This is a genomic window from Streptomyces sp. NPDC101166 (assembly GCF_044768125.1).
GTDB lineage: Bacteria > Actinomycetota > Actinomycetes > Streptomycetales > Streptomycetaceae > Streptomyces.
The window spans coordinates 106,451-219,934 of record NZ_JBIWPF010000006.1; the positions used below are offsets into that span (position 1 = coordinate 106,451).

Annotated in this window: 100 protein-coding genes, 1 pseudogene and 1 riboswitch (1 of these 102 running past the window's edge); of the genes and pseudogenes, 35 read left to right on the forward strand and 66 right to left on the reverse strand. The window is 71.6% G+C overall.

The window, feature by feature from the left end; genetic code table 11:
* Positions 1-308: 308 nt before the first annotated feature.
* On the reverse strand, positions 309-1,136 hold the full coding sequence (locus tag ACIRS4_RS13320) for an enoyl-CoA hydratase family protein (RefSeq protein ID WP_404194252.1): 828 nt from the start codon (positions 1,134-1,136) through the stop codon (positions 309-311).
* 320 nt (positions 1,137-1,456) lie between these two features.
* Here ACIRS4_RS13320 and ACIRS4_RS13325 point away from each other — a divergent pair, with 320 nt between their 5' ends.
* On the forward strand, positions 1,457-1,915 hold the full coding sequence (locus ACIRS4_RS13325) for an ATP-binding protein (protein ID WP_404194254.1): 459 nt from the start codon (positions 1,457-1,459) through the stop codon (positions 1,913-1,915).
* On the opposite strand, the gene ACIRS4_RS13330 is transcribed toward ACIRS4_RS13325, so the two are convergent.
* The 3 genes from ACIRS4_RS13330 to ACIRS4_RS13340 all read right to left on the reverse strand — a co-directional run bounded on the left by ACIRS4_RS13330 (position 1,869) and on the right by ACIRS4_RS13340 (position 5,812).
* Positions 1,869-3,338 carry an amino acid permease gene (locus ACIRS4_RS13330; protein ID WP_404194256.1) on the reverse strand — a complete coding sequence of 490 codons (1,470 nt, stop codon included), beginning with the start codon at positions 3,336-3,338 and terminating at the stop codon, positions 1,869-1,871. The two genes, ACIRS4_RS13325 and ACIRS4_RS13330, sit on opposite strands and share 47 nt — an antisense overlap.
* 104 nt (positions 3,339-3,442) lie before the next feature.
* Complete coding sequence (gene argF, locus ACIRS4_RS13335) at positions 3,443-4,450, reverse strand: ornithine carbamoyltransferase (protein ID WP_404194258.1); 1,008 nt, start codon at positions 4,448-4,450, stop codon at positions 3,443-3,445.
* 138 nt (positions 4,451-4,588) lie between these two features.
* The gene (locus ACIRS4_RS13340; protein WP_404194261.1) at positions 4,589-5,812 is read right to left on the reverse strand and encodes an arginine deiminase; all 1,224 of its coding nucleotides are present in this window, start codon (positions 5,810-5,812) and stop codon (positions 4,589-4,591) included.
* 152 nt (positions 5,813-5,964) lie between these two features.
* Between ACIRS4_RS13340 and ACIRS4_RS13345 the strand changes: the two genes are divergently transcribed.
* Together ACIRS4_RS13345 and ACIRS4_RS13350 are read left to right on the forward strand one after the other, a co-directional pair.
* The gene (locus ACIRS4_RS13345; RefSeq protein WP_404194264.1) at positions 5,965-7,176 is read left to right on the forward strand and encodes an SPFH domain-containing protein; all 1,212 of its coding nucleotides are present in this window, start codon (positions 5,965-5,967) and stop codon (positions 7,174-7,176) included.
* Positions 7,173-8,075, forward strand: coding sequence for a hypothetical protein (locus ACIRS4_RS13350; RefSeq protein WP_404194267.1), 903 nt, complete (start codon positions 7,173-7,175; stop codon positions 8,073-8,075). Before ACIRS4_RS13345 ends, ACIRS4_RS13350 begins: the two co-directional genes overlap by 4 nt.
* A 40-nt stretch (positions 8,076-8,115) precedes the next feature.
* Here the strand turns inward: ACIRS4_RS13350 and ACIRS4_RS13355 are convergent, their stop codons facing one another.
* From ACIRS4_RS13355 to ACIRS4_RS13390, 8 genes are all read right to left on the reverse strand, one after another.
* Entirely contained in the window at positions 8,116-10,674 is a 2,559-nt protein-coding gene (locus ACIRS4_RS13355; RefSeq protein ID WP_404194270.1) for a polynucleotide kinase-phosphatase, read from the reverse strand.
* Positions 10,671-12,140, reverse strand: a complete 1,470-nt coding sequence (locus ACIRS4_RS13360) for a 3' terminal RNA ribose 2'-O-methyltransferase Hen1 (RefSeq protein WP_404194273.1) — start codon at positions 12,138-12,140, stop codon at positions 10,671-10,673. Before ACIRS4_RS13360 ends, ACIRS4_RS13355 begins: the two co-directional genes overlap by 4 nt.
* A gap of 111 nt (positions 12,141-12,251) precedes the next feature.
* Complete coding sequence (locus ACIRS4_RS13365) at positions 12,252-13,238, reverse strand: DUF4232 domain-containing protein (RefSeq protein WP_404194276.1); 987 nt, start codon at positions 13,236-13,238, stop codon at positions 12,252-12,254.
* 225 nt (positions 13,239-13,463) lie between these two features.
* The gene (locus ACIRS4_RS13370) at positions 13,464-14,387 is read right to left on the reverse strand and encodes an LLM class F420-dependent oxidoreductase (RefSeq protein ID WP_404194278.1); all 924 of its coding nucleotides are present in this window, start codon (positions 14,385-14,387) and stop codon (positions 13,464-13,466) included.
* A gap of 399 nt (positions 14,388-14,786) precedes the next feature.
* Positions 14,787-15,245 carry a DUF6099 family protein gene (locus ACIRS4_RS13375; protein ID WP_404194279.1) on the reverse strand — a complete coding sequence of 153 codons (459 nt, stop codon included), beginning with the start codon at positions 15,243-15,245 and terminating at the stop codon, positions 14,787-14,789.
* A gap of 230 nt (positions 15,246-15,475) precedes the next feature.
* Complete coding sequence (locus ACIRS4_RS13380) at positions 15,476-15,802, reverse strand: nucleotide pyrophosphohydrolase (protein WP_404194281.1); 327 nt, start codon at positions 15,800-15,802, stop codon at positions 15,476-15,478.
* 88 nt (positions 15,803-15,890) lie between these two features.
* Positions 15,891-16,280: a cell division protein SepF gene (locus ACIRS4_RS13385; RefSeq protein WP_404194284.1), complete on the reverse strand. Its 390-nt coding sequence runs from the start codon at positions 16,278-16,280 to the stop codon at positions 15,891-15,893.
* A 165-nt stretch (positions 16,281-16,445) separates the two neighbouring features.
* Positions 16,446-17,552, reverse strand: a complete 1,107-nt coding sequence (locus tag ACIRS4_RS13390) for an NAD(P)/FAD-dependent oxidoreductase (protein WP_404194287.1) — start codon at positions 17,550-17,552, stop codon at positions 16,446-16,448.
* Between the two features lie 458 nt (positions 17,553-18,010).
* Between ACIRS4_RS13390 and ACIRS4_RS13395 the strand changes: the two genes are divergently transcribed.
* Both ACIRS4_RS13395 and ACIRS4_RS13400 read left to right on the forward strand, forming a co-directional pair.
* The gene (locus ACIRS4_RS13395; protein WP_404194290.1) at positions 18,011-18,553 is read left to right on the forward strand and encodes a hypothetical protein; all 543 of its coding nucleotides are present in this window, start codon (positions 18,011-18,013) and stop codon (positions 18,551-18,553) included.
* A 55-nt stretch (positions 18,554-18,608) separates the two neighbouring features.
* Complete coding sequence (locus tag ACIRS4_RS13400) at positions 18,609-18,890, forward strand: DUF3253 domain-containing protein (RefSeq protein WP_404194292.1); 282 nt, start codon at positions 18,609-18,611, stop codon at positions 18,888-18,890.
* 193 nt (positions 18,891-19,083) lie between these two features.
* Here ACIRS4_RS13400 and leuE read toward each other — a convergent pair whose 3' ends face one another.
* From leuE to ACIRS4_RS13420, 4 genes are all read right to left on the reverse strand, one after another.
* Entirely contained in the window at positions 19,084-19,734 is a 651-nt protein-coding gene (gene leuE, locus ACIRS4_RS13405; protein WP_404194294.1) for a leucine efflux protein LeuE, read from the reverse strand.
* Positions 19,735-19,919: 185 nt separating this feature from the next.
* A complete protein-coding gene (locus ACIRS4_RS13410) occupies positions 19,920-21,125 on the reverse strand; it encodes a serine hydrolase domain-containing protein (protein WP_404194297.1) in 1,206 nt (401 codons plus the stop codon).
* A 341-nt stretch (positions 21,126-21,466) separates the two neighbouring features.
* A complete protein-coding gene (locus ACIRS4_RS13415; RefSeq protein WP_404194299.1) occupies positions 21,467-22,708 on the reverse strand; it encodes an MFS transporter in 1,242 nt (413 codons plus the stop codon).
* Positions 22,709-23,063: 355 nt separating this feature from the next.
* Positions 23,064-23,942 (reverse strand): helix-turn-helix transcriptional regulator, encoded by an 879-nt coding sequence (locus ACIRS4_RS13420; protein ID WP_404194301.1) that lies wholly within the window; start codon positions 23,940-23,942, stop codon positions 23,064-23,066.
* Positions 23,943-24,206: 264 nt separating this feature from the next.
* On the opposite strand from ACIRS4_RS13420, the gene ACIRS4_RS13425 reads away from it, so the two are divergent.
* From ACIRS4_RS13425 to ACIRS4_RS13485, 13 genes and pseudogenes are all read left to right on the forward strand, one after another.
* A complete protein-coding gene (locus tag ACIRS4_RS13425) occupies positions 24,207-25,118 on the forward strand; it encodes an alpha/beta hydrolase (RefSeq protein ID WP_404194303.1) in 912 nt (303 codons plus the stop codon).
* Between the two features lie 35 nt (positions 25,119-25,153).
* Positions 25,154-25,530 (forward strand): annotated as a pseudogene (locus ACIRS4_RS13430) (NAD(P)H-dependent oxidoreductase).
* A 59-nt stretch (positions 25,531-25,589) separates the two neighbouring features.
* Positions 25,590-25,982 carry a nuclear transport factor 2 family protein gene (locus tag ACIRS4_RS13435; protein WP_404194305.1) on the forward strand — a complete coding sequence of 131 codons (393 nt, stop codon included), beginning with the start codon at positions 25,590-25,592 and terminating at the stop codon, positions 25,980-25,982.
* A gap of 25 nt (positions 25,983-26,007) precedes the next feature.
* A complete protein-coding gene (locus tag ACIRS4_RS13440) occupies positions 26,008-26,706 on the forward strand; it encodes a type 1 glutamine amidotransferase domain-containing protein (RefSeq protein ID WP_404194308.1) in 699 nt (232 codons plus the stop codon).
* 187 nt (positions 26,707-26,893) lie between these two features.
* Positions 26,894-27,763, forward strand: a complete 870-nt coding sequence (locus tag ACIRS4_RS13445; protein ID WP_404194310.1) for a helix-turn-helix domain-containing protein — start codon at positions 26,894-26,896, stop codon at positions 27,761-27,763.
* 541 nt (positions 27,764-28,304) lie between these two features.
* Positions 28,305-28,637 (forward strand): carboxymuconolactone decarboxylase family protein, encoded by a 333-nt coding sequence (locus tag ACIRS4_RS13450; RefSeq protein ID WP_404194313.1) that lies wholly within the window; start codon positions 28,305-28,307, stop codon positions 28,635-28,637.
* Positions 28,638-28,691: 54 nt separating this feature from the next.
* The gene (locus ACIRS4_RS13455; protein ID WP_404194316.1) at positions 28,692-29,708 is read left to right on the forward strand and encodes a zinc-dependent alcohol dehydrogenase family protein; all 1,017 of its coding nucleotides are present in this window, start codon (positions 28,692-28,694) and stop codon (positions 29,706-29,708) included.
* Positions 29,709-29,733: 25 nt separating this feature from the next.
* Positions 29,734-30,105 carry a DUF2255 family protein gene (locus ACIRS4_RS13460; protein ID WP_404194318.1) on the forward strand — a complete coding sequence of 124 codons (372 nt, stop codon included), beginning with the start codon at positions 29,734-29,736 and terminating at the stop codon, positions 30,103-30,105.
* A gap of 67 nt (positions 30,106-30,172) precedes the next feature.
* Entirely contained in the window at positions 30,173-31,756 is a 1,584-nt protein-coding gene (locus tag ACIRS4_RS13465) for a Na+/H+ antiporter (protein ID WP_404194320.1), read from the forward strand.
* A gap of 197 nt (positions 31,757-31,953) precedes the next feature.
* Entirely contained in the window at positions 31,954-32,943 is a 990-nt protein-coding gene (locus ACIRS4_RS13470) for an aldo/keto reductase (protein ID WP_404194735.1), read from the forward strand.
* 103 nt (positions 32,944-33,046) lie between these two features.
* Positions 33,047-34,003: a zinc-binding alcohol dehydrogenase family protein gene (locus tag ACIRS4_RS13475; protein ID WP_404194323.1), complete on the forward strand. Its 957-nt coding sequence runs from the start codon at positions 33,047-33,049 to the stop codon at positions 34,001-34,003.
* A 64-nt stretch (positions 34,004-34,067) separates the two neighbouring features.
* The gene (locus ACIRS4_RS13480; protein WP_404194326.1) at positions 34,068-35,054 is read left to right on the forward strand and encodes an aldo/keto reductase; all 987 of its coding nucleotides are present in this window, start codon (positions 34,068-34,070) and stop codon (positions 35,052-35,054) included.
* 401 nt (positions 35,055-35,455) lie between these two features.
* Positions 35,456-35,818: a hypothetical protein gene (locus tag ACIRS4_RS13485; protein ID WP_404194328.1), complete on the forward strand. Its 363-nt coding sequence runs from the start codon at positions 35,456-35,458 to the stop codon at positions 35,816-35,818.
* Between the two features lie 112 nt (positions 35,819-35,930).
* Here ACIRS4_RS13485 and ACIRS4_RS13490 read toward each other — a convergent pair whose 3' ends face one another.
* From ACIRS4_RS13490 to ACIRS4_RS13510, 5 genes are all read right to left on the reverse strand, one after another.
* Complete coding sequence (locus ACIRS4_RS13490; RefSeq protein ID WP_404194330.1) at positions 35,931-36,323, reverse strand: type II toxin-antitoxin system death-on-curing family toxin; 393 nt, start codon at positions 36,321-36,323, stop codon at positions 35,931-35,933.
* Complete coding sequence (locus tag ACIRS4_RS13495) at positions 36,320-36,514, reverse strand: ribbon-helix-helix protein, CopG family (RefSeq protein ID WP_404194333.1); 195 nt, start codon at positions 36,512-36,514, stop codon at positions 36,320-36,322. Before ACIRS4_RS13495 ends, ACIRS4_RS13490 begins: the two co-directional genes overlap by 4 nt.
* A gap of 540 nt (positions 36,515-37,054) precedes the next feature.
* The gene (locus tag ACIRS4_RS13500) at positions 37,055-37,744 is read right to left on the reverse strand and encodes a hypothetical protein (protein ID WP_404194335.1); all 690 of its coding nucleotides are present in this window, start codon (positions 37,742-37,744) and stop codon (positions 37,055-37,057) included.
* Positions 37,745-37,773: 29 nt separating this feature from the next.
* A complete protein-coding gene (locus ACIRS4_RS13505; RefSeq protein ID WP_404194338.1) occupies positions 37,774-40,119 on the reverse strand; it encodes a hypothetical protein in 2,346 nt (781 codons plus the stop codon).
* 18 nt (positions 40,120-40,137) lie between these two features.
* The gene (locus ACIRS4_RS13510; RefSeq protein ID WP_404194340.1) at positions 40,138-40,566 is read right to left on the reverse strand and encodes a hypothetical protein; all 429 of its coding nucleotides are present in this window, start codon (positions 40,564-40,566) and stop codon (positions 40,138-40,140) included.
* A 383-nt stretch (positions 40,567-40,949) separates the two neighbouring features.
* On the opposite strand from ACIRS4_RS13510, the gene ACIRS4_RS13515 reads away from it, so the two are divergent.
* Together ACIRS4_RS13515 and ACIRS4_RS13520 are read left to right on the forward strand one after the other, a co-directional pair.
* Positions 40,950-41,135, forward strand: coding sequence for a hypothetical protein (locus ACIRS4_RS13515; RefSeq protein ID WP_404194342.1), 186 nt, complete (start codon positions 40,950-40,952; stop codon positions 41,133-41,135).
* A 197-nt stretch (positions 41,136-41,332) separates the two neighbouring features.
* A complete protein-coding gene (locus tag ACIRS4_RS13520; RefSeq protein WP_404194753.1) occupies positions 41,333-42,091 on the forward strand; it encodes a hypothetical protein in 759 nt (252 codons plus the stop codon).
* A 388-nt stretch (positions 42,092-42,479) separates the two neighbouring features.
* Here the strand turns inward: ACIRS4_RS13520 and ACIRS4_RS13525 are convergent, their stop codons facing one another.
* On the reverse strand, positions 42,480-43,808 hold the full coding sequence (locus tag ACIRS4_RS13525) for a class I SAM-dependent RNA methyltransferase (RefSeq protein WP_404194345.1): 1,329 nt from the start codon (positions 43,806-43,808) through the stop codon (positions 42,480-42,482).
* A 106-nt stretch (positions 43,809-43,914) separates the two neighbouring features.
* Positions 43,915-45,969 (reverse strand): APC family permease, encoded by a 2,055-nt coding sequence (locus tag ACIRS4_RS13530; protein WP_404194348.1) that lies wholly within the window; start codon positions 45,967-45,969, stop codon positions 43,915-43,917.
* A gap of 457 nt (positions 45,970-46,426) precedes the next feature.
* On the opposite strand from ACIRS4_RS13530, the gene ACIRS4_RS13535 reads away from it, so the two are divergent.
* Complete coding sequence (locus ACIRS4_RS13535; RefSeq protein ID WP_130438172.1) at positions 46,427-47,095, forward strand: TrkA family potassium uptake protein; 669 nt, start codon at positions 46,427-46,429, stop codon at positions 47,093-47,095.
* Positions 47,095-47,772, forward strand: a complete 678-nt coding sequence (locus tag ACIRS4_RS13540; protein ID WP_404194351.1) for a potassium channel family protein — start codon at positions 47,095-47,097, stop codon at positions 47,770-47,772. Before ACIRS4_RS13535 ends, ACIRS4_RS13540 begins: the two co-directional genes overlap by 1 nt.
* Positions 47,773-47,895: 123 nt before the next feature.
* Here ACIRS4_RS13540 and ACIRS4_RS13545 read toward each other — a convergent pair whose 3' ends face one another.
* The 7 genes from ACIRS4_RS13545 to ACIRS4_RS13575 form a co-directional block, all read right to left on the reverse strand.
* A complete protein-coding gene (locus ACIRS4_RS13545) occupies positions 47,896-48,654 on the reverse strand; it encodes a DUF3159 domain-containing protein (RefSeq protein WP_404194353.1) in 759 nt (252 codons plus the stop codon).
* A gap of 3 nt (positions 48,655-48,657) precedes the next feature.
* On the reverse strand, positions 48,658-49,056 hold the full coding sequence (locus ACIRS4_RS13550; RefSeq protein ID WP_404194355.1) for an OB-fold nucleic acid binding domain-containing protein: 399 nt from the start codon (positions 49,054-49,056) through the stop codon (positions 48,658-48,660).
* A gap of 90 nt (positions 49,057-49,146) precedes the next feature.
* Positions 49,147-49,830, reverse strand: a complete 684-nt coding sequence (locus ACIRS4_RS13555; protein ID WP_404194358.1) for a response regulator — start codon at positions 49,828-49,830, stop codon at positions 49,147-49,149.
* Positions 49,827-52,406 (reverse strand): ATP-binding protein, encoded by a 2,580-nt coding sequence (locus ACIRS4_RS13560; protein ID WP_404194361.1) that lies wholly within the window; start codon positions 52,404-52,406, stop codon positions 49,827-49,829. Before ACIRS4_RS13560 ends, ACIRS4_RS13555 begins: the two co-directional genes overlap by 4 nt.
* Before the next feature lie 401 nt (positions 52,407-52,807).
* Positions 52,808-53,572 (reverse strand): DUF3710 domain-containing protein, encoded by a 765-nt coding sequence (locus tag ACIRS4_RS13565; RefSeq protein WP_130438177.1) that lies wholly within the window; start codon positions 53,570-53,572, stop codon positions 52,808-52,810.
* Between the two features lies 1 nt (position 53,573).
* The gene (gene dut, locus ACIRS4_RS13570) at positions 53,574-54,125 is read right to left on the reverse strand and encodes a dUTP diphosphatase (RefSeq protein WP_404194363.1); all 552 of its coding nucleotides are present in this window, start codon (positions 54,123-54,125) and stop codon (positions 53,574-53,576) included.
* On the reverse strand, positions 54,122-54,706 hold the full coding sequence (locus ACIRS4_RS13575; RefSeq protein ID WP_404194366.1) for a PaaI family thioesterase: 585 nt from the start codon (positions 54,704-54,706) through the stop codon (positions 54,122-54,124). Before ACIRS4_RS13575 ends, dut begins: the two co-directional genes overlap by 4 nt.
* Before the next feature lie 58 nt (positions 54,707-54,764).
* Between ACIRS4_RS13575 and ACIRS4_RS13580 the strand changes: the two genes are divergently transcribed.
* Complete coding sequence (locus ACIRS4_RS13580) at positions 54,765-55,229, forward strand: DUF3093 domain-containing protein (RefSeq protein ID WP_404194368.1); 465 nt, start codon at positions 54,765-54,767, stop codon at positions 55,227-55,229.
* Between the two features lie 168 nt (positions 55,230-55,397).
* Here ACIRS4_RS13580 and ACIRS4_RS13585 read toward each other — a convergent pair whose 3' ends face one another.
* The 4 genes from ACIRS4_RS13585 to ACIRS4_RS13600 all read right to left on the reverse strand — a co-directional run bounded on the left by ACIRS4_RS13585 (position 55,398) and on the right by ACIRS4_RS13600 (position 58,962).
* Entirely contained in the window at positions 55,398-56,363 is a 966-nt protein-coding gene (locus ACIRS4_RS13585; protein ID WP_404194370.1) for a hypothetical protein, read from the reverse strand.
* A 13-nt stretch (positions 56,364-56,376) separates the two neighbouring features.
* Positions 56,377-56,673 carry a DUF4193 domain-containing protein gene (locus ACIRS4_RS13590; RefSeq protein ID WP_003993510.1) on the reverse strand — a complete coding sequence of 99 codons (297 nt, stop codon included), beginning with the start codon at positions 56,671-56,673 and terminating at the stop codon, positions 56,377-56,379.
* A gap of 396 nt (positions 56,674-57,069) precedes the next feature.
* Positions 57,070-58,302, reverse strand: coding sequence for a sensor histidine kinase (locus ACIRS4_RS13595; RefSeq protein ID WP_404194373.1), 1,233 nt, complete (start codon positions 58,300-58,302; stop codon positions 57,070-57,072).
* 6 nt (positions 58,303-58,308) lie between these two features.
* On the reverse strand, positions 58,309-58,962 hold the full coding sequence (locus tag ACIRS4_RS13600) for a response regulator transcription factor (RefSeq protein ID WP_130438183.1): 654 nt from the start codon (positions 58,960-58,962) through the stop codon (positions 58,309-58,311).
* 417 nt (positions 58,963-59,379) lie between these two features.
* Here ACIRS4_RS13600 and ACIRS4_RS13605 point away from each other — a divergent pair, with 417 nt between their 5' ends.
* Positions 59,380-59,550, forward strand: coding sequence for a hypothetical protein (locus tag ACIRS4_RS13605; RefSeq protein ID WP_351092048.1), 171 nt, complete (start codon positions 59,380-59,382; stop codon positions 59,548-59,550).
* Between the two features lie 89 nt (positions 59,551-59,639).
* Here the strand turns inward: ACIRS4_RS13605 and ACIRS4_RS13610 are convergent, their stop codons facing one another.
* Positions 59,640-60,455 (reverse strand): inositol monophosphatase family protein, encoded by an 816-nt coding sequence (locus ACIRS4_RS13610; protein ID WP_404194375.1) that lies wholly within the window; start codon positions 60,453-60,455, stop codon positions 59,640-59,642.
* Positions 60,456-60,463: 8 nt separating this feature from the next.
* Positions 60,464-61,591: a ferrochelatase gene (locus tag ACIRS4_RS13615; protein ID WP_404194378.1), complete on the reverse strand. Its 1,128-nt coding sequence runs from the start codon at positions 61,589-61,591 to the stop codon at positions 60,464-60,466.
* A gap of 222 nt (positions 61,592-61,813) precedes the next feature.
* On the opposite strand from ACIRS4_RS13615, the gene ACIRS4_RS13620 reads away from it, so the two are divergent.
* The 3 genes from ACIRS4_RS13620 to sepH all read left to right on the forward strand — a co-directional run bounded on the left by ACIRS4_RS13620 (position 61,814) and on the right by sepH (position 65,779).
* On the forward strand, positions 61,814-63,052 hold the full coding sequence (locus tag ACIRS4_RS13620) for an MFS transporter (RefSeq protein ID WP_404194381.1): 1,239 nt from the start codon (positions 61,814-61,816) through the stop codon (positions 63,050-63,052).
* Complete coding sequence (locus ACIRS4_RS13625) at positions 63,012-64,331, forward strand: D-arabinono-1,4-lactone oxidase (protein WP_404194383.1); 1,320 nt, start codon at positions 63,012-63,014, stop codon at positions 64,329-64,331. Before ACIRS4_RS13620 ends, ACIRS4_RS13625 begins: the two co-directional genes overlap by 41 nt.
* 416 nt (positions 64,332-64,747) lie before the next feature.
* Positions 64,748-65,779: a septation protein SepH gene (gene sepH / locus ACIRS4_RS13630; RefSeq protein ID WP_404194385.1), complete on the forward strand. Its 1,032-nt coding sequence runs from the start codon at positions 64,748-64,750 to the stop codon at positions 65,777-65,779.
* Positions 65,780-65,939: 160 nt separating this feature from the next.
* Here sepH and ACIRS4_RS13635 read toward each other — a convergent pair whose 3' ends face one another.
* Complete coding sequence (locus ACIRS4_RS13635; RefSeq protein WP_404194388.1) at positions 65,940-66,791, reverse strand: sulfurtransferase; 852 nt, start codon at positions 66,789-66,791, stop codon at positions 65,940-65,942.
* A 155-nt stretch (positions 66,792-66,946) separates the two neighbouring features.
* On the opposite strand from ACIRS4_RS13635, the gene ACIRS4_RS13640 reads away from it, so the two are divergent.
* A complete protein-coding gene (locus ACIRS4_RS13640) occupies positions 66,947-67,759 on the forward strand; it encodes a VOC family protein (RefSeq protein ID WP_404194391.1) in 813 nt (270 codons plus the stop codon).
* Positions 67,760-67,779: 20 nt separating this feature from the next.
* Here the strand turns inward: ACIRS4_RS13640 and ACIRS4_RS13645 are convergent, their stop codons facing one another.
* Genes ACIRS4_RS13645 through ACIRS4_RS13660 form a run of 4 tightly spaced genes read right to left on the reverse strand, consistent with a single transcriptional unit; the run spans position 67,780 to position 73,171 of the window.
* On the reverse strand, positions 67,780-68,427 hold the full coding sequence (locus ACIRS4_RS13645) for a thymidine kinase (RefSeq protein ID WP_130438191.1): 648 nt from the start codon (positions 68,425-68,427) through the stop codon (positions 67,780-67,782).
* Between the two features lie 60 nt (positions 68,428-68,487).
* On the reverse strand, positions 68,488-69,678 hold the full coding sequence (locus tag ACIRS4_RS13650; RefSeq protein ID WP_404194394.1) for an alkaline phosphatase family protein: 1,191 nt from the start codon (positions 69,676-69,678) through the stop codon (positions 68,488-68,490).
* Positions 69,678-70,274 carry a DUF5998 family protein gene (locus ACIRS4_RS13655; protein ID WP_130438193.1) on the reverse strand — a complete coding sequence of 199 codons (597 nt, stop codon included), beginning with the start codon at positions 70,272-70,274 and terminating at the stop codon, positions 69,678-69,680. Before ACIRS4_RS13655 ends, ACIRS4_RS13650 begins: the two co-directional genes overlap by 1 nt.
* A gap of 38 nt (positions 70,275-70,312) precedes the next feature.
* Entirely contained in the window at positions 70,313-73,171 is a 2,859-nt protein-coding gene (locus ACIRS4_RS13660) for a GNAT family N-acetyltransferase (RefSeq protein ID WP_404194397.1), read from the reverse strand.
* Between the two features lie 177 nt (positions 73,172-73,348).
* Here ACIRS4_RS13660 and ACIRS4_RS13665 point away from each other — a divergent pair, with 177 nt between their 5' ends.
* Positions 73,349-73,630: an HPr family phosphocarrier protein gene (locus ACIRS4_RS13665; protein WP_053637259.1), complete on the forward strand. Its 282-nt coding sequence runs from the start codon at positions 73,349-73,351 to the stop codon at positions 73,628-73,630.
* Between the two features lie 279 nt (positions 73,631-73,909).
* Here the strand turns inward: ACIRS4_RS13665 and ACIRS4_RS13670 are convergent, their stop codons facing one another.
* The 4 genes from ACIRS4_RS13670 to ACIRS4_RS13685 all read right to left on the reverse strand — a co-directional run bounded on the left by ACIRS4_RS13670 (position 73,910) and on the right by ACIRS4_RS13685 (position 78,721).
* Entirely contained in the window at positions 73,910-74,602 is a 693-nt protein-coding gene (locus ACIRS4_RS13670) for a GntR family transcriptional regulator (protein ID WP_404194400.1), read from the reverse strand.
* Between the two features lie 231 nt (positions 74,603-74,833).
* On the reverse strand, positions 74,834-75,595 hold the full coding sequence (locus ACIRS4_RS13675; protein WP_404194402.1) for a M23 family metallopeptidase: 762 nt from the start codon (positions 75,593-75,595) through the stop codon (positions 74,834-74,836).
* 13 nt (positions 75,596-75,608) lie between these two features.
* Positions 75,609-75,776, reverse strand: a riboswitch (cyclic di-AMP (ydaO/yuaA leader).
* 192 nt (positions 75,777-75,968) lie between these two features.
* Positions 75,969-77,357: a M16 family metallopeptidase gene (locus tag ACIRS4_RS13680; protein WP_404194405.1), complete on the reverse strand. Its 1,389-nt coding sequence runs from the start codon at positions 77,355-77,357 to the stop codon at positions 75,969-75,971.
* Positions 77,354-78,721, reverse strand: coding sequence for a M16 family metallopeptidase (locus tag ACIRS4_RS13685; protein ID WP_404194408.1), 1,368 nt, complete (start codon positions 78,719-78,721; stop codon positions 77,354-77,356). Before ACIRS4_RS13685 ends, ACIRS4_RS13680 begins: the two co-directional genes overlap by 4 nt.
* Positions 78,722-79,027: 306 nt before the next feature.
* On the opposite strand from ACIRS4_RS13685, the gene ACIRS4_RS13690 reads away from it, so the two are divergent.
* The gene (locus tag ACIRS4_RS13690) at positions 79,028-81,484 is read left to right on the forward strand and encodes a DNA topoisomerase (ATP-hydrolyzing) subunit A (protein WP_404194410.1); all 2,457 of its coding nucleotides are present in this window, start codon (positions 79,028-79,030) and stop codon (positions 81,482-81,484) included.
* A gap of 273 nt (positions 81,485-81,757) precedes the next feature.
* Here ACIRS4_RS13690 and ACIRS4_RS13695 read toward each other — a convergent pair whose 3' ends face one another.
* Together ACIRS4_RS13695 and ACIRS4_RS13700 are read right to left on the reverse strand one after the other, a co-directional pair.
* A complete protein-coding gene (locus tag ACIRS4_RS13695; protein WP_404194412.1) occupies positions 81,758-82,816 on the reverse strand; it encodes a CobW family GTP-binding protein in 1,059 nt (352 codons plus the stop codon).
* Between the two features lie 112 nt (positions 82,817-82,928).
* Positions 82,929-84,104 (reverse strand): citrate synthase/methylcitrate synthase, encoded by a 1,176-nt coding sequence (locus ACIRS4_RS13700; RefSeq protein ID WP_404194415.1) that lies wholly within the window; start codon positions 84,102-84,104, stop codon positions 82,929-82,931.
* Between the two features lie 97 nt (positions 84,105-84,201).
* On the opposite strand from ACIRS4_RS13700, the gene ACIRS4_RS13705 reads away from it, so the two are divergent.
* From ACIRS4_RS13705 to ACIRS4_RS13720, 4 genes are all read left to right on the forward strand, one after another.
* Positions 84,202-85,470: a citrate/2-methylcitrate synthase gene (locus ACIRS4_RS13705; protein WP_404194418.1), complete on the forward strand. Its 1,269-nt coding sequence runs from the start codon at positions 84,202-84,204 to the stop codon at positions 85,468-85,470.
* 182 nt (positions 85,471-85,652) lie between these two features.
* The gene (locus ACIRS4_RS13710) at positions 85,653-86,597 is read left to right on the forward strand and encodes a sucrase ferredoxin (RefSeq protein WP_404194420.1); all 945 of its coding nucleotides are present in this window, start codon (positions 85,653-85,655) and stop codon (positions 86,595-86,597) included.
* 170 nt (positions 86,598-86,767) lie between these two features.
* Positions 86,768-88,453 (forward strand): ATP-binding protein, encoded by a 1,686-nt coding sequence (locus ACIRS4_RS13715; RefSeq protein WP_404194423.1) that lies wholly within the window; start codon positions 86,768-86,770, stop codon positions 88,451-88,453.
* Entirely contained in the window at positions 88,450-89,130 is a 681-nt protein-coding gene (locus ACIRS4_RS13720) for a response regulator (RefSeq protein WP_404194426.1), read from the forward strand. The genes ACIRS4_RS13715 and ACIRS4_RS13720 overlap by 4 nt, the downstream gene beginning before the upstream one ends.
* 39 nt (positions 89,131-89,169) lie before the next feature.
* On the opposite strand, the gene ACIRS4_RS13725 is transcribed toward ACIRS4_RS13720, so the two are convergent.
* From ACIRS4_RS13725 to ACIRS4_RS13735, 3 genes are all read right to left on the reverse strand, one after another.
* Positions 89,170-90,762, reverse strand: coding sequence for a cation acetate symporter (locus ACIRS4_RS13725; protein ID WP_404194428.1), 1,593 nt, complete (start codon positions 90,760-90,762; stop codon positions 89,170-89,172).
* On the reverse strand, positions 90,759-91,328 hold the full coding sequence (locus tag ACIRS4_RS13730) for a DUF485 domain-containing protein (protein WP_404194431.1): 570 nt from the start codon (positions 91,326-91,328) through the stop codon (positions 90,759-90,761). Before ACIRS4_RS13730 ends, ACIRS4_RS13725 begins: the two co-directional genes overlap by 4 nt.
* A gap of 221 nt (positions 91,329-91,549) precedes the next feature.
* On the reverse strand, positions 91,550-93,673 hold the full coding sequence (locus ACIRS4_RS13735) for a type IIA DNA topoisomerase subunit B (RefSeq protein WP_404194434.1): 2,124 nt from the start codon (positions 93,671-93,673) through the stop codon (positions 91,550-91,552).
* Between the two features lie 445 nt (positions 93,674-94,118).
* Between ACIRS4_RS13735 and ACIRS4_RS13740 the strand changes: the two genes are divergently transcribed.
* Positions 94,119-94,349 carry a hypothetical protein gene (locus tag ACIRS4_RS13740; protein WP_404194436.1) on the forward strand — a complete coding sequence of 77 codons (231 nt, stop codon included), beginning with the start codon at positions 94,119-94,121 and terminating at the stop codon, positions 94,347-94,349.
* Positions 94,350-94,448: 99 nt separating this feature from the next.
* Here ACIRS4_RS13740 and ACIRS4_RS13745 read toward each other — a convergent pair whose 3' ends face one another.
* Entirely contained in the window at positions 94,449-95,336 is an 888-nt protein-coding gene (locus ACIRS4_RS13745; protein WP_404194439.1) for a S1 family peptidase, read from the reverse strand.
* A 168-nt stretch (positions 95,337-95,504) separates the two neighbouring features.
* The gene (locus tag ACIRS4_RS13750; RefSeq protein ID WP_351337850.1) at positions 95,505-97,049 is read right to left on the reverse strand and encodes an RNA polymerase sigma factor; all 1,545 of its coding nucleotides are present in this window, start codon (positions 97,047-97,049) and stop codon (positions 95,505-95,507) included.
* 438 nt (positions 97,050-97,487) lie between these two features.
* The gene (locus tag ACIRS4_RS13755; protein ID WP_404194442.1) at positions 97,488-98,375 is read right to left on the reverse strand and encodes a FadR/GntR family transcriptional regulator; all 888 of its coding nucleotides are present in this window, start codon (positions 98,373-98,375) and stop codon (positions 97,488-97,490) included.
* Between the two features lie 163 nt (positions 98,376-98,538).
* Positions 98,539-100,893: an ATP-binding cassette domain-containing protein gene (locus ACIRS4_RS13760; RefSeq protein WP_404194445.1), complete on the reverse strand. Its 2,355-nt coding sequence runs from the start codon at positions 100,891-100,893 to the stop codon at positions 98,539-98,541.
* Positions 100,894-100,943: 50 nt separating this feature from the next.
* Complete coding sequence (locus ACIRS4_RS13765) at positions 100,944-101,702, reverse strand: NUDIX domain-containing protein (RefSeq protein WP_404194448.1); 759 nt, start codon at positions 101,700-101,702, stop codon at positions 100,944-100,946.
* Positions 101,703-101,830: 128 nt separating this feature from the next.
* Complete coding sequence (locus tag ACIRS4_RS13770) at positions 101,831-103,309, reverse strand: DUF4192 domain-containing protein (RefSeq protein ID WP_404194451.1); 1,479 nt, start codon at positions 103,307-103,309, stop codon at positions 101,831-101,833.
* A 66-nt stretch (positions 103,310-103,375) separates the two neighbouring features.
* Positions 103,376-103,930 (reverse strand): flavin reductase family protein, encoded by a 555-nt coding sequence (locus ACIRS4_RS13775; RefSeq protein ID WP_404194454.1) that lies wholly within the window; start codon positions 103,928-103,930, stop codon positions 103,376-103,378.
* Entirely contained in the window at positions 103,927-105,654 is a 1,728-nt protein-coding gene (locus ACIRS4_RS13780) for an MFS transporter (RefSeq protein ID WP_404194456.1), read from the reverse strand. The genes ACIRS4_RS13775 and ACIRS4_RS13780 overlap by 4 nt, the downstream gene beginning before the upstream one ends.
* Positions 105,651-107,225 carry an alpha/beta hydrolase gene (locus ACIRS4_RS13785; protein ID WP_404194458.1) on the reverse strand — a complete coding sequence of 525 codons (1,575 nt, stop codon included), beginning with the start codon at positions 107,223-107,225 and terminating at the stop codon, positions 105,651-105,653. The genes ACIRS4_RS13780 and ACIRS4_RS13785 overlap by 4 nt, the downstream gene beginning before the upstream one ends.
* Before the next feature lie 17 nt (positions 107,226-107,242).
* The gene (locus ACIRS4_RS13790) at positions 107,243-108,043 is read right to left on the reverse strand and encodes a class I SAM-dependent methyltransferase (protein ID WP_404194461.1); all 801 of its coding nucleotides are present in this window, start codon (positions 108,041-108,043) and stop codon (positions 107,243-107,245) included.
* Positions 108,043-108,951 carry a hypothetical protein gene (locus ACIRS4_RS13795; RefSeq protein WP_404194464.1) on the reverse strand — a complete coding sequence of 303 codons (909 nt, stop codon included), beginning with the start codon at positions 108,949-108,951 and terminating at the stop codon, positions 108,043-108,045. The genes ACIRS4_RS13790 and ACIRS4_RS13795 overlap by 1 nt, the downstream gene beginning before the upstream one ends.
* A gap of 42 nt (positions 108,952-108,993) precedes the next feature.
* Complete coding sequence (locus ACIRS4_RS13800; protein ID WP_404194467.1) at positions 108,994-110,163, reverse strand: hypothetical protein; 1,170 nt, start codon at positions 110,161-110,163, stop codon at positions 108,994-108,996.
* Positions 110,160-111,242, reverse strand: coding sequence for an LLM class flavin-dependent oxidoreductase (locus ACIRS4_RS13805; RefSeq protein ID WP_404194469.1), 1,083 nt, complete (start codon positions 111,240-111,242; stop codon positions 110,160-110,162). The genes ACIRS4_RS13800 and ACIRS4_RS13805 overlap by 4 nt, the downstream gene beginning before the upstream one ends.
* Positions 111,243-111,319: 77 nt before the next feature.
* Positions 111,320-112,783: an aldehyde dehydrogenase family protein gene (locus ACIRS4_RS13810; protein ID WP_404194471.1), complete on the reverse strand. Its 1,464-nt coding sequence runs from the start codon at positions 112,781-112,783 to the stop codon at positions 111,320-111,322.
* On the reverse strand, positions 112,780-113,484 hold the full coding sequence (locus tag ACIRS4_RS13815) for a PIG-L deacetylase family protein (RefSeq protein WP_404194474.1): 705 nt from the start codon (positions 113,482-113,484) through the stop codon (positions 112,780-112,782). Before ACIRS4_RS13815 ends, ACIRS4_RS13810 begins: the two co-directional genes overlap by 4 nt.
* On the reverse strand, positions 113,481-113,484 hold the final stretch of the coding sequence (locus tag ACIRS4_RS13820; protein WP_404194477.1) for a WbqC family protein. The gene runs 683 nt beyond the window's last position; 4 of the gene's 687 nt are visible here — the last part of the coding sequence; its start codon lies off the right edge, out of view; it ends in the stop codon at positions 113,481-113,483. Before ACIRS4_RS13820 ends, ACIRS4_RS13815 begins: the two co-directional genes overlap by 4 nt.

The following is a 113,484-nucleotide window of genomic DNA, read 5'->3' on the forward strand; positions in this document are numbered from 1 at the left end:
GGCTCGTCGCGCAGTTCCCCGCGCCCCTGAGGTCGACGGCCTCCCGTCGGGCTTCGCGGGCACCGCCCGTGCCGCTGGGGTGGGTGGCCTCGCGTCGGGCTTCGCAGGGGCCGTCTGTGCACCGGGAGTGGCAGGCTGCGGGTGCGTCGTGGCTCGTCGCGCAGTTCCCCGCGCCCCTGAGGTCGACGGCCTCCCGTCGGGCTTCGCGGGCACCGCCCGTGCCGCTGGGGTGGGTGGCCTCGCGTCCGGCTTTGCGGGGGCCGGCTGTGCTGCTGGGGTGGGCGTCGTCCCGTCGGGCTTCGTGGGCATCAGCGGCCCTGCCACTTCGGGGGGCGTTTGGCCGTGAAGGCGGCGTGGAATTCCGCGTAGTCCTCGCCGTTCATCAGGAGGGCCTGGGTGGCGGCGTCCAGTTCGACCGCTGCCGCCAGCGGCATGTCGAGTTCGGCGGTCAGCAGGGCCTTCGTCTGGGCGTAGGCAAGGGCGGGGCCGCCGGCCAGGCGGTGGGCGAGGCGTTGGGCGGCCTGGTCGGCGCCCCCGTCCTCGGCGAGTTCGCTGATCAGGCCGATCCGCTCGGCCTCGGGCGCCCGCACGGGTTCGCCGAGCATGAGCAGCCGGGTGGCGTGACCGAGGCCGACGACCCGGGGCAGCAGATAGGCGGCGCCCATGTCGCCGCCGGAGAGGCCGACGCGGGTGAAGAGGAACGCGAAGCGGGCGGTGGGGTCGGCGACCCGGAAGTCCGCGGCGAGGGCCAGGACCGCGCCGGCGCCCGCCGCCACCCCGTGCACCGCCGCGATCACCGGGAACGGGCACTCCCGTACGGCGCGTACGACCTGCCCCGTCATCCGGTTGAAGTCGAGCAGTTGGGCGGTGTCCAGGGCGAGGGTCGCGCCGATGATCTCCTCGACGTCCCCGCCGGAGCAGAAACCCCGCCCCTCGCCGGCCAGCACCAGGGCGCGCACGGACCGCTCCCGGGACAGTTCGGCGAGCAGGTCGCGCAGGTCGGCGTAGGCGCCGAAGGTGAGGGCGTTGAGCTTCTCGGGGCGGGCGAGGGTGACGGTGGCGATGCCGTCGGCCCGGGTGACCCGGAGGTGGCGCCAGTCGGAGGTGCGGGCGGCGGAGCCGGTGAAGGGACTCATGAGGGCGGCCTCCTCGACGAGTGGTCTCCTTGAAATTATCACTCTTGCGTGACTGTCGTCAGGAGTGCGCGATAACCGGAACGGGTATGCCACGGACGTGTCACCGCGTGACCGGGCCACGTCACATGCGTCACCGCTCGTCAATAGGGCGGTAACAACGGGAGCAGGGGTGCGAGGGGGGACGTTGTGCCGGGTAAGCCGCCGGTGACGGGGCCGACGGCCCCGTACGACGACCCTCGTGCGCCTGAGCCGGAGGCCGCCGTACCATTCCTGGAAGTTGAGAGCAGGACTGCCTGATGTCGAGCACGGGAACCTGCGCCATGAACGGAATCGCCTTGCACGAACGTCCTGCCTCGCCCGCCTCCTGGCGCATCGCGCTGCCGCACTCCGCCGCGGCCGTGCCGGTGGCCCGCGCCCTGATCCGCACGGCGCTGGCCGAGCTGGAGCACGGGGCGGACAGCGACACGGCGGAACTGCTCACCGCCGAGCTGGTGGCGAACGCCGTGGAGCACACCTCGGGGGACGCCCCGATAGAGCTGGTGGTGGAGTTGCAGCCGACCGGCTGCCAGGTGGAGGTGCACGACCCCGACCCCGCCCCGCCGGGCGACCTGACCCGCCCGCCCGGCGTCGAGCCCGACCCCTGGCAGGAGCACGGGCGCGGACTGCTGCTGATCCGCGCCCTCAGCTCGTCCTGCGGACACCGGCCGACGGAGACCGGCAAGGCGGTGTGGTTCAGGCTGGCTGCCGTTCCCCGGCAGTGGCGTCCTCACCCGGCGTGACGGCCTCGGTCTCGTCAGCCGTGCGCTCGCCCGCGGCGAGACGGGAGTTGCGGCGGCCGTACACCCCGTACAGCACGAGTCCGGCGGCGAGGAACACGGCGAACTGGAGCCAGGTCTCCCATCCCGTCTCGTACATCAGGTAGAGGCAGAAGGCGACGCCGAGCAGGGGCACGACGGGGTAGAGCGGGACGCGGAAGGTGCGGGCCAGGGACGGCTCGCGGCGGCGCAGGGCGATCACCGCGACATTGACGACGGCCATGATCGCGAGGGTCCCGATGGTGCAGAGGTTCATCGCGGCGTCCAGGGAGGCGAAGGCCGCCGGGAGCGCGAAGACGACCGCCACGATCAGGGTGCCCGCGACGGGCGTGGCCGTGCGGGGCGAGACCTTCTCGAAGACGTGCGGGACGAGTCCGTCGCGGGCCATCGACATCAGGATGCGGGTCTGCCCGTACATCACCGCGAGGACGACCGAGGCGATCGCGACGACCGCGCCGAAGGCGACGATCCCGCCGCCGACCGAGGAGCCGGTGACCTTGTCGACGACGTAGGACAGGGCGGCTGGACGGCCGGCGACCTCGTCGCCGCCGACGGCGCCGATCGCGGCGAGCGCGACAGCGCAGTACAGCAGGGTGACCAGGCCCATGCAGACGAGGATCGCGACCGGCACGTCCCGGCGCGGGTTGCGGGCCTCCTCGCCGGCCGTGGTGATGGCGTCGAAGCCGATGTAGGAGAAGAAGGCGGCGGTGGTGCCGGCGCCGATGCCGCCGAGTCCGGCCGGGGTGAACGGGGTGAGGTTGCCGTCCTTGAAGGCGCTGAAGCCGATCGCGCAGAACGCGACGAGGATGGCCAGCTTGAGGACGGCCATCGCGGCGGTGGCCCGGGCGCTCTCGCGGATGCCGCGGACCAGCAGCACGGCGGCCATGGCGATGACGAGCACGGCCGGGAGGTTGACCACCCCGCCCTCGCCGGGCCCCGCGGACAGCGCGGCGGGCAGGTGCAGGCCGGTGAGGCTGTCGAGGAGTTCGTTGACGTACTCGCTCCAGCCGACGGCGACGGCGCTCACCGACACTCCGTACTCCAGGAGCAGGCACCAGCCGACGAGGAAGGCGGTGCGCTCGCCGAGGCTCGCGTAGGCGAAGGAGTACGAGGAGCCGGAGACCGGGATCGCGCCGGCCAGCTCGGCGAACGCGAACGCGGTGAACACACAGGTGATCGCGGCGAGGACGAAGGAGACGACGACGGCCGGGCCGGCCTGGGCGACCGAGTCGGAGAGTCCGACAAAGATGCCGGTGCCGACGATCGCGCCGAGGCCGAAGCAGACCAGCTGGAAGAGGCCCATGGTGCGGCGCAGGCCGTGGCCCTCGCGGTCGGCGCCTGATTCGGCCACCAGGCGGCTGGGGGACTTGATGCGGTGAGCGGGCATGCGGGTGGTGCTCGTTTCTGGTGATGCGGGGCGACGGGGTGTCGTCGCGGGACGGTCACGGAAGGGGTGGTTCCGGACCGCCGGACAGCATAAGGGCAGGTCGGTCAGGCGAGTGTGGCGACGAGCACAGCCTTGATGGTGTGCAGACGGTTCTCCGCCTCGTCGAAGACCACGGAGTGGGCCGACTCGAACACCTCGTCGGTCACTTCGAGACAGTCCAGCCCGTACCTCTCGTGGATCTCGCGGCCGACCTTGGTCCCGAGGTCGTGGAAGGCCGGCAGGCAGTGCAGGAACTTCACGTCCGGGTCGCCGGTGGCGCGCAGGACGTCCATGGTCACGGCGTAGGGGGCGAGGGCGGCGATGCGCTCCTCCCAGACCTCCTTGGGCTCGCCCATGGAGACCCACACGTCGGTGGCGACGAAGCCGGCGCCCCGCACGCCGTCGGCCACGGACTCGGTGAGGGTGATGCGCGCTCCACTGGTCTCGGCGAGCTCCCGTGCCCGCTCGACGACCTCCGGGGCGGGCCAGTAGCTCTTGGGGGCGACGATACGCACGTCCATGCCGAGCAGGGCGCCGGTGACCAGGTAGGAGTTGCCCATGTTGAAGCGGGCGTCGCCGAGGTAGGCGAAGGCGATCTCGTGCAGCGGCCGGGCGGAGTGCTCGGTCATGGTGAGCACGTCGGCGAGCATCTGGGTGGGGTGCCAGTCGTCGGTGAGCCCGTTGTAGACGGGCACGCCGGCGTACGCGGCGAGCTCCTCCACCTTCTGCTGGCTGTCGCCGCGGTACTCGATCGCGTCGTACATCCGGCCCAGCACGCGGGCGGTGTCCTTCACGGACTCCTTGTGCCCGATCTGGGAGCCGGAGGGGTCGAGGTAGGTGGTGGAGGCGCCCTGGTCGGCTGCGGCGACCTCGAACGCGCAGCGGGTGCGGGTGGAGGTCTTCTCGAAGATCAGCGCGATGTTCCTGCCGCGCAGCCGCCTGTCCTCGGTCCCGGCCTTCTTCGCGGCCTTCAGTTCGGCGGCCAGCTCGACCAGGCCGCGGAACTCCTCGGCCGTGAAGTCGAGCTCCTTGAGGAAGTGGCGGCCGGCGAGGGCGCTCTGGGACGTCGCCATGGGGGCGCTCCATAGGTACGAGAACAGGACCCTGGAAGTCTATACGACAAGTGGAATTTCTATACAGCCCCGTGTTCCGCGCAGCCCACGTTCGTTCCGCACCGCTGCGCGCTCCCCTTCACAGCCCCGCGCTCCCCTTCACACAGCCCCGCGCTCGACCGGGCAGCTCATGCAGCGCGGTCCGCCCCTCCCCCGGCCCAGTTCGCTGCCCGGGATCTCTATCACCTCGATGCCCTGCTTGCGCAGGTGCGTGTTGGTGGTGGCGTTGCGCTCATAGGCGATGACGACGCCGGGCTCGACGGCGAGGACGTTGCAGCCGTCGTCCCACTGCTCCCGCTCGGCGGCGTGCACGTCCTGGGTGGCGGTGAGCACCCGGATCTCGCTCAGCCCGAGGGCGGCGGCGATCGCACGGTGCATGTGCTCCGGCGGATGGTCGGTGACCTTGAGCTCCTTCTCGCCGACGCCCGGCTCGATGGTGTACGAGCGGAGCATGCCGAGGCCCGCGTACTGGGTGAAGGTGTCGCCGTCGACCATGGTCATCACGGTGTCGAGGTGCATGAGCGCGCGGCGCTTGGGCAGGTCGAGGGCCACGATGGTCTGCGCCGAGCCGGCGTCGAAGAGTTTGTGGGCGAGCATTTCGACGGCCTGCGGCGTGGTGCGTTCGCTCATGCCGATCAGGACCGCGCCGTTGCCGATGACGAGGACGTCGCCGCCCTCGATGGTGGAGGGGTAGTCGGCCTGCCCCTCCGACCAGAGGTGGAAGGTCTCGGCACGGAAGAGCGGGTGGTGCCGGTAGATCGCCTCGAAGTGCACGGTCTCGCGCTGCCGGGCCGGCCAGCGCATCGCGTTGATGGAGACGCCGTCGTAGATCCAGGCCGAGGTGTCGCGGGTGAAGAGGTGGTTGGGCAGGGGGCGCAGAAGGAAGTCGTCGAGCTCCATGACATGGAAGCGCACGGACGTCGGTTCCGCGTGCTCCTCCAGGAACTCCCTTTTGGTCATGCCGCCGACGAGCGCCTCGGCGAGCTCGGGGGCGGGCAGGGTCTCGAAAGCGGCGCGGAGGTGATCGGTGGCGAGCACTCCGTACTCCTTCTCGTCGAAGACCCGGTCCAGGACGAGCGATCTGGCCGCGGGGATGTCCAGGGCCTCGGTGAGCAGGTCGCCGAAGAGGTGGACGGCGACGCCTCTGTCCCGCAGGACGTCCGCGAAGCCGTCGTGCTCGGCGCGCGCCCGGCGCACCCACAGCACGTCGTCGAAGAGGAGGGCGTCCTTGTTGCTGGGCGTGAGCCTTTTGAGCTCGAGATCCGGCCGGTGCAGGATGACGCGGCGCAGTGGCCCGGCTTCGGAGTCGACATGGAATGCCATGCCTCCATCCTGGCCGTCGGGGACCGCCTTCACCCGCTTGTGGACCGATTCCGGCCGAGCTTGTTCTCGTCTGCTTGACGACAAGCGGATCCGTTTATTATCGTCGTACTGACGAAAAACGGGTCGCGTGAGTTCGGACGAGGGGGACTTCCATGGCCGACATCACCCGGCGCCTGGGTTGGCGCCATCTGCGGGGTGCGCCCACGGCGCACATCCGTCACCACCGCTCCGGCAAGCTGGCGCACGACGGGCCAGGGCTCAGCTTCTGGTTCCGTCCGCTGAGCGCCGCGCTCTCCGAAGTGCCGGTCGACGACCGCGAGTTGGCCATGACCTTCCGGGCCCGCACGGCGGACTTCCAGGACGTGGCGGTGCAGGCGACGGTCACCTACCGCGTCAGCGACCCGGCCGTGGCGGCCGCTCGCCTCGATTTCTCCATCGACCCGGACACGGGCGTCTGGCGGGGCGCGCCCCTGGAGCAGCTCGGCACCCTGCTGACGGAGACGGCGCAGCAGCACGCGCTGGACGTCCTGGCGCGCACGCCGCTGTCGGCGGCGCTGGTCGACGGGGTGAGCTCGGTGCGCGAGCGGGTCGCGGCCGGGCTGGCGGCGGAGCCCCGGCTGCCCGCCACCGGCATCGAGATCGTGGCCGTGCGGGTGGTCGCGCTGCGCCCGGAGCCGGAGGTGGAGCGGGCGCTGCGCACGCCGGCCCGGGAGCAGATCCAGCAGGAGGCCGACCGGGCGACGTACGAGCGGCGGGCGGTCGCGGTCGAGCGGGAGCGCACGATCGCCGAGAACGAACTCGCCAGCAAGATCGAACTCGCGCGCCGCGAGGAGCAGTTGGTGGAGCAGCGCGGCACCAACGCCCGCCGGGAGGCGGAGGAGAGCGCGGCGGCGGACAAGGTGCGGGCCGAGGCGGAGGCGACGCGCACGGTGCGGCTCGCTGAGGCGGAGGCCGCCCGGTCGGTGAAGCTCGCCGAGGCGGAGGCCGAGCGGGCGGTGAAGCTGTCGGAGGCGGAGGCGGCCAAGCAGCTCCGGCTCGCCGAGGCCGAGGCGCAGAGCACGCAGCGCCTGTCCCAGGCGGAGGCGGCCCGCACGGTGGCCCTCGCCGACGCGGAGGCGGTCCGTTGCGTACGGCTCGCCCGCGCTGAGGCGGAGGCGGCGCGCGAGGTGGGCGAGGCGCGGGCGCAGGCGCAGGCGGCCTGGCTGCGGGTGCACGCGGACGCCGGGATCGACGGCGTGGACACCCTGCACGCCCACGCGGCCACGCGGTTCGCGGAGAACCTGCCGCAGATCGACAGCGTGACCATCTCGCCGGACGTGCTGACCGGCCTGCTGGCCAGGCTCGGCGGCGGGGACCGGGCGTGAGCCTCGCCCCGCGCGCCGTCCTGGTCCACCGCAGGACCGAGTACGAGGAGTTGGTGGCCCGGCACGGCACGCACGGCCAGGCGGCCTTCTTCCTCGCCTCGCGGGGGCGGGACATCGAGGAGGTCGCCGAACGCCACCGGCGCACCCGTCGGGCGCTGGCCGAGGTGACGGCGGCGGTGCCTCTGACCTGGCGTCAGATGCTGTTGGAGCGTGCCGATCTGGACCGTTTCCTCTTCGGCCCCGAGGACGTGGTCGTGGTGGTCGGCCAGGACGGCCTGGTGGCGAACGTCGCCAAGTACCTCGCGGGGCAGCCGGTGGTGGGCATCGACACGGACCCCGGACGCAACCCGGGCGTCCTGGTCCGGCACCGGCCGCGAGACGCCGGCGCCCTGCTGACGTCGGTCCACGCGGCCGGCACGGGGGTGTCGGAGCTGACCATGGTCGAGGCGGTCGCCGACGACACCCAACGGCTGGTGGCCCTCAACGAGATCTATCTCGGCGCGGCCGGCCACCAGACCGCCCGCTACCGCCTGGGCCTCGACGGCGACGGGGGTGTCGCCGAGGCCCAGGCCTCTTCCGGGGTGCTGGTCGGCACCGGCACGGGGGCGACCGGCTGGATCCGCTCGGTCTGGCAGGAACGGGGAGGCGCCGGCCCGGACCTGCCACAGCCCGCGGAGCAGCGCCTCCTGTGGTTCGTCCGCGAGGCCTGGCCGTCCCCGGCGACGGGGACGTCCCTGGTCGCGGGCGAGTTGTCGGCCGCGCGACGACTGACCCTCACCGTCGAGTCGGAGCGGCTGATCGCCTTCGGCGACGGCATGGAGAGCGACGCGCTGGAACTGACCTGGGGGCAGCGCGTGCGGGTGGGGGTGTGCGAGGAGAGGCTGCGGCTGGTGGGGTGACGCCGCCCGGGGGCCCGCCGGGCGGCGTTTCCGCCTCGGATCAGAGCCGGGGGTCGACCGGCTCCGACTCCAGGGCCAGGACCCCGAAGACCGCCTCGTGGACGCGCCACAGGGGCTCGCCCTCCCCCAGACGGTCCAGCGCCTCCAGACCGAGGGCGTACTCCCGGATCGCCAGGGAGCGCTTGTGGTTCAGGAAGCGCCGGCGCAGCCGGTCGAGGTTGTCGGGTCGGGTGTACTCCGGGCCGTAGATGATCCGCAGGTACTCCCGGCCCCGGCACTTGACGCCCGGCTGGACGAGACGTCCCTCGGCGTCGCGGACCAGCGCGCCGACCGGCTTGACGACCATGCCCTCGCCGCCGCGGCCGGTCATCTCCAGCCACCAGTCGACGCCGGCCCGCACCGACTCGGGGTCGGCGGTGTCGACGTACAGGCGTCGGGTGGTCTGGAGCAGCCCGGTCGCGTCGTGCTCCACCAGCCGGTCCAGCAGGGCCAGCTGGTGGTCGTGGGGTATGCCGGCGAGGCTGCGGCCCTGGACCGCGAGGATCTGGAACGGCGCCAGGCGGACGCCGTCCAAGCCCTCAGTGGTCCAGCAGTAACGCCGGTAGGCCTGTGTGAACGCGGCGGCGTCCGCGGCGCGTTCACGCTGCCGGGACAGCAGGTCCGACACGTCGACGCCGCGCGCGGCGGCGCCCTCCAGGGCGCTCAGCGCGGCCGGGAGGACCGCTCCGGAGGCGGCGCCGACCGCCGCGTACTGCGAGCGCAGCAGACCGGACGCCTTCAGCGACCACGGCATCAACTCGGCGTCGAGCAGCAGCCAGTCCGTGTCCAGCTCGGTCCACAGGCCCGCCTCCTCGACGGCCGTGCGCAGCCGTCCGAGGATCTCCTCGGTCATCGACTTCTCGTCGAAGAACGGACGGCCGGTGCGCGTGTAGAGGGAGCCCGTCACGCCGTCCACACCGAACCGCCGGTGCGCCGCCTCCGCGTCCCTGCACACCAGGGCGACGGCTCGCGAGCCCATGTGCTTCTCCTCGCACACGACCCGCGCGACGCCGTCCCGCGCGTACTGCGCGAACGCCTCCGCCGGGTGCTCCAGGTAGCCGTCCACGTCGCTGGTCGGCGTGGGCGCCATGGTCGGCGGGAGGTACGGCAGCAGCCGGGGGTCGACGGCGAACCGGCTCATGACCTCCAGCGCGGCGGCCGCGTTCTCCTCCCGGATCGAGATCCGGCCCTGGTGGCGGGTCTCGACGACCCGCCGGCCCTGGACGTCCGCGAGGTCCAGCGGCCGCCCGTCCCGTCCGCCGGGCGCCTCCGCCCGCAGCGGCTTCGTCGGCTCGTACCAGACCCGCTCGGCCGGTACGTCGACCAGCTCCCGCTCGGGCCAGCGCAGCGCCGTCAGCTTGCCGCCGAACACGGCGCCCGTGTCCAGGCAGATGGTGTTGTTGAGCCAGGTCGCCTCCGGGACGGGCGTGTGGCCGTAGACGACGGCCGCCCGGCCCCGGTAGTCCTCCGCCCACGGGTAGCGCACCGGCAGCCCGAACTCGTCGGTCTCCCCGGTGGTCTCGCCGTACAGCGCGTGCGAGCGGACCCGGCCGGAGGTGCGGCCGTGGTACTTCTCCGGCAGACCGGCGTGGCAGACGACGAGCCTGCCGCCGTCCAGCACGTAGTGGCTGACCAGACCGTCGAGGAACTCCCGCACCTCGGCGACGAACTCCTCGCTCTCGCCCTCCATCTGCGCGATCGTCTCGGCGAGTCCGTGCGTGTGCTGCACCTTGCGGCCGCGCAGGTGACGGCCGTACTTGTTCTCGTGGTTGCCGGGCACGCACAGGGCGTTGCCCGACTTCACCATCGACATCACGCGGCGCAGCACACCCGGACTGTCCGGGCCGCGGTCGACGAGGTCGCCGACGAAGACAGCGGTGCGCCCCTCGGGGTGGACGCCGTCGGCGTAGCCCAACTTGCCCAGCAGTGACTCCAGTTCGGCGGCGCAGCCGTGGATGTCGCCGACGATGTCGAAGGGACCGGTGAGGTGCGTCAGGTCGTTGAAGCGCTTCTCCGTGACGACGGTGGCGTGCTCGACCTCCTCGACGCCGCGCAGCACATGCACCTTGCGGAAGCCCTCGCGCTCCAAGTGCCTCAGAGAGCGGCGCAGTTCACGGGTGTGGCGCTGGACGACCCGGCGGGGCAGGTCCGCGCGGTCGGCGCGGCCCGCGTTGCGTTCGGCGCACACCGACTCCGGCACGTCCAGGACGATCGCGATGGGCAGCACGTCGTACTGCCTGGCCAGCTCGATCAACTGCCGTCGGGACTCCTGCTGCACGCTGGTCGCGTCGACGACGGTGCGCCGGCCCGCCGCGAGCCGCTTGCCGGCGATGTAGTGCAGGACGTCGAAGGCGTCCCGCGATGCGCTCTGGTCGTTCTCGTCGTCGGAGACCAGACCGCGGCAGAAGTCGGACGAGATGATCTCGGTCGGCTTGAAGTGCCGGCGGGCGAAGGTGGACTTGCCCGAGCCGGAGGCGCCGACGAGCACGACGAGGGAGAGGTCGGTGACGGGCAGGACACGGCCCCGCTTCGCGGGAACGGAAAGCTCGGTGTCGGTCATGCCGCCTTCGCCTCCTTCTCGTTGCCGGCGCTCAGGGTGAACACGGCCATCTGGGTGGGGGGTCCGACCTCGGGGTCGTCCGGTCCGACCGGCACGAAAGCGGCCTCGTAGCCGTGCCGTTCGGCCACGGAGCGCGCCCAGGCGCGGAACTCCTCGCGGGTCCACTCGAAACGGTGGTCGCCGTGCCTGACGTGTCCGGCCGGGAGGGACTCCCAGCGGACGTTGTACTCGACGTTCGGGGTGGTCACCAGGACCGTGCGCGGGCGGGCAGCGCCGAACACCGCGTACTCCAGGGCGGGCAGCCTGGGCAGGTCGAGGTGCTCGATCACCTCGCTGAGCACGGCCGCGTCGTAGCCCTTGAGCCGGTTGTCGGTGTAGGCCAGGGAGCCCTGCATCAGCTTGACGCGCGATGCCTGACGCTCGCCCATGCGGTCCAGCTTCAGCCGGCGCGAGGCGATGGTGAGCGCGCGCATCGACACGTCGACGCCGACGATCTCGGTGAACTTCGGCTCCTTGAGCAGCGCCTGCACCAACTGGCCCTGCCCACAGCCGAGGTCGAGCACCCGGGCGGCGCCGGACGCGCCGAGCGCGGCGAGGATCGCCTCCCGGCGCTGCACGGCGAGCGGCGTCGGCTTCTCCTCCGTCTCGGTCCCCGCCGCGACCGCGTTGTCGATCTCCTCGACCTCGCTGTCGTCGGCCTCGGCGAGCCGCACCAGCTCCAGCCGCTCCATCGCCTGCCGGGTCAGCGACCAGCGGCGGGAGAGGTACCGGCTGGTGATCAGCTTCTGCTCGGGGTGCTCGGGAAGCCAGCCCTCACCGGCCCGCAGCAGCTTGTCGACCTCGTCGGAGGCGACCCAGTAGTGCTTGGCGTCGTCGAGGACCGGCAGCAGCACGTACAGGTGCCGCAGGGATTCGGCGAGGGTCAGCGTCTGCGACTCCAGGACGAGACGGACGTACCGCGAGTCGCCCCACTCGGGGAACTCGGCGTCCAGGGCGACCGGCTCGACGTCCACCGTCCAGCCGAGCGGCTCGAAGAGACTCCGTACGAGCCCGGGGCCGCCGCGCGCGGGCAGCACCGGCACCTCGATCCGCAACGGCCGTGACTGTGAGGGGAGTTCGGGCTTGGCGGCGCACACGCCTCGCATGGCGCTGGAGAACACCGCGCTCAACGCGACCGCGAGCAGTGAAGAAGCCGCGTACGGACGGTCGTTGACGTACTGCGCGAGCGCGGCGTCGGGAGCGCCTCCGCGCCCCTTGCCCTTGCCGCGCCTGACCAGCGCCACGGCGTCCACCTCCAGCAGCAGCGCCGCCGTGCAGCGCTGGGTGTCCGCCTCGGGGTAGAGGACGTACGCCCGGCCGTAGGAGGTGGAGAACGCCTGCGACTTGTCGGGATGCTTGTGCAGCAGGAAGCCCAGATCGGTGGCGGGGCGTTCGGGGGTGCCGGTGGTGCTGATCGTCAGGAACACGTGAGTCGCCTCGAAAGGGTTCGGAGGGAGCGAAAGCGCTGGTGGTGCGCTTGTGCGCGGCACCAACGTACCGAGGGACGGCACGACCGCACCCCGTATTTTCCGGGGCCGCTACCCGGGCCGCTGCCAGGGCGTGACGCCGAGCTTGCCGGTCGTGCCGAGGTCGAGCCGGGGCGTCACCGTCACCGGTGCGGCCCCGGCCTTGGCGCGGACCCGGACGTACGGGACGTTCACGGGGGTGCCGAACCCGGTGGTGTTGCGCCACACCAGGCGAGCGATCGCTGTCTCGCCGGACTTCAGGGTGACCGGCCGGGGCGCCTCGTCGTCTCCGAGGCCGGTGGTGATCTCCTTGCTGCCCTTGAGGATCTTCACGCCGTCCACCGGTTCGCGGTCGTCGTCCAGCAGCTCCAGCAGCGGGTAGCCCTCGACCGTGTACTCGCCTTTCCCGCAGTACTCCACATGCAGTCCGACGACACGCAGGCCCATGGCGGCGTCGCCCTCGTCGGCCCACAGGCGGGTCCCGGAGGCGGGGCAGTCGCCGGTCCCGCCGGGCGCCTCGGCTGCGGGGACCTTGGTGACGCCGGCGATCTTCACCCGGGTCACGGGGGACGCGCCGGGCGCGAGGTCGCCCAGCTCCACCTGCGAGCGCACGGTCTTGCCGGGGGCGACCGCGCTCACGGTCTCCCGCCTGGTGTCCATCACCTCGCCCGTGCTGTTCGTGAAGGCGAAGGCGATGGTGTACGTGAGCGCCTCGGAGCTCTCGTTGGTGACCTCGTAGACGGCGTGGACGCCCAAGTCGCGGGGCTCTGCGGGGCGGTCGAGCCGGTCGGGGGTGACCCGGAAGTCGCTCGGCTCGGAGGGGGAGGGTGAAGGCGAGGGCGAGTGCGAGGCGGATTCAGTGGGAGAAGGGGAGTCCGACGGGATCGCCAGCGCGACGATCCGCACACCGTCGACGGCGGGCTCGCTCACCTGGATCAGAGACGGCTGCGCGGCCGCGCGGGGGCCGCTGTTCCGGTCGCCGGCGCGTTCCGATCCGCACGCCGAGAGCAGGAGGACGGCTGCGAGGGCCGGGACGAGGAGGGGGGCGGGTCTGCGCATCCGGCCACCTCATCAGGGCGGTGCGCCGACGACTGTGGTGGAGGCCATAGTTCCGGTCACAGGAGTGTCACAGGCCGGGGTGGGGATGCGCGGCGTTCGGGGTGTCGGACGACGGGGGTTCCGGACGGAGGGGGTTCGAACGGAGAGGGTTCCGGGCGGAGGGGTTCGACACCCCGAACGCGGCGGCCGACGGACGGCGAGCCCGGCGGCGATCCGCCGGAGGCGTTACGGCAGCTGCGCCTGCACCTCGGCGGAGATCAGCTCCAGGTGGTCCAGATCGTGCACGTCGAGGATCTGGAAGTACATCCGCTGCGAGCCGGTCTCGATGTAGCGGCCGATCTTGTCGACGACCTCGGCCGGACTGCCGGCCAGACCGTTGGCCTTCAGCTCGTCCACCTCGCGGCCGATCGCGGCGGCGCGGCGGGCGACCTCCGCGTCGTCCTTGCCGACGCAGGCCACGAGGACGTTGGAGTAGGTGATCGCGTCCGCCGGGCGACCCGCGGCCTCGGCGGCGGCCCGGACGCGCCCGAACTGCCGCTCGGTGTCCTCGACCGAGCCGAACGGCATGTTGAACTCGTCGGCGTACCGGGCGGCCAGCCGCGGCGTACGGCTCGCACCGTGGCCGCCGACCAGCACGGGGATCTTCGACTGGGCGGGCTTGGGCAGCGCGGGCGAGTCCTTGAGCTGGTAGTAGTCGCCCTGGAAGTCGAAGGTCTGGCCGGCGTCCGTGCCCCACAGGCCGGTGACGATCGCCAGCTGCTCCTCCAGGCGGGCGAACTTCTCCTTCGGGAACGGGATGCCGTACGCCGTGTGCTCCTCCTCGAACCAGCCCGCGCCCAGGCCGAGTTCGACCCGGCCGCCGGACATCTGATCCACCTGCGCGACCTGGATGGCGAGGACGCCGGGGAGGCGGAAGGTGGCGGCGGTCATCAGCGTGCCGAGGCGGATGCGGCTGGTCTCCCGGGCGAGTCCGGCGAGGGTGATCCAGGCGTCCGTGGGGCCGGGGAGGCCGTCCACATCGCCCATTTTCAGATAGTGGTCGCTGCGGAAGAAGGCGTCGAAGCCCAGATCCTCGGTGGCCTTCGCCGCGGCGAGGAGAGTGTCGTAGGTAGCGCCCTGCTGGGGCTCGGTGAAGATGCGCAGATCCATGGTCTCCATCCTGCACCCGACGTGTCCGAGGCGACCGGGCGACCCGTCGGCCCCACCGCGCTCAGCGGCCCCGGCGACCCCTCGGGCAGCAGGCCGGCGAGACGAGGGGGCGGGGGCCGGAGGGGCCGTGGCCCCACGCCCGCCGCCCCTCCAACCCCGCGCCCGTCACCCCGCCGAGCCTGCACCCGCCACTCCTCCCGGCCTTGCGCCCGTCACCCAGCCGGGCCCGCACCCGCCACTCCTCCCGACCCCGCACCCGACACCCCGCCGAGCCCGCACCCGCCACTCCTCCCGACCCCGCACCCGTCGCCCCGCCGGGCCCGCGCTAGCCGCTCCTCCCGGCCTTGCGCCCGTCACCCAGCCGGGCCCGCACTCGCCGCCCCGCCGGGCCCCGCGGCCTCACCGCTCCCGCAGCGCTCCTTCCCGTGCCGCCAGCTTGCGCAGCATCTCCCGGACCCGGTCCCGGGACTCGTCCGCCGCGTCGATGGCTTCCATGCACTGCCAGTACGTGCCCTCGTCGGCCGCCGCGCTGGCCAGACCGACGAGAGCGATGCCGACGTCGGTCAGCAGCACGCCCAGGCAGAGCAGCGCCTCGCGGGCGTCGTCCAGTTCCGTGAGCTGCGCGGCCCGCAGGTCGCCGGGGTCGAGGTCCGGGGCGTCCAGCACCCCGCAGCCCCGACCCGCCAGCTCGGTCAACCCCAGCGCCTCACCGCGCAGTTCGGGCGGACCCGAGACCGCGAGTCGACTGCCGATCGCCTGGGCCAGCGCCTGCGCCTGCCATACCTCCTCGAGTGTCCGAGATCCGTCGCCGCCTGAGAGAGCACGTCTGCTCATCGATATGAGCCGCACCGCGTCCATGGGCCGCCCCCGTCTGTCCGGACGCGCCTCTCGCACGTCCGCCCGAACTCCGTTGTCCACTACCCAGAGTGAAGGCGTGTGGGGCGAAAAGCCAGAGGAAGGCGGAAATCTGCGGACAACAAATCGGTTTCGACCCCTCGAACAACTCCGGAGAGTGACATCGAGGTGTCGCGGTGCCCGACGACGCCGTGAACCGGCGCTCGTTCAGGGCGCGGTGAACGACCGCTCGCTCACGGCGCCGGAAACCGCCGCTCGTTGCGGTCGATCTTCGCGTCGAGCGCCGCCAGCGGGTCGATGCCGAGCACCTCGCACAACTGCAGCAGATACGCGAGCACATCGGCGACCTCGTCGGTCACCCGGTGCGCGGTGTCCGGCTCCTCCATCACCCGGGCCGACTCCTCCGGGGTCAACCACTGGAAGATCTCGACCAGTTCGGACGCCTCGACGCTGAGCGCGGAGACGAGGTTCTTGGGGGTGTGGTACGGCTGCCAGTTCCGCGCGGCCGCGAACTCGGCCAGCCTGCGCTGCAGCTTCGCCACGTCGAGGTGTTCTGTCACGGTTCCAGGTGTACCACCGTGACGACGAGGGACAGGCAGCTCCCTGCCCGCCCTCCCGGTCGTACCCCGTGGGCACGGGGTGGGCCGCTCACACCCCTGGAACCCCGGCCTCGCCCATGAGCCCGCTCACCTCCGTCCCCGCCGGGGTCAGCAGGAACACGTTCCGGTCGACCCGGTGCATCCCGCTGGCCAGGCCGAAGACGACGCCCGTGGAGAAGTCCAGGACGCGCTTGGCGACCTCCGTCTCCGCGCTGGTCAGGTCGAGCAGCACCGGGATGCCCGCCATCAGCGTCTCCGCTACGTCCCGGGCGTCCGCGAAGACGTTGACCCGCAGCACGACGAACCGCCGCCGGGTCTCCGTCGCCGCCTCGGGCAGCGAGCGGTGGTTCACCGCCGACGGCCAGGCGTCCCGGCCGCGCAACGGAACGACCTGAGCGAGCCCCTCCCACTGTTCATCGGTGACGTCGTACCGGTTCACCGGGACCCCCAGAACTGACTCGCACTCATTGCCTGCACCAGCCAATTCTTACGCCAAGTCACCCGTTCGGCCCAACAGCGACACGGACCGCGACCGCGCGGCCCTGTTCAGGCGGGTTGTCAGCCCCGTACGCGCGGGCGCTCCTGGCGTCGGCCGACGGGGGTTTCAGGACGCGGTGTAGCCGAGCTGACGTCGCATGTACGGGGTCATGAGAGTCTTCGCCTTGGCCAGGACGGACGTACGGCCGCCGAGGACCGCGGTCTCGCCGCCCGGCACCGGCAGCATCGTCAGCCCGTCGGCCGGCCCGAACGGCACGATCACCGGCGTGCGGTGGACCGGCCGGTAATGGCGGGGCTCCCTGCGATGGCGGCCGGCGCTGTTCAGGTAGGTGCGGATGTTCCAGGCGGCGAGGTCGGCCTGGGCGAGCGCGGCCGGGGTGACCTTGAGCTCGGTCGCGTCGTTCACGTCGCCGACGGCGAACACGTCCAGCCGCCCCTCGACCCGCAGCGACCGGTCGACCTTGATGTGTCCGGAGGGGTTGAGCCAGTCCCCGTGTCCGGCGAGCCGAAGCCACAGGGTGTTGGGGGTGGTGCCGGTGGCCCAGAACGACAGGTCGGCCTCGATGACGCCGCCGCGGGCGTCTCGGTAGGAGCCGAATTCGTGGCCCGGGGACATGAAGGAGTCGAGCCGCACCTCCACACCGTGGTCCTCCAGCCAGGCCTGGGTCTTGCGCGAGGCCTTCTCGCACCCGGCGGAGCCGAGCAGCGCCGGCCCCGAGTGGGCCAGCGTGACACGCGCGTCGGGCCGGGCGAGACGGATCTCGGCGCTGAGCTCGACGCCGGAGGGCCCACCGCCGACGACGAGGACGTGCTCGGCGGCGGCGATGCTCTGCTGGTGCGCGGCGAACGCCTTGACCGCCTCCTCCGTGGTGGTGCCGAGGAAGCGGGCCGGCTCCGGGTAGTCGGCCCCGGTGGCGATCACCACCACGTCGTAGGGGAGCCGCTCGCCGGTGGCCAGGACCACCTGCCGTTCGACGGTGTCGACCCGGACCGCCTTGCCGAGCACCACACGGCCGTTGCGCAGCAGCCGGTCGTACGGGATGAAGGGGGTCACCGTCCACTCGGGGCGCACACCGGCGCGCAGGGCGGCGATGCGGTGGAAGAAGATCTCCTTGCGGTCCACCAGGGTGACCCGCGCCGTCGCGTCCAGCCGCTTCGCCAGCCGAACGCCGGCGTAGCCGCCGCCGATCACCACTACGTCGCCGTCGCGCACATGACTCTCCTGTGCCTCGTGGGGGGATGCGAGTGCCGGGAGGCGTGGGTTTCCCCCGGCACTCGACCGCGACGAGCGTAGCGCTTGAAGTTTAAAGTTCGGGTGGGTGTTCGTGTGCGTTCTGTGAAGTGATGGCCGGAAACAGCGCCCGTGACGCACGCCTGACGGACCTTCGGCCCGCTGCCGCCGCCTCGGCTGCCGACGCGTGGCCCCCCACCGTACGCCTGGCACCCGCAGCGCCTTCCCCACCGCGCCCCCGACAGACCGACGGAGACACGGTCATGGCGGCACAGCCTCCACTCGACGGCCCCGGAGACACGCGAGAAGCTACGCTCGCTCGTCCGCCCCGGACCGGGGTGCGGGAGCGCACGCTCACGCGGTGGAGCCGCCGCCCGTTCGCCGTGCTCCGACCGGACCGCGCAGCCTGCCCGCACACGACCCCAGGGAGACCGGATCCCATGCCGCCCCGGACGCTCGCCCTGCTCCTGGCCACCGCCCTGCTCACCGTGGGCCTGACCGGTTGCTCCGTCCTCTCCCCGTTCAACACCTGCGAGGAGACCGCGACACGGCTGAAGGACCTGCGCTCCCAGCCCATCCTCGACTCCGCTCCCGAGGGGGCGACCGCCCCGAAGGGGCTCGACCAGGTCGACGCGCGATGCGTCGACGACACCGGCGACGCCTGGCTCTACGCGGCGCGTGTCTACGCCTTCCCCGGCCCCCGGCAGAAGGTCGTCGACTTCTACCGCGCCACCGCCAAGGCGGACGGCTGGCACCTGCCGTCCGCCCCTGCGGGCCTCGGCACCCCCGAAACGGTGGCGGGACTGTGCTTCACCAAGGGCGGCGACGGCGACGCCCTGATGCTGACCCTGCGGTTCACCACGGCCGGCCATCTGAAGATCGAGTACGACTACGACGCCGGGCCGGAGTTCGACTCGGGCGCAGGATTCGAGATGGAGGTCGGCTCCGAGACGGACGGTGCGAAGACCGGCTGCTGGGACTGACGTCCCGGGGCTGTCGGAACCGGCGAAGTGACGGAATGCGGGCCACACTGGATGCGTGGCGGAGACGGATCGGCAGCTCGCCGGACGGCTGGAGCAGGTCATCATGGACCTGCTGGAGCGACGCGCGGCCACTGCCTCCATCTGCCCGTCGGACGCCGCACGTGAAGCCTACGAAGGCGACGACGAGGGCTGGCGGGACTTGATGGAACCCACCCGGCGGGCGGCCTGGCGGCTGGTGGCGGCCGGCAAGGCCGAGGTGACCCAGGCAGGCAGGCCCGTCACGGAGACAGAGGCACACGGCCCCCTCCGCATCCGCCGCGCACCGCGCACGCCGTGACCCGATGGCTGCCGCCGCCGGCGCCGCGGGGGGCCTCGCCTCGGCAGCGTCTCCCTCACGCACCCGGGCGATAACCCCCCGATAACGGCACCTCCTACCTTCTTCGACTGTGGGAACGCCGCACCAGAAGGGGGTACCCCATGGGGTGATCGTCGAGTTGGCCTCAGCGGGTCCGTGAAGGGGCCTGCGGGGGTCAGGCGCCGGCGAGGGACAGCTTCACCGCGAAGCCGAGGAACAGCGCACCGGCCGCCGAGGCGGCCCCCGCCGCCAACCGCTTGCGACGCCGGAAGGCGGCGGCCAGCCTGGTCCCGCCGAAGATCAGAACGCTCAGGTACAGCACGCTGGCGAGCTGGGCGAACATCCCGAGGACGACGAAGGAGAGCGCCGGGTAGGCATACCCCGGGTCGACGAACTGCACGAAGAAGGCGACGAAGAACAAGATCGCCTTGGGGTTGAACAGGCTGACGACCAGCGCCCGCCGGAACGGCCGCTCGTCGAGCACCGGGGCGGGGCCCTCCTCCGCATGCATCCGCTCCCGGCGCGTGCGCCACATCTCCCAGGCGGCCCGCAGCATCCCGATCGCCAGCCAGGTCAGATAGCCGGCTCCGGCGTATCTCACGATCGCGAACAACACGGCGTTGGCCTGGAGCAGCGAAGCCACCCCGGCTGCGGAGAGAACCATCAGCACGGCGTCCCCGGCCCAGACGCCGGCCGCAGCCCTGTATCCGGCGCGCACCCCGCGTCGCGCGGCGACGGACAGCACGTACAGGGAGTTGGGCCCGGGGAGGAGAACAATCAGGGCAAGTCCCGCCAGGTAGGTGGGAAGATCGACGACTCCGAACATGGGCATCAGTGTGGCACGGGGGTACGACCCGTTCGTCGAGCTCGGCGGAGCACACACCCGGACACGGTGGGCCGTGCCCGGCCCACCCGGCCGGCGGGAAGAACCCCTGGCTCACCGCCCCTTGGCTGCTACGTGTGCCCGGCGCAGGCGCTCGCGACGGCCGGCCCCGGCAGCGCCTGACCGGTCTACCGCGAAGCCGCCGGCTTCGTGACCGCATCCGCGATCCGCAGCGCCATCTGCACCTGACTGGCGTCCCGGTGCGTCGGTGTCCACGAGTACACCGCCCTGCGGCCGAGGTCTCGCGTCGCCATCACCGCCGAGTTGTAGCCGTACCGCTCCCCCGTCTTGCCCCACAGGGGCACGCCGTTGACCGTGACCGTCTGGAGGCCCACGCTGTAACGGGCCGGAGAGCCGTCCACCATCCGCACCTCCGGTGCCGGCAACTCGAACATCTTGTCCAGCGTCGTCCTCGGAAGCACCTTGCCCGGCGTGAACAGGGCCGTGATGAAGCGGTCCAAGTCGCGCGTGGTCGAGATGATTTCGCCCTCGCCCCATGCCTCGGACTGGTTGTACTCCGTCACGTCCTGCAGAGTGCCGTCCGACATCGCCAGGTAGCCGTGGACGTGCCGGCCGTGGATCTTCGGGTCGTCGCCCGGGAACGACGTGCGGCACAGGCCCAGCGGACGCAGGATGCGGTCGCCGATCGCCCTGCCGTACGGCTTGCCCGTCACCTTTTCGAGCAGCATGGCCGCCAGAACGTAGTTCATGCCCCGGTACTCCTGCTTCGTGCCCGGCGCGAACTTCATCGGGGCCTCCTCGGGCAGAGTGGCCACCAGCTGCATCGGCGTCCACTGGTCGTAGCGGTGCTCGAGGATCTGCTCCGGAGTGTCGGCCCGCTCGGAGTCCGGGATGTCCTCGTCCGGCAAGCCGCTCGTGTGGTTGAGGAGTTGGGAGACCTTGATCGGGTCGTAGCCGTCGGGGAGCAGGCCGGGCAGGTAGTCCTGAATCGGCTTGTCCAGGTCCACCCGGCCCTCCGCCGACAGCTGCAGCACCGCCGTCGCCACGAAGACCTTCGTGATGCTGCCCGCCCGTAAGGCGTCGTCCTGACCGACCGGTGCGCCTGTCCTTCTGTCCGCCACACCCGTCGCGCCGTACCACTGTCCCGCCTTGCCGCTGACCAGGAGCTGAGCGGCCGTGGCCTGCGGGTGGTCCAGGTCGGAGATCGCAGCGCGCAGGGCCGCCGTGTCGAGCGGCGGGAGCGGGACGGAGGCGGACGAGGCCGTCGGCGACGGGATGGCCGCCGACGCGACAGGGCTCGCGGCGGACGTAAGGAGGGCGGCGGTCAGCGCCGCACCCACGAAAGCCCGGCGGGAAAGGAAGGTCGAAGTCATGACGATCATGATTTCGCCACGTGGCCGCCGTGGCATCAGGGAACACCCTTGCCCTTCCCCTACACGTCCCCACCGCCTGCTGAGGGTCGGCACCCGTCGCCTCGGCGGTCGAATGCCGGAAGCGAGCGGAGGCCGCCGCCGACCTCGTGTGACACCACGTCGACTGCCAGCGCGGCCCGCCGCCGTCTGCCGGACTCGCTCGATGAGCTGCACGGCCGACTCACGGTGTCGTGGATCTGCCGCTGCACACGGCCAGTTCGTCGTTGAGGTAAACCCGGGGGACCTTGCCGGTCATGGCTGAGCCCTTCTTGTCCCGCTGCCTCGCGGTGGCGGCTCTGTGCTCACGCCGCCTTGTGGTGGGAGGCGGCCAGCAGGCCGAGGGGAAGCAGGGCCGCCAGGGCGAAGACGAAGCCGGTCAGCGACGGGCCCTGCAGGCCCAGGCTGGAGGTCAGGGCGACGCCGCCGAGCCAGGAGCCCATGGCGATGCCGACCTGGAACGCGGAAGTGGCCAGGGCCATGGGCAGGGAGCGGCCGGCTCCGGCGATGCGGACGACCTCGCCGACCACGACGGGGTTGTTGGCGAAGCCGGCGGTGCCGAGCAGCACGACCAGGAGCACGGCCACGACGCTGTTCGTCGCCCACAGGGTGATGGCGCCCAGGAACGCCGCGGTGAGCGCGGTGGCCGGGATGAGCGTGGCGTAGGGCTGTCGGTCGCCGAGGCGTCCGCCGATCGTCGTGCCGGCCAGGGCGCCGACGCCGTAGCCGAGCAGCGCCAGCGGCACCAGGGCGGTCGCGAGGTGGGCGCGGTCGGTCAGCAGCGGGGCGACGTAGCTGTAGGCGGCCATGAGGCCGGCCTGGATGAGGGCGATGGCCAGGTAGACCAGCCACAGGCGCGGATGCCTGAGCGCGGTGGCCTCGGCGCGCAGGGAGGTGTCGGCGCGTGTGGTGTCGGCCGGTATCCGGCGGGCGATCACAGCGGCGGCGACCACGGCGAGGGCGGCGAGCATCCAGAAGGGGGCCTGCCAGCCGGACAGCTGGCCGGCTGCCGTACCGAGCGGGACGCCGACGATGTTGGCCAGAGTGATGCCGCCGACCATCACACCCATCGCGCGGGTGCTGGCGGCCGGCCCCGCGGCGGCGGTCGCCACCACCGCGCCGACGGCCCAGAAGGTGCCGTTGCCCAGCGCGGCGGCGAACCGGCCGGCGAGCGCGAGCCCCAGGTTCGAGCTGAGCGCGCCGACGACGTGACCCGCGGCGAAGACCAGCAGTGCGGCGACCAGGGCCGAGCGGCGCGGCAGGCGCCGGGTCGCTACGGACATCACCGGCGCGCCGATCATCATGCCCACGGCGAAGGCGGTGATCAGCGCCCCGGCGCTGGAGACGCTGACATCGAGGGCCCCGGAGATCTGCGGCAGCAGGCCGGAGACGATGAACTCGCTGGTGCCCATGATGAAGGCGACTGCACCCAGCAGCCACACCACCGGCGGCAGCTTGGCCTTCCCCACGGGCGCTGTGTCGCCGCCGTCGCCCGTGAGCGGGGCGGCGGTCGAGATGTCCGGCTTCGTGGACGAGGGGGAACTCACTGACGATCCTTTCAAGACAGGTGGCGCGGGCCCCAGTCGTCCGAGGCGTGCCGGCGAAGCGGCATGCGCGCCGAGCGTGGTGCGGGCGGAGTCCTTCAGCCCCGCCGCGATCCACGGAACCAGGAGCCGGGCCCGGCAGGCAGTCACGCTTGTGAGGGGTAACAGCAGGGCCCCCCTCGCACCGGAAGCGTGAGCGTGCGCACGACGGTTCAGGATGGACGGCCGCGGTAGGGGACGGGGCGGCGGCGACGGTCTGAGCTGACGGGACGCCGGTGTGACGGGCGTGTGGTGCGGCGGGCCGACCGGTGCGAAGGCAGCAGTGGCCGAGGGAAAGGGAAGGTGGGGCCCACCGAGGTCAGTGCTCGGTGTCGGTCCTCGAGGCAGCCGCGTCCCGCTCCTGGCTCGCCGCCCAACTGGCGAGGAGCTTCAGGGCGTCCGCGGCCGGCGTGCCGGGATCGGCGCTGTACACGGTGATGGAGAGCCCTGGATCGCCGGACAGGTCCAGACTCTCGTGGACCAACTCCATCTCGCCCACCGCCGGGTGGTGAAATCGCTTGGTGCCCTCGGTGAAGACGTGCACGTCGTGCGCGCCCCACAGGGTGCGGAAGGCGTCGCTGCGGGTGGACAGCTCACCGATCATGTTCGACAGCTCACGGTCGTAGGGATTCCTGGCGGCCTCGACCCGCAGCGCCCCGACTCCGTTGCGGGCCACCCGTTCCCAGTCGGGGTAGAGCCGGGTGGCGCGGGGGTCGAGGAACACGAACCGGCAGGTGTTGGCCGGCTCCTGCTCGAACACCTCGGAGTGCAGGGCGCGGGCCAGCGGATTGGCCGCCAGGATGTCCATGCGGTTGTTGCGCACGTAGGCAGGCTGGTCGTGCAGGCCCTCGATGAGACGCAGCACGCTGGGCCGCACGGTGGCATTCTTCGGGCGACGCCGGACCCGGGCCGGGGTCGCGCTCGCCGCACGGGCCAAGGCGTGGAGGTGGTTCCGCTCGGTGTCATCCAGCCGCAGGGCCTGCGCGAGGGCGTCCAGAACACTGTCGGAGACCCCGCTCAGATCGCCGCGTTCGAGGCGCGTGTAGTACTCCACGCTCACCCCGGCGAGCATCGCGACCTCGCCCCGGCGCAGCCCGGGCACCCGACGGTGCCCGTACACCGGCAGTCCCGCCTGCTCCGGCGTGATCCTGTCGCGGCGGGACTTGAGGAACGCACTTACTTCGGCCCGATTGTTCATGAATTCCAGCGTAGGAAGGCGAGGCGATCAGTGGGGGTCCCTGCCAGTACCCCTCACAGCACAGCCCCCACCCCCGCGCGTGTACCGGCTCACAGGCCGCCGGTCCGAGGGAGGCCTTGGTCCACAGCTCGCTCACCGGGAAAGTCCGTATCCAGGGGAAGATTTCTTCCCCCTCACCGTGCGTAGACATCATCACGGCCTCGACGAACCATGGTGCCAGGACTTCCGTGGGCGGGTCAGGGACGACGAAAAGGGACTGGCACCATGACCGAGACCGTTTCTTACAGGAACAAGGCCGTGGAAATCGCGGCACACCTGCACCTGCCGGACGATTTCACGGAGGACAAGAAATACCCGGCCCTCGTCGGAATTCACCCGGCCGGCGGAGTGAAGGAACAGACCATCGGTCACTACGCGAAGCGGCTGGCCTCGCACGGATTCGTCATCGTGGTCTACGACTCCTCCTATCAAGGGGAAAGCGGCGGCGAACCCCGCCTTCTGGAGGATCCGGCGACCAGAGTGGAGGACGCCCGCTGCGCAGCGGACTTCCTCACCACTCTTCCGTTCGTCGACACCGAACGCATGGGCGTTTTCGGCATCTGCGCGGGCGGCGGATACGCGATCAGCGTGGCGCAGACCGAACGCCGCTTCAAGGCGGTGGCCACCGTCAGCGCGGCCCCGATGGGTGAGGGCTCCAGAGGCTTCCTGGGGCACCTGTCGCCGCTGTCCGAGCAGCTCAAGACGCTGGAGGCGGTCGCACAGCAGCGCACAGCGGAGGCAAGAGGTGCGGACCCGGTCTACGCCCCGTTCGTCCCCGAGACCCTGGAGGAGATCAACGACGACACCCCTGACCTCCTGCGTGAGGGATACGACTATTACAGAACACCCCGTGGTCAGCACCCCCGCTCGAAGGGTCGTTTCCTGCTGACCGGCATGGACAGGATGTATGCCTTTTCTGCATTCGACCAGATTCCGGAACTGCTGACCCAGCCGATGCTCCTCATCGCGGGGAGCAAGGCGGACACCAAGGTCTTCAGCGACCAGGCGTACGAACTTTCCAACGGTCCGAAGGAGTTGTTCGTCGTCGAAGGCGCGACGCACATCGCCATGTATGACGTGCCCGAATACGTGGACCAGGCGATCAACAAGATGGTGAAGTTCTTCGCAGTTCTATAGCAGTTCTATAGCAGTTCTATAGCAGTTCTATAGCAATGCACTCTTCCGACGCGGAGCTTGACCCGCCCGCGCAAAGAATCTCGATCTCCGTCGACGCCATCATCGAAGAGCAGTGGGCCCGACTGGACGCCGCTGACGCGATCATCTTCGGTTCCGCCACGTACATGGGCACCGCCTCGACGGCCTTCCACGTGTTCGCCCAGGCCGGCAGCAAGCGCTGGTTTCCCCACGCCTGGGCGGACAAGCCCGCCGCGGGCTGGGCTTCTTCCTGGGCGCCGGCGTCCAGAGCCCGACCGACGCGGGTCCGGAAGCGGTCCACCGCTCCGACATCGCCACCGCCGAGCGCCTGGGCGCGCGCGTCGCCCGTAAGGCGGCGATCTTCCGCGCTGGGCGCACCGCCCTCGCGGCCTGATCACGCGGACCTTCCCGCGACCGCCACATGACCACCCCCATCCACACGAGGAGTGAACCGTGTCCGATTCCCCGAGCCTGGCCCTCATCCGCCGGGTGTACGAATCCCGTATGGCCCCGGAGGTCACCAGCGAGGTCATGGCGCCCGACCTCGCCTGGGACATCACCCCGGGCTTTCCGAACAGCGGCGTCTACCACGGCTGGGACGACGTGGCGAAGAACTTCTTCGGCGCGACGACGCCGGACTACGAGTCCTTCGGCGCGGTGCCCGAGGAGTTCTACGCGGACGACGAGGGCCATGTCTTCGTGTTCGGGCACTATCACGCCGTGACGAAGACCGGGAACAAGGCCGACGTCCGCTTCGTCCACCTGTGGACCGTCCGCGACGGAAAGGCCGTCAGCATGCGGCAGACCGCCGACAGCCACGTCCTCCAGACAGCCCTTGAGGGCTGAGACGGCCACCGGGAGAGAGACCCCCATGACGAAGATCCTCTTCGTGATCACGGCGTCGGACCACTGGACACTGGCCGACGGCACCCGCCACCCGGCCGGCTTCTGGGCCGAGGAGGCGATCGGCCCGTATCAGGTCTTCAAGGAGGCCGGATACGAGATCGCCGCGGCCACCCCCGGCGGCCTGCCGCCCACGGCGGACGCCCTCAGCCTCAGCCCCGACTTCAACGGCGGCGAGGAAGGCGCCCGGCGCATGCGCACCGCCCTGCGCGAGGCCACCGAGCTGGCGCACCCCGTGCGGATCGAGGACGTGGACATCGACGACCACGACGCCGTCTTCTACCCCGGTGGCTGGGGTCCCATGGAGGACCTGCCCGACGACGCCGCCTCCGGCCGGCTGCTCACCGACTGGCTGGCCTCCGGCAAGCCCGTGTCCCTGGTCTGCCACGGCCCCGCTGCCCTGCTCGCCACCATCCGCCTCGACGGGACTTCTCCGTTCGCCGGCTACCGCCTGACCGGCCTGTCCAACGCGGAGGAGAAGCAGAACGGTCTCGCGGACCGCGCGAAGTGGCTGCTTCAGGACCGGCTCGTGAACGAGCTCAGGGCCGACTACCGCGAAGCCGACCCGTTCACCCCGCACGTCGAGGTCGACCGCACCCTGTACACCGGCCAGAACCCGCACTCGGCCGTCCCCCTGGCCCAGGAACTGGTCAAGGCACTGAGCTGACGTCGACAAGCACCCCATGCCCCCCGGCGGCCCGGTACGCGCCCACAGCGCGTGCCGGGCCGCGATCTCGTCTCGTCCGATCACGCGGGCCGGAGATATGATTCTCAAGCGCCGGCAGCCGAAATACGGGGCAGGGTATACCTGCCCATTACTTGCAGTGCCGGGCCCTCGTGCGAGGCTGGAGATCATGCACCGCGACCCGCACCTGAACGAGCTGGGCGAGTTCCTCAAGGCCCGCCGTGCCGAACTCAGCCCCTCCGAAGTCGGGCTCCACGGCGGGCAACGGCGGCGTGTGCGCGGGCTCCGCCGCGAGGAGGTGGCTCTCCTCGCCTCGATCAGCACCGAGTACTACACGCGTATCGAGCAGGGCCGTCTCCAGGCATCGGCTGCTCTCCTGGACGAGATCGCCCGGGTGCTCCGGCTCAACGAGGCTCAGCGGACCTACCTGTTCGAACTCGCTGCCAAGCAGACGGTGCGCCCGCCGTCCTCGGGCGACCGCCAGCAGGTGGATCCGCAGTTGCAGCGCATGCTGGACGATCTCACCGCCACGCCCGCCTTCGTCATCGGCCGGCGCACCGACATCCTCGGCTGGAACCGGCTCGCCGCCGGTCTGTGGACCGACTTCGGCCGCTACCCGGAGGAAGAGCGTGTGTTCATCCGGCTGTTGTTCACCGAGCCCTGGATGCGCGAGCTGTACGCGGACTGGGAGGAAGTCACCCGACTGGCCATCGCTCACCTGCGCATGGAGAGCGCACGGTATCCCGGTGAACCCCGTCTCGCCGCCCTGGTCGAGACCCTCTCCGCCCGCGACGCGCAGTTCCGTCAGTGGTGGGCCGAACATGACGTCGCCATGCGGGACAAGGGCACGAAGAAGCTCCGTCACCCGGTGGTGGGCGAGCTGACTCTCGACTGGAACACGCTCACCTGCGGAACGGACCCGGAGCAGCACATCATCGTCTGGAACGCGGAGTCCGGTTCCCCGTCCCACGACGCCCTGCGCCTTCTGGCCTCCTGGACGGCGGCCCAGAAGCGGACGGCGTCCGACAGCGTCGCGTGACCCTCCAGCCCGTCAAGGGCCCGAGGACGACCACACCGCGCTGACGCCCGTGAGTTCCGCGGACAGTTCCCCCAGGCGCTGACCGCTGCGGGGCGATCGCCACGTCCTTCACACCGCGCGTTTCTCCGTCCGCCGGAACGGGCCCGGCGACTTCACCGTGCGCCCGGACCGGCTCGGCGAGACTTCGGCGTCCGCGACCGCGAGTGATCGGCCGCCGGTCGAGCCGTGTCGGCCGACGGCGCTCGAACCGCTTTCCCTCCGCCCACGAAGGGGGGTAAGGATTCCTCCCTGGATAAGCGGTCCTTCGAGTGGAACTCTCCCCTTTGCGAGTTCGCGTGAAGAGGGCAGGTTCGATGAAAGAGCAGCAGGCGTCCCGTCGAGCGCGGGCGGAATCGCTGCCGGACATCGTCCGTGTCCCGCTGTTCGCGCGACCGCCGAAGGCGACGACAGACACGTACACGCCGCCGTACAGGCCCCCTCAGGACCCCCCGGCCGAGGGCTGGGCGACCTGATCCGAAACACCCGCCAGGAGCACCATCCCATGACCGACCGGAAGAAGTTCGCGCCGCCGGCGATCCAGGAGTTCGCCCCGAAGCTCGCCGAGGTGACCGACACGGTCCTCTTCGGCGACATCTGGGAGCGGCCGGGCCTTTCCCCGCGTGACCGCAGCCTGGTCACCGTCACCGCGCTCGCCGCCCTCCACCGCACCGACCAGCTCGGCTTCCACCTCGGCAAGGCGCTGGAGAACGGGGTGACCAAGGACGAGCTCGTCGAGGCCCTCACCCATCTGGCCTTCTACGCCGGGTGGCCCAACGCCATGTCGGCGGTGACCCAGCTCAAGGCGATCACGGACGAGGCCGACGCGTCGGCCTGAGGCCCGCTACACCGCCCGCCGTTCCCCCGAACCAAGGAAGACCAGAGGCACCCCATGCGCGCAACCGTCATCCACGCGCCCGGCGACATCCGGGTGGAGAACCGTCCCGAGCCGGAGATCACCGCACCGACGGACGCCGTCATCCGCACCGTCGCCACCTGCGTGTGCGGCTCCGACCTGTGGAGCTACCGCGGCGTCATGCCGGTCGACGAGCCGCAGCCGATCGGCCACGAGTACGTCGGCGTCGTCGAGGAGGTCGGCAGCGAGGTGTCGGGCGTCAAGCCCGGCCAGTTCGTCATCGGCTCCTTCGCCGCGTCCGACAACACCTGCCCCGTCTGCCGGGCCGGGTACCACACCTCCTGTCAGCACGGGGAGTGGGTCACCGGCTGCCAGGCGGAGTACGTCCGCGTTCCCCTAGCCGACGGCACCCTGGTCACCGTGCCGGAGCAGCCGGCCGAGGAGCTGATCCCCAGCCTGCTGACGCTGTCCGACGTGATGGGCACCGGCTGGTACGCGGCCGAGGCGGCCGGCGTCGGGCCCGGTGCGACGGCCGTGGTGGTCGGTGACGGCGCGGTCGGCCTGTCCGCCGTCATCGCCGCGAAGGAACTGGGCGCCGAGCGCGTCATCGCCATGAGCCGGCACGAGTCCCGCCAGAAGCTGGCCCTGGAGTTCGGCGCCACCGACATCGTCACCGAGCGAGGCGAGGAGGGCGTGGCCCGGATCAAGGAGCTGACGGACGGCACAGGCGCCGACTCGGTCCTCGAATGCGTCGGCACCCAGCAGTCGATGCACCAGGCCCTGCGGTCCACCCGTCCGGGCGGCAACGTCGGCTTCGTCGGCATGCCGCACGGCGTGCAGATCGACGGCCAGGAACTGTTCTTCTCCCACGTGGGCCTGCGCGGCGGCCCCGCGCCCGTGCGGGCCTACCTGCCCGATCTGATCGACCGCGTCCTGTCCGGCCGTATCAACCCCGGCAGGGTCTTCGACCTCACCCTGCCCCTCGACGAGGTCGCCAAGGGATACAAGGCCATGGACGAGCGCCGAGCCGTCAAGACACTGCTGCGTCCGTGACGTGACCCCGGACGGAGAACCGACGATGACGACATGGACGAGCGACGAGCTCCATCGGATCGCCGAGGCTGAGGAGTTGCAGGCAGCCCCTCTCCGGCGTGACGGCACGCTGCGCACGCCGGTGCCGGTCTGGGTCGTCCGCGACGGTGACGACCTGTACGTCCGCTCCTTCCGCGGCACGGCCGGCGCATGGTGGCGTACGGCCCGAGCGACCCGCCAGGGGCACATCCGCTCCGGCGGCGTGCACAAGGACGTCACCTTCGTCGAGGTGACGGACGAGGACGTCAACGACCGTATCGACGCCGCCTACCGCACCAAGTACGGCCGCTACGGCGGCGCGTACGTCGACCCCATGGTCGCCTCCCGCGCCACGACGCTGCGCCTGGTCCCGAGATGAGCGGGACGATCCGGTGGGAGGCCGCTCAGCCCCCGCGGACACCCGGTCTCCCACAGGAGTAAGTCCCATGCTCGGTCTGGAACTCGTCGTACTGCTCGGCGTGGCCGTGCTGGCCGGGCACGTCCTGGCGCAGCGCCTCGGCGCAGCACCGCCCGTCGTTTTGCTCGCCCTGGGGGCGCTGCTCGGTCTGGTCCCTGCCGTCCGGCAGATCCAACTCCCGCCTGAAGTAGTGCTGTTGCTCGTCCTTCCCGTACTCCTGTACTGGGAGAGCCTGACGACATCGAGCCGGGAGATCCGCTCGAACCTGCGCGGCATCGTCCTGATGAGCACCGTGCTGGTCATCCTCACCGCGTGGGCCGTGGCGGCCGCCGGGCACGCGCTCGGGCTGCCGTGGGGGCCGGCGTGGGTGCTGGGCGCGGCGGTCGCGCCCACCGACGCCACCGCCGTCGGAGCCCTGGCCCGCGCGCTGCCGCGCCGCCAGGTCACGGCACTGCGCGCGGAGAGCCTCGTCAACGACGGCACCGCGCTGGTCATCTTCGGACTCGCGGTCGGTCTGACCGTCGGCGAGGAGCACCTCACCCTCCCCCACGTGGGCGCGCTGTTCCTCCTCGCGTACGGCGGCGGGGCGGCGGTCGGCGTGGCGGTGGCGTGGGTCAACATGAACCTGCGGCGCCGTCTTCAGGACCCGCTGCTGGGCAATCTCGTCATGATCCTTGCGCCGTTCACGGCCTATCTGCTCGCCGAGTTGATCCATGCCTCGGGGGTGCTCGCGGTCGTGGTGAGCGGGCTGATCATGGCCCAGGTGGCTCCCCGTCTCATCCGCGCCGAGCACCGCCGGCAGGCCCTGGCGTTCTGGCCGCTGGCCACGTTCATCATCAACGCCGCACTGTTCGTCCTGGTCGGTGTGGAACTCCATTACCCCCTGCGGCACATGAGCCGGGTGGACCTCAGGGACGCGCTGATCGCCGTCGTCGCGGTCAGCATGGTGCTGGTCGCCGTCCGCTTCGCTTTCCTCTTCGCCTCCGCCTACCTGATCCGCGCGCTCGACCGGCGACCGGAGCAGCGGCTGCGGCGGATGAGCGACCGGGCGCGCACCGTCAGCGGGTTCGCGGGCTTCCGGGGCGCGGTGTCACTGGCGGTGGCCCTGTCGGTGCCGGAGACCCTCGACTCCGGTGCGCCGTTCCCGGACCGGGCCTTCATCGTCTTCGTCACCTCCGGCGTCATCGTGGTGACGCTCGTGGGCCAAGGGCTGCTGCTGCCAGGGGTGGTGCGCTGGGCCCGGCTGCCGCGGGACACCTCCGTCGAGGAGGAAGAACTCCTGGCGGAGACCGAGGCCACCGAGGAGGCCCTCGGGGCGCTGCCCCGGCTCGCCGCCGATCTGGGCACGTCCCCGGAGGTCGCGGCGTGGCTGCGCCAGGAGTACGAGGCCCAACTGGCCGCCGTCCAGGCGCGGAGCGCGGGCTCCGACGGTGATCCGGCCCTGCTGCACAACCGTCACTACACCGTGCTGCGGCTCGCCCTCGTCGCCCACAAGCGCGCGACCGTCGTCCGGCTGCGCGACGAGCAACGGATCGACGACACCGTTCTGCGCCGGCTCCAGACCACCTTGGACTACGAGGAGGTGCGGTTGGCCGGAACGGAGGTGGAGTGAGCCGGCGCCACCTGCCCGGCACGACACCCGCAAGGGAACCCTGCCTCGCCGCACCGCCTCGATCCCGCAGCCAGGTCGCGCAGCGCCGCGCGGCTCAGCGGTACACCCGACGAGCCGCCGCTGCGGCTCCCGGCGGACGCCCCTCTGTGCCGATCCCGAACCACAGCCCCTACCGGACGGGAAGCCCACCCATGACGATGACCTACAACCACCTCGGCCGGACCGGCCTGAAGGTCGGCAAGCTCGGCCTGGGAGCCATGAACTTCGGCTGGGTCACCGACGAGCCCAGCAGCTTCGCGATCCTCGACCGGGCCGTCGAGGAAGGCGTCAACTTCGTCGACACCGCCGACGTGTACGGAGGCCCGCAGTCACCCGACATGACGCAGGGCTACGGCCTCTCCGAGGAGATCATCGGCCGCTGGCTGGCCCAGGGCGGCGGCCGACGCGACCGGATCGTGCTGGCCACCAAGCTCTACCAGCCCATGGGCACCGGCCCGAACGACAAGTACCTGTCGGCCTACAAGATCCGCAAGGCCGCCGAGGCCAGCCTCCGGCGGTTGCGGACCGATCACATCGACCTGTACCAGATGCACCACATCGACCGCTCGACCCCGTGGGACGAGATCTGGCAGGCCATGGAGCAACTCGTCCGCGAGGGCAAGGTCACCTATATCGGCAGCAGCAACTTCGCGGGCTGGCACGTCGCCACGGCGCAGCAGGAAGCGGGCAAGCGGCACTTCCTGGGCCTCGTGTCCGAGCAGAGCCTGTACAACCTCAACGCCCGCACCATCGAACTCGAGCTGATTCCCGCCCTGCGCCACTACGGCCTCGGCCTGATCCCGTGGAGTCCGCTGGGCGGCGGCCTGCTCGGTGGCGCCCTGCACAAAGCCGACAGCGGCCGGCGCTCATCTCCCGACTTCCTGGCCACCGTCAAGCGGTACCGGCCACAGCTCGAGAAGTACGAAGCCCTGTGCGCGGACCTCGGCGAGCGCCCCGCGGACGTGGCACTGGCCTGGCTCCTGCACAACCCGGCAGTCGCCACCACCATCGTCGGGCCGCGCACCCCGGAGCAACTGACCGAATCGCTGCGAGCCCCACACCTGGCCCTGTCTCCTGAGTTGCTCCGCGCGCTCGACGAGATCTGGCCGGGCCCCGGTGGCGAAGCTCCCGAAGCGTACGCCTGGTAGCGCGGCGACTCCCACCGGGCTGAGCGCCGCGGACCGTCAGCCGGCGCGCTGACGACAGCCGAAGCCGATTCACGCGAACACAGGAACGTGAGGAAACTCCCGGATGAAAGTCATCGGACTGAGCGAATACGGCGGCCCGGAAGTGCTGCGGCCTTTCGGACTCCCCGACCCGCACGCCGCAGCGCAGGAGGTGCTGGTGCGGGTCCACGCCGCGGGTGTGAACCCCGTCGACGCGATGCTCCGCTCCGGTCTGCTGCGGCAGACGAACGAGGGGCTCACTCCCCCGCTCGTTCCCGGGATGGAGGTCGCCGGCAGGATCGAGGAGGTGGGCAGTGGTGTGGATCCCCGCTGGGGCCTGGTGGCCGGTGCCCACGTCGTCGGGTTCGTGGACAACCTGGGCAGCCACGGCGGTTACAGCGAACGTCTCGCGCTGCCGGCGCGGTCAGTGGTCCTGGCACCCACAGGCGCCTCCGCCACCGCGGCGGCCGGCTTCCTGAACAACGCGCTCACCGCGCGGAACGTGCTCGACGCCTTCCGCCTGCCCCCGGGCGCCGCCCTCCTGGTCACCGGCGCCGCCGGCTCGGTCGGCGGCTACCTGGTCGAACTCGGTGCCGCGGAGGGCCTGCACGTCGTCGCCGTCGCAGACGAGGACGACGCGGACCTGCTCCGCGCACTCGGCGCGCAGACACTCGTGCCCCGCGGCCCCGACATCGCCGAGCGCGTGCTGAAGGAACTCGGCGGCCCGGTGGACGCGGTGGCGGACGCGGCTCTGCTGCACGAACGGATCACTCCCGCCGTCCGGGCCGGCGGCCAGATCGGCGTCCTGCGCTTCTGGGACGGCAGTCCGGGACGCGGCATCGCGGTCAGGCGCCTGAACGTGCGGGACCGGGACGGAGACCGCGACGCGATCACACGGCTGCGCGACCAAGCCCAGGACGGCACTATCACTCTGCGTCCCACTCTGTCCTTCGACGCGGACGACGCAGCAGCCGCTCACACACGCCTCGAACAGGGCGCCCTGCGTGAACGCATCGTCCTGGCCTTCGACCACGACGGGTGACACGCAACTCGGCAGGACAGACCGACTCGGCTCATCGAGCGGGTTGTCGGCAAGGAGGAGAACGATGCACACACGTACGCTCGGACGGGACCTGCGCGTCTCCGCGATCGGGCTCGGCGCCATGGGCATGTCCCAGAGCTACGGCCCCAATCCCGGTGACCGCGAGGACATGATCGCCGTCCTCCGCGGCGCCGTCGACCGCGGAGTCACGTTCTTCGACACCGCGGAGGTGTACGGCCCGTACGTCAACGAGGAACTCGTCGGAGAAGCCCTCGCACCGCTGCGCGACCAGGTGGTGATCGCCACCAAGTTCGGCTTCCACATCGAGAACGGCTCGCCCGCCGGGCTCGACAGCCGTCCCGAACAGATCCGCGCCGTGGCCGACGCCTCCCTCAGGCGCCTCGGAGTGGACACGATCGACCTGTTCTACCAGCACCGCGTCGACCCGGACGTGCCGGTCGAGGACGTCGCCGGCACAGTGGGCGAACTCGTCCGGGAAGGCAAGGTCCGCTGCTTCGGACTCTCGGAGGCCGGCGCACAGACCATCCGCCGCGCCCACGCGGTGCATCCGGTGACGGCGGTGCAGAGCGAGTACTCGCTGTGGACCCGGGACCCCGAGCCGGAGGTGCTGCCCACCTGTGCGGCCCTCGGCATCGGCTTCGTGCCGTTCAGCCCGCTCGGCAAAGGATTCCTGACCGGGACGGTCGACGCGTCCACGTCGTTCACGGACGGCGACGTCCGTACGACCATCCCCCGGTTCACGGCGGAGAACCGCGCGGCGAACCAGGCCCTCGTGGACCACGTCGCAACGCTCGCCAGGGCCAAGGACGCCACGCCCGGCCAGGTCGCCCTCGCCTGGCTCCTCGCCCGGCACCCGTCGATCGTCCCGATCCCCGGAACACGACGCCTGTCCCGCATGGAAGAGAACATCGGCGCCGCTCAACTGCCGCTCTCCGCCGACGAACTGGCCGACCTGAACGAACTCGCCGGCCGCACCGGCGTACAGGGCGACCGCTACAACGAGCACCACATGTCGCTGGTCGACAAGTGATCGAGCCACGCAGAGCTCGCGGGCCGGCGACACCGATGCCGCTGACACCCGCACCACTCCGACCCACCCGCGCAGCCCGCCCTCGCCGCAGCCGGACCGCCTAGGCGACATGACTGCACGGCAGTCCACGAGGGGGGCAAAGAATAATCGCAGCTCAGCGCATGTTCGCGGCCGCCCCGAACGGCCACTCGGCCGCCAGCGGCGTCAAAAGAGGTCAAGGCCAGCCCCTGGAGACGCCTCTTAGGCCATACGGGTGTTGCTGATTCTCTGGCTCTGCTCGGTGAGATGCGGTGTTCGATCCCTCTGGTGCCGGTGGCCGACGGGGGTCTGTGGTCGGTGCGTGGCCCGCATGTAAGCATCCATGGCAGCCTGGACCACTGGCCGCCGCACAGCAGAACTCAGTGAAGGCACACGTGCACCGAGAGTTTCTCACCCCCGACGACGAAGAGGTCTACGAGGCCATCGGCGAATGGCCGGATTCAGACGAGAGTGACGCACGAATTATCACTCTGCAGGACAATTACGGACAATCGCTCACTTTTTCCTATGATGCGCCGGCGAGGTCAGTGAGGATCCGCTGGATCAACGATCGGGGAATCGAGATGCTGGATGTCTTCCGCGAAGGCGCAACGCGCCTTTCCTTCACCTCAGGAAAATCAAGCAAGCACATTTCCATCGAATTCAGCACGGGCGAGTGCACAGGGACCATGGAGATTCAGGTGACGCCCCACCTGTCGGTACGTGACCGCCTCCTGTTCCGATAGTCGGCAGGGCGGGGTGAGTGTCGGTCACCTCGCCCCGCCCGGCGGGGTGCCCGGAGTCGGCACCGCTTTCGGGACCCCCTTTCCGCCGGCCCCCACCGCACGACGTCGGACGTCAGGAAACGGGGAACCAGGTTGCGAGGCGCTTGGCGATGACCGGTACATCGACGTTGTCCTGTGCGGCGTCCTCGACGAACGGGCCGGCGACGGAAACGGGCGGCGGGACGGTTGAGGCGCTGACGCCGTTGAAGCGCAGGAAGACACGCATGGCGAGCCAGGCGGTGGGCTTGTTGCCGTCGATCAGCGCGTGATTGCGGGCGACGGAGTGCAGCAGTGCCGCAGCCTTCTGGTGCAACGTGGGATACAACTCGGCTCCGAACACGTTCGTCCGGGGTCGCTCGATCGCCGACACCAGAAGGCCCATGTCACGCACGCTGTGCTCGGTGCCGTTGACGGTGCGGGCGATGGCCAGGATCTCGTCGATCTGGATGTAGCGCACGTCCGTCACTTCAGGTAGTCCAGGACTTCCGCATCGCTGTCCATGAGCTCGGCCAGAACGTCATCGACCTTGAGCTCGGCCCGGTTCTGGGCGTCGCGGATGGCCTCGATGGCCAGTTCCTGCTTGCTACGGCCCTCCCGGCGAGCCCGCTCGGTGAGCTTCGCGTCAAGGTCGTCGGGGAGCCGGAGAGTCATCGCCATGCAGCCATGATACCGGACTGGTATCAAGACGTACCGGTCCCTGCCCGCACCGTGAGGGAATCAGGGATACAGGTCGAGCGCTCCACCCTGGCCACGAAGCTGCAGGCCAGGGTCCCTTCGAGACCGGTTCGAGGAACTCCACGCACTCCACGTGATGCGGCGACCCATGGTGCCGTGGATCTGCCGATGCACAGGGCCTGGTCCGGGATGACCTCATACGACCTTGCCAAGCCGCGCCAGCGTGGGCCTGTACTGCGCCGTCCTGCCCCGCTGCCTCAGCCAAAACCTGCTCCCCCAGCTTCGAAGTCGCCACCGAGAACCCGGCACCCATGGCCGACATCGCCGCCACGCTCCGCGCCGGCCTGGAAGCCCGCGGCTTGACGGTGCACGCGCTGGAGCGGGAGCCGCCGGCCGAGGCGAGCCGCATTCCACCGTCGCGCCCGCCGCCACCGGAGCCGTGGCCGCTGCCGTCGGCGGGTACGGAGAACGTGCCCTCGGCCAGGTCGAGCACCGTGTCCTCGACCTGGCGTTCTTCAGCGGCTACGCGGGATTCAGCACGGGCTTCGCGGGGAGCCCGCCGTTCTTCTCGCAGCGCAGTTCCTTGGCCATGGCCAGCGAGAAGGAGTGGGCCACGGTCGCGTAGGCGTCCTTCAACGCCTCGATGTCGCCCTCGGGCTCCTTCGGCATGCCCCCGCGCATAACGCCGATCACGATGTGGGCCGCCGTCGACGAGCCGGCCAACTTGTCGCTTTCACAAGCGAACTGGAGGTAAGCCTTGTCCGCCGCCGTCACGGTTTCCTCCCCCATCTTCAGCACGGTGAATTTCGGGTCGGGGGTACTCGACGGGGCACCGTCCACCCGCCTCCAGGTGATTCTGAGCTCGATATCCGGCGTGCCGACGGGCGTGTAAACACGGCAGGCGTCCCCGCGATACACCGCGGGGTCCGAGAACGCCTCGACAAAGTCCGCCGCGGCCTGCGTGACGGTGTACTCCTGTGCCGACGCCTCGAAGCGCGACGACCCCGTGATCACCTTCAGCGCCTTGGACGCGTCGGCGGACATCGCATCGCCACCGCAGAGCTGTGTCCCCGCAACGACCTTGTAGTCCTTCGGAAGTCCGTCCTTGTCTCCGTCCCCTCCACAAGCGGTGGTCCCGAGAAACAACGAGCCGGCCACGGCCGCGGAGAGAAGTCCCCTGCGTACCGAGCTACGACTGATCACTGTCCGCATCCTTACGTGTCCTCGGCCGTTCACCGGCCTCAACCGGTCTCCGGGTCGTTGCCCTGCTGGTTCTCCCGGTCGTTGCCGACCCCGTATCCGATCAGCATCGATTCGCGTAGGTCCTCTCCGAACCGGCTGTTGTCCACGCCGTTGTGCCGCAGGAAGTCCTCCATCGGGGCCTCGGCCATGCCCTCACCGGCGGAGTAGATCTTGGTCTTCTCCCCCCTGGTGAGCTCCTCCGTCTTCTCCTTGTGCTCATCCACCGACTTGTCGGAGATGTCTCCGACCATCTGGCCGATGACCTGTTCGGCAGCACCACTGGCGGTATCGGTCGCGAGCGGAATGAGCACCGCGGCCGTGCCCACCGCCGCGGTCGCGGGCAGGAAGGCGACGCCCGCCGCGATGCCCGCCGTGGCCCCGAACTCGACCCAGCCCGCCCGCTTGGCGACCGCTTTCTCGTAGTCCTCGTGGGTCTTGAGGTTCGTCGCCTCCACCTGGTCGGCCCGGGACTGGTCGAGCATGCCCTGCACCTCGGCGCCCACGCGCACCGTCGCCCTGGCAGCACCTTCGTTGATCTTTCCGTCCGGGCCCACTGCCCCCTCCAGCACACTGCGGGTGTAGACCTGCTCCGCGGTCGAGACCGTCGCGTAGGCGTCCGGGTGCTGACCCAGGGTGCTGAGGAACCCCCGGACGACGCTCCGTCCGTTCCCGTCCACGGTGTCCGCGAAGTCGAGGTGCCCGTCCGGATTCCTGCCCGGCGCGAACACGCTGTCCGGATCGTTCTTGGCCAACGCCCAGTTGATGTCGTCGATGTAGCCGGCGCCCATGACGCCCAGGCTGTCGGCCAGCGCCTCGTGGTGCTTCTTGAGCAGACCCGGGTCCGCACCGTACTTCTCGATGACCTTCTGCATGACCGCGGCGTTGTCCGCGTCCCGCACCACGCCGGCGTCCGGGTGCCCGGCCGGGTAGCCGAGGGTCGCTGCCTCCAGGGCGTGGCCGAGGGCGTCGGGCATCTGGTCGAGCGACGCCTTGAGCTCCTTCTGGTCGAGCGAGTTGACGTCGGGGAAGGACTCCCACTTCTCGTTGCTGAAGAAGTCGAGGTAGTTGTCGATCGCCTTGCCGTCCTTGCCCTTGCCGAGGCCGGCCGTGGCGCCGTGGTTGACCGTGCCGTCCTCGTTGTACGCGGTCGGGGGGTCGGTGAAGAACTTCTTCGCCGCCTCGGGACTGTTGCCGAGCGCTTCCAGCATGGCGGTGGCCGGGTCGTAGCCGGCTCCGTTCACGCCGGAGGGGTTGAACGGGTTCTTGAACGGACTGTTCACCACCTTGTTGCCGGCGAACATGTACGGGTCCTTCGCGTGCAGCTGCGCCACGTGTTCGGCGATGGGGTTGAGGAACTTCGCGTCGTAGTTCCCGTACCGCATGATCCCGCCGAGCAACTGGTATCCGAACGGCCCGCCGTAGTCGTTCTTGGACAGCGGGATACGCTCCGTACCCAACTTGCGGAACTCCGGACCCCACTTGTCGGTGAATTCTTTGTCGTGGGAGGCGGTGGCCAGGTTGAGGCCGAGGTTTTTCTGGAGCTCCTGGACGTCCTTGAGGCGCTCCGGGTCGACCTTGCCGTACTCGTACGTGTCCGTGGAGAGCTGGCCGAAGAACGCGAGCGACTTCTCGGGGCCGAGCTTTTCGTAGAAGCCCTTGGCGAACTCCACCGACGAACTGTTGTCCTTCAGCAGCTCGTTGAGCTGCTGAAGTTCGGCGTGTGTGATGTCCCGGCCCTTGGCCGCCAGAGCGGCGGCGCGGGCGGCCTCCTCCTGGTCCAGCTTCGTGTACGCAGGAGCGCTGAAGTCCTTGCGGTCGGTGACGTTGGCCTCGAGGGTGTTCTTGAGGGCGAGGTCGGTGTCGTTGCAGTTGTCGACGATGAGGTCGATCCTTTTCTGCCACGATTCGATGTTCCGCCGCTCCTCCTGCAGGAGCTCGCTGTAGCCGGGGTCGTGCCGCGCCGCGGGGATCTCGGACAACGGTTTCCGCGCCGTGACCCTGCCTTTGCCGTCCACACGGATGCCGGCCGCGGGCCCCTCGTGGTCCCGGATGTCGACCAGGTCGTCCTGGGCCTTCTTGAGGGCCGCGTGCCCCTCTTCCAGGATCAGCTTCACGCCCTTGGCCTCGGCCGCGGCGTCCGCGAACTCCTTGGCCGTCTTACCGATGAATGCTCTGGTGACCCCTGCGTTGACGCCCTCCCAGGCCGCCCTGTCGGCCTTCGCCTTCATCCCGTCGGCGGCTTCGGTGGCGAGCTTGTCCAGCTTCCCCACCATCTCCGACCAGTCGTCGGCGGCGGCCTTCAGCTTCGCCAGCGGGGCGTCGATGATGTCCTCGTACTTCAGCATGTCGCGCTCCCCCGAGCCCTATTTCAGGTATTCCGTGAGCACGGAAATCCGCGTCAGCTCGTCCTCGATCTTCGCCTCGTCCTTTGCGTGCTGGGCCTTGCTGTAATCGAGGTGATTCGAGATCTGCGCGCAGGCGTCCAGCAGCGTCTTCATGTGGGTCTGCCAGAAGTCATGCACCTTCAGCACGGCCGAGCCGCTCGCGAAGTTCCCGTTGGTCAGCGCCGTCGCCGCGTCGAACGTGGAAGAACGGGCGATGTCGCCCTCCTTCCCCAGCCGGCCCAGCAGGTCGTACGCGGCGCTGCCGATAGCGCCGAGGTCGTCCCGATTGACCACCAGGTCCCCGACGCCGCCACCTCCGCCGCCCTCGGCCGGAACGCTGTCGATCCGCAGGGCAGTTCGCTCGGCCGCCACCGCCCGCAGTTCCGACCACTCTTGCTCGAACGTCATGTACTCCCCCAAGTCCATACGGGCAGGCCACTCCCCGTGATCGCGCGGCCACCGAGACCTGATCACCTGTCTCTTGTATCATCACCAGCCCACGGAGCGACCGGAGTTACTCCCCCGAAGAGTCCGGACGACAACGATCCAGTCCCGACAGGGGCATGGCCTGTGGCATCGGCCGGCCGCCTGCCCGAAGGCGGCGGATCCGGCTCCAGGAGCGACCACGGGTCGCCTCCGAAGTCGTTCACTGCGACCGTCTCGACCGGCCGCGCGTCCGGCCGGAGTCAGACTGCCTGCGCATCGGTACAACTCTCCTGGGACCAGCCGTGATCGCTCCGCCGATCGTCCAGATTCCCGGAACAGGACGCCTGTCCCACGTAGAAGAGAACATGGGGGCCACTCAACTGCCGCTCTCCGCCGACCGACTGGCCGACCTGAACGAACGCGCCGGCCGCCTCGGCGTGCAGGGCGACCGCTACAACGAGCACTACATGCCGGGCGAAGAGCCAAGCGAGGGCGACCTCGCCGGGTGTGACGCCCTTGGCCTGGGCGAGCATCCGCAGACATGGCTGTAAGCAAGAGGCATCACCAATACATGACACTCCATCAGAACGAGCACCAAGGCTGCCCTGCGAGTCCGGGGCCACGGCGCTCGGTGGGAAGCCCACGGCCCCCGGCGCCCCGGTGACACGCGAGGACATCGTGAACGGCAGGATTCCCGCCAAGGATGGCCGCTTCCAGCCTCCGGCGGTGCAGATCAGATGAGGCAGTGATGACGAGGAAACTGAAGTTCGACGGCGGCTGGTCCGCGACGGTGACGGACGAGCCGCTCGACCTCGTTCCCCGTCTCGTCGGTACTTCTCTGATCGTTTCCCCCTATGCGGACCGGGTGGAACGCGAGAAGTTCCTCGCGGAGACGTTCGGCAGCCAGGACCTGCTGTGGGACCTCCCCGACGTTTTCCGCTTCGCCCCGAGCGACCGACAGCTGGTCGGGGCTGAATTCCGAGTTCCGGAAGAGTCCGCCTCAGCCGAGGACTCGGCCCGCCTTCGCGTCCAGCCCGAAGTACGCCCGGGCGGGCTCCGCGCGGACGAGGTCAAAGACTTCCGGCACGAGATGTGCACGGTGCTGTGCCGCGCTCCCGGCGACGCCGCGCTCACCTGCCTGCGCGACCTCGACGTCCTCGACGAACCGCTGGAAGCCGGTATCGGCATCGCCCCCGACGTGGCGCTCCTCGCCCAGCACGGCACCGTCGTCGGCTGGAGCCTCACCGACCCCGCGCGCTACCTGACCACCAGCTTCGCCGCCCCCGACCCTGCTCCCCCCGTCCCGGCCACCCGCCTCCTGCTCACCGAATGCCTGGACCTGGTCACCACGCCGGTGGTCGACGACCTGGTCGACGGTGAACCGGCCGTCCTGGCGCGCCTCCAGGCCGCCGACAGGGCCCTGCGCGAGCAACGCGAGGACCGGCACCGGGCCGACGCCCTGCTCCAGCTGATCGCCACCTATGTGGAGGACTACGGGAACTGGTGAACCCGACCACCGGCTTCGCCGCCCCCGATCCGTCTCTCTCCCCCGCCGGCCACCCGTGTCCTGTTCGCCGAGTGCCTGGACCTGACCCCCACACCGTTGCTCGGCTTGGCCGAGAACGTCCTCGGCCAAGCTGCGTTTGGGCCCTGGCACCCGCTTGAGCCAAATTGTGACTGGCCAGGGAGGCAGGAATTGCCCAGCCATGCAGCCGGCCCAGAGTCCCGAAACGACCGTCAGGCAGCTTCCAGCTAAGTCGCGAGGGTGTCGCCGATGCCTTCGCCTCCCCCACGAAGTCGCAGGTCAGGCAGCCTCCACAGGGCGTCCCGTCCCCTCGACCCGCTACACGACGGGAAACAAGTCGAGCGGCCGCAACGCGCCGCAGAACCGTAGATCAGGCACCCTTCGCGGCGGGCTCCAGGATCGCCACGCACTCCACGTGGTGCGTCATCGGAAACAGATCGAACGCCCGCAGGGTCCGCACCCGGTAGCCGCCGTCGCGGAAGTACGCCAGGTCTCGGGCCAGGGCCGCCGGGTCGCAGGCGACGTAGGCGATCCTGCGGGCGCCGAGGGAGGCGAGGTGGGCCACCGTCGTGCGGCCCGCGCCGGCGCGGGGCGGGTCCAGGACGATGAGGTCGACGTCGGTGATGCCCGTGCGCGGGAGGACGGTCTCGACCTTGCCCTGTTCGACACGGACGCGGGGGAAGTCGGCGAGGTTGTGGCGGGCGTCCTCGACCGCGCGCTTGCCGGACTCGATGCCGAGGACCGCGCCCGCCTCGCCCAGGCGGTCGGCGAGGGCGCCGGCGAACAGGCCGACGCCGCAGTAGAGGTCGAGGGCCATCTCGCCCTTGCGGGGCAGCAGGCCCTGCATGACCGCCGTCACCAGGGTGTCCGCCGCCTTCGGGTGCACCTGCCAGAAGCCGCCGCTGCCGACGCGGTGCGTCCGGCCGTCGGCGCGTTCGCGGACGAAGGGGCGGCCGTGGACGCGGTGGACGCCGCCGTCCTTCTCCCCGACCCGCATGACCGACACCGGCCGGTCCAGTTCGACGATCGGCAGGCGCGCGCCCGGCCGGGGCGTCAGGATGACCTGGCGGTCCTGGGAGCCCGTCGCCGCGATCGCCTCGACCGACTCCATGCCGGTCCACTCGCGCTTCTCGATGCCCAGCTCGTCCACGCCCGGCGCGGCGATCATGCAGTGGTCGATCCGCTCCACCTCGTGGGAGCGGTGCTTGCGCAGACCGGCGTGGCCCTCGGCGTCGACGGCGTACTGCACGCGCGTCCGCCAGGCGGGCACCTCACCGGGCGGCAGCTTGTCGCCCTCGGCCGGCATCACGGTGCCGTCCCAGCCGGCCTCTTCGGGGGTGAGGCCGGCGAGGCGCTGGAGCTGCTCGGCGATGACCTCGCCCTTCATCCGGCGCTGCGCGCCCGGCTTGGCGTGCTGCCAGTCGCAGCCGCCGCAGCGGCCGGGGCCGGAGAACGGGCAGGGCGCCTCGACCCGGTCCTTGGACGCCTCCAGGATCCGCACGGCGTCCGCGCGCAGGAAGCGGGCGCCCTCCTCGCCCTCCGTCACCCGAGCCACGACCCGCTCGCCGGGCAGGGTGTGCCGCACGAACAGCACCTGGCCCTCCTCGGTGCGGGCGATGCAGTGGCCGCCATGGGCGACGGGGCCGATCTCGACCTCGTACTCGGTCCCCACCAGCGTCTTCTTCGGTTCTTCCTGCATGGCGGGGTGACTCCAGGGACGAGGGTGGACGAACGGCCGGACAACAGCCCACCAGTCTACGTGGGCGCCGTCCGGCCGTTGACCGGGGTGCTGTGCGCGGGGGCGGTCAGCTCTTGGTGTCCGACGACTCCTTCGACCGCCCCGCGTCCGCCGGACCGCGCCGGACCGATCCCGGCGCGCTCCAGTCCTGCTGCCTGCGAGCCCGCTTCTTGGCCGCCTCGGAGGACTGCAGCTGGTACGGGACGGACGTGACCATGACGCCCGGCGTGAACAGCAGCCGGCCCTTGAGCCGCAGGGCGCTCTGGTTGTGCAGGAAGTGCTCGTACCAGTGGCCGACCACGTACTCGGGGATGATCACGGACACCGCGTCACGCGGCGACTCCCGGCGCAGGCTCTTGACGTACTCGATGACCGGCCGCGTGACCTCCCGGTACGGGGAGTCGAGGACCTTCAGCGGTACGTCGATGCCGCGCCGTTCCCATTCCTCCCGCAGCGCCTTCGTCTCGGCCGGGTCGACGTTGACGGTGAGCGCCTCGAGGGTGTCGGAGCGCATCAGCTTGGCGTAGGCCAGGGCGCGCAGCGTCGGGCGGTGGATCTTGGAGATGAGCAGCACCGAGTGGACGCGGGAGGGGCGGACGCTGTCGTCGCTCGGGCCCTCGGGCGCGGCGAGCTCCGCGGAGACGCCGTCGTAGTGCCGGCGGATCGCGGTCATCGTGCCGTAGAAGATCACCATGCCGAGCAGGGCGACCCAGGCGCCGTGGGTGAACTTGGTGACGAGGACGACGACGAGGACCAGGCCGGTGAAGAAGGCGCCGAAGGTGTTGATCGCACGGGAGCGGACCATGTGGCGGCGCTGGACGGGGTCCGTCTCGGTCGCCAGGTGGCGGTTCCAGTGCCGGACCATGCCGGTCTGGCTGAGCGTGAACGACACGAACACGCCGACGATGTACAGCTGGATCAGGCGGGTCGAGTCGGCGCCGTAGATGCAGATCAGCAGCACCGCCGCGCCGGCCAGCAGCACGATGCCGTTGGAGAAGGCGAGCCGGTCGCCGCGGGTGTGCAGCTGGCGGGGAAGGTAGCGGTCCTGGGCGAGGATCGAGCCGAGGACGGGGAAGCCGTTGTAGGCGGTGTTCGCGGCCAGGAACAGCACCAGGGCGGTGGCCGCCGCGAGCACGATGAAGAAGAAGCTGCCCTTGCCGAAGACCGCCTCGGCGACCTGGGTGATCACCGGGTTCTGTACGTAGTCGGCGCCGACCGCGACGCCGTTCTTCAGCAGGTCGGCGGCCGGGTTCTCGGCCATGCGGACGTCGGTGACCAGGGCCAGGACGATGATGCCGCAGAACATGGTGACGGCCAGCAGGCCCATCGCCGCGAGCGTGGTCGCCGCGTTCTTCGACTTGGGCTTGCGGAACGCCGGGACGCCGTTGGAGATCGCCTCGACGCCGGTGAGCGCGGCGCAGCCGGAGGAGAAGGCGCGCAGCAGCAGGAAGACGAGCGCGAAGCCGGCCAGGCCCTGGTGCTCGGCCTTGACCGTGTACTGGGCCGTCGGTGCCCGCATCGTGTCGTCGAGGACCAGCCCTCGGAAGGCGCCCCAGGCGATCATGATGAAGACGCCGGCGACGAACACGTAGGTGGGGATGGCGAAGAGTTTGCCGGACTCCTTGACGCCTCGCAGGTTCATCAGGGTCAGCAGCACGACCACCGCGACGGCGCAGATCACCTTGTGCTCGACGACGAAGGGGATCGCGGAGCCCAGGTTCTCGATGCCGGAGGAGATGGAGACGGCGACGGTCAGGACGTAGTCGACGAGCAGCGCGCTGGCGACGGTCAGGCCGGCCTTGGGGCCGAGGTTGGTGTTGGCCACCTCGTAGTCGCCGCCGCCGCTGGGGTAGGCGTGGACGTTCTGCCGGTAGGAGGCGACCACCGTGAACATCAGCACGACGACCGCGAGGGCGATCCACGGGCTGAAGTGGTAGGCCGACACGCCCGCGATGGACAGGACCAGCAGCACCTCGCCGGGGGCGTACGCCACGGAGGACAGCGGGTCGGAGGCGAAGACGGGCAGGGCGATGCGCTTCGGCAGGAGCGTTTCTCCGAGCCGATCACTGCGCAGTGCGCGCCCGATCAGGATCCGTTTGGGCACGTCGGTCAGTTTGGACACAACAGAGGATCGTAGGCCTTCGAACACGGGGCCGCCCACCCTCCCCCGGCCTCGGCCGGGTGATGCCGTGTCACGTCTGCCTCACGGGTGAAATCGGCCACGGCGCGACGGGGGATTCTGCGGGCGCACCAATCGTCATGCCTATATGACAATCCCCGCTCGCCGTAGCCCTTCGGAGGTCCCATGCACACCACCGCGGAGTTGATCGGTGCCGCCGGCAGCCTCGTCGGCCTCGGAATCCTCACCTTCCTCAGCGTCTGCAGCATCAGCCGTCGCTGACCGGACGACGGTGGCCGGGCCGTCGCCCGCCGCCCGACGGCGCGGACCGCACTCGGGAGTGCCCCGCGCGTGTGTAGCCCGGGCGGCGGTCTGAGACCCTGTGAAGGGGTCCTCGGACGCTCGTCGTGCGAGGACCCCCCAAGCCACCCCAGCGATTTCTGACCTCGGAAGGACGGTCGTGCACATCGTCATCATGGGCTGCGGCAGAGTGGGTTCCGCTCTCGCCCAGACCCTGGAGCAGCAGGGGCACACGGTCGCCGTGATCGACCAGGACCCCACCGCCTTCCGACGTCTCGGCTCCTCGTTCGGCGGCCGCCGGGTCACCGGTGTCGGCTTCGACCAGGACACCCTGCGTGAGGCGGGCATCGAGGAGGCCGGCGCGTTCGCCGCGGTCTCCAGCGGCGACAACTCCAACATCATCGCCGCCCGTGTCGCCCGCGAGATGTTCGGCATCGAGAACGTCGCCGCGCGTATCTACGACCCTCGCCGCGCCGAGGTCTACCAGCGCCTGGGCATCCCCACCGTGGCCACCGTCCGCTGGACGGCCGACCAGATGCTGCGCCGGCTGCTGCCCTCGGGGTCGGAGCCGCTGTGGCGCGATCCCACCGGCGGCGTCCAGCTCGCCGAGGTGCACGCCTCCGCCGCCTGGGTCGGCCACAAGATCAGCAAGCTGCAGGAGGAGACGGGCGTGCGCGTGGCGTTTCTGACCCGCCTCGGCGAGGCCATCCTGCCCACCTCGCAGACAGTGCTGCAGGAGGGTGACCTGGTGCATGTGATGATGCGCAGCGACGAGGTCGAGAAGATCGAGGCGTCGTTCGCCGAGGGCCCGAAGGAGGGCGGTCACTGATGAGGGTCGCCATTGCCGGAGCCGGCGCCGTCGGCCGCTCGATCGCGGGCGAACTGCTGGAGAACGGGCACGAGGTCCTGCTCGTCGACAAGGCGCCGACCGCCATCTCGGTCGAGCGCGTCCCGCAGGCGGAGTGGCTGCTCGCCGACGCCTGCGAGATCACGTCCCTGGACGAGGCGGCCCTCCAGCGCTGCAACGTCGTGATCGCCGCGACGGGCGACGACAAGGTCAACCTGGTCGTCTCCCTGCTCGCCAAGACGGAGTACGGCGTCCCGCGCGTCGTCGCCCGCGTCAACAATCCCAAGAACGAGTGGCTCTTCAACGAGTCCTGGGGAGTGGACGTCGCCGTCTCCACCCCGCGTCTGATGTCGGCCCTCGTCGAGGAGGCGGTCAGCGTCGGCGACCTCGTCCGCCTGCTGCGCTTCAGCCACGGCGACGCCAACCTCGTCGAGCTGACCCTCCCCGAGGAGTCCGCCCTGGCCGGCACCCAGGTCGGCGATGTGGAGTGGCCGGAGGACACCTCGCTGGTCACCATCATCCGCGGCACCCGGGTACTGACCCCGACCCGCGAGGACTCCCTGGAAGCGGGCGACGAGCTGCTCTTCGTCGCCGCTCAGGCCAGGGAGGAGCAGTTGGAGGACCTGCTGTCGGTCCGCCGGGAGGACTCGGTGGGCTGAGCCGCGGCCGCCCACGGCGACGCTGAGCCGCCGGGAACACGTGACGGGGGCGCCCGGAGATTTCCGGGCGCCCCCGTCACGTGGTTCTCGGCGGCTGTCCGCCGCGTTCGGCCAGGCCGGTGCCTATCCTTCGCGGCGGTGCCGCCCGCCGGCCTCCGAGGACGCCGTCTCCGTCTCGGTCTCCGTCCGCGCGGCGGCGGCCTTCTCCTCCGCCTCCATCTCCGCGAAGACGTCGATCGGCGCCGGGGCCTTCGCCAGGAACACCCACGTCAGCCACACCGCCAGCAGGAACGGCGGGATCTTCAGCGCGACCAGCACCCAGCCCAGTTGCGTGGTGTCGGCCCACCAGTACAGCGGGAAGAGGATCGCGCACTTGCCGAGCAGGATCAGGCCCCAGGCGTAGCTGGCCTTGGCGTACGCCTTCTTGCGGCCGGGGTTGCGCGTCCGCCAGGAGAGGTTCTCCTTGAACACCGGTCCGAGGATGAGACCGAGGAGGGGCACCCCGCACATCGTCGTGATGATGTACGCCAGCGCCAGGCCCAGCGTGTAGAGCATGCCGGGGAGGTAGAAGTCCTTGGCGTTGCCGGTCATCATCGCGAACACGACACCGAAAGCCACGCCGAAGACACCGCTGAAGGCGTGCTTCACGGTGTCCTTCTTGACGAGGCGCACCACGACCAGGACGAGCGACACCGCGAGCGCGGCGATCGCCGACATGTGCAGGTCTTTGTTGATCGTGTAGATCGTGACGAACAGCAGGCCGGGCAGCACCGTCTCGACCATGCCGCGCACTCCGCCGAACGCCTCGAACAGCGCGGCCTCGGTCACCGCCCGGGCGTCGTCCTGCTGAGTGTCTTCGGTCGGCTTGTCGAGCGACGTCACCGGCTACTCCCTACCGAGGGGTCTCAGTTCGTACTTGGGATTGAACAGCACCCGGCGGCCCCGGCTCATCGAGATCCGGCCCGATGCGATGAGTCTGCGCCCCGGCTCTATGCCGACTATGGAGCGCCGGCCCAGCCACACCACGTCCAGCGCGGCGGAACCGTCGAACAGCTCCGCCTCCAGGGCCGGGACTCCGGCGCGCGGTCGCAGGGTGACCGTGCGCAAGGTACCAGTAACCGTCACTATCTGGCGGTCCTGGCAGTCGCCGATCCGTGTGCAGCCGGCGGTCTCCGCATCCTCCCGCAGCTCCTCGGACTCCAGGTCCTCCTGCGACGAGGAGAGCCGATCGAGCATGCGCCGGAACCGGCCCACCGACTTCTCGGAACGAGGAACAGCACTCATATCTGAAGCGTACCGGGGCCCGGCGTCAGCCCCGCACCCGCGTGACGCGCCCGCGACCGGCCCGCTTCCGCGACCCGGGCGGCCGGCAGCTCACTTCTCGAACCGGTATCCCATGCCCGGCTCCGTGATGAAGTGCCGGGGATGTGAAGGGTCGGCCTCCAGCTTTCTCCGCAGCTGGGCCATGTACACCCGCAGGTAGTTGGTCTCCGTGCCGTACGAGGGACCCCACACCTCCTGGAGCAGCTGTCTCTGGCTGACCAGCCGTCCGGTGTTGCGCACCAGCACCTCCAGCAGATGCCATTCGGTGGGCGTCAGCCGTACGTCCCTGCCGCCCCGGTCGACCTTCTTGGCGGCGAGGTCGACGGTGAACGCGTCGGTCTCCACCAGGACGTCGTCCTCGCCGAGTCCGGCGGGTTCGGCACGGCGGACGGCGGCCCGCAGCCGCGCCAGGAGCTCGTCCATGCCGAAGGGCTTGGTGACGTAGTCGTCGGCGCCGGCGTCGAGCGCCTCGACCTTCTCGTCGGAGGAGTGCCGGGCGGACAGCACCAGGATCGGCACCCTGGTCCAGCCACGCAGGCCCTTGATCACCTCGACGCCGTCCATGTCGGGCAGCCCCAGGTCCAGGACGACCACGTCCGGGTGGCGGGCGGCGGCGAGCCGGAGGGCGGTGGTCCCGTCGTGGGCCGCGTCCACCTCGTACTTGCGCGCTCTGAGGTTGATCACCAGGGCGCGCACGATCTGCGGCTCGTCGTCGATCACGAGCACCCGGGTCATGAGGCCCGCCTTTCCGGTCGTACGGGGACAGGTTCGGCCGGGGCGCCGCCCGGGACGTCCGTGTCGAGGGGGCCCGCGCGTGATCCTGCCGCACGCAGGGTGAGGACCATGGTGAGGCCGCCGCCCGGTGTGTCCTCGGCGGTCAGGGTGCCGCCCATGGCCTCGGCGAAGCCGCGCGCGACCGCCAGGCCGAGCCCCACGCCGGCGCCGCGGGGGGCGTCGCCGTAGCGCTGGAAGGGCGCGAAGATCCGCTCCTTGGCCTCGTCCGGCACTCCGCGCCCGCGGTCCACGACCCGTACCTCGACCCGCTCGGCCATGGCGCTCGCCGACACGAGGGCCCGCTCGCCGTCCGGGCTGTACTTGACGGCGTTCTCCACCAGGTTGGCCACCGACCGCTCCAGCAGCCCGGCGTCGACGGCCACCATGGGCAGCGTCTCGGGGATGTCGAGTTCCACGCTGTCCTCGGGGACCCCGCCGAGCGCCATCGGGACCACCTCGTCGAGGTCGATCTCCCGGACGATCGGGGTGACCGTGCCGGTCTGGAGGCGGGACATGTCGAGCAGGTTGCCGACCAGATGGTCCAGCCGGTCGGCGCCCTGCTCGATCGACTCCAGCAGCTCGGCCTCGTCCTCCTCGGACCACTCGACGTCGTCCGAGCGCAGCGAGGAGACCGCCGCCTTGATCCCGGCCAGCGGGGTGCGCAGGTCGTGGCTGACGGCGGCCAGCAGGGCGGTGCGGATCCGGTTGCCCTCGGCGAGCGCGCGGGCGCGGTCGGCCTCCTCCTGAAGCCGCCGCCGGTCCAGGACCACGACGGCCTGCGCCGCGAACGCGGCCAGCACCCGGCGGTCCTCCGCCGGCAGCACCCGACCGGTGAGCGCCAGCGCCGTGCGGTCGCCGACCGGCACGTCCACGTCGGCCTCTTCCGGCCGTCCCACCGGCTTTCCGGCGCCGGCTTGGCCCGCGCACGTCCAGGGCGCGACGTCGCTCTCCCGCTCCAGCAGAGCCGCCGAGTCCATGCCGAAGGTCTCCCGGACCCGTTCCAGGAGCGCCTCCAGGCTGCTCTCCCCGCGTAGGACGTCGCCCGCGAGGAAGGAGAGGATCTCGGACTCGGCGCGCAGCCGGGCCGCCTGCTGGGTGCGTCTGGCCGCGAGGTCCACCACGGAGGCCACCGCCAGCCCGACCCCTACGAAGATCACTATGGCGACGATGTTCTTCGGGTCGGCGATGCGCCACTGGTGCAGGGGCGGCGTGTAGAAGTAGTTCAGCAGCAGGGAGCCCAGCGCCGCCGAGGCCAGGGCCGGCAGCAGCCCGCCGAGCAGCGCGGCCGCGACCGTCACCGACAGGAACAGCAGCATGTCGTTGGCGAGACCGAGGTCCACGGTGGTCAGCAGCACCGTCAGCACCGCCGGGCCGGCGAGCCCGACCAGCCAGCCCCACAGGAGCCGGGCCCGCCCCAGCCGCGCGCCCCGGGCCACCGGCAGTCCCCGCCCCTTGGCCACCTCCTCGTGCGTGACGATGTGCACGTCGAGGTCGGGACCCGACTCCCGGGCGACCGTGGCGCCGACGCCGGGGCCGAAGACGTACTGCCAGGCCTTGCGGCGGGAGGAGCCCAGGACGATCTGGGTGGCGTTCGCCCCACGGGCGAAGTCGAGCAGCGCGGCCGGTATGTCGTCGCCGACCACGTGGTGGAAGGTGCCGCCCAGGTCCTCCACGAGGGTGCGCTGCACGGCGAGTTCCTTCGGGGAGGCGGCCGTCAGCCCGTCGCTTCGCGCTATGTAGACCGCCAGCACCTCGCCCCCGGCGCCCTTCTCCGCCAGCCGCACGGCCCGCCGGATGAGCGTCCGCCCCTCCGGGCCGCCCGTGAGCCCCACGACGATCCGCTCCCGCGATCCCCAGATCGCCGACACCCGGTGCTCGCTGCGGTACTGCTGCAGATACTCGTCGACCCGGTCGGCCACCCACAGCAGCGCCAGCTCGCGCAGGGCGGTGAGGTTGCCGGGGCGGAAGTAGTTCGACAGGGCCGCGTCGACCTTGTCCGGCTTGTAGACGTTGCCGTGCGCCATCCGCCTGCGCAGGGCCTCGGGCGACATGTCGACCAGTTCGATCTGGTCGGTCCGCCGCACGAACTCGTCCGGGACCGTCTCCTGCTGCCGCACCCCCGTGATCGACTCCACGACGTCGCCCAGGGACTCCAGGTGCTGGATGTTCACCGTGGAGACGACGTCGACGCCGGCGGCGAGCAGTTCCTCGACGTCCTGCCAGCGCTTGGCGTTGCGTGAGCCGGGGACGTTGGTGTGGGCCAGTTCGTCCACCAGGGCGACCTGGGGGCGTCGGGCGAGCACGGCGTCCACGTCCATCTCCGTGAAGACCGCGCCCCGGTGGTCCAGCTCCCGGCGCGGTACCTGCTCCAGGCCGTGCAGCATCACTTCGGTGCGCGGCCGGTCGTGGTGCTCGACGAACGCCACGACGCAGTCCGTGCCCCGCTCCAGACGGCGGTGCGCCTCCGACAGCATGGCGTAGGTCTTGCCGACGCCCGGTGCGGCACCGAGGTAGATCCGAAGCTTGCCGCGTGCCATGGCCTCATTGTCTTCCCGTAACCGCTGCCTACGCAGGGTCGACCTTACGGCCAAGGACTCGGACAACGGCGGCGAGAAGCGGGCCGCGGGACGCCTTTGACGCAACCCTGACGCGCCGGGCGCCCTCCTGGTCGACACGATCATGATCCGCTCCCCCTCACCGCTTCGCTCTCCGGCCTTCACCCCTTCATCGGATGAGACCCCCCGATCGGTTCACGCCGACGGGAGCCGAGCCGAAACGGGCACGGAGGACGGGCCAAGGCGACGGCTCCGGCACAGGCGGGCAGACGCACGGGGGCAGGCGGGCAGGCGGGCAGGCGGGCAGGCGGGCAGAACAGCGAAAGGGCCACACCCCTCCCCGGGATGCGGCCCCATTCGCTCTGGCCAACCGGCCACGCGTCCTAGCGGACCTCGGTGATCTCCGGCCCGCGCTGCAGCTGGCCCATGCCGCCGGAGAACCGGGAGCCGGCCTCTTCCTGCTGGACTCCCTCGGGGACCATCTGGGCGTCGTTCGGCAGCTTCAGCACGATCGGGTCCCTGGGGGCCATCGGGCCTTCGCCGCGGACCACGACCGTGTCGCGGAAGATCTGCTCGAGCAGGCCGGCGGCCTGCGGCTGCACCGCGCCCTGGCCCGAGATGACGCCGCGCAGGAACCAGCGGGGTCCGTCGACGCCGACGAACCGAACGACGTGGAACCCGCCCGTGCCGTCGGGCAGCTGCACCGGTACCTGGGCGCGCAGCTCCCAGCCCAGCGGGCCCTCGACCTCGTCGATGATGCCGCCCTGCTGGGTGATGCCTGAGCCGATCTCCTCGCGGACCTCGCCCCAGATGCCCTCCCGCTTGGGCGCGGCGAAGGCCTGCAACTGGATGGCGCTGTCGCGCAGCACGACGGTAGCCGCGACGATCGCGTCGCCCGCGACCTCGACCCGCAGCTCCATGCCGTCGACGCCGGGCACGAAGATGCCGCCCAGATCCACGCGCCCCTCGCCGGGGTCGCGCACCTCCGAGCTGTCCCAGGGCCCGTCGGGCCGCGGTTCGGGCTCGAGCCGCACTCGCTCGCGCTCGCCCTCTACCTCGTCCGCCTCAGTGTCGACACTGTCGACGACCTGCTCGGCCTCGCCGGCCGCGTCCTCGGCGGCACCCTTCTTGTTGCGACGTCCGAACACGTCACTGTCCTTCCCGGTCGGATACGACCGAAGCGTATCGATTCCCACCCGTCGAGCCGCCTACGGCGGCCTGACCACTTGTGCCGCTTCCGCCGTCCACGGCGGCATGACCACCGGTGGACCCGAAGCCCCCCTCGGCCCGCGCCGAGTCGGGAAGTTCCGCCACCTCGTGGAAGCGGACCCTCTCGACCTGCTGGACGACCAGTTGGGCAATCCGGTCGAAGCGCTCGAACCGCACGGACTCGCGCGGGTCGAGATTCACCACGATCACCTTGATCTCCCCACGGTACCCGGCATCAACCGTCCCCGGGGCATTCACGAGGGCGACGCCGCACCGGGCGGCGAGCCCTGAACGAGGGTGCACGAAGGCCGCGTACCCCTCGGGCAGCGCGATGGACACCCCCGTCGGCAGTACGGCCCGCTCCCCCGGCGCGAGTTCACGGGCCTGCGTGGTCCGCAGATCCGCGCCCGCGTCACCGGGGTGCGCGTACGTCGGAAGCGGTACGTCGGGGTCGACGCGCCGAAGGAGTACTTGCACGGGAGGGTGGCTCACGGGTTCACCTCGAAGGCGCGGGCGCGCCGGACCTGGTCCGGGTCGCTCATGGCGGCCCGGATCTCCTCCTCGCGGCCGTGGTCGACGAAGTGGTCCACCTTGACCTCGATGAACAGGGCGTCGGCGCGGACGGCGACGGGACCCTCGGGGCCGCCGATCCGCCCGGTGGCGGTGGAGTAGATCTTCCGGCCGGCCACCGCCGTCACCTCGGCCTCCAGGTGCAGCGTGGTACCGACGGGCACAGGCCGTACGAAGTCGGTCTCCAGCCGTCCGGTGACCGCGATGGTGCGCAGCAGCCAGTTCAGCGAGCCGAGCGTCTCGTCGAGCGCGGAGGCCAGGACGCCGCCGTGGGCCAGCCCGGGAGCTCCCTGATGGGCGGGCTGCACGGTGAACTCGGCGGTGACGGTGACGCCTTCGCCGGCCCGCGCCTCCAGGTGCAGCCCGTGCGGCTGCCCCCCGCCGCATCCGAAACACTGTTCGTAGTGGGCGCCGAGAAGCTCCCCGGGCGTGGGGGCATCGGGGTGCCGAACGGGTTTCACCGCGTCGGCCGGAGGTTGAAGAACAGCGGAAGTACCACTCACAGCCGCAGACCTTACCCGCGCGTCGGAGGGATTCGGACACCGTGCCAAGCTTGGCTTCATGCAGCTCTCCGCCACCCCGTACGAAGAACGCCTGACCGCCCCCCGTTCATGGTGGTTCGTCTCGTTCCTCGTCGGGGTCTCGTTCGCACTGATCCTGCTGCCGTTCGGCACCCTGCCGCTGCTCGGCGGTCTGGTCGGCGGGACCGCCGCGGCGGCGGTCGTGGCGAGTTCGTACGGGTCCGTCCGGATCCGGATCGTGGGCGACGCGCTCGTCGCGGGCGACGCCAAGATCCCGGTGTCGGCTCTGGGCGAGGCCGAGGTCCTCGACGCCGAGGAGGCGCGCGCCTGGCGCACGTACAAGGCCGACACCCGCGCCTTCCTGCTGTTGCGCGCCTACATCCCCACCGCCCTGCGTGTGGAGGTCACCGACCCGGAGGACCCGACGCCCTACCTGTACCTGTCGACGCGCGAGCCGGAGCGGCTCGCGGAGGCGCTGCGGGCGGCACGGGAGACGGCGGCTTAGAGCGCGGCGACGACCCCGCAGGCGCTGCGCGAGCGATCAGCGTCCAGTGGGCGGCGAGCGACCCTCAGGCCGCAGGCCGGCGGCGAGGGCAAAGGTTTCACCCGTGCCGCGCAAAGACTTGGCGGCCCCTGCGGAGGAGCCGCTCCACCGGCCCGCCGGCCCTGGGGTTCAGGGCTTCTCGGGCTCTTCCCCTGGTCCGCGCAGAAGCTCCCTGGGGTCGCCGGCGAGAGGCAGCGGGTGCTCCGGTGTCTCCAGGGGCGGCAGTTCGGGCAGCGCGTCCCAGGGCACCTGGCGCTTGCGCAGGTCGGCGCGGACCTTCGCCGCCAGCCTCTTGGTGTCCCGCCGGTTCATCAGCGCGCCCACGGCCGCGCCCACCAGGAAGGGCATCAGGTTGGGCAGGTCGCGGACCATGCGCTTCATGATCTGCTGCCGCAGCTCGCGCTTCATCTGACCGCCGAGGGCGGAGTTGAGGGAGCCGGGTTTGAGCGGGTCCACTCCACGCTCGCCCGACCACACACGCAGATACGTGGTGCTGCGGTCCTTGAGGTTCCCGGGCGGTCGTACGCCGTACACCTCGTGGAGTTCGGCGATCAGCTTGAGCTCGATCGCGGCGACGCCCGTGATCTCCGCGGCGATCTCGGCCGGCATCGCGGGCGGTACGGGGAGCATCGCTGCCGCGCCCACGCCCGCACCGACGGTGGACGTGGCCTTGGCCGCGCCCGAGACGAGTTTGTCGGCGAGCTGCTCCGGTCCGAGGCCGGGAAAGTGCCCGCGCAGGGTCCGCAGGTCCCGGACGGGAACCCGCGGCGCGATGTCGATGATCCGGTCGGCGAGGTGGGCCAGGCCGGCCCGGGCGCGGCTGCCGCTCTTGCGGACGCCGTCCTTGGCCAGGTTCACGGCCTTGTCCCGGATCGCCGCCGCCCGTCGTCGGGCGACGGGCGCGGCGTCTTGAGCGGCGGCCGGGAGGTCACCCCGGTCGTCCGCCGATGCGAGCGAGGCCGATCCTGCGGGGAGCACTCCCGCGCCGGATGAGCCTCGCTCGTCGTCACGCACGCCGTGAGGGCCGTCGGACGGCCCCTTGTCCGCTCCCGGGCGAGGGAAGCGGCGCTTCCGAGGAGGGGTCGAGCCAGTCACGGCCGACCCGCCCTCAGTCGCAGTCGCGGCAGATCGGCTGGCCGTTCTTCTCCCGGGCCAGCTGGCTGCGGTGGTGCACCAGGAAGCAGCTCATGCAGGTGAACTCGTCCTGCTGCTTGGGCAGCACCCGGACGGCCAGCTCCTCATTGGAGAGGTCCGCGCCGGGCAGTTCCAGTCCTTCCGCGGCCTCGAACTCATCGACGTCCACGGCGGAAGCGGACTTGTCGTTCCGTCGTGCCTTCAGCTCTTCAAGGCTGTCGGAGTCGACATCGTCATCGGTCTTGCGTGGGGTGTCGTAATCGGTTGCCATTTCGCCTCTCCCCCTCTGGGTGTCTGCGGTGTCTCCAGCGCACGTAACGCGTGAGAGGCCGGACTTGTGCCCGCCTCGAGGCGGAGATTTTGCCTCACATCAAGGTCTGTTACTCAATCGACACCCAACCGGACTCCTCACGGGTGATCGGGTTGGATGGCGATCGGGACCGTACACGGTCCGAATGCCGCACTTCAAAGGCGCCTCACCGTGTACTTCCCGTGATCAGGACCCCCGAAAACCCGGAGTTTCCGGGCTTTTCGAAGGCATCCATGATCACGGAGAGTAGATGGCCAGAAAATCGCCCCTGTGATCGATCACACACGGCGGGCTCGAATCGCAGTCTTGAAAATTCCGCGCAAAGCGAACATCCCCGCGTGTGTCGGCGACATGATCTCAGACGGGAAGGGTGACTCGCATCACGAGCCCTCCTCCCTCGCGTGGTTGAGCCGCGATATGGCCGCCGTGGGCCCGGGCCACGGACCGCACGATGGACAGTCCGAGCCCGACTCCCTTGTCGCTCCCGGTGCGTTCCGTGCGCAGCCGCCTGAAAGGCTCGAAAAGATTGTCGATCTCGTACGCGGGAACGACCGGCCCTGTGTTCGATACGACGAGCACCGCCTGACCGTGCTGGACCTCGGTGGTCACCTCGACCCAGCCGTCCGCCGGGACGTTGTAGCGTACGGCGTTCTGCACGAGGTTGAGAGCGATCCGCTCCAGGAGCACTCCGTTGCCCTGCACGACGGCCTTCTGGCGCTTGCCGCGGATCTCCACGCCCTTGGCCTCCGCCTCGCCGTGCACCTGGTCGATGGCCTGCCCGGCCACCTCGGCCAGGTCGACGGGCTTGCGCTCGACGATCTGGTTGTCGCTGCGGGCGAGCAGCAGCAGGCCCTCCACGAGCTGCTCGCTGCGTTCGTTCGTCGCCAGCAGCGTCTTGCCGAGCTGCTGGAGCTCCACGGGCGCGTTCGGGTCGGAGAGGTGCACCTCGAGGAGCGTCCGGTTGATCGCCAGCGGCGTCCTCAGCTCGTGCGAGGCGTTGCCGACGAAGCGCTGCTGGGCGGTGAAGGCGCGCTGGAGCCGCTCCAGCATGTCGTCGAAGGTGTCGGCCAGCTCCTTCAGCTCGTCGTCCGGTCCGTCCAGCTCGATACGGCGGGACAGGTCGGAGCCGGCCACCGCGCGCGCGGTGCGCAGGATGCGGCCGAGCGGGGCCAGGACGCGGCCGGCCATGGCGTAGCCGAAGGCGAAGGCGATGACGGCGAGGCCGAGCAGGGCCAGCAGGGAGCGGCTGAGCAGGTCGTCCAGGGCGTGCCGACGCTGTTCGTTGACGCAGTCGTTCATCGCCTGGTTGAACACGTCGGGTGTGGCCGACCCGGGCAGGTCGCAGACCTGGCTGATGACCTTGCCCTGGGTGATCTTGAACGGGAGTTCGCTGCCGACGTTCAGCGCCTGCGCGGCCAGCAGGTAGATGATCGACAGCAGCAGGATGCCGGCGATCAGGAACATGCCGCCGTACAGCAGGGTGAGCCTTATCCGGATGGTCGGGCGCAGCCAGGGGAAGGGCGCCTGCGGCCTTCGCGGGTCCCACGTGGGCTTCGGAGGCGCCTGGGGAGGCGCGGGTGTCGTGGCCACGGTGCATCAGATCCGGTAGCCGGAGCCGGGGACGGTGACGATCACCGGGGGTTCGCCGAGCTTGCGGCGCAGGGTCATGACGGTCACGCGCACGACGTTGGTGAACGGGTCGGTGTTCTCGTCCCAGGCCTTCTCCAGGAGCTGCTCGGCGGAGACGACGGCGCCCTCGCTGCGCATCAGCACCTCCAGGACGGCGAACTCCTTGGGGGCGAGCTGCACCTCCTTGCCGTCGCGGAAGACCTCGCGGCGGTTGGGGTCGAGCTTGATGCCGGCGCGCTCCAGGACGGGCGGCAGCGGCACACTGGTGCGCCGGCCGAGGGCACGCACGCGTGCGATGAGCTCGCTGAAGGCGAAGGGCTTGGGGAGGTAGTCGTCGGCGCCGATCTCCAGCCCCTCGACGCGGTCGCTGACGTCGCCGGAGGCCGTGAGCATCAGCACGCGCGTGGCCATGCCGAGTTCGACGATCTTGCGGCAGACGTCGTCGCCGTGCACGAGCGGGAGGTCGCGGTCGAGAACGACCACGTCGTAGTCGTTGACGCCGATGCGCTCCAGGGCGGCCGCACCGTCGTACACGACGTCGACGGCCATGGCCTCCCGGCGCAGACCGGTGGCCACCGCATCGGCGAGCAGTTGCTCGTCCTCGACGACGAGTACGCGCACGTCGCTTGTCCTTCCTGTGTCCACCCGTGCAGCGCTCAGTGGGCGCACGCGGGCAGGGGCTTGGTGGGTGTGGGCTTCCATCCTGCCCTTTTGGTCCATAAGTCGGCGGTAAGGCGGGTGAGTGAGCCATGAAGGACTGGTGTGAAGCCGGGGAATGCCGGATTTTCTCGTTCGGTTGAGGTTTCCGTGGGAGGGAGCGGGGGGAGGACGGCTTTACACCCCGCGATCACGCTCTGCATGTGCCGCAGCACCATGCGGTACTCCGCAGTCTGCTCCTCCGCAGAGCGGCGTGGATGTCCGGCACCGTGGCCGCCCGAGCAGGGCAGCGCCGGGCACTCACGGGAGACGTGATCGTCCCTTCCCACCCCGGCACACCCCCGTGCCACCGACCCACGACCCTGGACGAGGGGGCGCAGCATGGACGCATTCACCGCAGGACTTCTGCAGCGCATAGAGGCGACCGAGTCCGACCTGACCCGGGCTCGCGACGAGGGCGACGACTTCCTCGTCGAGGTGGAGCTGGCCGAGCTCGACGACCTGCGCCGCCTCGCCGCCAACCACGGCGTGGAGGTCGCGACGAGCGTCTGAGCGGTTCGCGCGTACGCACGACGGAGGGGCCCCGGCGAATCCAGCGCCGGGGCCCCTCCGCCGCGTCCGGCCGGACCCGGCGCCACGGCTCAGTCGTGCCAGGCGCCGAAGTCCTCCAGGAGTCGCTGGAGCGGCTCGAAGACGGCCGGGGTCGCGGCGATCGCCAGCTCGCGTGAGGGGCGCCGTGAGGGGCGCCCAGAGGTCAGCGCGCCCGCTTCCCGGGCGATCAGGTCGCCCGCGGCGAGGTCCCAGGGGTGCAGGCCGCGCTCGTAGTAGCCGTCGAGGCGGCCGGCGGCCACGTCGCACAGGTCGATGGCGGCCGATCCGCCGCGGCGGATGTCGCGCACCAGGGGGATGAGCCTCCGGGCGACCTCGGCCTGGTGGGCGCGTACCTCGGTGACGTAGTTGAAGCCGGTGGAGACCAGGGCCTGCTCCAGGGGGGCCGCGGGGCGGCAGGCGAGGACGCGCTCGCCGTCCCAGGCCCCGGTCGCCCGGGCCCCGCCGCCGCGCACCGCGTAATACGTCTCGCCGCGCATCGGGACCGCGACGACGCCGACGACGGTCTCGCCGTCCTGTTCGGCCGCGATGGACACGGCCCAGGTGGGCAGCCCGTAGAGGTAGTTCACGGTGCCGTCGAGCGGGTCGATCACCCAGCGGATGCCGCTGCGGCCCTCGCTGGAGGAGCCCTCCTCGCCGAGGAAGCCGTCGTCGGGGCGGCGCTCGGCGATGAGGCCGGTGATCAGCTTCTCGGCCGCGATGTCCATCTCGGTGACGACGTCGATGGGGCTGGACTTGGTGGCGGCGACCGCGAGGTCGGCGGGGCGGCCGTCGCGCAGCAGTGCGCCGGCCTTGCGGGCGGCCTCCTGGGCCAGGTCGAGCAGTTCCGTGTGCAGGGGGTGGGTCACGGCGCTCCTCACGCGTAGGGGCTGTCGGCGCCCGCGGCGGCGGGCCGGGGGGCGCGGGCCGGGCAGCAGCCGACCGGGCAGAGGTCGTGGGAGGCGCCGAGCGCGCCCAGGGCGCACGGGACGCCGGCCTTGCCGTTCTCGGCGGCTGCGCGCTCCAGGACGAGTTCGCGGACGGCGGCGGCGAAGCGCGGGTCGGCGCCGACGGTGGCCGAGCGGCGCACGGGCAGGCCGAGCTCCCCGGCCTTGGTCTTGGCCTCGGTGTCGAGGTCGTAGAGGACCTCCATGTGGTCGGAGACGAAGCCGATGGGCGCCATCACGATCGCCGGGACGCCGGCGGCGTGCCGCTCCTCCAGGTGGTCGCAGATGTCGGGCTCCAGCCACGGGATGTGCGGTGCTCCGGAGCGGGACTGGTAGACGAGCTGCCAGGGGTGGTCGACGCCGGTGCGCTCGCGGACGGCGTCGGCGACGAGCCGGGCGACGTCCAGGTGCTGGGCGACGTACGCCCCGCCGTCGCCGTGGTCCCCGAGGGGGCCGGAGGTGTCGGCCGCGGCGACGGGGATCGAGTGGGTGGTGAACGCGATGTGGGCGCCGTCGCGAACGTCTTCCGGGAGTTCGGCCAGGGACCGGACCACGCCGTCGATCATGGGCTCGAGGAAGCCCGGGTGGTTGAAGTAGTGCCGCAGCTTGTCGATCTTCGGCAGGGGCAGGCCCTCGGCCTCCAGGGCGGCCAGCGAGTCGGCGAGGTTCTCCCGGTACTGGCGGCAGCCGGAGTAGGAGGCGTAGGCGCTGGTGGCGAGGACCAGGATGCGGCGGCGGCCGTCGGCGACCATCTCGCGCAGGGTGTCGGTCAGGTACGGGGCCCAGTTGCGGTTGCCCCAGTAGACCGGCAGGTCGAGGCCGTGGCCGGCGAAGTCCTTGCGCAGGGCGTCCAGCAGGGCGCGGTTCTGGTCGTTGATGGGGCTCACCCCGCCGAACAGGAAGTAGTGCTGCCCCACCTCCTTGAGGCGTTCCTTGGGGATGCCGCGCCCGCGGGTCACGTTCTCCAGGAACGGGACCACGTCGTCCGGGCCTTCGGGGCCGCCGAAGGAGAGCAGGAGCAGGGCGTCGTACGGGGTGGCATCGAGCGCGTCTGGCATGCCTTCGATCCTGCCACCCACGACTGACAGCGGGGAAACGCCGGGTGCGGGACGGCCGCGGGGACCCGGCCGGGTGCAGGCGCGTCCCCCGGCCGCGAAGCCCGTCCGGGACGTGACCGGGAACAGACGTACGAGGCGTGCGTTAGGGTTGCCTAACTTCGTAAGCTGTATGAGCGGAATTCGCGCCTTACGGCCCTGTCGCGCTCTTCACCGGAGACCCTCGTGCCCAGCCCCTACCGCGCCCTGTTCGCCGCCCCCGGCTCCAAGGGCTTCTGCGCCGCGGGGTTCGTCGGCCGGATGCCGCTGTCGATGATGGGCATCGGCGTCGTCACGATGATCTCCCAGCTCACCGGGCGCTACGGGCTCGCAGGCGCGCTGTCGGCGACCATCGCGCTGTCGGCCGCGGTCCTCGGGCCGCAGATCTCGCGCCTGGTGGACCGGCACGGCCAGCGCCGGGTGCTGCGCCCGGCGACGCTGCTCGCGCTCGCCGCAGCGGCCGGGCTGCTGCTGGCGGCGCACTTCGACGGGCCGGAGTGGCTGCTGTTCGTGTGCTCCGCCGGGATCGGCGCCGTGCCGAGTCTCGGCGCGATGATCCGGGCCCGTTGGGCGGCCCTGTACCGGGGGACTCCACAGCTGCACACCGCGTACTCCTTCGAGTCCGTGGTGGACGAGGTGTGCTTCATCTTCGGGCCGATCATCTCCATCGGGCTCTCCACCACCTGGTTCCCGGAGGCGGGGCCGTTGCTGGCGGCCTGCTTCCTCGCCGTCGGCGTCTTCTGGCTGACCGCGCAGCGGGCCACCGAGCCGGCGCCGCACCCGCGCGCGCGGCGCGGCGGCGGTTCGGCGCTGCGCTCGCCGGGCCTGCAGATCCTGGTGGCCACCTTCGTGGCGACCGGAGCGATCTTCGGGGCGGTCGACGTGGTCACCGTCGCCTTCGCCGAGGAGGAGGGCCACAAGAGGGCCGCCAGCGTCGTTCTCGCGCTCTACGCGGCGGGTTCCTGCGTCGCCGGGCTGGTCTTCGGCCTGCTGCGACCGAAGGGGGCGCCCGAACGCCGCTGGCTGTTGGGCGTGTTCATGATGGCCGTGAGTATGATCCCCCTCCTACTGGTCGGAAACTTGCCGTTTCTGGCCGTGGCGCTGTTCGTAGCGGGTCTGGCCATCGCTCCCACGATGATCACCACCATGTCCCTCATCGAAGAGCACGTACCACGCGCGCAACTGACCGAGGGCATGACCTGGGTGAGCACCGGGCTCGCGGTCGGGGTCGCGCTCGGCTCCTCCATCGCCGGCTGGGTCATCGACGCGGCCGGCGCGCGGGCCGGGTACGGGGTTCCGGCGGTGTCCGGGGCCGTCGCGGTCGCGGTCGGTTTCCTGGGGTACCGCCGGCTCAGCAGGCCGGCGCCGGGTCGGGGAGGCACCGTTGAGCAGCACAGCGAGCGCGAAGAGCGGAACGTGGCGTAACTGGGGCGGCAACGTCGTCGCCCGGCCCGCGCGGGAGGTCACGCCCGCTTCCGTCGACGAGCTGGCCGCCGCCGTGCGCCGGGCCGCGGAGGACGGACTGAAGGTCAAGGCGGTCGGCACCGGCCACTCCTTCACCTCGATCGCGGCGACCGACGGCGTGCTGATCCGCCCTCAGCTGCTGACCGGCATCCGCGACATCGACCGGACGGCCATGACCGTCACGGTCGAGGCCGGCACGCCCCTCAAGAGGCTCAACATGGCCCTCGCGCGCGAAGGGCTCTCGCTCACCAACATGGGCGACATCATGGAGCAGACCGTCTCGGGCGCCACCAGCACCGGCACCCACGGCACGGGCCGCGACTCGGCCTCCATCGCCGCGCAGATCAAGGGGCTGGAGCTGGTCACGGCGGACGGCTCGGTGCTCGTCTGTTCCGAGAAGGAGAACCCGGAAGTCTTCTCCGCGGCCCGGATCGGCCTGGGCGCCCTCGGCGTCGTCACCGCCATCACCTTCGCCGTGGAGCCGATCTTCCTGCTCACCGCGCGCGAGGAGCCGATGCCCTTCGACAGGGTGCTCGCCGAGTTCGACCAACTGTGGGCCGAGAACGAGCACTTCGAGTTCTACTGGTTCCCGCACACCGGCAGCACCAACACCAAGCGCAACAACCGCAGCGCCGGTCCACGCCGGCCGGTGAGCCAGGTCTCGGGGTGGATCGAGGACGAGTTCCTGTCCAACGGCGTCTTCCAGGTGGCCCAGTGGGTCGGCCGCGCGGCGCCCGCGACGATCCCGTCGATCGCCCGTATCTCCAGCAAGGCCCTGTCGGCGCGCACCTACACCGACATCCCGTACAAGGTGTTCACCTCCCCGCGCCGGGTGCGGTTCGTGGAAATGGAGTACGCCGTCCCGCGCGAGGCGGTGACCGACACGCTGCGGGAGCTGAAGGCGATGGTCGACCGCTCGGGTCTGCGCGTCAGCTTCCCGGTGGAGGTGCGCACGGCCCCCGCCGACGACATCACCCTGTCCACCGCCTCCGGCCGCGACAGCGCGTACATCGCCGTCCACATGGTCAAGGGCACGCCGTACCAGGGGTACTTCACCGCCGCCGAGCGGATCTTCACCGCGCACGAGGGCCGGCCGCACTGGGGCAAGGTGCACACGCGCGACGCGGAGTACTTCGCCTCGGTCTATCCGCGCTTCGGGGAGTTCACCGCGCTGCGGGACCGGCTCGATCCCGAACGCCGTTTCCAGAACGACTACTTGCGGAGGGTTCTGGGGGCGTAACGTCCCCGGTGGGCGCCTGGTCCCGTTTCCGTCGTTCGCGTGAAATACACCACGTTCAAGATCGCGAAAATCGGGCATCCGGGAGTCAAGTCCCGCCCCGCGTCAGAAGTTGGGCGGCGCGCCAATCCACGCAGGTGGCCCGAATGGAGTACTGTTGCGAGCCCTGGGTCCGGTCTCCCGCCAGGGCGTCCGGGGCCTCACCGGACCGCCAGGAGGGGGAAAGGTTGCACAGGGTGACGGAGTTGGTCACTTAGCGTGGCGAAAAGGTAACCGTGCCATAACGGCGCGTCAGGGCGCGTGCCCGACACGCCGGGCAACTCGGCAAGGTTGTGGCAGGCTGCACCCGGGCAGGCCACACTCGACTAGCGGAAGCAGCGACGCACGTGACGTCGGCAGGCACCACCCGGGAGGTCCCCATGCCCGAACTGCGTGTCGTGGCCGTCTCGAATGACGGCACACGGCTGGTGCTGAAGGCTGCGGACAGCACGGAGTACACGCTTCCCATCGACGAGCGTCTGCGCGCCGCCGTCCGCGGCGACCGTCCCCGCCTCGGCCAGATCGAGATCGAGGTGGAGAGCCATCTCCGCCCCCGTGACATCCAGGCGCGTATACGAGCCGGCGCGACCGCTGAAGAGGTCGCCCAGATGGCGGGCATCCCCGTCGATCGCGTACGCCGCTTCGAGGGGCCCGTGCTGGCCGAGCGCGCCTTCATGGCCGAGCGGGCCCGCAAGACGCCCGTCCGCCGGCCGGGCGAGAACGCCGGCCCCCAACTGGGCGAGGCCGTACAGGAACGGCTGCTGCTGCGCGGCGCCGACAAGGACACCGTCCAGTGGGACTCCTGGCGCCGCGACGACGGCACCTGGGAGGTCATGCTGGTCTACCGGGTCGCGGGCGAACCGCACTCGGCGAGCTGGACCTACGACCCGCCGCGGCGGCTCGTCCAGGCCGTCGACGACGAGGCGCGCTCGCTGATCGGCGAGTCCGACGACCTCGCCGCGCCGGAGCCCAGTTTTCCGTTCGTCCCGCGTATCGCACGGCTGCCGCGCGAGCGGACGATGGACCGCGCCCTGGAGCGGCCGAGCCTGCCCGCGCCGGCCTCCGAGCCGCCCGAGGAGAGCGGCGTCGAACGGGAGCGTGACTCGCTGACCAGCCTGCTGGAGGCGGTGCCGAGCTTCCGTGGCGACCTGATCGTCCCCGAACGCCCGTCGGAGGAGCCGGACGAACCGGTCGAGGAAGAGGCCGTCGAGGAGACCCCGGCGACCGCCGCGTCCGCCGGCTCCGCCTACGCGGACGTCCTGATGCCGCGTTCGGTCAGCAGTCACCGGGACCGGCTGGTCGGCGCCACCGACCGCCAGGCCGAGGCGGACGGCGTCCGCCCGGGCCGCCGCGCCGCGGTGCCGAGCTGGGACGAGATCGTGTTCGGCACCCGGCGCAAGAAGCAGGAGTAAGGCGTCCTCGCACCGACCCCGGACGACGGCCCGCCTGGCGGCCGCCGGTTCGGCGGCTCGGCGCGTGGTCGGCCGGCTTCGGGACGCTCACGGCTTGCAGCCTTCGTGAGGGCCGCACCTGTCCGGTGCGGCCCTCACGCATGTGCCCGTGGGCCAGGGCTCACTGAGGGTCGGGGCCCACCGCGACGGGGCGGGACGGGTCCGAGGACCACTCCGACCAGGAGCCGACGTACAGGGCCGCCGGGACGCCCGCCACGGCCAGTGCCAGGACCTCGTGCGCGCCGGAGACGCCCGAGCCGCAGTACACGCCCACCCGCGTGTCCTCGGTGGCTCCGAGCGCCTTGAAACGGTCCCTCAGGTCCCCGGCGGGCAGGAAGCGGCCGTCCGGCCCGACGTTGTCGGTGGTGGGCGCGGAGAGCGCGCCCGGGATGTGGCCGCCCACCCTGTCGATCGGCTCCACCTCGCCCCGGTACCGCTCCCCCGCGCGCGCGTCGAGCAGCACACCGGAGCGGGCCAGCGCAGCGGCCCCGTCCGCGTCGAGGAGCTCCGCGGCGGCCGGCGCCGGCGCGAAGTCGCCCTCCGCGGGCACGGGCACGTCGGTCTGCAACTCGCCCTGCCAGGACGGCAGGCCGCCGTCGAGGACCCTCACATCCGGATGCCCCGTCCAGCGCAGCAGCCACCACGCGCGGGCCGCCGCCCAGCCCTGCCCGCCGTCGTACACGACGACCGGGCGGGCCGTCGACACGCCCGCCCGGCGCATGGCGGCGCCGAACTCCGCCAGGTCCGGCAGGGGATGACGCCCGCGCGCGCCGGGTGTTCCGGCCAGCTCGCGGTCCAGGTCGACGTAGACGGCGCCGGGCACATGTCCCGAGGCGTACGCGGCCCGGCCGTCGAAGGCCGGCGCGCCCGCCGCCTTCGCCAGGGTGAGCTGCCAGCGGACGTCGAGAACGACCGGCGGGGCGTCGCCTGCCAGGGCGCTCGCGAGTTCGGATGCGGAGATGATGGCGTTCATGGCCACCATCCTTGCGCACAGGGTGGTCCCGTCGTCCATGTCCGGCTACTGTGCTCGGCCGGACGGCTCCGGTCACGAGGCGTACGGCGCCGGGCACACGGCGTAGGACCGACCGTCGTCCGGCGGCCGGCGCGCGGGGCCGGGAAGGGGTGACGATGACCGAGGGACGTGCACCCGGATCATCCGCCGGTCCGAGCGGCGCGGCATCCGCCCGGCCGGCTCTCGGCACGCCCTGCTGGGTGAGTCTCATGGTGCACGGGCCGACCGCCGCCCAGGAGTTCTACGGCGAGCTGTTCGGCTGGGAGTTCCGGTCCGGTCCGCCGCAACTCGGCCCCTATGTGCGGGCGCTGCTGGACGGCCGTGAGGTGGCCGGCATCGGGCGGCTCCCCCCGGACCGGCGCCTCCCGGTCGCCTGGACGCCCTATCTCGCCTCGGACCGTGTGGACGCCACCGCCGAGACGGTGCGCCTGTGCGGCGGCACTGTCGGGGTCGGCCCGCTCGACGCCGGTGACGCCGGGCGCCTGGCCATCGGCTTGGACCCCTCGGGCGCGGTCTTCGGCGTCTGGCAGTCGGCGGCCCACCTCGGCACTGCCGTCACCGGCGTGCACGGCACGCCCGCGTGGAACGAACTGGTGACCTACGAGGCCGCCGGCGTCGCCAAGTTCTACGAGACGGTGTTCGGCTACGGGCGGCAGACGGAGGGGTCGGCCGACGCGGATCACGTGACCCTGCTCGTCGACGGCCGGCCGGTGGCCGGCGTGCGGGGCGTGGGCGCCGCGTTGCCCCGGGTCCGGGGGCCGCACTGGGTGACGTACTTCGAGGTGGACGACGTGGACGAGGCGCTCGCACGGTTCCTCGGCCTGGGCGGGCATGTCGTGCGTCCGGTGCGTGACGGTGGGCACGGGCGCGTGGTGGACGTCGCCGACCCGGAGGGTGCCCGCTTCGCGCTGATCCAGCGTTGCGGCTGAGCCGGCGCTCCGCCGGTCCCTCAGACCTGCTGCACCGGCAGGACGTCCGGCGACAGCGCCGCCGCCCGGGCCGTGGCCGCCGTCATACGGCGCCGGTGGTGCCGGCGGCACAGGACCTCGTAGCCGATGGTGTTCGCCTGGTTGACGTCGCCGATGACGACCTGGGCTCCCTCGACGACCATGACGCCGCCGACGGTGCGGGCGTTGTGCGTGGCCCGGGCGCCGCACCAGCACAGGGCCTCGACCTGGAGCACCTCGACACGGTCGGCGAGTTCCACGAGCCGCTGGGAACCGGGGAACAGCTTGGAGCGGAAGTCGGTGGTGATGCCGAAGGCGTAGACGTCGATGCCGAGGTCGTCCACCACGCGCGCGAGCTGGTCGATCTGCTCCTCGGCGAGGAACTGCGCCTCGTCCGCGATCACGTAGTCGGCGCGGCCGCCCTGCGAGAGGTGGTCGACCAGGTAGGCGTACAGGTCGCGTCCGTCCTCGACCTCGACCGCGTCGGTGACCAGACCGAGACGGGAGGACAGCTTGCCCTCGCCCGCGCGGTCGTCGCGGGTGAAGATCATGCCCTGGAGTCCGCGGGCGGAGCGGTTGTGCTCGATCTGGAGAGCCAGCGTCGACTTCCCGCAGTCCATGGTTCCGGAGAAGAACACCAGCTCGGGCATGGGGGGTTGCGCACCTTTCGGCGGGGTCGATGGCGTGTCGGTGACGGGGGGCGGGAGCCGTCAGGAGCGTACTTCGAGGAGCGGGACGAGCTGTTCGGCGGGGGTCATGGAGCCGTGGTTGCCGACCATCGCCGACTCCTTCGGCTCCCGCGCGGAGGCGATGATCAGGACGTCGTCCCGCGCGGCCGCGACCACGTCGCCGAGGCGGGCGTACACGCGTTCGTCGATGTGCGGGCCGAACCAGCCCGCCGCGACGGCCTCCTCGCGTGAGGCCACCCAGAACTGCTCGCCGAGGACCTCGCGCCAGCAGGTCAGGACGTCGCCCTCGGCGCCCGGTACGGCGTAGACGTGACGGGCCCGGCCCTCGCCGCCCAGCAGGGCGACTCCGGCGCTCAGCTCCCAGTCCTCGTCGAAGTCGATGCGGTGCTGCTCGTCGAAGGGCACGTCGAGCATGCCGTGGTCGGCGGTGACGTAGAGCGCGCTGCGCGGCGGGAGTTGCTCGGCCAGGCGCTGGACGAGCCGGTCGACGTACATCAGCTGGCCGCGCCAGGTGTCGGAGGCGACGCCGTAGCGGTGCCCCGCGCCGTCGAGTTCGGCGTAGTACGTGTAGACCAGGGAGCGGTCGCCGGCGGCGAGTTGCTCCGCCGCGAAGTCCACACGCTCCTCGCCGGTGAGGCGGCCGTGGAACCTGCCGCCGCTGAGCGCCACCTTGGTCAGCGGGGTGGTCTCGAAGTGGGGCGAGGACACCTGGGCGGCGTGCACTCCGGCCGCGTCGGCGAGCTGGAAGACCGTGGGGTACGGCTGCCAGGGGTGCGGCGGCGTCCAGGGCTGCCAGCGGAGCTGGTTCATCAGCTCGCCGGTGTCCGGGTTGCGCACGGTGTAGCCGGGCAGGCCGTGCGCCCCGGGCGGGAGGCCGGTGCCCACGGAGGCGAGGGAGGTCGCGGTGGTCGCGGGGAAGCCGGCCGTGATCGGGCGTCCGGTGCCGCCGCGGGAGCTGCCGAGGAGGGCGTGCAGGTAGGGCGCCTCGTCCGGGTGGGACCGGATCTGCTCCCAGCCGAGGCCGTCGATCAGGAAGACGCAGTTGCGGTCGGCCGGGGTCAGTTCCGTGATCGACGCGGTCATGCCGGGGACGCCCATGCCCGCGGCCAGGGTGGGCAGCAGGTCGGCGAGGGAGCCGGAGCCGTACTCGGGGACGGGCGCGGAGGAGACGGCGAGGGGCTCCGGGTCGTCCCAGGCGGCGGGCGCGGCCATCAGCGGGTGACGTCCGCGGTCGCCTCGGAGAGGGACTGCGCGAAGGCGAGCGCCTGGCGCACCGTCTCCGGGCCGTCTCCGGCCTCGCTGACGCGCAGGCTGAGGTCGTCCGCCGTGGAGTTGCCGGTGTAGCCGTGGTCGGCGTCGCAGTTGGGGTCGCCGCAGGCGGCGGGTTCCAGGTCGATGCGGGAGACGGCGCCCCAGCCGATGGTCAGGACGACTTCGCGCGGGACGCTGCCCGCGGTGTACGACTCGGGGTTGGCGACCACACGGCTGACGACGACCGACGAGATCCGGCCGATCTTCACGGACTCCGTGGACGTCGTGGCGTAGGGCGTCGGGGAGGTGCTGTCGGCGGCCTGCTCGTCGGTGTGGCTGACGATGAAGCGGTTGCCGGTGAGGACCAGCACGGTCACATGCCGGCGGACCTCGTTCTGGTCGAAGGTGGTCTCCTGGTGGACCAGGTACGACCGGATGGGCTCGCCGCCCACGGCGGCCTCCACCGCCTCGGCCACGAGGGCCGGGTAGTAGCCGCTGCGCTCGATCGCCGCACGCAGCCCCTGGGTCGTCGTACTGGTCTTGGCCATGCGGTCCATCCTACGGGGACCCACTGACTGCGCGGGAACGCTCGCGTTCAGTAGACCGGGAGGGTGCGCGGGCCGAGGTCGCCCCGGGCGGGCGGGGGCGCGAGACGGACGGAGGCGCCGAGGACGCTGAGGCCGTGCGGGGCGACGACGACCGGTTCCAGGGTGACCGCGACGACCTCGGGATGGTCGTCGACCAGCCGGGAGACCCGCAGCAGGAGTTCCTCCAGAGCGGGGGTGTCGACGGCGGCGGAGCCGCGCCAGCCGAACAGGAGCGGGGCGGTCCGGATGGAGCGGACCAGGGAGGCCGCGTCGCGGTCGGTGACGGGCACGAGGCGGTGCGCCATGTCCCCGAGCAGTTGGGATGCGGCTCCGGCGAGACCGAAGGAGAGCACCGCGCCGGCCGCCGGGTCGATCACCGCGCGGACGACCGTGTCGACTCCGCGCGGCGCCATGGCCTGGACGACCGGGCGCAGTTCCTCTGCGCTGCCGAAGAGCTCCGTCAACTCGGCGTAGGAGCGGCGCAGTTGCTCTTCGTCGGCGAGGTCGAGGCGGACGCCGCCCAGGTCGGCGCGGTGGCGCAGGTGGGGGGCGGTGGCTTTGAGGGCGACGGGGTAGCCGAGGGCGTCGGCGGCTCGCGCGGCCTCGTCGGGGGTGGGCGCCGGGACGGCCGGGCGCACGTGGACCCCGTAACGGCCGAGGAGCTCACGGGTCTCGTCGGCGCCGAGGGTGAGGCCCTGCCCGCGCGCGAGCAGCCCGTCGATCAGCTCGGCGGCGCCCCTCTCGTCGATGTCGTCGTACTCGGGCACCTTGCCGGGGTCGGCGGCCTCGCGGCGCCAGTGCGCGTACCTCACGGCTTCGGAGAGGGCGCGGACCGCGCGTTCGGCGGCGGGATAGGCGGGGATGAGGTGAGCACCCTCGGGGGCGCCGGCCGGGGACGGCGTGGAGCCCGGGGGCCGGGACGCGGGGGGCGCGGGCGCGTCGGCCGTGCGGGGCGGGGCCGGATGGGAATGCGGCTCCGTGGTCGCGGCGGCACGCGCGCGGGGGGCCGTGCCGGCGGCTGCCGACAGGGCCTCCGCGAGGCCGCCGAGTTCCACGTGCACGACGAGCACCGGCTTGGCGGGGCCGGCGGCCGCGGCCGTGCGCAGCGCCTCGGCCAGCTCCGCGTCCCCGGGCGATCCCTCGCCGATCGCGGGGATCGCCGTGACCACCACCGCGTCGCACGTGTCGTCGGCCAGGGCGCGGGCCAGCGCCGCGTGGAAGTCCTCCGCCGTGGCCTGGGTGGTCAGGTCCCGCGGCCGCAGCGGGCGCAGGCCCTGGGAGAGGCACGCGTCGTACGTCAGCAGGCCCAGCGACTCGGAGTTGCCGAGGATGGCCACCCGGGGGCCGTTCGGCAGCGGCTGGCGGGCGAGCAGCAGGCCGGCGTCGACGAGTTCGGTGATGGTCTCCACCCGGATCACCCCGGCCTGCCGCAGCAGCGCGGACACGGTCGCGTGCGGCAGCCGTGTGGCCCGTACGGCGTGGCCCTGCGGCGCGGATCCGGCGCCCTGCACGACCACCAGGGGCTTCGCCGCCGCCGTACGGCGTGCCAGGCGGGTGAACTTGCGGGGATTGCCGATGGACTCCAGGTACATCAGGGCGACGTCGGTGTCGGGGTCGTCGTACCAGTACTGGAGGACGTCGTTGCCGGAGACGTCGGCGCGGTTGCCGGAGGAGATGAACGTGGACACGCCGGTGACGCCGGTGACGCCTCCGCCGCGCCGGTGCAGGCGGGACAGGAGGGCGACGCCGATGGCGCCGGACTGGGCGAACAAGCCGATGCGGCCGGGCCGCGGCATCTCCGGCGCCAGTGAGGCGTTGAGCCGCACCGTCGGTGCGGTGTTGACGATCCCGAAGGCGTTGGGGCCGATGATCCGCATTCCGTACGCGCGCGCCTGGCGGACGAGTGCGCGCTGGCGCTCGCGCCCTTCGGGGCCGCTCTCGGCGTAGCCGGCGGCGAGCACGACGAGTCCCTGCACGCCGTGTTCACCGCATTCGGCGACCACCTCGGGCACGTGCTCGGCGGGGACGGCGACGACCGCGAGGTCGACGTGTGCCTCGATCTCTCCCACGGACCGGTGGGCGGGTACCGCGTCGATCTCCTCGAGGTCCTCGGGGAACGCCTTGTTCACCGCGTACAGGCGCCCCGTGAAACCCGCGTCGCGCAGGTTGCCGAGGACGCCGCGGCCGACGCCGCCGGGCGCGCGGCCGACGCCGACGACGGCGACCGAGCCGGGGGCCAGGAGCCGTCGTACGGAGCGGGCCTCGGCGCGCTGTTCACGCGCGCGCTGCACCGCCAGGGAGCGTTCGGTGGGTTCGAGGTCGAACTCCAGACGGACGACGCCGTCCTCGAAGCTGCGCTTCTGGGTGTACCCGGCGTCCGTGAACACCTTGATCATCTTGCTGTTGGCGGGGAGCACCTCGGCGGCGAACCGACGGATGCCGCGCTCGCGGGCGACGGCCCCGATGTGCTCCAGCAGCGCCGAGGCGACGCCCCTGCCCTGGTGGGCGTCCTGCACGAGGAAGGCGACCTCGGCCTCGTCCGCGGGTGCGGAGGCGGGCATGCCGTCGGCGCCGATGCGGTCATAGCGTACGGTGGCGATGAACTCGCCGCCGACCGTGGCCGCGAGTCCCACCCGGTCCACAAAGTCGTGGTGCGTGAAGCGGTGGACGTCCTTGGCGGACAGACGCGGGTAGGGCGCGAAGAAGCGGTAGTACTTCGACTCGTCCGAGACCTGCTCGTAGAAGCTGACCAGGCGCTCGGCGTCATCGACGGTGATGGGGCGGATGCGCGCGGTGCCGCCGTCGCGCAGCACCACGTCGGCTTCCCAGTGGGCGGGGTACTCGTGCCGGTCCGGCGCGCTCTGCATGGGGCCCAGAGTACGGCTCGCGTACGACAACGGCGCGAGGCAGTCTGTGAGGACGAAACCGTGGGGTCGAGGCCGCGATCCTACGTCCGCCGGCGGAGCGGGACGAGCCCGTTCCGGGCTTGCTTCACGTGTGGAACACTGGTCTAGACAACCCTGAACAGCGAAGGGCAGCATCACATGGCTGAGCGCCGCGTCAACGTCGGCTGGGCCGAGGGCCTTCACGCCCGCCCCGCCTCCATCTTCGTCCGAGCCGCCACGGCCGCAGGCGTCCCGGTGACGATCGCCAAGGCGGGCGGCGACCCCGTCAACGCGGCGTCCATGCTGGCCGTCCTCGGTCTGGGCGCCCAGGGCGGCGAGGAGATCGTCCTCGCCTCCGACGCCGAGGGCGCGGACGCCGCCCTGGACCGGCTGGCCAAGCTGGTCTCCGAGGGCCTCGAGGAGCTTCCCGAGACCGTCTGAGCCACGCTCGCGGCACCCATGGAGCCGCGTCGCCCCACCCGGGCGGCGCGGCTTCGCCGTTTCAGCCCCCCGCAGGCCCTTCGCCGGCCACTCGCCGGCCGGCCGCAATTACCGGCAGAATTCTTGGGGAATGCGTCACCGCCGACCGGGACGGAAAAGGCCCGCAGAGGGATTCGCGGACGCCCGAAGAGCGCGGCCGGTCAATTCCGGGCGCGCAACATGAAAAGGCAGCGGAAATACGTCCCGCCGAATATCCCCTCTTTGTATACGGCTCCCGTGTTAATGCCGGCGGCCTGACATGTTGACGGCGTGTTGCGAAGTCCTCACACGCTCCGCCCCGCCCCCGCCGGCGAAGCGCAGCCGATGCGCGGCGGCGGCGCGCTCGGTGTGCAGCGCCGTGATCGCCCGCGCCCGCTCCCCGTCGCCGCGCGCCACCGCGTCCACGATCGCGCCGTGCTCCGCCCATGACTCCACCGGGTCGGCCGGCGCCTCCACCGCGTACATCCAGGCGATCTTGTGGCGCAGCCGGGTCAGCGTGGAGGACAGGGCATGACTGCCGCAGGCCTGGGCGAGCGTCTCGTGGAACCAGCCGCCCAGGGAGCGCAGATCCTCGCTGCCGCCCCGCCTGGCGCGCTCCTGACCCAGCCGGACCAGGCCGCGCAGTACCTTCAGATGCGCCTCGGTGCGCCGCTGGGCGGCCCGGGAGGCGCCGAGCGGCTCCAGCAGCAGGCGCATCTCCAGCAGGTCGGCGGCCTCCTGCTCGGTCGGTTCCGCGACGCACGCGCCCGCGTGCCGGCGCGTGACCACGAAGCCCTCCGCCTCCAGCGTGCGCAGGGCCTCGCGGACAGGGACGCGCGAGACGCCGTACCGGCGGGCGAGGAGTTCCTCGGTGAGGCGGCTGCCGCGCTCGTAGACACCCGCGACGATGTCGTCCCGGATGGCCGTGCACACCGAGTGCGCCGGAATACGCATGACCGACCTCCGCCTTTGTCCCCGTGAAACGTCGACGAGCGACGCCCGTTCCGTGACTCTATTGCAATGTGCGGGAATTTCCGATGGCGGGCCGGAATCCATGGATATTTTTTGGACAGCGGAGGCGGTGAAGCGGGGAAAGCGCGCGACCACGAAAGCCCCGGCCCGTCAGGGACGCTGTCGATGCGTCCCTGACGGGCCGGGGCTGTGGGTCCGGTGCGCCGTGCGGCGTCAGACGTTCACGCCGTGCTTGCGGAGGTAGGCGACGGGGTCGATGTCCGAGCCGTACTCCGGGCTGGTGCGGGCCTCGAAGTGCAGGTGCGGGCCGGTGACGTTGCCGGTGGCGCCCGACAGGCCGATCTGCCGGCCCGGGGTGACCTTCTCGCCGACCGAGACGCCGATGGACGACAGATGGCCGTACTGGGTGTACGTGCCGTCGCTCATCCGGATCACGACCTGGTTGCCGTAGGCGCCGCCCCAGCCGGCCTCGACGACGGTGCCGAGCCCGACGGCGTGCACGGTGGTGCCGCTGGAGGCGTGGAAGTCGATGCCGGTGTGGCTGCCGGAGGACCACAGGGAGCCGCCGGACTTGTAGCCCGTGGAGACGTACGAGCCGCTGATCGGCGGGACGAAGGTGTTCAGGCGCTTGCGCTCGGCGGCGCGGGCGGCGCGCGCCCGGGCCGCCCGCTCTTCCCTGACCTTCATGGCCGCCATGACGGCGGCCTTCTTCACCTCGGCGGCCTCCTGGGCCGCCTGCTGCTGGGCGGCGGCCTGGTCGTCGACCTGCTGGGCGATGGAGTCGCCGACGGTGACGACCGGGACGAGGCCGGTCTGCTCGACGGAGGGCGTGGGCTCGGCGGCGACGGCGGAGCCGGAGGCGACGGTGGCGATGACGCCCGTGGTGGTCAGTGCGGCGATGCTCGCCGCGCGCGCGGAGGTGCGCCGCATCCGACCGGGACGACGGTGCTTCCCGGTGGCGCAGGTGAACGCCATGAAGTTGAGCGGTCCTTTCCTTCCCTCTCGCCTACCGGGTTAGCTGACGGGTTCGGAGCAGGAAGGTCTCCTACGGACCCCCTCGCGACTCGCGCGGGCGTCCGATTCACCCCAGGGACTTCACAGGTGGGTCCCCGGCTCCCCTGGCTCGCGCCGTACGGGGACTCGGCGATGGCTGTCCGGTGCCGCGGGTGCGGCGCAGTGCCCGACGAACAGCCCGGACGAACCTAGACGCGGCCGCCTTCAATTCCCAAACGAAAGCCGCCTTTTGTAGCGCATCCCACAGGGCAGACGGGCAGTCACTCCCTCAATTCGGACATCACGGAGCCCCGATGACGCACAACGTCACCGGGGCTCCACGCGTGCCTGTGCGTCAGTCGGCCGTGACGACCTTCACCTCGCCGATGCCGAGGGCCTCGACCGGCTCCTTGATCTGCGCCGCGTCACCGACGAGCACGGTCACCAGACGATCCACCGGGAAGGCGCTCACGGCGGCCGCGGTGGCCTCCACGGTGCCGGTGGCGGCGAGCTGCTGATAGAGCGTCGCCTGGAAGTCGTCCGGCAGGTGCTGCTCGACCTGGTCGGCGAGCGTGGCGGCGACGGCCGCGGCGGTCTCGTACTTCAGCGGCGCCACGCCGACGAGGTTCTGCACCGCGACGTCGCGCTCGGCGTCGGTCAGCCCGCCCTCGGCCAGCGTGCGCAGCACCTGCCAGAGGTCGCCCAGCGCGGGGCCGGTGTTGGGGGTGTCGACCGAGCCGCTGATGGCGAGCATGGCGGCGCCCGAGCCGTCCGGAGCGGACCGCAGGACCTGTCCGAAGGCGCGCACGCCGTAGGTGTAGCCCTTCTCCTCGCGCAGGACGCGGTCCAGGCGGGAGGTGAGGGTGCCGCCGAGGCAGTACGTGCCGAGCACCTGCGCGGGCCACACGCGTGCGTGCCGGTCGGGTCCGATCCGGCCGATCAGCAGCTGCGTCTGGACGGCGCCGGGGCGGTCCACGATGACGACCCGGCCGTTGTCGTCGGCGGTGACCGGCGGCACCGGGCGCGGCTGCGCGGCGGAACCCGTCCACGCGCCCAGGGTGTCGCCGAGGAGCGCCGCCAGGTCGACGTCGGTGAGGTCGCCGACGATCACGGCGGTGGCCGTGGCGGGGCGGACGTGCTTCTCGTAGAAGGCGCGCACGGCCGCGGAGTCGATGTTCTCGACCGTCTCCGCGGTGCCCTGACGCGGGCGCGACATGCGCGCGTCGGCCGGGAACAGCTCCCTGGAGAGCTCCTTGGCCGCGCGCCGGGAGGGGTTGGCCAGCTCGTGCGGGATCTCGTCCAGGCGGTTGCGGACGAGGCGCTCGACCTCGCTGTCGGCGAACGCGGGCGCCCTGAGGGCGTCGGCGACCAGACCGAGGGCCTTGGCCAGCCGGGAGGCCGGGACCTCCAGGCTCACGCGGACGCCGGGGTGGTCGGCGTGGGCGTCGAGGGTGGCGCCGCAGCGCTCCAGCTCGGCGGCGAACTCCTCGGCGGAGTGCTTGTCGGTGCCCTCGGAGAAGGCGCGCGCCATGATCGTGGCGACGCCGTCGAGGCCGGCCGGCTCGGCGTCCAGGGGCGCGTCGAGGAGGACCTCGACGGCGACGACCTGCTGGCCGGGGCGGTGGCAGTGCAGGACGGTCAGCCCGTTGTCGAGGGTTCCGCGCTCGGGGGCCGGGAACGCCCACGGCTTGGCGTCGCCCGCCTGCGGCTGGGGGTGGAAGTCCATCGTGGCGAGCTCGGTCACTTGGCCGCCTCCTCGTCGTGGTCGTCGGCGGTGGTCGCGGCGTCTTCGGCGCTCTCCGTGCCCTCCGTGGGCTCGTACACCAGCACCGCGCGATTGTCGGGGCGCAGCCGGGCCTTCGCGACCTCGCGCACCTCCTGCGCCGTCACGTCCAGCACGCGCTGGACGGCGGTCAGGGCGAGCTGCGGGTCACCGAACAGCACGGCGAACCGGCACAGTTCGTCGGCGCGGCCGGCGACCGTGCCCAGCCGGTCCAGCCACTCGCGTTCCAACTGCGCCTGGGCGCGCTCCATCTCCTCGTCCGTGGGCCCCTCTTCGGCGAACCGGGCGAGCTCCTCGTCGATGGCGGTCTCGATGACGGGCACCTCGACGTCGCCGGAGGTCTTCACGTCCAGCCAGCCCAGGGAGGGCGCTCCCGCGAGGCGCAGCAGACCGAAGCCGGCCGCCACCGCCGTGCGGTCGCGGCGCACCAGACGGTTGTAGAGGCGGGAGGACTCGCCGCCGCCGAGGACGGTGAGCGCCAGGTCGACGGCGTCGCACTCGCGCGTGCCGTCCTGCGGCAGACGGTAGGCGGCCATCAGGGCGCGCGCCGGGACCTCCTCCTCGACGACCTCGCGCAGCTGCTCGCCGATGACGTCCGGCAGGGAGCCGTCCCGGGGCGCGGGCTTGCCGTCGTGACCGGCGATGGACCCGAAGTACTTCTCGATCCAGGCGAGGGTCTGCTCGGGGTCGATGTCGCCGACGACCGACAGCACGGCGTTGTTCGGCGCGTAGTACGTGCGGAAGAACGCGCGCGCGTCCTCCAGGGTCGCCGCGTCCAGGTCGGCCATGGAGCCGATCGGCGTGTGGTGGTAGGGGTGGCCCTCCGGGTAGGCGAGGGCGGTGAGCTTCTCGAAGGCGGTGCCGTAGGGCACGTTGTCGTAGCGCTGGCGGCGCTCGTTCTTGACGACGTCGCGCTGGTTCTCCATGGACTCGTCGTCCAGGGCGGTCAGCAGGGAGCCCATGCGGTCGGCCTCCAGCCAGAGGGCGAGCTCCAGCTGGTGGGCGGGCATGGTCTCGAAGTAGTTGGTGCGCTCGAAGCTCGTGGTGCCGTTCAGGGAGCCGCCCGCGCCCTGGACCAGCTCGAAGTGCCCGTTGCCCGTGACCTGGGCGGAGCCTTGGAACATCAGGTGCTCGAAGAGGTGGGCGAGTCCGGTGCGCCCCTTGACTTCGTGGCGCGATCCGACGTCGTACCAGAGGCACACCGCCGCGACGGGGGTCAGGTGGTCCTCTGAGAGCACCACGCGCAGGCCGTTGGCCAGGCGGTGCTCGGTCGCTGTCAGGCCCCCGGAGCCTGCCTGGGCTGTGGCCGTGTGACCCATGGGCATGTACGTCCCTTCCGATCGCGGACGCGGTCGTCGAAACCGCGGTTTTCCTGCCGGTCCTGCCACTGTATGCAAGCGCGCGGAGCGTCGGCGAAGTTCCCGGGCGACGTACGCCGAGAGCGAGATCGCGTAGCCTGCGGGCAGCCGTGGAGAAGGTGCCTTCCCCACAGGGCCCCAGGCAGACGCCCGGGTCCCGGCCAGCACTGTCAGTGCCACGGTCCACAATGGTCCGCGTCAGATCCCGTCACACGCCTCAGCACGCGAGCGCCCCGCAGGCGAGCGACCAGAACACAGGAGGAGCCGGCAGCGATGGCCCGCCGCAGCACGAAGACCCCGCCTCCCGACGACTCGTACGAGGAGAAGATCCTCGACATCGACGTCGTCGACGAGATGCAGGGCTCCTTCCTCGAGTACGCGTACTCGGTCATCTACTCGCGCGCCCTGCCGGACGCCCGCGACGGCCTCAAGCCCGTGCACCGCCGCATCGTCTACCAGATGAACGAGATGGGCCTGCGGCCCGACCGCGGCTATGTGAAGTGCGCCCGTGTCGTCGGCGAGGTCATGGGCAAGCTGCACCCGCACGGCGACGCGTCGATCTACGACGCGCTGGTGCGCATGGCCCAGCCCTTCTCCATGCGCGTGCCGCTGGTCGACGGCCACGGCAACTTCGGTTCGCTGGGCAACGACGACCCGCCGGCCGCCATGCGGTACACCGAGTGCCGTCAGGCGGCGGCGACGAGCCTGATGACCGAGTCGATCGACGAGGACACGGTCGACTTCACGCCCAACTACGACGGCCAGGAGCAGGAGCCGGTGGCCCTGCCGGCCGCCTTCCCCAACCTCCTGGTCAACGGTTCCTCCGGTATCGCGGTCGGCATGGCCACCAACATGCCGCCGCACAACCTGGCCGAGGTGATCGCGGCCGCCCGGCATCTGATCCGGCACCCGAACGCGGATCTGGACGCCCTGATGCGGCACGTCCCGGGTCCTGACCTGCCCACCGGCGGCCGCATCGTCGGCCTGTCCGGCATCCGCGACGCCTACGAGACCGGCCGCGGCACCTTCAAGATCCGCGCGACGGTGTCGGTGGAGACGGTGACGGCCCGCCGCAAGGGCCTGGTGGTGACGGAACTGCCGTTCGCCGTCGGCCCCGAGAAGGTCATCGCCAAGATCAAGGACCTGGTCGGCTCGAAGAAGATCCAGGGCATCGCCGACGTCAAGGACCTCACCGACCGCGAGCACGGACTGCGCCTGGTCATCGAGATCAAGAACGGCTTCGTGCCGGAGGCGGTCCTGGAGCAGCTCTACAAGCTGACGCCGATGGAGGAGTCCTTCGGCATCAACAACGTGGCGCTGGTGGACGGTCAGCCGCTCACGCTGGGCCTGAAGGAGCTTCTGGAGGTCTACCTCGACCACCGCTTCGAGGTCGTGCGGCGGCGCAGCGAGTTCCGGCGCGGCAAGCGGCGCGACCGCCTCCACCTGGTGGAGGGCCTGCTCACGGCGCTCGTCGACATCGACGAGGTCATCCGGCTGATCCGCTCCAGCGACAACAGCGCCGAGGCCAAGCAGCGCCTGATCGAGCGCTTCTCCCTGTCCGAGGTGCAGACGCAGTACATCCTGGACACGCCGCTGCGCCGGCTGACCAGGTACGACCGCATCGAGCTGGAGGCGGAGAAGGAGAAGCTCAACGAGGAGATCGCCGAGCTGACCCGGATCCTGGAGTCGGACGCGGAGCTGCGCAAGCTGGTCTCGGCCGAACTGGCGGCGGTGACGAAGAAGTTCGGCACCGAGCGTCGTACGGTCCTGCTGGAGTCGTCGGGCACGCCGGCGGCCGTCGTGCCGCTCCAGGTGGCCGACGCCCCGTGCCGGGTGCTGCTCTCCTCGACGGGCCTGCTGGCCCGTACGGCGAACGGCGAGCCCTTCACCGAGGACGGGGACGTCCGGCGGACCAAGCACGATGTGATCGTCTCCGCGGTGCCGGCCACCGCGCGCGGGGAGATCGGCGCGGTGACCTCGGCGGGCCGTCTGCTGCGGATCAACGTCGTCGACCTGCCGCAGCTCCCGGACACCGCCTCGGCGCCGAACCTGTCGGGCGGCGCGCCGGTCACCGAGTTCGTCTCCCTGGAGGGCGACGAGACGCTGATCTGCCTCACCACGCTCGACGAGTCCTCCCCCGGGCTGGCGATCGGCACCGCGCAGGGCGTGGTCAAGCGGGTGGTGCCGGACTATCCCTCCAACAAGGAGGAGCTGGAGGTCATCACCCTCAAGGAGGGCGACCGGATCGTCGGCGCGATGGAGCTGCGCACGGGCGAGGAGGACCTGGTCTTCATCACGGACGACGCCCAGTTGCTGCGTTACCAGGCCGGGCAGGTCCGTCCGCAGGGCCGTGCGGCGGGCGGCATGGCCGGCATCAAGGTCGCCGAGGGCGCCAAGGTGATCTCGTTCACCGCGGTGGACCCTGCGGCGGACGCGGTGGTGTTCACCGTCGCGGGCTCGCGCGGCACGCTGGACGACTCCGTCCAGACGACGGCCAAGCTCACGCCGTTCGACCAGTATCCGCGCAAGGGCCGCGCCACCGGCGGTGTGCGCTGCCAGCGGTTCCTCAAGGGCGAGGACTGCCTGTCCCTGGCCTGGGCGGGGCCCGCCCCGGCACGTGCCGCGCAGAAGAACGGCCTGCCGGCCGAACTGCCGGAGATGGACCCCCGCCGCGACGGCTCGGGCGTCTCCCTGGCCAAGACCGTGTCGGTGGTGGCGGGGCCGGTGTAGGAGTACCGGATCCCGGGGTTCCCTCGCTCAGAGGTGGCCGGCCCCCTCTGGAGCGAGGGTCGGCCTCCTCGGCGGTCAGGCGGCCGGCGTGGCCCGCGGTCGCGGTGTGCATGGCGGGTGTTCGGGGGCCGTGGGAGGGCTCGGCATGAGCGGTGCCGCCGCCGCTCGCTCATCACGCCGAGCGTCCCGCTGGACGCCGTCTCCGGGCTCAATCTGCCGGCGGCGAGCCAGGCGCCCGCCGCCTCCAGGGGTACGTGCAGCCGGCCTTGAGGTCTAAAGGTCCTCGAAGGCCTGCGGCTCGGGGTCCCGTACGTAGCGCAGGACGCCCCACATGGCGTGCTCGTCGGGTTGCCGCGCATCGCTCACGCAGGCCTCCAGTTCGCCGGTGAGGGCGGTGGCGTCGATGCCCGCGCCGATCAGGACGAGTTGGGTGAGGCGCGCCTCGGCGGGCGGCCAGGGCTCGGGGTGGAAGCGCAGAAAGCGGCCCACGGCGTGTACGGCGTAGCGGTTGTCGGGGTCGTGCGGGCCGAAGTCGACGTACCCCTTGATCCGGTACAGGCCCTCGGGGCGGCTGTCCAGGAACGACATCGTCCGGCGCGGGTCGAGAGGCGCTTCGCGGGCGAAGGAGAGGCTGTCGTAGGCGGCGTGCAGATGGCCGGCGTGGCCGGCGTCGTCCGTGTGGCGGTGCAGGTCGTCGAAGGACAACTGCCCGATGCGCTCCTCGCTCGGCCGGCAGTCGAAGAGGAGTTCGGGGTCGATGCGGCCATAGGTGGCGGGGACGACGGCGGCCCGGTCACTGAGGGACCGGACGAGGCCGAGGACGCGGTCGGCGTCGGTCGCCCGGTCCAGCTTGTTCACCACGACCAGGTCGGCGAGGGCGAGGTGCCGGTCGATCTCCGGGTGCTTGGCGCGGGTCTCGTCGAACTCGGCGGCGTCGACGACCTCCACGAGTCCGCCGTACACGATCGCCGGGTGCTCGCTGGCCAGCACCATCCGGACGAGTTCCTGGGGCTCGGCGAGGCCGCTGGCCTCGATGACGATGACGTCGACGCCGGTTGCGGGCCGGGCGAGCCGCTCCAGGTAGACGTCGAGTTCGCTCGCGTCGACGGCGCAGCACAGGCAGCCGTTGCCGAGGGAGACGGTGGAGTCGCCGAGCGCGCCGGCGACGGCCATGGCGTCGATCTCGATGGCGCCGAAGTCGTTGACGACGGCGCCTATCCGGCTGCCTCCGCTGCGGTGCAGCAGGTGGTTCAGCAGGGTCGTCTTGCCGGAGCCCAGGAAGCCGGCGAGAACGACGACCGGGATCTGCTGCGGGGTTCGGCTCTGCGTCAACGTGCGACCTCTCTGACACCTGGGGGCGTGCCGGGCCAGGATACGAGTCGTGGGAGACGACGCGAGATGAGCGCCCGTCAGCAGTGCCCGGCCGCCCCCGGAGCGGTCCGGCTCACGCCGCGCCGGGAGTCGCCGCCGGCACCTCCACCGGCGCCGCCGGGCCTATGTACCGCGCGGCCGGGCGGATGATCTTCGAGTCCTGGGCCTGTTCCAGGATGTTCGCGCTCCAGCCCACCGTCCGGCCCGCCGCGAAGGTCGGGGTGAACATCTCGCGGGGCAGGCCGCACAGTTCCATGACGACTCCGGCGTAGTACTCCACGTTGGTGTGCAGTTCCCGGCCCGGCTTCAGCTCGGCGAGGATCGCCTCGACGCGTCGTTCGACCTCGACGGCGAAGTCGACGCGCGGGCCTCCGAAGCGCTGGGCGATCTCCCGGAGCATCCGTGAGCGCGGGTCCTCGGTGCGGTAGACGGCGTGTCCGAAGCCCATGATCCGCTCACCGGCGAGGACGCGCTCCCGGATCCAGGGGTCGACGCGGTCGGGCGTGCCGATCGCGTCCAGGGTGTCCAGGGCGCGGCTGGGCGCGCCGCCGTGCAGTGGGCCCGAGAGGGCGCCCACCGCTCCGACGAGACAGGCGGCGACGTCCGCGCCGGTCGAGGCGATGACCCTGGCGGTGAACGTCGACGCGTTGAAGCCGTGGTCGATGGTCGATATCAGGTACTGCTCGACGGCCTTCGCCTGCTCCGGTTCCGGTTCGGCCCCCGTGAGCATGTGGAGGTAGCCGGCCGCGTACGGCAGCTCCTCGCGCGGCTCCACGGGCTCGAGCCCCTTCCCCAGCCGGTACAGCGCGGTGAGCAGCGTCGGCACGGCCGCGGCCGCCGCGACGGTGTCCTCGCGCCGCTGGTCCGCGTCGATGTCGTACACCGGCCGGAAGCCCCGTGCCGCGCCCAGGAGCGAGAGCGCCGTGCGCATCCCGGCGAGGGGGTTGCCGTTCGCGGCGGCGGCGATGGCCGGCAGCGCCCGCGTCACCTCGTCGGGCAGGCGGCGCAGTGCCGCGGTCTCTGCGGCGAAGGCGTCGCCGCGCGGCCCGTCGGGCAGCTCGCCGTGGACGAGGAGGTGCCAGACGTCCTCGAAGCGGCGGGTGCGCGCGAGTTCCACTGCCGAGTACTGGCGGTAGTGGTAGAAGCCCTCGCGGCCTCGGACGTCGCCGACCTCCGTGTCGGCGACGACGACTCCGGCGAGTCCCCGCGGTACCTCGACGGGTGCTGCTGCGGACCTGTTGACGGACATGGTTTCCTCCCTGGACTTGATTCGACTGTCCATGATTGACTCAATAGTGTCAATATTGATTCGATCAATGTATCGACCTCCTGGATACGGTGATCCCATGCGCGATCAAGAACCCGGCCGGATGGACGGTCCCGGCCGCCCCGAGCGGCGGCTGAGCACCAAGGAGGCCGCCGAGCTGCTCGGCGTGAAACCCGAGACCGTGTACGCCTACGTGAGCCGCGGCCAGCTCAGCAGCAGGCGCGCGGCCGGCGGCCGGGGCAGCACCTTCGACGCCGACGAGGTCGAGGCGCTGGCCCGGCGCAACCGGCGCGACAGCGGGGCGGGGCAGACGCCCGGCGCCGAACTGTCCGTGCGCACCCGCCTCACCCTCATCGAGGAAGACCGGTACTACTTCCGCGGCGTCGACGCCGCGGAGCTCGCCGTCCGGCACTCCTATGAGGAGGTCGCCGAGTGGCTGTGGACCGGCCGGATGCACCGTGGCACCACCTTCACCGCGCCGCCCGCCTCCATCGACGCCGCCCACCGCGCGGCCGACGCGCTGCCCGCGCACACCGGTCCCACCGACCGGCTGCGCGTCGCGGCCGTCGCCGCCGCCGTCGCCGACCCGCTGCGCTTCGACCTGTCCGAGGACGCCGTACTGGGCACAGCGCGCACCCTCATCCCCACCCTCGTCGCCGCCCTGCAGCCCAAGAACCCCGCCCATCAGGACGGCCGGTCCATCGCGCACCGCCTGTGGGGCCGGCTGAGCCGCCTGCCCGCAACCGAGGCCTCGCTGCATGCTCTGGACACGGCCCTCGGCCTCCTCGCCGACCACGACCTGGCCGCCTCGACGCTCGCCGTGCGGGTCGCCGCGAGCGCCCGCGCGCACGCGTACGCGGCCGTCTCGGCGGGGCTCGGCGTCATCGAGGGGCCGCTGCACGGCGCGGCCAGCGGGCTCGCCCACCGGTTGCTGCGGGAGGTGCTCGACCAGGGCTCGGCGGCGCCCGTGATCGCCGAGGAGCTACGGGCCGGCCGCCGCATCCCCGGGCTCGGGCACCGGCTCTACCCGGGCGAGGACCCCCGCGCGCGCGTCCTCTTCGCCCTCCTGGAGGAGATTCCCGAAGCGCAGCCCGCACTGGCCGCGGCCCGCGACATCGTGATCACGACCGCGCGGCACACCTCGTTGCACGCCAACGTCGACCTGGCGCTCGCCGTGCTCACCGTCTCCTGCGGCATGGCGGCCTCCGCCGGCGAGACCGTCTTCGCCGTCGCACGGACGGCGGGCTGGATCGCCCACGCCCTGGAGGAGTACGGCGAGCAGCCCCTGCGGATGCGCCCCAGCGGCCACTACGTCGGGCCGAAACCGACCCGGGCGCTGCCGGAATAGCACCGCGAGCGGGGCCGGAACAGGCGCTGCGAGCAGCGCCTGGCAAGCGACTACGGCATGCCCTGACCCGGGGTGAGGCCGCAGGCCACCGGGGCAGCGCGGCACACGCGTGCGGACCCGCCGCGCCGATGCCCGACGGGCCGGGAAGTCGCTCCCGGCGAAGTCAGGTTAGGCTCACCTCTGTGAGTACGTGCACGTCTGTCGCGCGAGACCTCGACGAGCCCATGGCCGGGACCGCGGCCACGGCGAGGACCTGGCTCCTGGTCGAACAGCCCGGCCCCTGGGGTGCCAAGGCGCTCGTGTCGAGCCATCTGGACCCCGTGCTGGGCCGCGCCCTGGAGGCCGCGGCGAAGGACACGGGCGTCCGCGTCGTGCTCATCCGGCGGCCCGGACCGCACGCCGACTTCGGCACGCCGCCGCTGCGCCGCGTGTACGCCGCCCACACCGTCCCCGGCCGGGTGTGGATCCGCAGCGCCACGACCAGCGACCCGAGCCGGCTGCTGGACCTCGACTTCGCCGCCCTCGGACGGGGCGAGCCCCACACCTTCGACGCGGCGCTCGACGGCCGGCCGCACACCGGCGGTCCGCTGGCCCTCGTCTGCACCAACGGCAAGCGCGACCGCTGCTGCGCGCTGCTGGGCCGCCCGCTCGCCGCCGAGCTCGCCGCCTCGGGCGTGGACGGCGTCTGGGAGGTGACCCATCTGGGCGGGCACCGCTTCGCCCCCACGGCGCTCGTGCTGCCGTACGGCTACGCCTACGGCCGAGCCGAGGCGCACGCCCTCAAGGAGGTCCTGCACGGCGCACAGGAGGGGCGGATCGTCGTGGAGGGAAGCCGCGGCTGCTCGGCCTGGGAGCGGCCCGGCCAAGCGGCGGAACTCGCCGTGCGCGCGGCGGTCGGCGAGTACGCGGCGCAGGCCCTCACCGTCGTCGCCACCCAGGGCGGGGCGCCGCGCTGGGAGGTGACGGTCGCGCACGCCGACGGGCGGCACTGGCGGGTCGTCGTGACGCAGGGGGCGTCGCTGCCGCCGCGTCCGGAGAGCTGCGGAGCGTCCGTGCTGGGCTCACCGGCGCGGATGGACGTGGAGTCGGTGCGCGAGCTGACGCCCGCCGGGGCGCTGGCGGGCTGACCCGCCCCGCGCATCCTCGAGGCCCGCCAGGCGCCTCCACAGGGCCTCTCGGGAGCAGCCCCACGACCGCCCCTCGTCCGCCGGCCGGGGACCGTCCGGCGGAGACCCTCGGGAGATCCCCGCCACACACCCCTACGGCTGGACCGGCACGTCCACGTACCGTCATGGGTATGAGCCCCGCTCCCCCCGTCCGACGCCTGCGCCTCGGCATGCCCCGCCGCATGGTCTCGCAGGTGCTGCTCATGCAGCTCGCGATCGCCGCGGGCGTCGTGGTGCTCGCCACCGGGCTGTTCCTCGCCCCGCTCAGCGACCAGCTGGACGACCAGGCGATGCGCCGCGCGCTCGCCATCGCCCAGACCACCGCGGCGGTGCCCCAGCTCGCCGAGGACCTCCGCGACACCCCGCCCACGGTCGACGGGCCGGTGCAGCGGGAGGCGGAGCGCATCCGTGAGGCCAGCGGGGCCGAGTACGTCGTGATCATGGACCTTCATGGAACGCGCTGGTCGCACACCGACCCCTCGCAGGTCGGCGGCCATGTCTCGACGGACCCCAGCGAGGCTCTCGCCGGCCGGGAGGTCATGGGGATCGACAGTGGCACCCTGGGCCGCTCGGCGCGCGGCAAGGTGCCCCTGAGGGACAGCGACGGCAGGATCGTCGGGGCGGTCTCGGTCGGCATCGAGTACGACAGCGTGCGCGCGCGGCTGATCCACGCGATACCCGGGCTCTTCGCCTACGCCGGAGGCGCCTTGGCCGTGGGCGCCCTGGCCGCCTGGCTGATCTCCCGACGGGTCCACCGGCAGACCCGAGACCTGGCCTTCTCCGACATCTCCGCGCTGCTCTCCGAACGCGAGGCGATGCTGCACGGCATCCGGGAGGGCGTCGTCGCCCTGGACCGCGCGGGCCGCGTCCGCCTCCTCAACGACGAGGCGCAGCGTCTCCTCGGCATCGGCGAGGAGCGGGCCGTCGGCCGCACACCCGACGAGGCGCTCGGCGAGGGCCGCACCGCCGACGTCCTGGCCGGCCGGGTGACGGGCACCGACCTGATCACCGTACGCGGGCAGCGCGTCCTGATCGCCAACCGCATGCCCACCGACGACGGCGGCGCGGTGGCCACCCTGCGCGACCGCACCGAGCTGGAGCAGCTCGGCCGTGAGCTGGACTCGACGCGCGGCCTGATCGACGCGCTGCGCGCCCAGGACCACGAACACGCCAACCGGATGCACACCCTGCTCGGACTGCTCGAACTGGAGCGGTACGACGACGCGGTGGAGTTCGTCGGCGAGGTGGTCGGCGACCACCGGGCGACCGCGGAGCAGGTCACCGAGAAGATCGAGGACCCGCTGCTCGCCGCCCTCCTCGTCGGCAAGGCGACCGTCGCCGCCGAGCGCGGGGTGGCGCTGCGGGTGTCGGACCGCACGCGGCTCCCGGACCGGCTGGTGGATCCGCGCGGGCTGGTCACCGTCGTCGGCAACCTGGTGGACAACGCGCTCGACGCCGTCGCCGGGACCGCGCACGCACGCGTGGAGGTCGAACTCCGCGCCGAGGGACGCACCGCCGTCCTTCGGGTGCGCGACACGGGCCCCGGAATCCCGGCGGAGCACCGCGAGTCGGTGTTCACCGAGGGCTGGTCCACGAAGAAGCCGCCCGCGCACGGCAAGCGGGGCATCGGCCTCTCCCTGGTGCGCAGGCTCGCCGAGCGGCAGGGCGGCAGCGCCTGCGTCGGCGAGGCGCTCGGCGGAGGCGCCGAGTTCACCGTCGTCCTGCCCGAGGCACTGGCCGAGCCCGCACACGAACCGGCCCTCGAACCCGCCCTGGCCGCATCCGCGAAGGGCACAGCCGAAGAGGAGTCGCGATGATCGAGGTCCTGGTCGTGGACGACGACACCAGGGTCGCCCAGGTCAACGCCGCGTATGTCGAGAAGGTGCCCGGCTTCCACGTCGCGGGCGAGGCGCACAGCGCCGCCGAGGCGCTGCGTCAACTGGAGTCGCTGCCGCTGCTGGACCTGGTCCTGCTGGACCACTACCTGCCCGACCGGACGGGCCTGGACGTCGTCCAGGAGATGCGCCGGCGCGGCCACCAGGCGGACGTGATCATGGTGACGGCGGCGCGGGACGTCACGACGGTGCAGTCGGCGATGCGGCACGGTGCGCTCCAGTACCTGGTCAAGCCGTTCAACTTCGCCGGTCTGCGCGCCAAGCTGGAGGCGTACGCCGAGCTGCGCCGCACGCTCGACGGCGGCGGTGAGGCCGAACAGGCGGACGTGGACCGCATCTTCGGCGCGCTGTCCGCCCCTTCGGAGCCGGGACTGCCCAAGGGGCACTCCCCCACCACGGCGGAACTCGTGCGCCAGTCCCTGATGAACGCCCAAGGTCCTCTGTCGGCCCAGGAGATCGCCGACCGCACCGGGGTGAGCCGCCAGACCGCCCAGCGCTATCTGAAGCTCCTGGAGCGCACCGGGAGAGCCCGGCTGACCCTGAAGTACGGCGACGCGGGCCGCCCGGAACACCGTTACGTGTGGGCGACCCGCGCCTGAGGAAACCGTTTCGTCCAGAGGCCCTGTGGGGCGATGAAGCTAGGCCGCGCCCGCTCCCGTCAGTGAGCGGACCTCGGTCTCCGCGTGCTTGGCCTCGTCCGGCCGCTCGCCCGAGGTCAGGGTGCCGAGCCAGCCGGCGAGGAAGCCGAGCGGGATGGAGACCAGGCCGGGGTTCTGCAGCGGGAACACCTGGAAGTCGGCTGCCGGGAAGAGCGATTCGGGGCTGCCCGACACGACAGGCGAGAGCACCACGAGCGCCACGGCGGGGATGAGTCCGCCGTAGACGGCCCACACCGCGCCGCGGGTGGTGAAGTTCCGCCAGAACAGCGAGTACAGCAGGACCGGCAGGTTCGCGGACGCGGCGACGGCGAAGGCGAGCCCGACCAGGAAGGCGACGTTGAGGTCGCGGGCGAGCAGGCCGAGGCCGATCGCGACCGCGCCGACCCCGACGGCGGCGAACCGCGCGACCGCGACCTCACCCCGGGGGTCGGTGTGCCGGCGCCGCAGGGAGCCGTACAGGTCATGGGCCACGGACGCCGAGGAGGCGAGGGTGATCCCGGCGACCACCGCGAGGATGGTGGCGAACGCGACGGCCGCCACGACCGCGAACAGCACCGTCCCGCCCGTGGAACCGGCTCCGCCGCCCAGGTCCAGGGCGAGCAGCGGCACGGCGGTGTTGCCGGCCGCGTTCGACGCCCGGACGGCGTCGGGGCCGACGATCGCCGCCGCGCCGAAGCCGAGGACGATCGTCATCAGGTAGAAGCCGCCGATGAGCCCGATCGACCAGACCACGGAACGCCGGGCGGCCCGCGCGGTGGGCACGGTGTAGAAGCGGGACAGGATGTGCGGCAGACCGGCGGTGCCCAGCACCAGCGCGAGTCCGAGGCTCATGAAGTCGCACCGCGCCGTCCAGTCCCCGCCGTACTTCAGGCCGGGGGCGAGGAACGCGGCGCCGTGCCCGCTGCGCTCGGCGGCCGTCAGCAGCAGCCGGTCGAAGTCGCCGTGGAAGCGCAGCAGGACGAGCACGGTGAGCGCGACGGTGCCGCCGAGCAGCAGGACCGCCTTCACGATCTGGATCCAGGTGGTGGCCCGCATCCCTCCCAACGACACGTAGATCACCATGAGCGCGCCGACGCCGATGACGGTCCAGGCCCTCGCCGCCTCGCCGCTCTGGCCGAGGAGCAGCGCCACCAGGCTGCCCGCGCCCACCATCTGCGCCACCAGATACAGAACGGACACCGTCACCGAGGAAGTTCCCGCCGCGATCCGCACCGGCCGCTCGCGCATGCGTGCCGCCACCACGTCGGCCAGCGTGAACCGCCCGCAGTTGCGCACCAGTTCGGCGACGAGGAGGAGCACCACGAGCCAGGCCACGAGAAAGCCCACCGAGTACAGCAGGCCGTCGTAGCCGAAGAGGGCGATGAGTCCGGAGATGCCGAGGAAGGAGGCGGCCGACATGTAGTCGCCGGCGATGGCGAACCCGTTCTCCATCGGCGAGAACAGCCGCCCGCCGACGTAGAACTCCTCCGCCGAGCCGTGCCGGTCGCGGCTCACCCAGGTCGTGATGCCGAGGGTGACGGCGATGAAGGCGCTGAAGAGGGCCAGGGCCAGGGTCTGGTGGTTTCCGGTCACGAGGCACCGCCCCGCGCCCCGCGCGTCAGTTCCTGGGTGTCCCAGCGCAGTTCGAGGGCCGCACGGTCCCTGCGCAGCCGTGCGTGCCGGGAGTAGGCCCAGGTGAGCAGGAAGGTGGTGAGGAACTGGCCGAGGCCGGCGAGCAGCGCGACGTTCACCGCGCCGGCCACGGGCCGCGCCATGAGGCCGGGCGCGGTGGTCGCGGCGACCACGTACGCCACGTACCACAGGAGGAATCCGGCGGTCGCGGGGGCGACGAACCGCCGGTAGCGGCCCCGCACCTCCCGGAAGGCCTCGCTGCGCTGCACTTCGAGGTAGACCTCTGCCGCGGCCGCGTCCTCATGCGCCCGGCGCGCGGCAGGGACACCGGTCGCGGGAGGGGGCGCGGTGGGGGCTGCCGACGCGCCCGCCTCGGCCCAGGCGGAAGCGAGCGCGTCGTACCAGGGGTCGTCGTAGCGCACGTCCGCCGGCGCTTCGTCGAACGCCAGACCGTGGCCCTGCCGATGGTCGCCCGGACTTTCGGAACCGTCCCCGCTGCCGAGGGCACGTCTGTTGCTTGACTGCATGCCCAAGGATGGACAGAACGGGAAGATCCCCGACTTCTCTTCCCCGCGCTCTTCACTCCATCAGGTGACCAGGAGCCTGAGCGGCGCCCCGGGACGACGAGCCGGGCGGCGCCGGCCAGGGCGTGTTGCGAAAGTCCCTCCCCCACTGCCTCAAGTGCGGGAGAGGTGCCCTCCGTCTCGCGACGCCCTCCGGGCGGACGACGCTGCTTTCGCGACATGCCCTAGGCGTCGATGCGGGAGCGGTCCAGGGTCGCCGCCGAGCTGGAGATGAACTCCTTGCGCGGCGCCACGTCGTTGCCCATCAGCAGGTCGAACACCTGCTCGGACGCCTCCAGGTCGGAGAGGTTGATCCGGCGCAGGGTGCGGTGCCGCGGGTCCATCGTGGTCTCGGCCAGCTGGTCGGCGTCCATCTCGCCGAGGCCCTTGTAGCGCTGGATGGAGTCCTTGTAGCGGATGCCCTTGCTCTGGAACTCCATGAGCTTGTCGCGCAGTTCGCGGTCCGAGTACGTGTAGACGTACTTGTCCTGGCCGCGCTTGGGCTGGATCAGCTCGATGCGGTGCAGCGGCGGGACAGCGGCGAACACCCGGCCGGCCTCGACCATGGGCCGCATGTAGCGCTGGAACAGCGTCAGCAGCAGGCACCGGATGTGGGAGCCGTCCACGTCGGCGTCGGTCATCATGATGATCTTGCCGTAGCGGGCCGCGTCGATGTCGAACGTGCGCCCGGAGCCGGCCCCTATGACCTGGATGATCGCGCCGCACTCGGCGTTCTTCAGCATGTCGGTCACGGACGACTTCTGGACGTTGAGGATCTTGCCGCGGATCGGCAGCAGTGCCTGGAACTCGGAGTTGCGGGCGAGCTTGGCCGTGCCGAGCGCGGAGTCGCCCTCGACGATGAACAGTTCGCTGCGGTCGACGTCGTCGCTGCGGCAGTCGGCGAGCTTGGCCGGCAGCGAGGAGGACTCCAGGGCCGTCTTGCGGCGCTGCGCGTCCTTGTGCTGACGGGCCGCGATACGCGTGCGTGCGGCGGCGACGGCCTTCTCCATGACGACGCGCGCCTGAGCGGCGGCGTCGCGCTTGGTGGAGGTCAGGAACGCCTTGAGCTCCCTGGCGATCACGGTGTTGACGATCCTGCGGGCGGCCGAGGTGCCGAGCACCTCCTTGGTCTGGCCCTCGAACTGGGGCTCGGCGAGCCGGACGGTGACGACGGCGGTCAGGCCCTCCAGGGCGTCGTCCTTGACGATGTCGTCCTCGGCGACGCGCAGCATCTTCTTGGTGCGCAGCACCTCGTTCATCGTCCTGGCGACGGCCTGCTCGAAGCCGGCGACATGGGTGCCGCCCTTGGGCGTGGCGATGATGTTGACGAACGACCGCAGCGTCGTGTCGTAGCCGGTGCCCCAGCGCATCGCGACGTCGACGCCGAGCTCGCGGGTGACCTCGGTCGGCGTCATCTGACCGTGGTCGTCCAGGACGGGCACGGTCTCCTTGAAGGTGCCCTGCCCGGTGAAGCGCAGCACGTCGCAGACGGGCTTGTCCGTGGCGAGGTACTCGCAGAACTCGCTGATGCCGCCGTCGAAGCGGAAGGACTCCTCGCCCTTGCTGCCGCCCTCGCCGAGGCCGTACTCGTCGCGGACGACGATGGTCAGGCCGGGCACCAGGAACGCGGTCTGGCGGGCCCGCTGGTGGAGCGTGTCCAGGGAGAGCTTGGCGTCCTTGAGGAAGATCTGCCGGTCGGCCCAGTAACGCACCCGCGTGCCGGTGCGGGTCTTGGGGACCCTCTTGGTCTTGCGCAGGCCGCCCGCGGCCTCGAACTTCGCCTCCGGTCCGCCCGTGGCGAACGCGCCGGGCACGCCGCGGCGGAAGCTGATCGCGTGCGTGCTGCCGCTGCGGTCGACCTCGATGTCCAGGCGGGCGGAGAGGGCGTTCACCACGGAGGCGCCGACGCCGTGCAGACCGCCGGAGGCGGCGTAGGAGCCGCCTCCGAACTTGCCGCCGGCGTGCAGCTTGGTCATGACGACCTCGACGCCGGACAGGCCGGTCTTGGGTTCGACGTCGACCGGGATGCCGCGGCCGTTGTCGCGCACCTCCACCGAGCCGTCGTCGTGGAGGACGACCTCGATGTGGTCGCAGTAGCCGCCGAGGGCCTCGTCCACGGAGTTGTCGATGATCTCCCACAGGCAGTGCATCAGGCCACGGCTGTCGGTCGATCCGATGTACATGCCCGGGCGCTTGCGTACGGCCTCGAGCCCCTCGAGGACGAGCAGGTGCCGCGCGGTGTAGTTGGAACCGTCCCGGTCTGCTCCTGCCAGCAGCGCAGTGGACGGCACGGACGTATCGGCGGTCACGCGGTTCGCTCCTCGCTGAATTTCACGGTGGGCCCTTATGGGTAAGGGCGCGGCTTCGGTCGCCGCCAAGAGGGTACCGAGGCCTGGTAGAGCCGTTGTAACGCCACCCTCGTCCGAAACTCACAGTAGTCCAGACTCGCATGGATGTTCGATCCCTCGATGGGGTGAAGTACATATCACGTTCCCTTCGAGGCATGAACCATTTAGGCTCCGGGCACGTCCTCATGAGCAAACCGGCAATCCAGCCGGGAGGACCGGACCATGACCGACAGCGCGAAACCGTAAGACACATCAGACACGCAATACGGCACATTCGCCGCCAAACCGGCAGCAGACGGCCACCTCGGAAAGAATTTTCCGAGGAGAAGCCACGAGCGGGAACGTTTTGGGGCTGGTTGGATGTTGACCCTGGTACGACAGCTCGTCGAGCTAGAGAAGAGGCGACGTGACTACTGTTCTGACCCCCGCGAGCCCGATGACGGCCGCTGACCGCTGCGACCGCTGCGGCGCACAGGCGTACGTGCGCGTCGTCCTGCTCAGCGGCGGAGAACTGCTCTTCTGCGCCCACCACGGCCGCAAGTTCGAGCCGGAACTCAAGAAGATCGCCGCTGAGATACAGGACGAGACGGAGCGGCTGACGACCGTTCCCGCATCCGCCTCCGAAGAAGAGCGCTGACAACCGACGCGTTCGACGACGAGCCAGACCGGCTAGGCCGGCACGCGGGCGGCCGCCCCTGATCGCCAGGGGCGGCCGCCCGCACTCGTGTTCCCCGCTTCAGCGGGCCGCGCCCGGCCGGCCGGCGGCTGCGGCCTCGGCGGGCGTGGAGCCGGAGCCGGCGGCCAGGGCCTCCTTCCAGGCCCGTACGACGTCGGACACACGGGTGTAGACGCCAGGGTTCCCCGCCTCCCCGCAGCCGCTGCCCCAGGAGACGAGCCCGATCAGCCGACCCTGTGCGATCAGCGGTCCGCCGCTGTCGCCCTGGCAGGAGTCGTGCCCGCCCTTCGCCTCCCCCGCGCACACCATCGTCTTCGCCATGTACCTGCCGTCCCGCCCGCCGGGGTAGGCGGACTCACAGGAGCTGTCGGGCAGGACGTGCACGCGGGCCGCTCTCAGACTGTGCGGGTAGGAGCCGCCGCCCGTGGTGTCACCCCAGCCGTAGACCAGGGCCTCCGTGCCGGGCTGGTAGGCCGGGTCGCCCGTGGCGGCCATGGCGACGACCGAGGCCTGGGGCAGGGGTTGGGCGAGCGTGAGGACGGCGAAGTCCCCGGAGTTGCTCTGGGTGTCGTAGGCCGGGTTCACCCAGACGCCCTTCACGGCGATCTCCCGGCCTGCGCCGGTGGAGAGGTCGGTGCGACCCTCCACGACCTTCAGATCGCGCGCTCTGGGCGCTCCGAGCACTTCCTGACCCATGCAGTGGGCGGCCGTCAGCACGGCGGACGGGCCGACGACCACGCCGCCGCAGAACTGCCCGGACCTCGTACCTCCGAACCGGTCACGGCTGGACAGCGCCACCGTCCACGGCGAGGTGGACACATCGACCGGGAACCCACCCACGACCACCCCGTCGGCGGCCGCCGGCACGGCTGTCACCAGGGGTATGGCCATCGCCGCGGTCGCCAGGACCAGCGGCCGGGTCAGCGCCCGGACCAAGGGACGACGCATGCGCGCTCCTCACTCTGAAGTGATCGATGAACACCCAGGGTGATCCAGTGCGCGCCGACGCGCACCCGCGCGCCGCACGGCAGGCCGAAGGCCCGGCTCCACGAGGGGAACCGGGCCTTCGGCGTCGGGCTGTGACGTCGACGCCGGCCGGGCGGCGTCGGTCGCCGTCTAGTCCAGGTAGTCGCGCAGTACCTGCGAGCGCGACGGGTGGCGCAGCTTCGACATGGTCTTGGACTCGATCTGGCGGATGCGCTCACGCGTGACGCCGTACACCTTGCCGATCTCGTCGAGGGTCTTCGGCTGACCGTCGGTGAGACCGAAGCGCATGGAGACGACGCCGGCCTCGCGCTCGGAGAGGGTGTCGAGGACGGAGTGCAGCTGCTCCTGGAGGAGCGTGAAGCTGACCGCGTCGGCCGGGACGACGGCCTCGGAGTCCTCGATGAGGTCACCGAACTCGCTGTCGCCGTCCTCGCCCAGCGGGGTGTGGAGCGAGATGGGCTCACGGCCGTACTTCTGGACCTCGATGACCTTCTCCGGGGTCATGTCGAGTTCCTTGGCCAGCTCCTCCGGGGTGGGCTCGCGGCCCAGGTCCTGGAGCATCTGGCGCTGCACGCGCGCGAGCTTGTTGATGACCTCGACCATGTGCACCGGGATGCGGATGGTGCGGGCCTGGTCGGCCATGGCGCGGGTGATCGCCTGGCGGATCCACCACGTGGCGTACGTGGAGAACTTGTAACCCTTGGTGTAGTCGAACTTCTCGACCGCGCGGATCAGTCCGAGGTTGCCCTCCTGGATGAGGTCCAGGAAGAGCATGCCGCGGCCGGTGTAGCGCTTGGCCAGGGAGACCACCAGACGGAGGTTGGCTTCCAGGAGGTGGTTCTTGGCGCGGCGGCCGTCCTCGGCGATGATCTCCAGCTCACGCTTGAGCTTGGGGGCGAGCTTGTCGGCGTTGGCGAGCTTGTCCTCGGCGAACAGGCCGGCCTCGATGCGCTTGGCGAGCTCGACCTCCTGCTCGGCGTTGAGCAGCGGGACCTTGCCGATCTGCTTGAGGTAGTCCTTGACCGGGTCGGCGGTGGCGCCGGCCGCGGCGACCTGCTGCGCGGGCGCGTCGTCCTCGTCCTCGTCGGACAGGACGAAGCCGGCGTTCTCGGTGCCCTCGGGCTCGTCGCCGGCCTTGGGGGCGGCTTCCTCGAGGACCTCTTCCTCGATGAGCTCGACGTCGTCCTTCTTGGCGGCGGTCTTCTTGGCCGCCGTCTTCTTGGCCGGGGCGGCCTTCTTCGCGACCGCCTTCTTGGCGGTGGTCTTCTTGGCTGCCGCCTTCCTCGCGGGGGCGGCTTCCTCGGCGGGGTCGTCCACAGCGGGCGCGGCCGGGGCGGCCGGGGCTCCGGCGGTGGCCTTCCTGGTGGTCACCGTCTTCGCCGCGACCGTCTTGGTGGCGGTGCGCTTGGCCGGACTCTTCGCTGCGACGCTCTTTCGGGTGCGCTTGGGCTCCGCGGCACTGACCATCAGCGTCACACCCTCTTCCTCGAGGATCTGGTTGAGGCTGCGCAGTACGTTCTTCCACTGAGTGGCCGGAATCTGGTCAGCTTCGAAGGCCCGACGCACATCGTCGCCGGCGATCTGCCCCTCAGCCTTTCCCCGCTCAATGAGCGCCATGACAGAGACGGACTCGGCGATCTCCGGCGGGAGCGTACGGGATGTGCTGGCCGACACGAACAACCTCTCGGAACGTTGGAAAACGACTTCCGGCCCCGTCCACTGCGGACAGGAGCCGACCACCGGCCTCGGGGACGGGCCGACGGTGCGGGCGGGGGCCGGGAAGATGCACAGCGCCTTGTACGGCGTCCGTATTCCCTCCGCGGCTGTCACCTCTTAGGTCATCGCGTTGTTTCCATGAGCGTTACGCCTAATCTTCGTGGCCCGAGTCACACCGCGTAAGCACTCAAAAACGGTCAGACACGGGCACTTATGGTCACCCGCGACGTCTACCCACGCGACCGCCGCCCAACCGGCCTCTTCGCGCCGTCGGACCCCGCGGCCCCTTGGCGGGCACTGCGGGGTCCGACGGACGGGGCGGGGCGCCGGCCGTGAGGAGGGGCCGGAAGACGACGGGGCACGAGACCCCGACCACACCGCCCGCGGGGGGTGCGGTCAGTGCTCGCGCGGCGCCGGCACGACTCGCTCGACCTCGGGGTGGACGGTGAGCAGCTGACGCATGGCCGCCTCGGCTCCGGTGCCGTCGCCCGCGGCGAGCGCGTCGACGATTCTGCCGTGGTGCGACAGGGACGCCTCGTTCGGCCGGTCGCAGCCGGTGACCGGTCCGCCGGAGACCTGGAGGGCGGCCGACACGATCCCGGAGAGGTGCTCCAGCATGCGGTTGCCGGCGATCTGGATGAGCAGGGAGTGGAACTCGGCGTCGGCGCGGGAGTAGGTGAGCGCGTCACCCTGCCCCATGGCGTGTCCCATGATCTCGACCATGTCGGACAGTCGCCGCTGGACGTCCTCGCGTCCGTGCCCCGCGGCGAGGCGGGCGGCGAGCGGCTCGATCGTCCAGCGCAGCTCGGTCAGCTCGCGCCGCTGGTCGTCGCGCTGCGGACCGAAGGCCCGCCATTCGATGATGTCGGGGTCGAGCAGGTTCCAGTCGCTCACGGGACGCACGCGCGTGCCGACGTTCGGGCGGGCGCTGACCAGGCCCTTGGCCTCCAGGACACGGAGCGACTCACGGACGACGGTGCGGGACACCTCGAAACGCTGGCCGATCTCCTCCGGCACGAGCGGGCGGTCGGCGCCCAGGTCACCGGAGACGATCATCTGACCGAGCTGCTGGACGAGTTGGCCGTGCAGTCCGCGGCCGCGGCTGCCCGCGGCACGTCGGCCCACACGGCCCAGCTCGGGGTCCGCGCCCTCCCACACGGGAGCTCCGACGCGCTCGGTGACGGGCGGCTCGGCATAGGGGTAGCGGTCGAGTTCGCCCGGGCCGGCCAGACCGGAGTCGGCGGAGCGGGCGGCGGTCATCATGGTGTGCGCAAGGGTACTCACGGAACCTTTGTCGGCGCTGCCCCCAACTGCCTTGAGGGCTTTGGTGAAAAGCGCACGAAAGGGTGATCGCTCACCCCGTCGGAATTGACGCCTTATCGGAAAGAAATGGGCTTTCTGTGGGGAAGTTGCGCACATGTCGGGATCGGGTGCGCACGGTCCGCGGTCATCGCGCGCGACTCCGCGCGGTCGTAAGCAGGTAGGCGCCGAGCAGGCAGGTCAGGGACAACGCCAGTGCGCCGCCGAAGGGTTGACCGATCACGCGGACCGCCCCGGCGAGGTAGCGCTCGCCGCCGAAGGGCCACTGGAGAAAGAACACCTCGCGCAGCCGCACCGAGAGTCCGGCCGCCGTCCGCACGGACACGCCATGGACGACCTTGTGTACGACGGGTACGACGACCACCGGCACGGCCGCCACCGCGGCGAGCCCCGCCGTGGTGGAGCGGAAGACACCGGCCGCCAGAACGCCGGCCCAGGCGCAGCCGACCACGAGCCCGATCCAGCTCACGCTCAACTGGGCCCAGTCCGCGGGAACCTGTGCGTGTTCCCGCCCGTAGAGGAGGTAGAGCACTTCGGCGTCGCAGCCCACGGTGAGGAAGGCCAGCGCCAGCGCGGTGAAGGCGGCGACCGCCAGTTTCGCGGCCAGCATGCCCAACCGGCGGGGGACGGTGCCGCGGTCGGCGGCCAGCGCGGGGTGGCGGAACTCGTCCCCGAAGGCGAGCGCCCCGAGCAGTCCCGCTCCGAGCGCGGCGGGGGGCAGCGGCAGTTCGACGGGCCAGGCGGCCAGCAGACGCCCCTGCGTGGTGTGCCCGGCACGCGCCAGGAACACGGCGGTGAGGGCGGAGACGAGGAGCACGACGGCGCCGGTGACGAACCCGGTGCCGACGCCGGCGGCCCGACGGAGTTCGTAGCGCAGTGGGCGCAGAGGGCTGGGAGCGGGGCGCACGGAGATGGGGGGCGGCAGGGTGACTCCGCGGTCGCCGGGGCGGCGGCGCGCGGCGGTCCGCGGGGGTTGCTGCGCCGGGGGGCGGGTGACGTGGGGCGCGGAGTCGGGCGTGATGGACGTGGTGGATCTGGTGGCGGGCGTTTCGGCGGACGGCTCGGCTGGGGTGCCGGGGGAAGAGGTTGCCGCCGGGGCGGGGGATCCCGGCACGGCGACCGCGGAGCGGCCTGAAGCGCTCGTGGCCGCCTCGGGGCGGGCGTCGTGGCTGTCGCTCGTGGCCGCCTCGGGGCGGGCTTCGTGGCTGTCGCTCGTGGCCGCCTCGGGGCGGGCTTCGTGGCTGTCGCTCGTGGCCGCCTCGGGGCGGGCGTCGTGGCTGTCGTCGGCCGGGGCGGCGGTTCCCGCGGGGGCCGACCCGCGTGCGGGCGGGGCATCGGACGACGGGCGAGCGAGGGCTTTCGCGGATGCCGCGACGGGCGCGTCGGCGACCGGGGCGTCGACCGGAACGCCTTCGGGTGAGGCGTTGGCCGGGGCGGCAGCCGAAGCGCCTGGGACCGAGGCGTCGGGTCGGGTTGCGGACTGGGCGGCTGCCGTCGCGGCGTCGGCCGGATCGCGGGCGGGTCGGGCGGAGCCGGCCGACGGAGTCGTCCCCCGGGGCGGGGCCGGCGGAAGTTCGGCGATCCCGGGGGCGCCCGTTCCCGCTCCTGGGCCCATGTCGCCCACCTCGTCCGCGAGTTGATGGACGAGGACGCCGTGCCGGAAGGCGGTGTCGCCGACGGCGGCGCAGGTACTGCCGTACACCGACAGTCGGTTGCCGTCCTCCTGGACCACCTCGACGGAACGGTGTCCGGTGCGGGCCTCCTTCGTGAGGAGGGCGGCGAGACGGGCGGCGTGGGGGCTGCGGACGGCGACGCGTGGACGCAGCCGGGTGCGGGCGAAGTCGCCCACCTCCTGGTCGGCGACGAGCCGGCCCTCGTCCAGTGTGACGACCCGGTCGGCGACGCGGATGGCCTCCTTGGGGTCGGTCGTGGTGGAGAGGACCGTGCCGCCCTGGTCCGCGTGGGCGCGCAGCATGCCGTGCAGCCAACGGCTTTCGCGCTCGGAGAGCCCCTCGGCGGGCTCGTCGAGCACAAGGGTGTGCGGGTCGGCGAGGAGGGCACAGGCGAGTCCGAGGCGACGGTCCATACCCCGGGAGAGGGTGCCGAGTCGTTCCTCCCGGAGGCTGACCAGGCCGACCGCTTCCAGGACTTCGTCGGCCCGCCGGGCCGGGACGCCGGCGGCCGCGCACAGCATGCGCAGATGACCGCGGACCGTGCGTCCGGGATGCCCGGGCACGTCACCCAGCAGGACGCCGACCTCGCGCGCGGGGTGAGCGACGCGGTGCAGAGGTCGGCCTCTGAAATAGGTGATGCCACAGCCCTGTTGGAGTTCGAGCATGAGTCTCAGCGCCGTGGTCTTGCCCGCGCCCGGCGTGCCGAGCAGAACGGTGACGCGCCCCGAGCGTGCCTCGAAGGACACGTCGTCGAGGGCGGGCGGGAGCTCCTTGCGCGGTTCGCTGGTCAGTCCGAAAGCCTGGATCACCCGTAGCAAGATAGCGCGTTATGTCCGTTTTCTTCGGTGCGACTCCCGTTTCACACCTCGGGCCGCAGCATCGGCGGATTGAGCAGGGTCGCACCGCCGGCGCGGAAGAGTTGGGCGGGACGGCCACCCTGCCGTGTCGTGGTGCCGCCCGTCGGCACCAGGAAGCCCGGCGTGCCGGTCACCTTGCGGTGGAAGTTGCGCGGGTCCAGGGACACGCCCCACACCGCCTCGTAGACACGGCGCAGTTCCCCGACGGTGAACTCGGGGGGACAGAACGCCGTGGCGAGCGAGGAGTACTCGATCTTGGAGCGGGCGCGTTCCACTCCGTCCGCGAGGATCTGGGCGTGGTCGAAGGCGAGCGGCGCGACCGGTTCGCCGTCCCGGCCCTGACCGCCACGCTGAAGCAGTTCCTCGACCGGCGCCCAGCGGGCGTTGCTGGCGTCACCGCCGGCTCTGGGGGCCGGCAGGTCGGGGGCGAGCGCGAGGTGGGCGACGCTGACGACACGCATCCGGGGGTCACGGTCGGGGTCGCCGTAGGTGGCGAGCTGTTCCAGGTGGGCGCCATGGGCCTGGGCGGGGGCGGAGGGATCGTGCGCGTGCAGTCCGGTCTCCTCGACCAGTTCGCGTGCCGCGGCCTGGGAGAGGTCCTCGTCGGCCCGTACGAAGCCGCCGGGGAGAGCCCACCGGCCCTGGAACGGCGGCTCGCCCCTGCGGACCGCCAGAGCGCACAGGGCATGGCGGCGCACGGTCAGCACGACCAGGTCCACGGTGACGGCGAAGGGCGGGAACGCTGACGGGTCGTAGGGCATGCGGCGATCATAGTCGTCTTCCTGACGATAAACAGGTCACGCTTCCCATTCGCAGCCCGTCGGGCGCTTCCTCGACAAGGGCGGTTCCGGCCGTCAGGGCGGGCGTGTCCCCTGGTGTGCTCCCGCGCTCACCCCGTGCCCTCCGGGCAGTTGTCGCGCCGCCGGACGGTCTTGCCCGCGGGGCGGGTGCGCGGGCGGGAACCGGAGCGCCCTGGGGCGGGGCGATCCGAGAGCGGGCGATCCGGACCCGGGCGTTGCGGGGCCGCGCGCTCCGAGGCGGCGGGGCGGGGGCGGCGACGTCGGCGGTCGGGCCGGGGGCCGCTCTGCGGGTCCTCCTCGCCCTCGGGGCCGCCGTCTCCCGGCGCGGTCCGCTCGGCGTGGCCCCGCCGTTCGGTGCGCAGGAAGCTTCGTACGGACTCGGGGTCGAGACCCTCGTTGCAGGCCTGGTGCAGGAGGCGGGCGAAGAGGTAGTCGGGGTCGGCGCCGAGAGCCATGGCGAGGGCCTCCCGGGCTTCGAGTTCGTCGCCGGCGGACCAGGCGACCCAGCCCGCGAGGGTGAGGGGCGCCGCCGCGTGCTCGCCGTAGGGTCCGACGCAGCGGCGGGCCAGGGCACGCCACAGACGCAGCGCGGGGGCGGCTTCGTCGCCCTCCATCCACTGGGCGGCGCGGTCCCGGGTGGTGCGGTCCTGGAGCCCCAGAATCAGCGCCGCCGCCTCGTCGGCGCAGAGCAGCCGGTCGTCCCGCCGGTCCGCTTCCAGGGCGTCCGCGAGGGGAGGAGCCGCCGCGAGGCGGCGCATGGTCAGCTCGGCCAGCTCGATGGTCTCGTCGGCCACGATCGCGCGGTTCTCGTCCTCGACGATCCTGGGCACCAGCGCCATGCTCGCGGTGTCGAGCGCCACCTCCTGCTCCAGCGCCGCGCCCGTCTCCAGCGGGAGCAGCCGGGCCCGCAGCTCGCGCAGGGTGCCCCGGACCTGGATGCCGGCGTAGGTGGCCGCGGCGGCCACCACGGACGTGCCCGGCAGGCCCATCGGGGCGCCCTCGGGCGGGCAGCAGCCCTTGCCGCCGCAGCAGTACGACCAGAAGCGGCCGTCGGAGATGCACAGCGCCTCGATCACGGGGACGTCGAGGTCGCCGCACTCCTCGCGCAGCCGCTGGGCCAGCGGACGCAGCCGGTCCATGGTCTCGCGCCCCGTCTCGCCGTCGCCCGGCTCCTGACAGAGGTAGGCGACCATCTGCGCGGGCCGGGCTCCCCGGCGTTCGCTGCCCCGCACCAGACCCTGCGCCAACTGGCGGGCCGCGGCCCGCCAGTCGTCCGGGCTGGGTGGGATGCCCAGGCGGGCCCGGCCGCCGAACCTGCCCCGCCCGCCGCGGTCGTGCAGGGCGACCAGGACGATGCTGTCCTCGGGCCGGTAGCCGAGCAAGTACGGGAGGGCGTCGGCCAGTTCGGTCGGGGTGCGCAGGGTGACCTGATGGGGTGCGCCGGTGTCGTCGTCCGCCGCGCGTCCGTGGGACGGGACGTGGCCGTCGTACGCACCCCCTCCGTCGAACACCGCCCCGCTCACGTCGCCGTTGTCGGAGCTTCCGGTGGTTTCGCTGTGATTCGTCATGCCGAGACGATCTCGCGGATCGCAACCCTCCGCTTCGGCCTGTGGACAACTCCGGTCAGGGGCACGTCACAGCGGAGCCGTGCCCGCCTCCGTGAGCGCCGTGAGAGCGACGGAGGCGACCGGCTGCAGGGCGCCGTGGAGGTGGATCAGGCTGTCCCCCGTCCAGGGCCCCCCTGGACGCTCGGCCTCCTCCCTTCCGCCCGTCACCGCGTGGTTCACCGCGCCCACGATCAGGTGGTGGTCGCCGAGGCGGATGCGGTCGTGGCGGGAGCAGACCAGCCAGGACAGACAGTCGTCGAGGAGAGGGACGCCGTGGGGCCCGGTGTGCCAGCGGGTGGGAGGGGCGAAGCGGTCGACCCCCCGGGCGGCGAAGCGTGCGGCGAGGTCCGCCTGGTCCCCGGCGAGGACGTGGACGCCGAACCAGCGGCAGTCCTTGACCCGGGCCCAGGTCGAGGAGGTGTCGGCGAGGGCGAAGGAGACCAGCGCGGGTTCGGCGCTGAGAGAGGTCAGCGAGGTGATCGTCACGCCCGCGGGGCCGGCGGGCGTCATCGCGGTGAGCACCGCCACCCCGGAGGCGTACGGGCGCAGCGCGGCGCGCAGGGTCGTCCCTTCGACGGTCATGGCTGCTTCCCGTCCGCCGGAGAGCCGCCGGAGCCGACGGGCCGGGCGGAGCCGAGGGACCCGCCGCCCGCGCCCTCGGAACCGGAGGAATCACCGGAACCGGGTCCGCCGGAACGACCTGGTCCGCCGGGACCGGTCGAACCGCTGGAGCCGACGGAACCATCAGGATCTCCGGAGTCGATGCGCACCGGCCGCAGCGCGATCGCCGCCGCCACGGCGACCGCCACCAGGATCGCCGAGCCGGTGAGCACCGCGATCTGCAACCCGTCCGTGAACGCCTCGACGCTCCCCTGTCTGAGCGTCGTCCCCGCCGGCTCGGGCAGGGACTTGGCGACCTCGACCGCCGCCTGCAGCGTGGCCCGGCCGGCCTCGGCCGCCTCGGGGGGCAGGCCGGGCGGTATGACGTCCTCCACCTCGTTGCGGTACACCGTGAGCGCGATGCTGCCGAGCATCGCGATGCCGACGGCGCCGCCGAACTCGTTGCTGGTCTCCGACAGCGCGGACGCCGAACCCGCCCGTTCGCGCGGCGCGGTGGCGACCACGACGTCGGTCGCCAACAGGACGACCATGCCCACGCCGAAGGTCATGACGCTCGCGCCGGTCACGATGACGGCGAGCCCGTCGTCGGAGCTCACCAGGCTCATCACGGCGAAGCCTGCGGCGGCGAGGAGGAGACCGGTGCACACGACGACCGCGGGCCGTACCCGCCGGGCCAGCACTCCCGCCACCGCGAGGCCGACGAACAGCGTGCCCACGGCGGGCAGTTGCCACAGCGACGCGACGAGCGGCCTCAGTCCGAGCACCGACAGCGCGTACTGCGAGGTCAGCATCATCATCCCGAGCATCGCGAACTGCACCACCGTGGTGGTGGCGATGGCGGTGCTGAACGCGCGGTCCCGGAACAGCGAGGGGTCGATGAGCGGATCGGGCGAGCGGCGCTGACGGCGTACGAACAGCACACCGACCACGATTCCGGCGAGGACCGACGCCACCGCCCGCGCGTCGAAGTGGCCCTCGGCGAACCGTTTGGCGCCGTAGACCACCGGCAGCACCGCCGCCAGCGACAGCGCCGCACTGAACAGGTCGAACCGCTCCGGGCTGGGGCTGCGGTACTCCGGCAGGAAGATCGGGCCGAGGATCAGCGCCAGCAGCATCACCGGAACGTTGATGAGGAACACCGAGCCCCACCAGAAGTGCTCCAGCAGCACTCCGGCGGTGATCGGGCCGAACATCGCGCCGGCGGCGAACCCCGCGGTCCACAGACCGATCGCCGCTCGGCGCTGCCCCTCGTCGTGGAACATGTTGCGGATCAGCGACAGTGTGGACGGCGCCAGCGTCGCGCCGGCGACCCCCAGCAGGGCCCGGCTGGCGATGAGCAGCCCGGGGCTGGTCGAGTAGGCCGCGAGGACGGACGCCACGCCGAACCCGGCCGCGCCGAACATGAGCAGCCTGCGCCGTCCGATCCGGTCCCCGAGCGCGCCCATCGTGATCAGCAGGCCCGCCAGCAGGAAGCCGTAGATGTCCATCACCCACAGCACCTCGGCGGTGCTGGGCGAGAGATCGGCCGCGACGAAGGGCACCGCGTAGAACAGCACGCTGATGTCCATCGCCACGAGGACGCAGCACAGCACGATCACCACGAGGCCCAGCCACTCGTGGTAGGTGGCCTTGCCGTGCGGGTCCTCGGTGTCCTGGGCGGAGGTGGCGCCGGGGGCCCCGCTCATCGCGGACCGGCCCCGGCGGCCGCGCCCGTCGTCGCGCCCATGACCGCCTCGGTGACCGCGGCCGACGGCGACGCGGCGCACGTCGTGCCCGCCGGTGGCGTCTTCCCGGTCACCAGGTACGCGGCCTCGTGGGCGCGTGCGCAGGACGAGTTGAGGATGCCGGTGTGGCCGTCGCCGTCGACGGTGAGCAGCCTCGCGCCGTCGATCTTCGCCGTGACCCGCTGGGCCCATGGGTAGGGGGTCGCCGGGTCGAACCGGGTGTTGACCAGCAGGATCGGCGGCGCGCCGCGGACCTTCAGCGGGGCCGGCGGATTCGCGGCGGCCACCGGCCAGCCCAGGCAGCCGCTGGTCCAGTCCCAGAACTCGGAGTAGCGCCAGGTGTGCGGGGCGACCGCCCGCAGGTGGGCGGCCTGGGCCCGCAGGTCCGGGTAACCCCGGGTGCCGGGGGCGAAGTCGTGGCAGCCGACGGTCCGGTAGGCCGGGTACTCGGGCTGGAGGAACGAGGCGGGGGCGACCAGGTGGGTGGCGTCGGCGTCGCCGGCGCGTCCCGAGGCGGCGGCGAGCGCGCCGGCCAGGAGCGGCCAGGTCGAGGGCTGCGTCAGGTAGATGTACGCGCCCCCGGCGAGTTCCTCCGCGGTGACGGCCCGGCCGAGGGCCGCCGCGGGGACGCCGGACGCGCCGCCCTGGTGCATGACGGCGTCGTACACGGCGACGGGGTCGGTGTCGCGCAGGGCGCACTGCTCGGCGCCGCGGCACCACCGGGCGAACCGGCGCAGTGCCGTCTCGATGGCGCGGGCCTCGTCGACGGCCGCCCGGCGGGCCGGCAGGCTGTGGTCGACGACGCCGTCGAGGACCATCGTCCGTACCCGGCCCGGGTGGCGCTGGGCGTACAGGGAGCCGATCTCGGTGCCGTAGGAAAGCCCCAGCCAGGAGATCTTCTCCGCGCCGAGGGCCCGGCGCAGGGCTTCGACGTCGGAGACGACGCTCGCGGTGTCGACGTGGTCGATGAGCGGGCCGGTCGCGTCGCGGCACGCCCGGCCCGCGGTGCGGTTGAACCGCTGCAGCTCCGTGTAGGCGGCCTTGGTGCGCGGGAAGGCGCTGACCGCCGGGTCGTGCAGCGGCCGGGGGCAGCTGACCGCGGTGCTGGAGCCGACGCCGCGCGGGTCGAAGCCGATCAGGTCGAAGCGGTCCCGCAGCGGCTCGAACTCGGGTGCCGCGGTGAGCAGGTCGCTGTAGGCGACCACGGCCGCGCCGGAACCGCCGGGCCCGCCGGGGTTGAACAGCAGCGGGCCGATCCGCCTGTCCGGGGCACGGGCGGGAAGCCGGGACAGGGCGAGGGTGATCTTCGGGCCGGTGGGCTTCTTCCAGTCCAGCGGCACCTGTACGGCCGCGCACTGGGCGTCGGGCACCGAGCCCTCACCGCAGCCGGTCCAGGCGATCTCCTGCGTGGCGGCGGCGCTCGGCTCCTTCGCCCCGGCCGAGCCCGGCAGGGCCACGGCGAGGGCCGCGGTGCAGGCCGCGACGGCGACGGCCCGGACGCGGCGGGACCACCGCGCACGATCTTGCGACATGTCTCTTCCTTCGTCAGTCAGACGTCTCTGGCGACCACGGCGATGAGCGAGCTGCCGGCGGGGGCGGGCAGGCGGCGGGTGAGCCAGTGGTCGAGGCGGCTCAGCCCGTACATGAGGTGGTTGACCGGGCGCGCGGGGGCCTTCACGAAGTGGCTGTGCTCGGAGGCCTCCGCCTTGAAGAGCAGCCGGCGCAGGAAGAGCGGCAGCACCGTCCACGCGTAGTAGTAGCGCATCTCCAGCACCCGCAGCCCCGCGCTCTCCAGGGCGGCGCGCAGGGAGGCGCGGGTGTAGCGCCGGAAGTGGCCGCTGAGTTCGTCGAACTCGCTCCACAGGGCCGTCAGGGCGGGCACGGTGATGACGCCCCGTCCGTCGGGGCCCAGCAGGGACGCCACCCGGCGCAGCGCCGCGCCCTGGTCGTCGATGTGCTCCAGCACGTCGAGCATGAGCACCAGGTCGTGGTCGGCGCCGCGCGGCCGGCCCTGCGCGAAGTCGGCGACCTCGATCCTCGATCGCCGCGGTGAGTCGGGGGCCACGAGGACGCGGTCCGGTTCGATTCCCTCGACGTCGCCGAAGGGTTCCAGCCGCCGCCAGATGAACCCGTCGCCGCAGCCGACGTCGAGGATCTTCGCCCGGCGGCCGTTCCACCGGCCGTGCTTGCCGACGTAGTGCAGCACCTGGTGCTCGCGGGCGCGCCACCACCAGTGGGTGCGGTAGATCTCGCCGTAGACGCCGCTGTACGCGGCGTCCATGAGCGTGGAGTCGGCGGCCGGGTCGGCCGCCGCCCGGCCGTGGTCGTGCGTCGCCGGATCGGCCTTCATCAGTTCTGCTCCGTGGGTTCGCCGGGGCCGTCGGTGCGGGAGGCGAGATGGCTGCGCTCGAGTTCGCGTTCGGAGCCGCGCAGCGAGACGATCTCCTCGAAGCTCGGCATGACCGGCTCGCCCTCGCCGCCGACCAGGCTGCGGGTGACGTCCGACAACAGGGCTTTGAGCGCCACCGGGTTGCGCAGCAGCGCGTGTCCGGAGACGGCGACCTCGATGACGTTGCGCTGGTCGAGGTTGGCGGCCCCGAAGACGGAGCGGACGTCGGCGATGTCGACCCAGTCGTCGTCGGCGGCGACGAAGTTGCGCACCGGGATGTTGAGCACCGACAGCGCGTCGACGGTGGCGGACATCTCCCACCAGTCGACGACCCTGGTCTCGGCGACGATGGGGCGCGGGTCCACGGAGTGCTTGTCGATCTGCACCCGGTCGGGCAGGTCGTCGAGTTCCCGGTCCAGGTAGTCGACGCCGAGCACCTCGACGAGGGTCTGCCTGCCGTTGACCACGCCGAGCATCAGCGCGATGTTGTCGGCGCACTTCTTGTCCGCGGCGAGCTGGAGCACCGGCAGGGCGGACAGGCTGGTGGCGACCATCGAGACCGCGTCCACCCCCTCGCGTACGCGCACGGTGTCGACGACGCTCGTGAGGGCCTGCATCAGCTGGGTGAGGGAGTAGTCGACGATCTCGCCGTCGCTGAGCCCGACGTGGTCGAGGGCGTCGAACCGGTACACCGTGGCCCCGTTGTGCACCAGCATCAGGGCGAGCACCCCGGAGCTGCGCATTCGCTGGCCGAACCCGGGCGCCATGACGACGACGGGTCCGGTGGCGTCCTTGTCCGGCGGGCCGTCCCGCCACACCGCGACGGTGCGGCCTTCCTTGGTCCTGACGTCGAAGCACTCGGTCGGCATGGCGTTTCCCTCCGTTGGTGTGTCTCTTGTCCGTCCCGCCGGTCAGGCGGTCCGCACGGTCTCGGCGAGGCGCAGGGCGCAGCCGTGGTGGCTGGAGGTCCGCATCCGGCGGTGGATGTCGACCGTGGTGCCGTGGCGCCCGCACGGGCAGGTGTCGGTCTCCGCGGCGCCGAAGTCCTCGGCGAGCAGGAAACAGGGGTAGCTGCGGGCCGTGGGGTCCAGGTAGGACATGAGGCCGGTCCGTCCGGCCGGGACCGGGGACAGGTCGTGCGGGTCGCGCACGATCACCTCGACCCACGGCGGGACGTGCTTGCGGTGGTGCTCGCACTCGATGAACGCCGTGTTCAGCTCGACCTGGTTGAACACGTCGCGCACCTGGGACGCCGAGGTCAGGCCGAAGGTGTCCATGGCGAGCGAGCGCAGCTCGTCCGGGTCCAGCCGGGTGGCCTCGTCCTTCTTCCAGCCGCCGCCGGTGACCACCGCCATCCGGTCGCCGGCGGACAGCTTGAGGCTGTTGTCCGACATGTGACGCAGCAGTTCCGCCACGAACACGGGCGGGCCCGCCACGCACACGAACCGCCCGTCGGCCAGCGCGCCGGCCACGTCGCGCACGGCGTCCTGGAGGTGCAGCACGCCGCCGTGGACGTAGGAGCGGGTGGCGGCGAACATCTCGACCAGGGTCATGAGGTAGCTGATCCAGACGCCGTCCGCCTCGTGGCGGTGGGGTCCGAGGTGCACCATCTCGCCGTCGTCGTCGAGGTCGACGTCGCCGTAGAGGGTGCGCCAGATGTCGCCCTCGGGGCGCAAGGAGCCGGCGAGCCGTTCCAGGGACGGTTCGTCGCGCCAGACCCTGCTCTGGACGCCGCTGGTGCCGCTGGACTTGAACACGTCGCAGTCCCGCGCGGGGACGCTGCGCACCTCGGCCCGTTTGAACATCCGGGTCGGGAACTGCGGCACGCGGAGCAGCCCGGCCGGGTCGTCGAGGTCGGTGAGGGCGAACCCGCTCGTCTCGGCGAACCGGCGGTAGTCCGCGTTGTGTTCCAGGTGGTGCGCCACCGCCGCGGTCAGGAGCCGGTGGCGCAGTGCGCGCTGGTCGGCGGTGGGCATGGCCCACCAGTCGTCGTCCTCGAAGATCAGCCGGTCGAGTTCGGCGAACTCGGTGCCGGTGAGCGGGCCGGGCGGACGGGGCCCGGCGTCGGCGTCCGTGGTCACGAGGCGGCCCCGTTGGGCTTCCAGCCGACGCGGGGCAGCACGTCCTCGGCGAACATGTTCATGTTCTCGAGGATCCGGTCGTGGTTGAGGGTGGCCTCCACGCCGAGCTGGAAGTTGCGCACGCCGGTGGCCTCCATGGTGCGGCCGATGCGGTCCACGCACTCCTCGACGCTGCCGACGATGCTGTTGTCCAGCATGTAGTTGGTGAAGTCGGCGTTGGTGCGGTCGCCGCGCAGTGCGGCGGCCTGCCACTCGCCGTACTGGAAGCGGTAGTTGGGGAGCTTCTGGAGCTGCTCCATGGTGAAGGCGGCGTCGTCGTGCTCCTGCTCCCACCAGCACATGTGCTTCCAGATCTCGTCCCGCGCCTGCTGCGTGGTCTTGGCGACGTGGGCGACGGTGCACATGGCGTGCTGGACGGTGGTCGGGTCGATGCCGTGGCTCTCGGCGGTCTCGTTGTAGAGGTCGATGATCGAGCGCATCGCCTCGTGCGTGCCGATGACCGGCATGATCAGCGGCAGTCCGCGGGAGGCGGCCCACTCGATGGTCGAGGGGGACTGGCCGACGCCGTACATCGGCGGGTTGGGCCGGGTGAACTGGGTGGGGAACGGCGTCACGTCGGGCAGGGTGATCTCCTCGCCCTCCCACTTGGCGCTGCCGGTCTCCCAGATGCTGCGGATGACGTCGACGTACTCGGTCTGCAGGACGTGCGACTTGGCCGGGTCCACGCCGAAGGCCTCGAAGTCCTTGGGGAAGTAGCCGCGGCCGACGCCCAGGATGAACCGGCCGTGGCTGAGCTGGTCGAGCATGTTGGTCTGCTCGGCGATCCGGATGGGGTGGTCCAGCGGCAGGATGACGACGGCGGTGCCGACCTTGATCTGCTTGGTCTTGCCGAGCACGTAGCCGGCCATGGTCAGCGTGTTGGGGCACAGGCCGTAGCGGGTGAAGTGGTGTTCGAGCAGCCAGGCCGACTGGTAGCCGAGCTCGTCGGCGGCGACGGCGAAGTCGATCGAGTTGTCGAAGACCTCGGTCTCGGTCCAGTGGTCGGGGTGGGCCGTCGTCAGCATCACGCCCATGTCCATGGTGTTTCTCCTTGTTTCGGTTGTCGGTGGCGCGGCCGGGACCGGCCGTGCGGAGCTGAGGGTTCGGATCCGGCCGGTCACATGAGCAGGTCGCGCAGCCGGCGGTGCTCGAGGAACTCCGACTGGTCGATCGGGACGACCATCCCCTTGCCGTAGTCGAGCCGCGGGGCCTCGACCGAGACCATGCGGGTCATCAACTGCAGCGGCTGGAGGCCGTCGTGGGATCCGCCGAGCCGGAACAGCGGCGACAGCCCGGCTTCGACGAAGCGGCAGGCGCCGCGGGCGGCCAGCTCGTTGCGCAGCCGTTCGTGCAGCGACCAGGGGGCCAGGCCGATGGTCTGCACCGTCGGGTCGACCCACCGGGACACCTCGTCCAGGTCCGCCACCGGGTGGACGAACACCGTGCGGGCACTGGGGAGTTCGGTGACGGTGGCCGGGTCGGTGATCAGGATCGACCCCCAGGAGCCGGTGCGGGTCCGCTGTCCGAGGAACTGCTGGGCGGCGACCTCCATCGAGGCCTGGGCGGCCTCGTCGGCGGTGACCGAGGTACGCGGCAGCATGTCCTCGTAGCGCACCAGCTCGGCCTGGAGCCGGTCGGCGAACTCCTCGGGGTCGGCGTCGGTGAACACCTGGTGCGTGGAGAAGCAGGCGCGCTGCTCGTACATGGACGCGTCGTGGGCGACGCCGCGGGCGGCCCGCGCCATGTCGGCGTCCCTGCCGACGACGGTGAAACTGCGCCGGGGTCCGTAGGGGACGACGACCGCCTCGGACGAGCAGGTGCGGTAGGCGGCCTCGACGGCCTCGGCGCCGCCCCAGGCGCAGATCACGTCGGCGTCCGCGAGGAGCCCGCGGCCCAGTTCGCTGTCGCGCTCCCAGAACACCGCGCTGACCGAGCGGGTCACCGGGTGGTCGGGGTCGATGTCGGTGAAGCTCTGCGCCAGCACGACCGCGGTGACGGGCTCGCCGGCGGCGTACTTGAGCACGGAGGTGTTCTTGGTGAGCAGGGCGCGCACCAGCGAGACCGTGGTGGAGTAGGGGACGTTGCCGGGGAGGATGTGCACGCTGCGGCCGCGCGGGTAGGCGCGCACCTCGGCGTCCTCCCGGGGGATCCAGCGGTCCATGATCTGCCGGTGGCCCAGTTCCACCGCCACCATGTCGTGCAGGTGCCCGTGCGCGCGCAGCGTCGTCGAGATCAGGTCGGCCTCGGCGTCGGCCATCTGCTGCGAGTAGCCGTGCATGCGCTTGAGTTCACGGATGTAGAGCCTGCGGCGGGCGTACTCCTCGTTGTTCCACAGGTGACCGATGCGGTTGAGGTAGGCGACGATCTCCTGGAGCGGGGTCTCGGCGAGGTCCGTCGGCGGCCGGCGCAGCTGCTCGGCGAGCGCCGGGGTCAGCCGGGGGACGGCGGTCCTGGCTCCGCCCGGGAACTCCAGTACGCGGGCGTCGGCGTCGGGCTCGACGCGCCGCCCCCAGACCATGAACGGATGGTTCTTCACCTTCGTCGGCGCCGGCGGCGCCATGTGACCGGGCACGGCGGTCATCCCTCCTTCGACTGACGGTTGTCGTGTGGGTCCCAGGTGCCGCGCAGCACGCTGAACGCCTCCGCCGCGGCGGTGTCGGCGTGCGCGCCGAAGAGCTCGGCCTGCAGGGTGATGGCCTTGAGCGAGCGCGGGTGGGGGAAGTCCCGCAGCTCCGACGCGTAGGCGCGCATCGCGTCGAGCTTGCACTCCAGCGTGTCGGTGATGTCGCTGTAGAGCGCCGGGACGAAGGGGTCGCGGCCCGCGTAGCCGGCGTCGGTGGCCGACAGCGTGGAGAACCCCAGCAGCCAGCGCACCGGGCTGGCGTGCGGCCGGCAGGCGATCATGCAGGCGCGGGCCGTCAGCTCGTGGTCGGCGTTGAGGTCGCCGCCGTGGTGGGTGTAGACGGTGTCGGGGGCGAGCTGTTCGACGACCGCGCCGACCTGTTGGGCCAGGGTGAGCAGCGGGTAGGTGTCGAGCCGGTTGTCGTCGAGGTCGAGCCGGTGGACGGCGGTGGCGCCCAGGGCGGCGCGGGAGGCCGCGGTCTCCTCGGCCGACAGGGCGGCGCTGCCCTCGGGGTCCGGGTCGCCGGCCCGTGACGTCTTGCCCTCGGCGAGGATCAGCACGTGCACCTCGTCGCCTGCCTTGGCGTGCCGGGCCAGCGTGCCGCCCGGGCCGATCACCTCGTCGTCGGGGTGGGCGACGACGGCGAGCACCGTGCTCAT

Excerpts from the sequence above, each read along its gene's own strand:
- ACIRS4_RS13505 (WP_404194338.1), bottom strand. The coding sequence starts at position 40,119 with ATGCTGAAGTACGAGGACATCATCGACGCCCCGCTGGCGAAGCTGAAG.
- ACIRS4_RS13445 (WP_404194310.1), top strand. The coding sequence starts at position 26,894 with ATGCACCGCGACCCGCACCTGAACGAGCTGGGCGAGTTCCTCAAGGCC.
- ACIRS4_RS13795 (WP_404194464.1), bottom strand. The coding sequence starts at position 108,951 with ATGCCGACCGAGTGCTTCGACGTCAGGACCAAGGAAGGCCGCACCGTC.
- ACIRS4_RS13330 (WP_404194256.1), bottom strand. The coding sequence starts at position 3,338 with ATGCCCGCTCACCGCATCAAGTCCCCCAGCCGCCTGGTGGCCGAATCA.
- ACIRS4_RS13640 (WP_404194391.1), top strand. The coding sequence starts at position 66,947 with ATGACCGAGGGACGTGCACCCGGATCATCCGCCGGTCCGAGCGGCGCG.
- ACIRS4_RS13370 (WP_404194278.1), bottom strand. The coding sequence starts at position 14,387 with ATGGATCTGCGCATCTTCACCGAGCCCCAGCAGGGCGCTACCTACGAC.
- ACIRS4_RS13550 (WP_404194355.1), bottom strand. The coding sequence starts at position 49,056 with ATGAGTGCTGTTCCTCGTTCCGAGAAGTCGGTGGGCCGGTTCCGGCGC.
- ACIRS4_RS13320 (WP_404194252.1), bottom strand. The coding sequence starts at position 1,136 with ATGAGTCCCTTCACCGGCTCCGCCGCCCGCACCTCCGACTGGCGCCAC.
- ACIRS4_RS13525 (WP_404194345.1), bottom strand. The coding sequence starts at position 43,808 with ATGCAGGAAGAACCGAAGAAGACGCTGGTGGGGACCGAGTACGAGGTC.
- ACIRS4_RS13700 (WP_404194415.1), bottom strand. The coding sequence starts at position 84,104 with ATGTCCGTCAACAGGTCCGCAGCAGCACCCGTCGAGGTACCGCGGGGA.
- ACIRS4_RS13790 (WP_404194461.1), bottom strand. The coding sequence starts at position 108,043 with ATGAAGGCCGATCCGGCGACGCACGACCACGGCCGGGCGGCGGCCGAC.
- ACIRS4_RS13650 (WP_404194394.1), bottom strand. The coding sequence starts at position 69,678 with ATGGCCGCGCCCGCCGCCTGGGACGACCCGGAGCCCCTCGCCGTCTCC.
- ACIRS4_RS13560 (WP_404194361.1), bottom strand. The coding sequence starts at position 52,406 with ATGGCACGCGGCAAGCTTCGGATCTACCTCGGTGCCGCACCGGGCGTC.
- ACIRS4_RS13590 (WP_003993510.1), bottom strand. The coding sequence starts at position 56,673 with ATGGCAACCGATTACGACACCCCACGCAAGACCGATGACGATGTCGAC.
- ACIRS4_RS13540 (WP_404194351.1), top strand. The coding sequence starts at position 47,095 with ATGAGGGTCGCCATTGCCGGAGCCGGCGCCGTCGGCCGCTCGATCGCG.
- ACIRS4_RS13325 (WP_404194254.1), top strand. The coding sequence starts at position 1,457 with ATGAACGGAATCGCCTTGCACGAACGTCCTGCCTCGCCCGCCTCCTGG.
- leuE (WP_404194294.1), bottom strand. The coding sequence starts at position 19,734 with ATGTTCGGAGTCGTCGATCTTCCCACCTACCTGGCGGGACTTGCCCTG.
- ACIRS4_RS13510 (WP_404194340.1), bottom strand. The coding sequence starts at position 40,566 with ATGACGTTCGAGCAAGAGTGGTCGGAACTGCGGGCGGTGGCGGCCGAG.
- ACIRS4_RS13665 (WP_053637259.1), top strand. The coding sequence starts at position 73,349 with ATGGCTGAGCGCCGCGTCAACGTCGGCTGGGCCGAGGGCCTTCACGCC.
- ACIRS4_RS13780 (WP_404194456.1), bottom strand. The coding sequence starts at position 105,654 with ATGAGCGGGGCCCCCGGCGCCACCTCCGCCCAGGACACCGAGGACCCG.
- ACIRS4_RS13745 (WP_404194439.1), bottom strand. The coding sequence starts at position 95,336 with ATGCGTCGTCCCTTGGTCCGGGCGCTGACCCGGCCGCTGGTCCTGGCG.
- ACIRS4_RS13705 (WP_404194418.1), top strand. The coding sequence starts at position 84,202 with ATGCGCGATCAAGAACCCGGCCGGATGGACGGTCCCGGCCGCCCCGAG.
- ACIRS4_RS13690 (WP_404194410.1), top strand. The coding sequence starts at position 79,028 with ATGGCCCGCCGCAGCACGAAGACCCCGCCTCCCGACGACTCGTACGAG.
- ACIRS4_RS13765 (WP_404194448.1), bottom strand. The coding sequence starts at position 101,702 with ATGCCCTACGACCCGTCAGCGTTCCCGCCCTTCGCCGTCACCGTGGAC.
- ACIRS4_RS13440 (WP_404194308.1), top strand. The coding sequence starts at position 26,008 with ATGACGAAGATCCTCTTCGTGATCACGGCGTCGGACCACTGGACACTG.
- ACIRS4_RS13455 (WP_404194316.1), top strand. The coding sequence starts at position 28,692 with ATGCGCGCAACCGTCATCCACGCGCCCGGCGACATCCGGGTGGAGAAC.
- ACIRS4_RS13460 (WP_404194318.1), top strand. The coding sequence starts at position 29,734 with ATGACGACATGGACGAGCGACGAGCTCCATCGGATCGCCGAGGCTGAG.
- ACIRS4_RS13675 (WP_404194402.1), bottom strand. The coding sequence starts at position 75,595 with ATGGCGTTCACCTGCGCCACCGGGAAGCACCGTCGTCCCGGTCGGATG.
- ACIRS4_RS13480 (WP_404194326.1), top strand. The coding sequence starts at position 34,068 with ATGCACACACGTACGCTCGGACGGGACCTGCGCGTCTCCGCGATCGGG.
- ACIRS4_RS13475 (WP_404194323.1), top strand. The coding sequence starts at position 33,047 with ATGAAAGTCATCGGACTGAGCGAATACGGCGGCCCGGAAGTGCTGCGG.
- ACIRS4_RS13685 (WP_404194408.1), bottom strand. The coding sequence starts at position 78,721 with ATGCCCATGGGTCACACGGCCACAGCCCAGGCAGGCTCCGGGGGCCTG.
- ACIRS4_RS13605 (WP_351092048.1), top strand. The coding sequence starts at position 59,380 with ATGGACGCATTCACCGCAGGACTTCTGCAGCGCATAGAGGCGACCGAG.
- ACIRS4_RS13615 (WP_404194378.1), bottom strand. The coding sequence starts at position 61,591 with ATGCCAGACGCGCTCGATGCCACCCCGTACGACGCCCTGCTCCTGCTC.
- ACIRS4_RS13635 (WP_404194388.1), bottom strand. The coding sequence starts at position 66,791 with ATGAACGCCATCATCTCCGCATCCGAACTCGCGAGCGCCCTGGCAGGC.
- ACIRS4_RS13715 (WP_404194423.1), top strand. The coding sequence starts at position 86,768 with ATGAGCCCCGCTCCCCCCGTCCGACGCCTGCGCCTCGGCATGCCCCGC.
- ACIRS4_RS13420 (WP_404194301.1), bottom strand. The coding sequence starts at position 23,942 with ATGAACAATCGGGCCGAAGTAAGTGCGTTCCTCAAGTCCCGCCGCGAC.
- ACIRS4_RS13645 (WP_130438191.1), bottom strand. The coding sequence starts at position 68,427 with ATGCCCGAGCTGGTGTTCTTCTCCGGAACCATGGACTGCGGGAAGTCG.
- ACIRS4_RS13810 (WP_404194471.1), bottom strand. The coding sequence starts at position 112,783 with ATGACCGCCGTGCCCGGTCACATGGCGCCGCCGGCGCCGACGAAGGTG.
- ACIRS4_RS13395 (WP_404194290.1), top strand. The coding sequence starts at position 18,011 with ATGCCGCCCCGGACGCTCGCCCTGCTCCTGGCCACCGCCCTGCTCACC.
- ACIRS4_RS13340 (WP_404194261.1), bottom strand. The coding sequence starts at position 5,812 with ATGGCATTCCATGTCGACTCCGAAGCCGGGCCACTGCGCCGCGTCATC.
- ACIRS4_RS13345 (WP_404194264.1), top strand. The coding sequence starts at position 5,965 with ATGGCCGACATCACCCGGCGCCTGGGTTGGCGCCATCTGCGGGGTGCG.
- ACIRS4_RS13730 (WP_404194431.1), bottom strand. The coding sequence starts at position 91,328 with ATGCAGTCAAGCAACAGACGTGCCCTCGGCAGCGGGGACGGTTCCGAA.
- ACIRS4_RS13495 (WP_404194333.1), bottom strand. The coding sequence starts at position 36,514 with ATGGCGATGACTCTCCGGCTCCCCGACGACCTTGACGCGAAGCTCACC.
- ACIRS4_RS13500 (WP_404194335.1), bottom strand. The coding sequence starts at position 37,744 with ATGCGGACAGTGATCAGTCGTAGCTCGGTACGCAGGGGACTTCTCTCC.
- ACIRS4_RS13375 (WP_404194279.1), bottom strand. The coding sequence starts at position 15,245 with ATGGACGCGGTGCGGCTCATATCGATGAGCAGACGTGCTCTCTCAGGC.
- ACIRS4_RS13815 (WP_404194474.1), bottom strand. The coding sequence starts at position 113,484 with ATGAGCACGGTGCTCGCCGTCGTCGCCCACCCCGACGACGAGGTGATC.
- argF (WP_404194258.1), bottom strand. The coding sequence starts at position 4,450 with ATGGCGACGTCCCAGAGCGCCCTCGCCGGCCGCCACTTCCTCAAGGAG.
- sepH (WP_404194385.1), top strand. The coding sequence starts at position 64,748 with ATGCCCGAACTGCGTGTCGTGGCCGTCTCGAATGACGGCACACGGCTG.
- ACIRS4_RS13580 (WP_404194368.1), top strand. The coding sequence starts at position 54,765 with ATGCAGCTCTCCGCCACCCCGTACGAAGAACGCCTGACCGCCCCCCGT.
- ACIRS4_RS13450 (WP_404194313.1), top strand. The coding sequence starts at position 28,305 with ATGACCGACCGGAAGAAGTTCGCGCCGCCGGCGATCCAGGAGTTCGCC.
- ACIRS4_RS13465 (WP_404194320.1), top strand. The coding sequence starts at position 30,173 with ATGCTCGGTCTGGAACTCGTCGTACTGCTCGGCGTGGCCGTGCTGGCC.
- ACIRS4_RS13425 (WP_404194303.1), top strand. The coding sequence starts at position 24,207 with ATGACCGAGACCGTTTCTTACAGGAACAAGGCCGTGGAAATCGCGGCA.
- ACIRS4_RS13805 (WP_404194469.1), bottom strand. The coding sequence starts at position 111,242 with ATGGACATGGGCGTGATGCTGACGACGGCCCACCCCGACCACTGGACC.
- ACIRS4_RS13355 (WP_404194270.1), bottom strand. The coding sequence starts at position 10,674 with ATGACCGACACCGAGCTTTCCGTTCCCGCGAAGCGGGGCCGTGTCCTG.
- ACIRS4_RS13785 (WP_404194458.1), bottom strand. The coding sequence starts at position 107,225 with ATGTCGCAAGATCGTGCGCGGTGGTCCCGCCGCGTCCGGGCCGTCGCC.
- ACIRS4_RS13770 (WP_404194451.1), bottom strand. The coding sequence starts at position 103,309 with ATGACGAATCACAGCGAAACCACCGGAAGCTCCGACAACGGCGACGTG.
- ACIRS4_RS13720 (WP_404194426.1), top strand. The coding sequence starts at position 88,450 with ATGATCGAGGTCCTGGTCGTGGACGACGACACCAGGGTCGCCCAGGTC.
- ACIRS4_RS13670 (WP_404194400.1), bottom strand. The coding sequence starts at position 74,602 with ATGCGTATTCCGGCGCACTCGGTGTGCACGGCCATCCGGGACGACATC.
- ACIRS4_RS13660 (WP_404194397.1), bottom strand. The coding sequence starts at position 73,171 with ATGCAGAGCGCGCCGGACCGGCACGAGTACCCCGCCCACTGGGAAGCC.
- ACIRS4_RS13470 (WP_404194735.1), top strand. The coding sequence starts at position 31,954 with ATGACCTACAACCACCTCGGCCGGACCGGCCTGAAGGTCGGCAAGCTC.
- ACIRS4_RS13775 (WP_404194454.1), bottom strand. The coding sequence starts at position 103,930 with ATGACCGTCGAAGGGACGACCCTGCGCGCCGCGCTGCGCCCGTACGCC.
- ACIRS4_RS13555 (WP_404194358.1), bottom strand. The coding sequence starts at position 49,830 with ATGACCCGGGTGCTCGTGATCGACGACGAGCCGCAGATCGTGCGCGCC.
- ACIRS4_RS13410 (WP_404194297.1), bottom strand. The coding sequence starts at position 21,125 with ATGACTTCGACCTTCCTTTCCCGCCGGGCTTTCGTGGGTGCGGCGCTG.
- ACIRS4_RS13520 (WP_404194753.1), top strand. The coding sequence starts at position 41,333 with ATGACGAGGAAACTGAAGTTCGACGGCGGCTGGTCCGCGACGGTGACG.
- ACIRS4_RS13655 (WP_130438193.1), bottom strand. The coding sequence starts at position 70,274 with ATGGACCGCATGGCCAAGACCAGTACGACGACCCAGGGGCTGCGTGCG.
- ACIRS4_RS13515 (WP_404194342.1), top strand. The coding sequence starts at position 40,950 with ATGGGGGCCACTCAACTGCCGCTCTCCGCCGACCGACTGGCCGACCTG.
- ACIRS4_RS13365 (WP_404194276.1), bottom strand. The coding sequence starts at position 13,238 with ATGCGCAGACCCGCCCCCCTCCTCGTCCCGGCCCTCGCAGCCGTCCTC.